Annotated in this window: 126 protein-coding genes and 3 tRNA genes (1 of these 129 only partly in view); 50 read left to right on the top strand and 79 right to left on the bottom strand. The window is 66.9% G+C overall.

Features of this window, described 5'->3' with window-relative positions; translation table 11 throughout:
- Together KF730_RS00005 and KF730_RS00010 are read left to right on the top strand one after the other, a co-directional pair.
- Positions 1 to 238: hypothetical protein (locus tag KF730_RS00005; protein WP_294091402.1), on the top strand; the 238-nt coding region annotated here is incomplete at its 5' end.
- Positions 239 to 506: 268 nt separating this feature from the next.
- Entirely contained in the window at positions 507 to 767 is a 261-nt protein-coding gene (locus KF730_RS00010) for an AlpA family phage regulatory protein (protein WP_294091403.1), read from the top strand.
- Positions 768 to 886: 119 nt separating this feature from the next.
- On the opposite strand, the gene KF730_RS00015 is transcribed toward KF730_RS00010, so the two are convergent.
- Entirely contained in the window at positions 887 to 1,375 is a 489-nt protein-coding gene (locus KF730_RS00015; protein ID WP_365972731.1) for a TlpA disulfide reductase family protein, read from the bottom strand.
- A 109-nt stretch (positions 1,376 to 1,484) separates the two neighbouring features.
- Between KF730_RS00015 and argH the strand changes: the two genes are divergently transcribed.
- Genes argH through KF730_RS00040 form a run of 5 tightly spaced genes read left to right on the top strand, consistent with a single transcriptional unit; the run spans position 1,485 to position 6,054 of the window.
- A complete protein-coding gene (gene argH, locus KF730_RS00020) occupies positions 1,485 to 2,864 on the top strand; it encodes an argininosuccinate lyase (RefSeq protein WP_294091404.1) in 1,380 nt (459 codons plus the stop codon).
- Positions 2,861 to 3,103 carry a hypothetical protein gene (locus tag KF730_RS00025; protein WP_294091405.1) on the top strand — a complete coding sequence of 81 codons (243 nt, stop codon included), beginning with the start codon at positions 2,861 to 2,863 and terminating at the stop codon, positions 3,101 to 3,103. The genes argH and KF730_RS00025 overlap by 4 nt, the downstream gene beginning before the upstream one ends.
- Before the next feature lie 16 nt (positions 3,104 to 3,119).
- A complete protein-coding gene (gene lysA, locus KF730_RS00030; protein ID WP_294091406.1) occupies positions 3,120 to 4,382 on the top strand; it encodes a diaminopimelate decarboxylase in 1,263 nt (420 codons plus the stop codon).
- Positions 4,379 to 5,104: an NAD(P)-dependent oxidoreductase gene (locus tag KF730_RS00035; protein WP_294091407.1), complete on the top strand. Its 726-nt coding sequence runs from the start codon at positions 4,379 to 4,381 to the stop codon at positions 5,102 to 5,104. Before lysA ends, KF730_RS00035 begins: the two co-directional genes overlap by 4 nt.
- Positions 5,101 to 6,054, top strand: coding sequence for a CorA family divalent cation transporter (locus KF730_RS00040; protein WP_294091408.1), 954 nt, complete (start codon positions 5,101 to 5,103; stop codon positions 6,052 to 6,054). Before KF730_RS00035 ends, KF730_RS00040 begins: the two co-directional genes overlap by 4 nt.
- Here KF730_RS00040 and KF730_RS00045 read toward each other — a convergent pair.
- From KF730_RS00045 to KF730_RS00135, 19 genes are all read right to left on the bottom strand, one after another.
- The gene (locus tag KF730_RS00045) at positions 6,051 to 6,638 is read right to left on the bottom strand and encodes a response regulator (protein WP_294091409.1); all 588 of its coding nucleotides are present in this window, start codon (positions 6,636 to 6,638) and stop codon (positions 6,051 to 6,053) included. The genes KF730_RS00040 and KF730_RS00045 overlap by 4 nt on opposite strands.
- 47 nt (positions 6,639 to 6,685) lie before the next feature.
- Positions 6,686 to 7,087, bottom strand: a complete 402-nt coding sequence (locus KF730_RS00050) for a flagellar protein FliS (RefSeq protein ID WP_294091410.1) — start codon at positions 7,085 to 7,087, stop codon at positions 6,686 to 6,688.
- Positions 7,088 to 8,497, bottom strand: a complete 1,410-nt coding sequence (gene fliD, locus KF730_RS00055) for a flagellar filament capping protein FliD (protein WP_294091411.1) — start codon at positions 8,495 to 8,497, stop codon at positions 7,088 to 7,090.
- A 42-nt stretch (positions 8,498 to 8,539) separates the two neighbouring features.
- Positions 8,540 to 9,676, bottom strand: a complete 1,137-nt coding sequence (locus KF730_RS00060; protein ID WP_294091413.1) for a flagellar type III secretion system protein FlhB — start codon at positions 9,674 to 9,676, stop codon at positions 8,540 to 8,542.
- A complete protein-coding gene (fliR, locus tag KF730_RS00065; protein WP_294091414.1) occupies positions 9,676 to 10,446 on the bottom strand; it encodes a flagellar biosynthetic protein FliR in 771 nt (256 codons plus the stop codon). Before fliR ends, KF730_RS00060 begins: the two co-directional genes overlap by 1 nt.
- 3 nt (positions 10,447 to 10,449) lie before the next feature.
- Positions 10,450 to 10,719: a flagellar biosynthesis protein FliQ gene (gene fliQ, locus KF730_RS00070; protein WP_294091415.1), complete on the bottom strand. Its 270-nt coding sequence runs from the start codon at positions 10,717 to 10,719 to the stop codon at positions 10,450 to 10,452.
- Between the two features lie 6 nt (positions 10,720 to 10,725).
- Positions 10,726 to 11,547, bottom strand: coding sequence for a flagellar type III secretion system pore protein FliP (fliP, locus tag KF730_RS00075; RefSeq protein WP_294091416.1), 822 nt, complete (start codon positions 11,545 to 11,547; stop codon positions 10,726 to 10,728).
- The gene (locus tag KF730_RS00080) at positions 11,547 to 11,801 is read right to left on the bottom strand and encodes a flagellar biosynthetic protein FliO (protein WP_066797904.1); all 255 of its coding nucleotides are present in this window, start codon (positions 11,799 to 11,801) and stop codon (positions 11,547 to 11,549) included. The genes fliP and KF730_RS00080 overlap by 1 nt, the downstream gene beginning before the upstream one ends.
- Positions 11,802 to 11,803: 2 nt before the next feature.
- Entirely contained in the window at positions 11,804 to 12,100 is a 297-nt protein-coding gene (gene fliN, locus KF730_RS00085; RefSeq protein ID WP_294091417.1) for a flagellar motor switch protein FliN, read from the bottom strand.
- Positions 12,097 to 12,966: a flagellar motor switch protein FliM gene (locus KF730_RS00090; RefSeq protein WP_294091418.1), complete on the bottom strand. Its 870-nt coding sequence runs from the start codon at positions 12,964 to 12,966 to the stop codon at positions 12,097 to 12,099. The genes fliN and KF730_RS00090 overlap by 4 nt, the downstream gene beginning before the upstream one ends.
- An 81-nt stretch (positions 12,967 to 13,047) precedes the next feature.
- Positions 13,048 to 13,671, bottom strand: a complete 624-nt coding sequence (locus tag KF730_RS00095; protein ID WP_294091419.1) for a flagellar basal body-associated FliL family protein — start codon at positions 13,669 to 13,671, stop codon at positions 13,048 to 13,050.
- A 17-nt stretch (positions 13,672 to 13,688) separates the two neighbouring features.
- Positions 13,689 to 15,149 carry a flagellar hook-length control protein FliK gene (locus KF730_RS00100; protein WP_294091420.1) on the bottom strand — a complete coding sequence of 487 codons (1,461 nt, stop codon included), beginning with the start codon at positions 15,147 to 15,149 and terminating at the stop codon, positions 13,689 to 13,691.
- A gap of 34 nt (positions 15,150 to 15,183) precedes the next feature.
- Positions 15,184 to 15,609, bottom strand: a complete 426-nt coding sequence (locus KF730_RS00105; RefSeq protein ID WP_294091421.1) for a hypothetical protein — start codon at positions 15,607 to 15,609, stop codon at positions 15,184 to 15,186.
- Between the two features lie 23 nt (positions 15,610 to 15,632).
- On the bottom strand, positions 15,633 to 16,961 hold the full coding sequence (locus KF730_RS00110) for a FliI/YscN family ATPase (protein WP_294091422.1): 1,329 nt from the start codon (positions 16,959 to 16,961) through the stop codon (positions 15,633 to 15,635).
- 9 nt (positions 16,962 to 16,970) lie between these two features.
- Positions 16,971 to 17,672 (bottom strand): FliH/SctL family protein, encoded by a 702-nt coding sequence (locus tag KF730_RS00115; protein WP_294091423.1) that lies wholly within the window; start codon positions 17,670 to 17,672, stop codon positions 16,971 to 16,973.
- Positions 17,665 to 18,681: a flagellar motor switch protein FliG gene (gene fliG, locus KF730_RS00120; protein ID WP_294091424.1), complete on the bottom strand. Its 1,017-nt coding sequence runs from the start codon at positions 18,679 to 18,681 to the stop codon at positions 17,665 to 17,667. Before fliG ends, KF730_RS00115 begins: the two co-directional genes overlap by 8 nt.
- Complete coding sequence (fliF, locus tag KF730_RS00125) at positions 18,678 to 20,348, bottom strand: flagellar basal-body MS-ring/collar protein FliF (protein ID WP_294091425.1); 1,671 nt, start codon at positions 20,346 to 20,348, stop codon at positions 18,678 to 18,680. The genes fliG and fliF overlap by 4 nt, the downstream gene beginning before the upstream one ends.
- Before the next feature lie 3 nt (positions 20,349 to 20,351).
- Positions 20,352 to 20,720: a flagellar hook-basal body complex protein FliE gene (gene fliE / locus KF730_RS00130; RefSeq protein ID WP_294091426.1), complete on the bottom strand. Its 369-nt coding sequence runs from the start codon at positions 20,718 to 20,720 to the stop codon at positions 20,352 to 20,354.
- Positions 20,717 to 21,991, bottom strand: a complete 1,275-nt coding sequence (locus tag KF730_RS00135; RefSeq protein ID WP_294091427.1) for a sigma 54-interacting transcriptional regulator — start codon at positions 21,989 to 21,991, stop codon at positions 20,717 to 20,719. Before KF730_RS00135 ends, fliE begins: the two co-directional genes overlap by 4 nt.
- A 221-nt stretch (positions 21,992 to 22,212) precedes the next feature.
- Between KF730_RS00135 and KF730_RS00140 the strand changes: the two genes are divergently transcribed.
- On the top strand, positions 22,213 to 23,055 hold the full coding sequence (locus tag KF730_RS00140; protein WP_294091428.1) for a flagellin: 843 nt from the start codon (positions 22,213 to 22,215) through the stop codon (positions 23,053 to 23,055).
- A 97-nt stretch (positions 23,056 to 23,152) separates the two neighbouring features.
- Here KF730_RS00140 and KF730_RS00145 read toward each other — a convergent pair whose 3' ends face one another.
- Both KF730_RS00145 and KF730_RS00150 read right to left on the bottom strand, forming a co-directional pair.
- The gene (locus tag KF730_RS00145; protein WP_294091429.1) at positions 23,153 to 23,605 is read right to left on the bottom strand and encodes a hypothetical protein; all 453 of its coding nucleotides are present in this window, start codon (positions 23,603 to 23,605) and stop codon (positions 23,153 to 23,155) included.
- A gap of 36 nt (positions 23,606 to 23,641) precedes the next feature.
- The gene (locus KF730_RS00150; RefSeq protein WP_294091430.1) at positions 23,642 to 23,992 is read right to left on the bottom strand and encodes a YbaN family protein; all 351 of its coding nucleotides are present in this window, start codon (positions 23,990 to 23,992) and stop codon (positions 23,642 to 23,644) included.
- A 114-nt stretch (positions 23,993 to 24,106) separates the two neighbouring features.
- Here KF730_RS00150 and KF730_RS00155 point away from each other — a divergent pair, with 114 nt between their 5' ends.
- A complete protein-coding gene (locus KF730_RS00155) occupies positions 24,107 to 24,943 on the top strand; it encodes an alpha/beta fold hydrolase (RefSeq protein ID WP_294091431.1) in 837 nt (278 codons plus the stop codon).
- Here the strand turns inward: KF730_RS00155 and KF730_RS00160 are convergent.
- The 9 genes from KF730_RS00160 to KF730_RS00200 form a co-directional block, all read right to left on the bottom strand.
- On the bottom strand, positions 24,930 to 25,877 hold the full coding sequence (locus KF730_RS00160) for a M28 family peptidase (protein ID WP_294091432.1): 948 nt from the start codon (positions 25,875 to 25,877) through the stop codon (positions 24,930 to 24,932). The two genes, KF730_RS00155 and KF730_RS00160, sit on opposite strands and share 14 nt — an antisense overlap.
- Positions 25,878 to 25,935: 58 nt before the next feature.
- Positions 25,936 to 26,697 (bottom strand): FliA/WhiG family RNA polymerase sigma factor, encoded by a 762-nt coding sequence (locus tag KF730_RS00165; RefSeq protein ID WP_294091433.1) that lies wholly within the window; start codon positions 26,695 to 26,697, stop codon positions 25,936 to 25,938.
- On the bottom strand, positions 26,694 to 28,709 hold the full coding sequence (gene flhA, locus KF730_RS00170; RefSeq protein WP_294095615.1) for a flagellar biosynthesis protein FlhA: 2,016 nt from the start codon (positions 28,707 to 28,709) through the stop codon (positions 26,694 to 26,696). Before flhA ends, KF730_RS00165 begins: the two co-directional genes overlap by 4 nt.
- 72 nt (positions 28,710 to 28,781) lie before the next feature.
- On the bottom strand, positions 28,782 to 29,678 hold the full coding sequence (locus KF730_RS00175; protein WP_294091435.1) for a lytic transglycosylase domain-containing protein: 897 nt from the start codon (positions 29,676 to 29,678) through the stop codon (positions 28,782 to 28,784).
- 85 nt (positions 29,679 to 29,763) lie between these two features.
- Positions 29,764 to 30,075, bottom strand: a complete 312-nt coding sequence (locus KF730_RS00180) for a flagellar protein FlgN (protein ID WP_294091436.1) — start codon at positions 30,073 to 30,075, stop codon at positions 29,764 to 29,766.
- The gene (gene flgM, locus KF730_RS00185; RefSeq protein WP_294091437.1) at positions 30,068 to 30,355 is read right to left on the bottom strand and encodes a flagellar biosynthesis anti-sigma factor FlgM; all 288 of its coding nucleotides are present in this window, start codon (positions 30,353 to 30,355) and stop codon (positions 30,068 to 30,070) included. Before flgM ends, KF730_RS00180 begins: the two co-directional genes overlap by 8 nt.
- Positions 30,356 to 30,424: 69 nt before the next feature.
- Entirely contained in the window at positions 30,425 to 30,961 is a 537-nt protein-coding gene (locus KF730_RS00190) for a flagella basal body P-ring formation protein FlgA (protein WP_294091438.1), read from the bottom strand.
- A gap of 56 nt (positions 30,962 to 31,017) precedes the next feature.
- The gene (locus KF730_RS00195) at positions 31,018 to 31,515 is read right to left on the bottom strand and encodes a flagellar motor protein MotB (protein ID WP_294091439.1); all 498 of its coding nucleotides are present in this window, start codon (positions 31,513 to 31,515) and stop codon (positions 31,018 to 31,020) included.
- Entirely contained in the window at positions 31,512 to 32,180 is a 669-nt protein-coding gene (locus KF730_RS00200) for a MotA/TolQ/ExbB proton channel family protein (RefSeq protein ID WP_294091441.1), read from the bottom strand. Before KF730_RS00200 ends, KF730_RS00195 begins: the two co-directional genes overlap by 4 nt.
- Positions 32,181 to 32,392: 212 nt before the next feature.
- Here KF730_RS00200 and flgB point away from each other — a divergent pair, with 212 nt between their 5' ends.
- The 13 genes from flgB (at position 32,393) to KF730_RS00265 (ending at position 43,098) form a co-directional block, all read left to right on the top strand.
- Positions 32,393 to 32,740, top strand: a complete 348-nt coding sequence (gene flgB, locus KF730_RS00205; protein WP_294091442.1) for a flagellar basal body rod protein FlgB — start codon at positions 32,393 to 32,395, stop codon at positions 32,738 to 32,740.
- Positions 32,741 to 32,742: 2 nt separating this feature from the next.
- Positions 32,743 to 33,153, top strand: coding sequence for a flagellar basal body rod protein FlgC (gene flgC / locus KF730_RS00210; RefSeq protein ID WP_294091444.1), 411 nt, complete (start codon positions 32,743 to 32,745; stop codon positions 33,151 to 33,153).
- A 2-nt stretch (positions 33,154 to 33,155) separates the two neighbouring features.
- Positions 33,156 to 33,848, top strand: a complete 693-nt coding sequence (locus KF730_RS00215) for a flagellar hook assembly protein FlgD (RefSeq protein ID WP_294091445.1) — start codon at positions 33,156 to 33,158, stop codon at positions 33,846 to 33,848.
- 24 nt (positions 33,849 to 33,872) lie between these two features.
- On the top strand, positions 33,873 to 35,180 hold the full coding sequence (locus tag KF730_RS00220; protein WP_294091446.1) for a flagellar hook protein FlgE: 1,308 nt from the start codon (positions 33,873 to 33,875) through the stop codon (positions 35,178 to 35,180).
- A 26-nt stretch (positions 35,181 to 35,206) separates the two neighbouring features.
- On the top strand, positions 35,207 to 35,953 hold the full coding sequence (gene flgF, locus KF730_RS00225) for a flagellar basal-body rod protein FlgF (RefSeq protein WP_294091447.1): 747 nt from the start codon (positions 35,207 to 35,209) through the stop codon (positions 35,951 to 35,953).
- A 12-nt stretch (positions 35,954 to 35,965) separates the two neighbouring features.
- On the top strand, positions 35,966 to 36,754 hold the full coding sequence (gene flgG / locus KF730_RS00230) for a flagellar basal-body rod protein FlgG (RefSeq protein ID WP_294091448.1): 789 nt from the start codon (positions 35,966 to 35,968) through the stop codon (positions 36,752 to 36,754).
- A gap of 58 nt (positions 36,755 to 36,812) precedes the next feature.
- Positions 36,813 to 37,463, top strand: coding sequence for a flagellar basal body L-ring protein FlgH (locus KF730_RS00235; protein ID WP_294095617.1), 651 nt, complete (start codon positions 36,813 to 36,815; stop codon positions 37,461 to 37,463).
- Between the two features lie 16 nt (positions 37,464 to 37,479).
- Entirely contained in the window at positions 37,480 to 38,574 is a 1,095-nt protein-coding gene (locus KF730_RS00240) for a flagellar basal body P-ring protein FlgI (protein WP_294091450.1), read from the top strand.
- Positions 38,571 to 38,921, top strand: coding sequence for a rod-binding protein (locus KF730_RS00245; RefSeq protein ID WP_365972747.1), 351 nt, complete (start codon positions 38,571 to 38,573; stop codon positions 38,919 to 38,921). Before KF730_RS00240 ends, KF730_RS00245 begins: the two co-directional genes overlap by 4 nt.
- Complete coding sequence (gene flgK / locus KF730_RS00250; RefSeq protein ID WP_294091451.1) at positions 38,918 to 40,249, top strand: flagellar hook-associated protein FlgK; 1,332 nt, start codon at positions 38,918 to 38,920, stop codon at positions 40,247 to 40,249. Before KF730_RS00245 ends, flgK begins: the two co-directional genes overlap by 4 nt.
- A gap of 5 nt (positions 40,250 to 40,254) precedes the next feature.
- Positions 40,255 to 41,154 (top strand): flagellar hook-associated protein FlgL, encoded by a 900-nt coding sequence (gene flgL, locus KF730_RS00255; protein WP_294091452.1) that lies wholly within the window; start codon positions 40,255 to 40,257, stop codon positions 41,152 to 41,154.
- Positions 41,155 to 41,250: 96 nt separating this feature from the next.
- Complete coding sequence (gene motA, locus KF730_RS00260) at positions 41,251 to 42,114, top strand: flagellar motor stator protein MotA (protein WP_294091453.1); 864 nt, start codon at positions 41,251 to 41,253, stop codon at positions 42,112 to 42,114.
- A complete protein-coding gene (locus KF730_RS00265) occupies positions 42,115 to 43,098 on the top strand; it encodes a flagellar motor protein MotB (RefSeq protein ID WP_294091454.1) in 984 nt (327 codons plus the stop codon).
- 102 nt (positions 43,099 to 43,200) lie between these two features.
- On the opposite strand, the gene KF730_RS00270 is transcribed toward KF730_RS00265, so the two are convergent.
- The 4 genes from KF730_RS00270 to KF730_RS00285 all read right to left on the bottom strand — a co-directional run bounded on the left by KF730_RS00270 (position 43,201) and on the right by KF730_RS00285 (position 48,357).
- A complete protein-coding gene (locus KF730_RS00270) occupies positions 43,201 to 45,681 on the bottom strand; it encodes a TonB-dependent receptor (protein WP_294091456.1) in 2,481 nt (826 codons plus the stop codon).
- 86 nt (positions 45,682 to 45,767) lie between these two features.
- Positions 45,768 to 47,345, bottom strand: a complete 1,578-nt coding sequence (locus tag KF730_RS00275; RefSeq protein WP_294091458.1) for an ATP-binding cassette domain-containing protein — start codon at positions 47,343 to 47,345, stop codon at positions 45,768 to 45,770.
- Between the two features lie 98 nt (positions 47,346 to 47,443).
- Positions 47,444 to 47,530 (bottom strand) — tRNA-Leu (locus KF730_RS00280).
- A 95-nt stretch (positions 47,531 to 47,625) separates the two neighbouring features.
- The gene (locus tag KF730_RS00285) at positions 47,626 to 48,357 is read right to left on the bottom strand and encodes an MJ0042-type zinc finger domain-containing protein (RefSeq protein ID WP_294091459.1); all 732 of its coding nucleotides are present in this window, start codon (positions 48,355 to 48,357) and stop codon (positions 47,626 to 47,628) included.
- Between the two features lie 125 nt (positions 48,358 to 48,482).
- Between KF730_RS00285 and ftsE the strand changes: the two genes are divergently transcribed.
- Genes ftsE through KF730_RS00305 form a run of 4 tightly spaced genes read left to right on the top strand, consistent with a single transcriptional unit; the run spans position 48,483 to position 51,311 of the window.
- Positions 48,483 to 49,184 carry a cell division ATP-binding protein FtsE gene (ftsE, locus tag KF730_RS00290; protein WP_294091460.1) on the top strand — a complete coding sequence of 234 codons (702 nt, stop codon included), beginning with the start codon at positions 48,483 to 48,485 and terminating at the stop codon, positions 49,182 to 49,184.
- Positions 49,185 to 49,186: 2 nt separating this feature from the next.
- Positions 49,187 to 50,071: an FtsX-like permease family protein gene (locus tag KF730_RS00295; protein WP_294091461.1), complete on the top strand. Its 885-nt coding sequence runs from the start codon at positions 49,187 to 49,189 to the stop codon at positions 50,069 to 50,071.
- Entirely contained in the window at positions 50,068 to 50,598 is a 531-nt protein-coding gene (locus KF730_RS00300) for a YdcF family protein (protein ID WP_294091462.1), read from the top strand. Before KF730_RS00295 ends, KF730_RS00300 begins: the two co-directional genes overlap by 4 nt.
- Positions 50,598 to 51,311 (top strand): lysophospholipid acyltransferase family protein, encoded by a 714-nt coding sequence (locus KF730_RS00305; RefSeq protein WP_294091463.1) that lies wholly within the window; start codon positions 50,598 to 50,600, stop codon positions 51,309 to 51,311. Before KF730_RS00300 ends, KF730_RS00305 begins: the two co-directional genes overlap by 1 nt.
- A gap of 44 nt (positions 51,312 to 51,355) precedes the next feature.
- Here the strand turns inward: KF730_RS00305 and KF730_RS00310 are convergent, their stop codons facing one another.
- Both KF730_RS00310 and hisC read right to left on the bottom strand, forming a co-directional pair.
- The gene (locus KF730_RS00310; RefSeq protein WP_294091464.1) at positions 51,356 to 52,264 is read right to left on the bottom strand and encodes a prephenate/arogenate dehydrogenase family protein; all 909 of its coding nucleotides are present in this window, start codon (positions 52,262 to 52,264) and stop codon (positions 51,356 to 51,358) included.
- The gene (gene hisC, locus KF730_RS00315; protein WP_294091465.1) at positions 52,264 to 53,358 is read right to left on the bottom strand and encodes a histidinol-phosphate transaminase; all 1,095 of its coding nucleotides are present in this window, start codon (positions 53,356 to 53,358) and stop codon (positions 52,264 to 52,266) included. The genes KF730_RS00310 and hisC overlap by 1 nt, the downstream gene beginning before the upstream one ends.
- Before the next feature lie 84 nt (positions 53,359 to 53,442).
- Here hisC and KF730_RS00320 point away from each other — a divergent pair, with 84 nt between their 5' ends.
- Genes KF730_RS00320 through KF730_RS00340 form a run of 5 tightly spaced genes read left to right on the top strand, consistent with a single transcriptional unit; the run spans position 53,443 to position 58,030 of the window.
- Positions 53,443 to 55,011: an NAD(P)/FAD-dependent oxidoreductase gene (locus KF730_RS00320; RefSeq protein WP_294091466.1), complete on the top strand. Its 1,569-nt coding sequence runs from the start codon at positions 53,443 to 53,445 to the stop codon at positions 55,009 to 55,011.
- 31 nt (positions 55,012 to 55,042) lie between these two features.
- Positions 55,043 to 56,161 carry a homoserine O-acetyltransferase gene (locus tag KF730_RS00325; RefSeq protein ID WP_294091467.1) on the top strand — a complete coding sequence of 373 codons (1,119 nt, stop codon included), beginning with the start codon at positions 55,043 to 55,045 and terminating at the stop codon, positions 56,159 to 56,161.
- The gene (locus KF730_RS00330; RefSeq protein ID WP_294091469.1) at positions 56,161 to 56,589 is read left to right on the top strand and encodes a GNAT family N-acetyltransferase; all 429 of its coding nucleotides are present in this window, start codon (positions 56,161 to 56,163) and stop codon (positions 56,587 to 56,589) included. The genes KF730_RS00325 and KF730_RS00330 overlap by 1 nt, the downstream gene beginning before the upstream one ends.
- Entirely contained in the window at positions 56,586 to 57,173 is a 588-nt protein-coding gene (gene metW, locus KF730_RS00335) for a methionine biosynthesis protein MetW (RefSeq protein WP_294091470.1), read from the top strand. Before KF730_RS00330 ends, metW begins: the two co-directional genes overlap by 4 nt.
- Positions 57,170 to 58,030, top strand: a complete 861-nt coding sequence (locus KF730_RS00340) for a pirin family protein (protein ID WP_294091471.1) — start codon at positions 57,170 to 57,172, stop codon at positions 58,028 to 58,030. The genes metW and KF730_RS00340 overlap by 4 nt, the downstream gene beginning before the upstream one ends.
- On the opposite strand, the gene KF730_RS00345 is transcribed toward KF730_RS00340, so the two are convergent.
- From KF730_RS00345 to KF730_RS00370, 6 genes are all read right to left on the bottom strand, one after another.
- Entirely contained in the window at positions 58,027 to 58,467 is a 441-nt protein-coding gene (locus tag KF730_RS00345; protein ID WP_294091472.1) for a hypothetical protein, read from the bottom strand. The two genes, KF730_RS00340 and KF730_RS00345, sit on opposite strands and share 4 nt — an antisense overlap.
- 15 nt (positions 58,468 to 58,482) lie before the next feature.
- Positions 58,483 to 59,022, bottom strand: coding sequence for a single-stranded DNA-binding protein (gene ssb, locus KF730_RS00350; protein ID WP_294091473.1), 540 nt, complete (start codon positions 59,020 to 59,022; stop codon positions 58,483 to 58,485).
- Between the two features lie 88 nt (positions 59,023 to 59,110).
- Positions 59,111 to 60,961, bottom strand: a complete 1,851-nt coding sequence (locus KF730_RS00355) for a ferrous iron transporter B (protein ID WP_294091475.1) — start codon at positions 60,959 to 60,961, stop codon at positions 59,111 to 59,113.
- Entirely contained in the window at positions 60,958 to 61,233 is a 276-nt protein-coding gene (locus KF730_RS00360) for a FeoA family protein (protein WP_294091476.1), read from the bottom strand. The genes KF730_RS00355 and KF730_RS00360 overlap by 4 nt, the downstream gene beginning before the upstream one ends.
- A gap of 45 nt (positions 61,234 to 61,278) precedes the next feature.
- Positions 61,279 to 61,935 (bottom strand): COQ9 family protein, encoded by a 657-nt coding sequence (locus KF730_RS00365; RefSeq protein WP_294091477.1) that lies wholly within the window; start codon positions 61,933 to 61,935, stop codon positions 61,279 to 61,281.
- Positions 61,935 to 62,849 carry a DMT family transporter gene (locus KF730_RS00370; RefSeq protein WP_294091478.1) on the bottom strand — a complete coding sequence of 305 codons (915 nt, stop codon included), beginning with the start codon at positions 62,847 to 62,849 and terminating at the stop codon, positions 61,935 to 61,937. The genes KF730_RS00365 and KF730_RS00370 overlap by 1 nt, the downstream gene beginning before the upstream one ends.
- Before the next feature lie 51 nt (positions 62,850 to 62,900).
- Here KF730_RS00370 and KF730_RS00375 point away from each other — a divergent pair, with 51 nt between their 5' ends.
- Positions 62,901 to 63,980 carry an alkene reductase gene (locus KF730_RS00375; protein ID WP_294091479.1) on the top strand — a complete coding sequence of 360 codons (1,080 nt, stop codon included), beginning with the start codon at positions 62,901 to 62,903 and terminating at the stop codon, positions 63,978 to 63,980.
- Here KF730_RS00375 and KF730_RS00380 read toward each other — a convergent pair.
- The 8 genes from KF730_RS00380 to KF730_RS00415 form a co-directional block, all read right to left on the bottom strand.
- Entirely contained in the window at positions 63,959 to 64,447 is a 489-nt protein-coding gene (locus KF730_RS00380) for a hypothetical protein (protein WP_294091480.1), read from the bottom strand. The genes KF730_RS00375 and KF730_RS00380 overlap by 22 nt on opposite strands.
- Positions 64,448 to 64,452: 5 nt before the next feature.
- Positions 64,453 to 64,872, bottom strand: a complete 420-nt coding sequence (ribH, locus tag KF730_RS00385; protein WP_294091481.1) for a 6,7-dimethyl-8-ribityllumazine synthase — start codon at positions 64,870 to 64,872, stop codon at positions 64,453 to 64,455.
- On the bottom strand, positions 64,872 to 66,008 hold the full coding sequence (gene ribB, locus KF730_RS00390) for a 3,4-dihydroxy-2-butanone-4-phosphate synthase (RefSeq protein WP_294091482.1): 1,137 nt from the start codon (positions 66,006 to 66,008) through the stop codon (positions 64,872 to 64,874). Before ribB ends, ribH begins: the two co-directional genes overlap by 1 nt.
- A complete protein-coding gene (locus KF730_RS00395) occupies positions 65,995 to 66,603 on the bottom strand; it encodes a riboflavin synthase (RefSeq protein ID WP_294091483.1) in 609 nt (202 codons plus the stop codon). Before KF730_RS00395 ends, ribB begins: the two co-directional genes overlap by 14 nt.
- Positions 66,603 to 67,526, bottom strand: coding sequence for a bifunctional diaminohydroxyphosphoribosylaminopyrimidine deaminase/5-amino-6-(5-phosphoribosylamino)uracil reductase RibD (ribD, locus tag KF730_RS00400; RefSeq protein ID WP_294095620.1), 924 nt, complete (start codon positions 67,524 to 67,526; stop codon positions 66,603 to 66,605). Before ribD ends, KF730_RS00395 begins: the two co-directional genes overlap by 1 nt.
- Before the next feature lie 14 nt (positions 67,527 to 67,540).
- Positions 67,541 to 67,891 carry a hypothetical protein gene (locus KF730_RS00405; protein ID WP_294091484.1) on the bottom strand — a complete coding sequence of 117 codons (351 nt, stop codon included), beginning with the start codon at positions 67,889 to 67,891 and terminating at the stop codon, positions 67,541 to 67,543.
- A gap of 73 nt (positions 67,892 to 67,964) precedes the next feature.
- Positions 67,965 to 68,630, bottom strand: coding sequence for an energy transducer TonB (locus KF730_RS00410; RefSeq protein WP_294091485.1), 666 nt, complete (start codon positions 68,628 to 68,630; stop codon positions 67,965 to 67,967).
- Positions 68,631 to 68,712: 82 nt separating this feature from the next.
- Positions 68,713 to 70,041 (bottom strand): glutamate--tRNA ligase, encoded by a 1,329-nt coding sequence (locus KF730_RS00415; protein WP_294091486.1) that lies wholly within the window; start codon positions 70,039 to 70,041, stop codon positions 68,713 to 68,715.
- A 101-nt stretch (positions 70,042 to 70,142) separates the two neighbouring features.
- Between KF730_RS00415 and KF730_RS00420 the strand changes: the two genes are divergently transcribed.
- Positions 70,143 to 70,814, top strand: a complete 672-nt coding sequence (locus KF730_RS00420; protein WP_294091487.1) for a glutathione S-transferase family protein — start codon at positions 70,143 to 70,145, stop codon at positions 70,812 to 70,814.
- 137 nt (positions 70,815 to 70,951) lie between these two features.
- Positions 70,952 to 71,566 (top strand): YbhB/YbcL family Raf kinase inhibitor-like protein, encoded by a 615-nt coding sequence (locus KF730_RS00425; RefSeq protein WP_294091488.1) that lies wholly within the window; start codon positions 70,952 to 70,954, stop codon positions 71,564 to 71,566.
- A 210-nt stretch (positions 71,567 to 71,776) separates the two neighbouring features.
- Here the strand turns inward: KF730_RS00425 and KF730_RS00430 are convergent, their stop codons facing one another.
- From KF730_RS00430 to KF730_RS00445, 4 genes are all read right to left on the bottom strand, one after another.
- Positions 71,777 to 72,610, bottom strand: a complete 834-nt coding sequence (locus KF730_RS00430) for an SDR family oxidoreductase (RefSeq protein ID WP_294095623.1) — start codon at positions 72,608 to 72,610, stop codon at positions 71,777 to 71,779.
- A gap of 505 nt (positions 72,611 to 73,115) precedes the next feature.
- The gene (locus KF730_RS00435; RefSeq protein ID WP_294091489.1) at positions 73,116 to 74,141 is read right to left on the bottom strand and encodes a GGDEF domain-containing protein; all 1,026 of its coding nucleotides are present in this window, start codon (positions 74,139 to 74,141) and stop codon (positions 73,116 to 73,118) included.
- Positions 74,142 to 74,261: 120 nt separating this feature from the next.
- Positions 74,262 to 74,816, bottom strand: coding sequence for a peroxiredoxin (locus tag KF730_RS00440; RefSeq protein WP_294091490.1), 555 nt, complete (start codon positions 74,814 to 74,816; stop codon positions 74,262 to 74,264).
- A 51-nt stretch (positions 74,817 to 74,867) separates the two neighbouring features.
- The gene (locus tag KF730_RS00445; protein ID WP_294091491.1) at positions 74,868 to 75,926 is read right to left on the bottom strand and encodes a phospholipase A; all 1,059 of its coding nucleotides are present in this window, start codon (positions 75,924 to 75,926) and stop codon (positions 74,868 to 74,870) included.
- 66 nt (positions 75,927 to 75,992) lie between these two features.
- Between KF730_RS00445 and hisN the strand changes: the two genes are divergently transcribed.
- Positions 75,993 to 76,775, top strand: a complete 783-nt coding sequence (gene hisN, locus KF730_RS00450) for a histidinol-phosphatase (protein WP_294091493.1) — start codon at positions 75,993 to 75,995, stop codon at positions 76,773 to 76,775.
- Positions 76,776 to 76,844: 69 nt separating this feature from the next.
- Here hisN and KF730_RS00455 read toward each other — a convergent pair whose 3' ends face one another.
- Positions 76,845 to 77,315: a DUF6456 domain-containing protein gene (locus tag KF730_RS00455; protein ID WP_294091494.1), complete on the bottom strand. Its 471-nt coding sequence runs from the start codon at positions 77,313 to 77,315 to the stop codon at positions 76,845 to 76,847.
- Between the two features lie 91 nt (positions 77,316 to 77,406).
- Between KF730_RS00455 and KF730_RS00460 the strand changes: the two genes are divergently transcribed.
- Positions 77,407 to 77,970: a helix-turn-helix transcriptional regulator gene (locus tag KF730_RS00460; RefSeq protein ID WP_294091495.1), complete on the top strand. Its 564-nt coding sequence runs from the start codon at positions 77,407 to 77,409 to the stop codon at positions 77,968 to 77,970.
- A 61-nt stretch (positions 77,971 to 78,031) separates the two neighbouring features.
- Entirely contained in the window at positions 78,032 to 78,394 is a 363-nt protein-coding gene (locus KF730_RS00465) for a hypothetical protein (RefSeq protein WP_294091496.1), read from the top strand.
- A gap of 71 nt (positions 78,395 to 78,465) precedes the next feature.
- On the opposite strand, the gene KF730_RS00470 is transcribed toward KF730_RS00465, so the two are convergent.
- From KF730_RS00470 to KF730_RS00500, 7 genes are all read right to left on the bottom strand, one after another.
- A tRNA-Val gene (locus tag KF730_RS00470) sits at positions 78,466 to 78,541 on the bottom strand.
- 533 nt (positions 78,542 to 79,074) lie between these two features.
- On the bottom strand, positions 79,075 to 80,007 hold the full coding sequence (locus KF730_RS00475; protein ID WP_294091497.1) for a hypothetical protein: 933 nt from the start codon (positions 80,005 to 80,007) through the stop codon (positions 79,075 to 79,077).
- Between the two features lie 120 nt (positions 80,008 to 80,127).
- Positions 80,128 to 81,066 carry a hypothetical protein gene (locus KF730_RS00480; protein WP_294091499.1) on the bottom strand — a complete coding sequence of 313 codons (939 nt, stop codon included), beginning with the start codon at positions 81,064 to 81,066 and terminating at the stop codon, positions 80,128 to 80,130.
- Positions 81,067 to 81,090: 24 nt separating this feature from the next.
- On the bottom strand, positions 81,091 to 82,554 hold the full coding sequence (locus KF730_RS00485; protein ID WP_294091501.1) for an NAD(P)(+) transhydrogenase (Re/Si-specific) subunit beta: 1,464 nt from the start codon (positions 82,552 to 82,554) through the stop codon (positions 81,091 to 81,093).
- 1 nt (position 82,555) lies between these two features.
- The gene (locus KF730_RS00490) at positions 82,556 to 82,849 is read right to left on the bottom strand and encodes a proton-translocating transhydrogenase family protein (RefSeq protein ID WP_294091502.1); all 294 of its coding nucleotides are present in this window, start codon (positions 82,847 to 82,849) and stop codon (positions 82,556 to 82,558) included.
- Between the two features lie 24 nt (positions 82,850 to 82,873).
- Positions 82,874 to 83,995, bottom strand: a complete 1,122-nt coding sequence (locus tag KF730_RS00495) for an NAD(P) transhydrogenase subunit alpha (protein ID WP_294091503.1) — start codon at positions 83,993 to 83,995, stop codon at positions 82,874 to 82,876.
- 1 nt (position 83,996) lies between these two features.
- A complete protein-coding gene (locus tag KF730_RS00500) occupies positions 83,997 to 84,128 on the bottom strand; it encodes an aa3-type cytochrome c oxidase subunit IV (RefSeq protein ID WP_294091505.1) in 132 nt (43 codons plus the stop codon).
- Positions 84,129 to 84,286: 158 nt separating this feature from the next.
- Here KF730_RS00500 and KF730_RS00505 point away from each other — a divergent pair, with 158 nt between their 5' ends.
- Both KF730_RS00505 and KF730_RS00510 read left to right on the top strand, forming a co-directional pair.
- On the top strand, positions 84,287 to 85,714 hold the full coding sequence (locus KF730_RS00505) for a sigma-54 dependent transcriptional regulator (protein WP_294091506.1): 1,428 nt from the start codon (positions 84,287 to 84,289) through the stop codon (positions 85,712 to 85,714).
- Between the two features lie 71 nt (positions 85,715 to 85,785).
- Complete coding sequence (locus KF730_RS00510; protein ID WP_294091507.1) at positions 85,786 to 86,970, top strand: Gfo/Idh/MocA family oxidoreductase; 1,185 nt, start codon at positions 85,786 to 85,788, stop codon at positions 86,968 to 86,970.
- On the opposite strand, the gene KF730_RS00515 is transcribed toward KF730_RS00510, so the two are convergent.
- The 10 genes from KF730_RS00515 to glmM all read right to left on the bottom strand — a co-directional run bounded on the left by KF730_RS00515 (position 86,967) and on the right by glmM (position 95,502).
- A complete protein-coding gene (locus tag KF730_RS00515; RefSeq protein WP_294091508.1) occupies positions 86,967 to 87,401 on the bottom strand; it encodes a hypothetical protein in 435 nt (144 codons plus the stop codon). The two genes, KF730_RS00510 and KF730_RS00515, sit on opposite strands and share 4 nt — an antisense overlap.
- A 58-nt stretch (positions 87,402 to 87,459) precedes the next feature.
- The gene (locus KF730_RS00520) at positions 87,460 to 88,245 is read right to left on the bottom strand and encodes a DUF4253 domain-containing protein (RefSeq protein WP_294091509.1); all 786 of its coding nucleotides are present in this window, start codon (positions 88,243 to 88,245) and stop codon (positions 87,460 to 87,462) included.
- Positions 88,242 to 89,327 carry a dihydropteroate synthase gene (folP, locus tag KF730_RS00525; protein WP_294091510.1) on the bottom strand — a complete coding sequence of 362 codons (1,086 nt, stop codon included), beginning with the start codon at positions 89,325 to 89,327 and terminating at the stop codon, positions 88,242 to 88,244. The genes KF730_RS00520 and folP overlap by 4 nt, the downstream gene beginning before the upstream one ends.
- A 100-nt stretch (positions 89,328 to 89,427) precedes the next feature.
- Positions 89,428 to 90,555 carry a site-specific DNA-methyltransferase gene (locus KF730_RS00530; protein WP_294091512.1) on the bottom strand — a complete coding sequence of 376 codons (1,128 nt, stop codon included), beginning with the start codon at positions 90,553 to 90,555 and terminating at the stop codon, positions 89,428 to 89,430.
- Positions 90,556 to 90,759: 204 nt separating this feature from the next.
- Positions 90,760 to 91,641, bottom strand: coding sequence for a hypothetical protein (locus KF730_RS00535; RefSeq protein ID WP_294091514.1), 882 nt, complete (start codon positions 91,639 to 91,641; stop codon positions 90,760 to 90,762).
- On the bottom strand, positions 91,638 to 91,958 hold the full coding sequence (locus KF730_RS00540; RefSeq protein WP_294091515.1) for a hypothetical protein: 321 nt from the start codon (positions 91,956 to 91,958) through the stop codon (positions 91,638 to 91,640). The genes KF730_RS00535 and KF730_RS00540 overlap by 4 nt, the downstream gene beginning before the upstream one ends.
- 191 nt (positions 91,959 to 92,149) lie before the next feature.
- Entirely contained in the window at positions 92,150 to 92,779 is a 630-nt protein-coding gene (locus KF730_RS00545; protein ID WP_294091516.1) for a ribonuclease HII, read from the bottom strand.
- Positions 92,772 to 93,932, bottom strand: a complete 1,161-nt coding sequence (gene thiD, locus KF730_RS00550) for a bifunctional hydroxymethylpyrimidine kinase/phosphomethylpyrimidine kinase (RefSeq protein ID WP_294091517.1) — start codon at positions 93,930 to 93,932, stop codon at positions 92,772 to 92,774. The genes KF730_RS00545 and thiD overlap by 8 nt, the downstream gene beginning before the upstream one ends.
- The gene (locus tag KF730_RS00555; protein WP_294091518.1) at positions 93,929 to 94,159 is read right to left on the bottom strand and encodes a DUF1272 domain-containing protein; all 231 of its coding nucleotides are present in this window, start codon (positions 94,157 to 94,159) and stop codon (positions 93,929 to 93,931) included. Before KF730_RS00555 ends, thiD begins: the two co-directional genes overlap by 4 nt.
- Positions 94,159 to 95,502 (bottom strand): phosphoglucosamine mutase, encoded by a 1,344-nt coding sequence (gene glmM / locus KF730_RS00560; RefSeq protein WP_294091519.1) that lies wholly within the window; start codon positions 95,500 to 95,502, stop codon positions 94,159 to 94,161. The genes KF730_RS00555 and glmM overlap by 1 nt, the downstream gene beginning before the upstream one ends.
- Before the next feature lie 70 nt (positions 95,503 to 95,572).
- Between glmM and KF730_RS00565 the strand changes: the two genes are divergently transcribed.
- On the top strand, positions 95,573 to 96,889 hold the full coding sequence (locus KF730_RS00565) for a dicarboxylate/amino acid:cation symporter (protein WP_294091520.1): 1,317 nt from the start codon (positions 95,573 to 95,575) through the stop codon (positions 96,887 to 96,889).
- Positions 96,886 to 97,179 carry a hypothetical protein gene (locus KF730_RS00570; protein ID WP_294091522.1) on the top strand — a complete coding sequence of 98 codons (294 nt, stop codon included), beginning with the start codon at positions 96,886 to 96,888 and terminating at the stop codon, positions 97,177 to 97,179. Before KF730_RS00565 ends, KF730_RS00570 begins: the two co-directional genes overlap by 4 nt.
- On the opposite strand, the gene gorA is transcribed toward KF730_RS00570, so the two are convergent.
- The 3 genes from gorA to pgi are packed head-to-tail and all read right to left on the bottom strand — an operon-like array spanning position 97,180 to position 100,359.
- Positions 97,180 to 98,526 carry a glutathione-disulfide reductase gene (gorA, locus tag KF730_RS00575; protein WP_294091523.1) on the bottom strand — a complete coding sequence of 449 codons (1,347 nt, stop codon included), beginning with the start codon at positions 98,524 to 98,526 and terminating at the stop codon, positions 97,180 to 97,182. It lies immediately after the preceding gene.
- Positions 98,527 to 98,578: 52 nt separating this feature from the next.
- The gene (locus tag KF730_RS00580; protein ID WP_294091525.1) at positions 98,579 to 98,869 is read right to left on the bottom strand and encodes an alkylphosphonate utilization protein; all 291 of its coding nucleotides are present in this window, start codon (positions 98,867 to 98,869) and stop codon (positions 98,579 to 98,581) included.
- On the bottom strand, positions 98,866 to 100,359 hold the full coding sequence (gene pgi / locus KF730_RS00585; protein ID WP_294091527.1) for a glucose-6-phosphate isomerase: 1,494 nt from the start codon (positions 100,357 to 100,359) through the stop codon (positions 98,866 to 98,868). Before pgi ends, KF730_RS00580 begins: the two co-directional genes overlap by 4 nt.
- 102 nt (positions 100,360 to 100,461) lie before the next feature.
- Between pgi and lepB the strand changes: the two genes are divergently transcribed.
- From lepB to KF730_RS00605, 4 genes are read left to right on the top strand one after another with little or no spacing between them, the layout of a single operon-like run.
- Positions 100,462 to 101,316, top strand: coding sequence for a signal peptidase I (gene lepB / locus KF730_RS00590; RefSeq protein ID WP_294091528.1), 855 nt, complete (start codon positions 100,462 to 100,464; stop codon positions 101,314 to 101,316).
- Positions 101,313 to 101,981 (top strand): ribonuclease III, encoded by a 669-nt coding sequence (gene rnc, locus KF730_RS00595; protein WP_294091529.1) that lies wholly within the window; start codon positions 101,313 to 101,315, stop codon positions 101,979 to 101,981. The genes lepB and rnc overlap by 4 nt, the downstream gene beginning before the upstream one ends.
- 10 nt (positions 101,982 to 101,991) lie before the next feature.
- Positions 101,992 to 102,885, top strand: a complete 894-nt coding sequence (era, locus tag KF730_RS00600; RefSeq protein ID WP_294091530.1) for a GTPase Era — start codon at positions 101,992 to 101,994, stop codon at positions 102,883 to 102,885.
- Positions 102,882 to 103,874 (top strand): nitrilase-related carbon-nitrogen hydrolase, encoded by a 993-nt coding sequence (locus KF730_RS00605; protein ID WP_294091531.1) that lies wholly within the window; start codon positions 102,882 to 102,884, stop codon positions 103,872 to 103,874. Before era ends, KF730_RS00605 begins: the two co-directional genes overlap by 4 nt.
- A gap of 85 nt (positions 103,875 to 103,959) precedes the next feature.
- On the opposite strand, the gene KF730_RS00610 is transcribed toward KF730_RS00605, so the two are convergent.
- Positions 103,960 to 104,658 (bottom strand): NAD-dependent deacylase, encoded by a 699-nt coding sequence (locus KF730_RS00610; RefSeq protein WP_294091532.1) that lies wholly within the window; start codon positions 104,656 to 104,658, stop codon positions 103,960 to 103,962.
- A gap of 57 nt (positions 104,659 to 104,715) precedes the next feature.
- Here KF730_RS00610 and KF730_RS00615 point away from each other — a divergent pair, with 57 nt between their 5' ends.
- From KF730_RS00615 to KF730_RS00635, 5 genes are all read left to right on the top strand, one after another.
- Positions 104,716 to 105,042, top strand: a complete 327-nt coding sequence (locus tag KF730_RS00615) for a hypothetical protein (RefSeq protein WP_294091535.1) — start codon at positions 104,716 to 104,718, stop codon at positions 105,040 to 105,042.
- Between the two features lie 41 nt (positions 105,043 to 105,083).
- A complete protein-coding gene (gene dapB / locus KF730_RS00620) occupies positions 105,084 to 105,812 on the top strand; it encodes a 4-hydroxy-tetrahydrodipicolinate reductase (RefSeq protein WP_294091537.1) in 729 nt (242 codons plus the stop codon).
- A complete protein-coding gene (nth, locus tag KF730_RS00625) occupies positions 105,809 to 106,486 on the top strand; it encodes an endonuclease III (RefSeq protein WP_294091538.1) in 678 nt (225 codons plus the stop codon). The genes dapB and nth overlap by 4 nt, the downstream gene beginning before the upstream one ends.
- 2 nt (positions 106,487 to 106,488) lie before the next feature.
- Entirely contained in the window at positions 106,489 to 106,863 is a 375-nt protein-coding gene (locus KF730_RS00630; RefSeq protein WP_294091539.1) for a hypothetical protein, read from the top strand.
- Positions 106,864 to 106,905: 42 nt separating this feature from the next.
- Positions 106,906 to 106,982 (top strand) — tRNA-Arg (locus KF730_RS00635).
- A gap of 151 nt (positions 106,983 to 107,133) precedes the next feature.
- On the opposite strand, the gene KF730_RS00640 is transcribed toward KF730_RS00635, so the two are convergent.
- Both KF730_RS00640 and KF730_RS00645 read right to left on the bottom strand, forming a co-directional pair.
- A complete protein-coding gene (locus KF730_RS00640; RefSeq protein ID WP_294091541.1) occupies positions 107,134 to 108,360 on the bottom strand; it encodes a glycosyltransferase family 1 protein in 1,227 nt (408 codons plus the stop codon).
- A gap of 62 nt (positions 108,361 to 108,422) precedes the next feature.
- Positions 108,423 to 108,585: the end of a hypothetical protein gene (locus KF730_RS00645; RefSeq protein WP_294091542.1), read on the bottom strand. 218 nt of this gene lie beyond the right edge of the window; the window shows 163 of its 381 coding nt (coding positions 219-381); its start codon lies beyond the right edge, outside the window; its stop codon occupies positions 108,423 to 108,425.

A 108,585-nucleotide genomic window follows, 5' to 3' on the forward strand; every position in this document is an offset into this window, starting at 1 on the left:
GGTAAAGTGGTGGAGCGATCGCCTCGGCGCGGCCGGGCGAATCCTGCAGCTGCTCGCCGCAATCGACCCGAGGGCTCTGACCAGGGACGCGATCGCGGCGGAAGTCCGCATGGCGCCGAAGGGCGGCGCGTTCATCGGGTACGTCGCCGCGCTGAAGAAGGCCGAGCTGATCGTCGAACAGGGCAAGCGCCTGTCAATCGCGCCGGGGCTTATGGATGCCCCGGGAGAACGCGGCTGATGCCCTGCGAGCGTGTCGCCCTGTCGAGCGGAGGATCCGCGATCGTCTGTTCCGGCCGAAGCCGACGCTGCGCCTGCGGTAAGGCCGGCATCCTCCTATGCGATTGGAAGGTGCCAACGAGGCGCAGCGGAACCTGCGACGCGCCGATCTGCAGCAGCTGCGCGTCCTCACCCGCGCCAGGAAAAGACCTGTGCCTCAAGCACGCCGCCGCCTGGGCGGACTGGCGCGCGAAGCGCCCACCTCGAGACAACCAACAGCGAGCAGCACAATGAGCGATATGAGCAACCCGCCCGCGGCCGCGCCGTCCGGGCGCTTCCTTCGTATGAGGGATCTGGCGATCGGTAAGCCGCGCCCGGGTGCCGAGCCGACGCAGGGCGCCTTGGGACTCAGTCAGGCGACAATCAACCGCCTGCATCGCGAGGGCAAGTTTCCCCGAAAGGTAGAGCTGAGCCCGAACTGCATCGGCTGGTGGGAGAGCGAAATCCTCGCCTGGAAGGCCGAGCGCCAACGCGCACCAAAGCGCTCCTGACCATCCGCATTGGGGGCCTCGCTGGGGGCCCCACTCAACTCAGCACATCGTAAAAATCGACATTTCTAAGGGGGAAAGCGCAATGAAATCTGAATCCTCACGGGGCATCCAGCCGAAGCCTATTTCGCCTCCGCCACCAGCGCCGCCGCCTTGGCGCCCATCCAGTCCATGTCGCCCGAATAGCGCCAGACTTCCTTGCCGGCCGAATCGTATAGGATCGTCGTCGGCAGATTGACGCCCATGTTCAGGCTCCACATCGCTTCGGGGTCGAGCCAGGGCTGGAGCTTGTTGAAGCGCGCCTTTTCGAAGAACGGCGTGACCTTCTCGACCGCCTTGGTGTCCGCGCCGTCGGTGTCCTGGCTGATCGTCAGCACATGGAGCGCATCGCCCCTGGCCACTGCCAGCGCGTCGAGCGTCGGCATCTCCTTGACGCACGGCGCGCACCAGGTCGCCCAGAGATTGAGCAGCACCGGCTTGCCCGCGAAATCGGCGACCGCGCGCTTGTTGCCGCGCGAATCGGTGAAGGCGAAGTCGGGCGCGGCCTCGCCCTTGTGGCTGCGGTCGAGGGTGCCCTTGTCCGCCACCTCGCTGCCATTGGTGGGGCTCAAGCTTTCGCTCGCTTGTCCCGGAGCCGCGGATTGCCTATCGCAGCCGCCGGTTGCCAGTGCTGCAAGCAGGAGAAGCACGATAGTCGAGCGCAAGGACAGCTCCAATGCAATGTGGGGTGGGCGCTTCGCCGAGGGCCCCTCCGCGGTCATGCGCGAGATAAACGCCTCGATCCCCTTCGACAAGCGGATGTGGCGGCAGGACTTGCGTGGGTCGCAGGCGCATGTCGCGATGCTCGGTAAGCAGGGCATCATCCCGGCCGAGGACGCGGCGCGCATTTCGGAAGGACTGCACGGAGTCGCGGCGCAGTTCGAAGCAGAGGGCGTGCCCGACGATCTCGCGCTCGAAGACATTCACATGCTCACCGAGGCGCGGCTGGCCGATGGGATCGGGCCGAGCGCCGGGCGGCTGCACACCGCGCGCTCGCGCAACGATCAGGTCGCGACCGATTTCCGGCTATGGGTGCGCGACGCGATCGATCAGGCCGAAGCGGCTTTGGGCGGGTTGCAGGACGCCTTGCTTGCCCGTGCCGAGGAGCATGCCGACAGCGTCATGCCGGGCTTCACCCATCTCCAGGTCGCGCAGCCGGTGACGCTCGGGCATCATCTGATGGCCTATTTCGAGATGTTCGCGCGCGACCGGTCGCGGCTCAGCGATGCGCGGGCGCGGATGAACCTCTGCCCGCTCGGATCGGCGGCGCTCGCGGGCACCGGCTTCAACCTCGACCGCGAAGCGACCGCGGCGGCGCTCGATTTCGACGGCCCGACCCGCAATTCGCTCGATTCGGTGTCCGACCGCGATTTCGCGATCGAATATCTCACCTGCGCCGCCCAGACCGCGCTCCACCTCAGTCGGCTGGCCGAGGAATTCGTGATCTGGGCGAGCCAGCCCTTCGGCTTCGTCAGCCTCTCGGATCAATGGTCGACCGGCAGCTCGATTATGCCGCAGAAGCGGAATCCAGACGCCGCCGAGCTGGTGCGCGGCCATAGTGGACGGATCACCGGCGCGCTGGTCTCGCTCATGATCACGATGAAGGGCCTGCCGCTCGCCTATTCGAAGGACATGCAGGACGATAAGCCGCCGGTGTTCGAGGCGCACGATCTGCTCGGCCTCAGCATCGCGGCGATGACCGGCATGGTCGAGAGCGCGGCATTCCGCCAGGCACGCATGCGCGCCGCCGCCGAGACCGGCTTCTCGACCGCGACCGATCTCGCCGACTGGCTGGTCCGCGAAGCCGGCGTGCCGTTTCGCGAGGCGCACCACATCACCGGGCGCACCGTCGCCGCGGCAGAGGCTCAGGGCATACGACTCGATCAACTCGGCATCGAGCAATTGCAGCAAATCGACGACAGGATCGATCGGCGCGTCTATGACGTTCTCAGCGTCGATGCTTCGGTGTCGAGCCGCACCAGCTTTGGCGGCACCGCGCCGGCGCGGGTGCGTGAAGCGGTAGCGGCGGCCCGGAAGGCCCGTGAGGAGGAAGCGCGATGAGGCGATTGGCGATTGGCGGACTGGCCGCCTTCCTGCTGGCGGGCTGCGGCGCGCGCGAGGAACTCAAACCGGTGCAGGGCGCGGCGCTGCCGCCTGCGCCCTATGGCGCGGCGGCGACGCCGACTCCCGGCGACCTGCTCAAACCGCCCGTGCAGACCCGCCCTGCCCGCAGCGACGATCTCATCGAAAGCTCGGACAAACGGCGCAGCGATGAGTTCGACCTGCCGCCTCCCAACTGACGCAAAGCCTGTTTCCATGAACCATTTCGATTCGATCGGCGGCGAGATGCACGCCGAGCAAGTGCCGCTTTCGACGATCGCACAGACCGTCGGCACTCCTGTTTACGTCTATTCGACCGCGACGCTCCAGCGCCACGCTCGCGTCTACAAGGCCGGCGTCGCCAAGGCCGGCCCGCGCACCCATGTCGCCTTCGCGGTCAAGGCCAATCCCAATCTCGCGGTGCTCCGCGTCCTCGCCAATGAAGGCTTCGGCGCCGATGTCGTCTCGGGCGGCGAGATGACCCGCGCGATGGCGGCGGGGATCGCGGCGAAGGACATCGTCTTCTCCGGCGTCGGGAAGACCCGCGCCGAGCTGCATCAGGGTCTCGATGCCGGGATCGGCCAGTTCAACCTCGAACTGGAAGAGGAAGGCGTCGTGCTCGCCGGGATCGCCGCGGCGAAGGGCCTGCGCGCGCCGGCGGTGCTGCGGGTCAATCCCGATGTCGATGCCGGCACGCACGACAAGATCTCGACCGGCAAGAAGGAAAACAAGTTCGGCCTGCCGATCGATCAGGCGCTCGATATCTTCAACCGGCTGGCGCCGCTCGAAGGTCTCAACCTGCGCGGCGTCGCGGTGCATATCGGCAGCCAGCTCAGCAGCCTCGCCCCGCTTGAGGCCGCGTTCGAGCGCGTCGGCGCGCTGGTCGCGCAACTGCGCGCGGCGGGGCACACCATCACCCATGTCGATCTCGGCGGCGGGCTGGGCGTGCCCTATCGCAAGGGCGAGGTGATGCCGTCGCCGGATGAATTCGGCGAAATGGTCGCGCGCGTAACCGCCGGCTGGGACGTCGAATTGCAGTTCGAGCCGGGCCGCGCGATCTGCGCCAATGCCGGGGTGCTGGTCACCGAAGTCCTGTGGGTGAAGCCCGGCGTGGTCCATCCCTATGTGATCGTCGATGCCGCGATGAACGATCTGTCGCGCGTCGCCCTCTATGACGCGCATCATGATTTCGCGGCGGTCAGGCCGAGCGGCGAGACCTTCGTCGCCAGTGTCGCCGGGCCGGTCTGCGAGAGCAGCGACGTTTTCGCCAAGGGGCGTGAGATCGATCTGGTCAGGGGCGGCGATCTCGCGGTCCTGCTCTCGGCGGGCGCATACGGCGCGACGATGGCGAGCATGTACAACAGCCGCCCGCTAGTGCCCGAAGTGCTGGTTTCGGGCGACCGGTTCGAAGTGGTCGCCAAGCGCGTCTCGGCCGAGGCGATGATGGGCGAAGAGCAAGTTCCGGCCTGGCTCAAATGAGCTGGGGCGCCCTGCCGGTCTTTATGGCGGTGCAGGGGCGGCCGGTGATCCTGATCGGCAGCGGTGAGGCGGCGGACGCGAAGCGGCGGCTGCTCGAGCGCGCGGGCGCGGTGGTGGTCGATGAAGACACCGTGGCGGCGCTGGCGATCGTGATCGACGACGAAGCGGCAATCGCCCGGCTCAAGGCGCGCGGCGTGCTGGTCAACGCGGTGGATCGTCCCGAGCTTTGCGATTTCACGCTGCCGGCGATTGTCGATCGCGATCCGGTGCTGGTCGCGGTGGGTACCGGCGGCGCCTCTGCCGGGCTGGCGGCGGCGTTGCGGCAGAGGCTGGAAGCAATCCTGCCTGCCGGTCTCGGCACGCTCGCCACCGATCTCCATGCCGCGCGCCCGGCGATCCGCGCGCGCTGGCCGGACATGGCCGCCCGCCGCCACGCGATCGCCGCCGCGCTCGACACTCTCGATGGCGACGTCGTGGCGCGGGTGCTCGCTGTGGAGACCGCCGTGCCGCAAACGCTACGCTTCACCCTGACCTCGCCCGATCCCGACGATCTGACGCTTCGCCAGGCGCGCGCGCTCGCCGGCGCCGAGCGGGTCTATCACTGCGCCGATGTGCCGCCCGCGATCCTTGATCGCGCCCGTGCCGACGCGGCGCGCATCCGCGGCTCAGCGCCCGCCGACCCCGGCGCGGGCCTGACGATTGATCTGGATATGGCCGAATGAGCGGGTTCGCTTATGTGGTGCGCGGCGGCAAGACGGAGGAAGTGCCGCTCAAGCAGGCGCTCGGGCAGAAGGGCGAGCTGGTCTGGATTCACCTCACCACCAATGACGAGCGCGCCCAGGCCTGGCTGGGTGGCGAGGCCGCGCTTTCGCCCTATGTCATCGAAACGCTCACCGCCGCCGAGACGCGCCCGCGTTGCGATGCCGTCGGATCGGGCGCCGTGATCAACTTACGCGGGCTTTCCTCCGAAGAGATGGCGGCCTCCGATCCGCTGGCTTCGATCCGCATCTATGCGCTCGATGGCCGGCTCTTCTCGGTGACGCGCAAGCATCTCAACGCCGTGCCGATCGTCCGTACCGAGGTCGAAGCCGGCGCGATCCTCGATCCCGGCGATCTGATCGCTGCGATGGCGCAGGCGATCACCGAGGAACTCGATCCTGTCGTCGCCGATCTCGGCGATTCGCTCGACGATTGCGAGGAGCGCATCACCGCCAACAGCGCCTTCGAGCTGCGCCGTCAGGTCAATCGCGCGCGGGTGCAGGCGATCGGTTTCCGCCGGTTCCTCGTCCCCCAGCGTGCCGCGCTCGAGAAGCTCGCCAATCTCGGGGTCGGCTGGCTCGGCGATGACGACCGTCTGCACCTCACCGCCGCAGCCGACCGCGCCGCGCGTATGGCCGAGGAGTTGGAAAGCATCCGCGAACGCGCCGCGCTGACTCACGAAACCCTCACCGATCTGCGCGCCGAGCAGATCGATCAGCGCGCGCTGATCATCGCGGTGGTGGCGATGGTGTTCCTGCCGCTGACCTTCATCACCGGGCTGTTGGGCATGAATGTCGCCGGCATCCCTTTCGCGCACGAGCAATGGGCGTTCGGGGCGGTGGTCGCGGTCTGCGTGGTGCTGGGGGTCGCCGTCGGCGCCTATTTCATCGCCCGGCACTGGTTCGAGCGCTAGCGGCTGGCGGTGCGGTCCAGTTCGTCGTTCAGCGTCTGGATCGAAGCGAGCAGCCGCTTGCGGTCGGCCTTGCCCGCGGCAAGCTCGGTGCGCGCTTCGCCCAGTTCGATCGCGCGCGCGGCGATGCGGGCGTCGAGCGCGAGGTTCGAGCGCTTGAGTTCCTCGATCCGGTCGGCGCGGGCAAGCACGCGCTCGATGCGGGCGGCGAGCACTTCGAATTCGAAGGGACGTGCGAGATAGTCGTCGGCCCCGGCGGCGAAGGCATCGACCGCGCCGAGCGGCTCGTTCTGCGCGGTCAGCAGGATCACCGGCAGATCGGCGGTGTCGCGGGCGCTGCGGATTTCCTGGAGCACATGGATGCCGGACAGTTCGGGCATGACCTTGTCGAGCAGTACCAGGTCGAAACCGCGCGCGGAGATCAGTTCGAGCGCCTGGGTGCCGCTATCGGCGAGCACGACCAGATAGCCGAGATTGCCGAGCCGATGGGCTAGCACGCTCAGATTGGTGCGGCTGTCATCGACGGCCAGGATCGTCCGCGTCGCGCGACGGCGCATGGCGATGCCGGAGGATGAGGCCTGATCCATGCCCGCGAGATTATCTCATGGGCGTCACGATTTGGTAAATGACGCAGTTACGACGCGCTGCGCACGCTCGACCAGGCACCGGCGATGTCTTCGAGCGAATCGGCGGCATCGCGCAGCGGCGCCGGATCGCCGCCCAGGCTGGCGTCGAGGATCTGCTGGCGCAGGCCATGGTAGAGGGTCGCGAGCGTCCGCGAGACCTGACCGCCGCGCTCGAAATCGAGCCCGGCTTCGAGCGCGAACAGCACGGCGGTGGCGCGCGACAACCGCTCGCTCTTGATCGTCGGCTGGCCGCGTTCGAGCGCCCATGCGGCGGCGCGCAGCGCCGCGACGCACTCCTGGTACAGGAGATCGACCAGCGCGTGCGAATCGGCGCCGCTGGTGCGTCCCGCCACATCGATCTGTCGATAGGTCGAGGCGGGATCGCGGGCGAGGGCGGTGGCGTAGCGCATTTACGAACTCTTGTTCCAGGCGGCGATCTGGTTGGTCAGGAAGCTCTGGGTCGATTTGTAGGCGGCGACGCGGCTGTCCATCGCCGCGAACTGGCGGGTCATGCGGGTGCGCAGCTTTTCGGCGGCGGCGAGCGCGTCTTCGCGATCCTCGGCGACATCGGATTGCTGCTTGGTATAGGTTTGCTCGCTGGCGCCGAGGCCGGTGACTCTGCTGATCGCCTTATCCGAGATCGCCGACATCACCTTGGTGATTCCCGCGCTCGCCGCGAACATCGCTTCGATCTGTGACGGATAGTTGGTGAGAACGTTCTGGAGCCGGTTGTTATCGACGCTCAGCGTGCCGTCGCGCTGGGTCGCCACGCCGATCCCCGACAGCGATGCTGGCGTTCCCTCGGCGGGATTGTCGACGAGCTGGCTCATCGTGATCGACTTGAGCGAGCGCAGCAACTCCTTCGCCGCCGCGTCTCCGCGCAAGGGCCCACTGATCGGATCGACCGCGGCCTTCACGATCTTGTAGACCTGATTATAGGTGTCGACGAAATTGGTGACGGTCTGCTTGATCGCATCGGTCGGGGCCTTGGTGCCGATATTGACCCTGGTGCCGATCGACGCCGAGACCAGATCGACCTTCACGCCTTCGATCAGGCCATAGATGCTGTTGGTCGGGCGCGTCGTCTGGACGCCGTCGAGCGCGACGATCGCGTCCTGGGCATTGGTGTTAACGGTCGATCCGGTCGCGCCCACCCCGATATCGAGATCGGCGAGCGTGCCGCCCGACCCTTGAAGCGTGAACGCCTGGCTGGCGCCGGTCGCGCCCTTCACGATCAACCGCGCGCCCGATCCGTCGGTCATGATCGTCGCGGTGACGCCGGCATTGGCGGCGTTGATCGCCTGGGCGACGCCGGCCAGCGTGGAGTGGCTCGAATCGATCGCGATGTTGATCGGCGCGGCGGCGCCGGCGGTGAAGCTGGTCATGTCGCCATCGCTGACCGCGGCGGTGCCGAAGGTCAGCGTCAGCGTGCCGGTGCCGAAATCATGGGTCGCGCCGTCGACGAAGGGATCGGTGCTGGCGACCTGCGATTGGGCGAGCTGGCGCACTTCGATATTGGCGCTCAGCCCCTGCAGCTTGGCGCCGGTGAGGCCGGTGACGTTGAGGATGCCGGTGTTCGAGCTGGTCGGCTGGGTGCGCAGCGTCGTTCCGCTGGTCAGCGACGCGAGAGCATTGGCGAATTCGGTAAGATTGCTTTTCACTTCCCCCGCGCTCGAGATCTTGGCGGTGAGCGACTCGGCTTTTTTGGTCAGTGCGTCGTTCTTGGCCGCATATTGCGCGTCGACGAGCTGGCTGACGAGGCTCGAAATATCGATTCCCGATCCGGTTCCCAGTGTCTTTGCAATCGACTCGATGGCCATGAGGTCCCCCTGTCCCGATAAGCGGCAGAAGCGTCGCGAGGTTTAGGTCGCGCGCGCCATTTTCTGCCCATGTTCGTCGAAAAGCGCGGTCTCGGGCACGTTGACCGGCGGCAGGCTTCCGCCGGCTTGCTTGTTGACCCCGAAAACGAAGGCCAGGACGGTCGCGATCGCCTGATAAAGATCGTCGCGAACTTCCTGTCCCTCGCGGCTGGTAAAGTAGACGGCGCGGGCCAGGGCCGGGATCTCGAGCATCGGTACGTCCATCTCGGCGGCGAGCTCGCGGATCGCCAAGGCGGTCTGGCCACGACCCTTGGCCACCACCACCGGCACCTGATCCTTGCCCGAATCGTAACGCAGCGCGACCGAGAAATGCGTCGGATTGGTGAGCACGACATGCGCCGAGGCCACCGATTTGCGGAAGCCGCCTTTCAAAATCTCGCGCTGGCGCTGGCGCTGCGCGCCCTTCAATTCCGGCGAGCCTTCGGTCTCCTTGTGCTCCTCCTTCACTTCCTGCTTGCTCATCCGGAGCTGCCGAAAATGACGGAACATCTGGATCGGCAGGTCGATGCCGGCGATGATCAGCAGACCGGCGGCCATCACGAACATCAAGGTGATGAACTTGCTGCCGAGCGTGCCTACCGCGCCCTGGATATCGAGCGCCATCAGGCCGAGCGAACTGTGTGTCAGCGACATCAGCATCCAGCCGCCCATGCTGCCGAGCAGCACGGCCTTGAGAAGCGACTTGCCGAGCTCGATCCAGCCGGTCGGACCGAAAATCCGCTTGAAGCCCGAAGCGGGGTTGATCCGCGAGGCCTTGGGCAGCAGCAACTTGTTATTCCAGCCGAACGAGCCGAGACCGGCCTGGCTGAGGATCGCGCCGGCGACCGCGATCGCGAACAGGCTGCCGATCGGCAGCAACAACTGCCAGCCGGCGACCTCCAGCGGGCGCCATGGCTCGAAATGCTCGACATCGCCGCGTCCGAACGAGAAGCTCGCGGTCATCACGCCCTTGCACGCGGTCATCAGTCCGCCGCCGAAGAAAGCCATCCACACACAGCCGAGCAGGATCACCAGCGCGGTACCGAAATCCTTGGATTTTAGAAGCTGGCCTTCCTCTACCGCCTTGCGCTTGCGCTTGGGTGTTGGTGCTTCTGTCTTTTCGCCGAACGACTCCGCCATCAGCCGAACACCAGGCTGGGGGCGCTGTCGAGCGCGGTACGGATGATCACCAGCAGGTAATCGCCCATCGCCGGCAATGCGAGGAGGATGGCGACGACGCCGACCGCGAGGGACGCGGGCAGGCCGATCGCGAACAGGTTGAGCGCGGGGGCGGCGCGGCTGAGCATGCCGACGACAACGTTGAGGCACAGCAGCAGGAAGCCGACCGGCAGCGCCAGCAGCAGCCCGGCGAGGAAGGCGTATCCGCCGAACATGGCGATGCCCATCAGCTTGTCGGGCGCGATCCACGCACCGGGCGGCATCGCCGCATAGCTGCGCACGATCAGGTCGACGAGGACGAGGTGTCCGTCGACGGCGAGGAACAGCAAGGTCAGCAGCAGCGACAGGAACTGGCCGAGCGCCGGGGTCGAGGTGCCGCTATTGGGATCGACGGCGTTGGCGAAGCCAAGCCCCATCGACATGCCGATCACTTCGGAGGCGATCATCGGCGCGGCGAAGGCGATCTGGAGGACGAAACCGATCGCCAGTCCGATCAGCGCCTCGCTGGCGATCATCAGGAAGGTGGAGAGCGCGAAGATCTCGGCCGGGGGGGTGATCTTCGCGGTGCTCAGGACAAGCACGCCGATCGCGCCGGTCAGCGCGATGCGCGCCGGTAAGGGCACTGAAACCGCGCTGAAGATCGGCGCCGCGACAAAAGCCGCGCCGACGCGCACCATCGCGAACAATAGCGCCCAGAGCTGCGGCTCGATCGAGAGGCCGAAGCCCATCATCGCCTAGCGCACCAGGTCGGGAATGCGTTCGAAGATGCTCGTGGTGAAATCGCCGAGCAGCCCCAGGATCATGCCGCCGAAGATGACGATGCTGACGGCAACGACGATCAGCTTGGGCACGAAGGTGAGCGTCTGCTCCTGGATCGACGTGGCCGCCTGGACCATGCCGAGGATCAGGCCCGACAGCAAAGCCGGGATTAGGATCGGCGCCGAGGCGAGCGCGAGGATCCAGATGGCCTCGCGCGCGACGGTCAGGAAGTAATCGGCGTCCATCTTGCGCTAACTCGCGAAACTGGTGGCAAGCGACCCCATGGTCAGCGCCCAGCCATCCACCAGGACGAACAACAGCAGCTTGAAGGGCAGCGAGATGATCGTCGGCGACATCATCATCATGCCGAGCGACATGAGGACCGTGGCGACGACGAGGTCGATGACGATGAAGGGCAGGAAGATCAGGAAGCCGATCTGGAACGCGGTCTTGAGCTCGCTGGTGATGAACGCGGGCAGCAGCACCGAGAAGGGCACGTCGTTCGGTGAGGCGAAGGCCGGGGCCTTCGCCATATCGGCGAACATCTTCACGTCCTTGTTGCGGGTCTGTTTGATCATGAAGCCGTGCAGCGAATTGCCCGCGGTCGAGATCATCTGCGTCGCGTCGATCTGGCCGGCGGCATAGGGCTGGATCGCCTGGGTGTTCATCTGGCTGATCGTCGGCGCCATCACAAAGAAGCTGAGGAACAGCGACAGCCCGATCAGCACCTGATTGGGCGGAGTCTGCTGGAGCCCCAATGCCTGGCGCAGCAGCGACAGCACGATGATGATCCGCGTGAAGCTGGTCATCATCAGCAGGATGCCGGGGAGCACCGTGAGGAGCCCCATGATGATCAGCACCTGCAGCGACAGGCTCAGGGGCGCATCACCGCCGCCAAGCTGGCCGAGCGCGCGGTCGAGCGCCTGGCCGGCGCCCGGCGCGGCGGGCGGCGTGACCGGTGCCGCACCCTGCGCGAACGCCGGGAAGGCGAACAGCACGAAGAAGGCGAGGATGCCGATGAACAGGGCCGCGCGACCGCCGACGGTACGCGGCGCGGAAACGAAGGCGCGCATCAGCCCGCCTTCTTGTCGACGAGCGTGACGCCGGTGCGGCTGACCGAGCAAAGCAGCTTCTGCCCCTCGAACTCGATTACCGCGAGGCGCAGGCCAGGGGCGAGCATCATCGTCTCGGTGACCTGCACCATCCGCGTGCCCTGGTTCTTGGGTAGCCGCGCTTCGAGCTTACGCCAGGCATAGAGGCAGCCGATCAGCAGCCCGCAGACGAGCGGGAGCAGGATCACCAGCTTGAGGATGTACGACCACATCATGGCTATTTGGCCGCGCGCTTCTCGGGGCTGACCAGTTCGGTCATCCGCACGCCGAACTTCTCGCCGACGGTGACGACTTCGCCGCGCCCGATCAGCGTGCCGTTGACGAACACGTCGAGCAGCTCATTGGCTTCGCGGTCGAGCTCGATCACCGAGGATTCGCCGAGCGCGAGCAGCTCGCGCAGGGTGAGCTGGGTCGATCCGATTTCCACGGTCAGCTTGACGTCCACGTCCTGCAGCAGGTGAAAATTGGTCGTCACCGCTGCCTCGACGGGAAAGCTCCCGGTCATGTCGTTCATCGGAAATCCTCTGGATTGATCGGTTCGAGCGAAGAAAGGCGGACCGCGGCGCGGCCGTTGGAAGTGCCGACCTGGCCGGTGCCGAGGCGGCGATGCGCCACCATCACCGGCACTTCGGTGCCGAAATCGACGGGAATGATGTCGCCGGCCTTCAATTCCATCAGCCGGGCGAGCGAGATGTTCGGCTCGCACAGCACCGAGCGGACCGGCAGCGACACACTCATCACCGCGCGGGTCAGGCCCGAGCGCCATGCCGGCTCGACCTCCTCCGGCTTGTCATGGACCTTGACCATCAGCGACGCGGTGTGCGGCTTGAGCGCCGAAACCGGGTAGAGGATGTCGATAAGGCAGGGCTTGTGCTCGCCTTCGGCGATACCGAAGCGGGTGACGACCACCGGATCGTCGCCGCCCATCTCGAACGGCAGCGCGAGATTGGCGCTGCCCTCGGCACGGAATGCGATGCGGGCAAGGGGTTCCCAGGCGGTATCGAGCGGGGCGACGAGCGTCTGGGCGATGCGTGCGACCAAGGCTTCGGCCGCGGGCGTGAATTCGGTGGGCAGCGGGTGCGGCGCTTCGCCGTCGCCGCCAAAGAACGCGTCGAGCATTTCGAGCACGAACTGGCCGTCGAGCACGATCTGCGCGCGCTGGCGGGCGCCACCGATGGTGAGCGGCGCCCATGCGGCGAGAGCGCCCCCGCGCTCCGCCTTGTAGTCCGCGTAACGTTGCACGGAGAGCGGCTCCGCCCAGGCCCGAAGGTCCTTGCGGAGCATGTCTTCAAAGACCGGCTTCAGTCCCTTCGCCAGCCGCGCGCTGAGATGCTGCAGCGTGACGAGGTCGCCGAACGGATTCGGGTTAACGCTGCCCAAAGCCGGCGCGTGTTCCGCGCTGGCCCTGGGGCGCTCCCGCCGCTCGGCGGCCGCAATCTCTGAAGAGGCGTTAACCATGCCTCACTGAACAATGAAATTGGTAAAGTAAACGTTACTGACGCCGCCAAAGCCTTCCTTTTCCTTGAGGACGGCGTTGATCGATTTGGCCAGTCGCTCCTGCATTCCCTTCTTGCCCTGAGCGGTGAACACCTCGTCCTCGGTAGTTTCCCCAAGGGTCATCAGGATCGCCGAACGAATCGCGATTTCATGGGTCTTGATGTTCTCCAGAACCTTGTCGTCATACGGGGTCGAGATCGCGATTCCGACCTGGATGAAGTGGACGCTGTCCTGGAGGTTGGAGGTGAACTCCTTTTCCAGCGGATAGTAGCTGGAGGCATATTTGTCGCCGCCTTCGCCCTTGGGCGTCGGCTGTCCGCCATGCCCCGCAGCCGCGCCTTCTTCGCCGCCGCCATGCTCGCCGCCACCGGCGCCGGCCTTTTTCTCTTCGCTCTTGGGCACGAGCCTGGGCTCGTCCGACTTGGCCTCCTCATGTGCGCCGCCGGCCATGTTGAGCCAGCCCATCGCATAGGCCGCGCCACCGCCGCCGCCCGCGAGCAGCACCGGCAGGCCGATGAAGAGGAGCAGCTTGCCCTTCTTCTTTTTCTTCTTGGGCTCGGTGGTGGCGCCGTCGTCGATATCTTCCATCATGGTCTCCATGCGTCTCAGGCGACGCGTTCATCGGTTTGGGTGAATTGGTCCGCGGCAGCGCGGGCGCTGGCGGGAGCCGAAGGGTTCTGGGGGCGTGGTGCGTCGTTGTGGCGCTGGCCCGATTGGGCGCCGGTGCCCTGTTGCTCGACGCTGGTCTGGCCGAGGCGGATGCCGCGGGCCTCGGCGAGTTCGTTCAGGCGCGGCTGGGCGTCGGTCAGGATTTGGCGGGCCGCTTGGGTCTCGGCTGAGAAATGGACATGGACGCGGTCACCGTCCTGCCGCACCGAGATGTCGACCTTGCCGAGCGCGTCGGGCATCAGGCTGATCCGGGTTTCCTTGACCGGCGCGGAATCGCGCATCGCCTCGATCATCTCGACCATCTTGCCGGTCCATTCGTGGCGGCGCATATCGAGCGTGCCCTGCTGGGCGTCGGGCGTGGCGGTCACTTGCTGGGGCAGCGCGGAGCTCGGCGTGGCGATGCCGGTCACCGCAGGCTGATCGGTCTCGGCCAGGCTGTGCCGCGCCGGTGCGAAGGCGGCCGGCTGCGCGATGGCCTGCGCAGACGCCTGGGCGATCAGCGACGCCACCGTCAGCGGCTGCGCCGGCTCGACCGTCGGCGCGCGAAGCGGTTGCGGCGCCGGCGTGGAAACCTGCACACCCGGTGTGGATGCTTCGATAGTGACCGGCGCCTCCTGGCGAACCGGGACCGGGGCTTCGGTGCGCTGTGCCGGTTGTGCTGCTATCGGCGCGGCGACAGCGAGGGGGGCGGCCGGTGGCGAGACGATGGGCGTTGCGGTCGGAACGGGCGACGATGCCGGTGCGGCGCTGGCGGGAGCCGCAAGCGGGGCGGTCGCAGCGGGCGCTTCAGCGGCATCGAGCGGTACCGAAACGCGCGGCGCGGTGACGACCGGTCGTTCGGCGAGACGCAGCGGCAGTTGTGGAGTCGAGGGCGTCGCGCTGGCCGTTGCCGGTTCGGCTTCGGTTTCAGCGACGGGCTGTGCGATTTCGGCGCGCTTGGGCTGTGCGACCGGCGCTTCCGGCAGCACCGTTTCGGGTGGAATGATGTCAGCCTCGCGCCTGTCGGCGACGATCGCCTTGGTGGCGATCACCGGCGCGGCGACGGGTGCCGTATCGGCCACCGGCGGGGCAGGGAGCGCGAACCACGCGAAGGGCAGGTCCTCGCTGGCCGGGGCGTCGTCATCGGCGTCGCAATGTTGCTCGGGCGCTTCCTCGTCGCCCGACAGATCGAGTCCGATTTCCGGCAATTCCTTGCCGGGCTCGGCAGCGATCTGCCGCCCCGCAACGGGCGCGTCGGGCACCGGCGTTTCGCCCGGCAATGCCGCCGGCGCCGCACCGGGCACCAGCAGCGAGCCCAATGCGAGCGCGAAATTGCTCGTTCCGCTCTGGGCGGCGAGCAGCGCGGGACGCGCTGGCCCGGCAGTGACGGTAGGAAGCGATGCGGCAATCTGGAGCAAGGAAGTTTCCCGTGAGAATGGTCTCACGCGTGGATCAGCAAATATCGTGCCGTTTTCTGCCAGCCGGTGGCAATTCCTCGAGCGCGCGCAGCGTCTTTAGCGTGGTTTCGGCGTGTTCGCGGGCGATCAGCTTCTCGATCGCGCTCTGGTCGCGGCGGGCTTCGCGGGTCGCGGCGCGGGCCGATTCCAGTCCCTGCTCGGCGACCTCGACGCGCCGCGCCGCGGCTTGTGCCGACTGATGCAGGCGGTCGCGATAATGCGCGGCGGCGATCAGCGACGAGGCGAAGCCTTCACCGCTTTTCACCGGTGCGATATTGTCGGCAAGGCTGGCGATGCGCGCGCGCAGCTGTGCTTCCTGGCTGACCCGGGCCTGTGCGCGAACTTCCTCGGCGCGGACCTGATCGAGCTGCAATGTGCGGACGCGGTGCAGCCGTGCCAGCTTCTTGGCGGACCTAGGCATTTTTGATGCTCAGGATCGAAAGATCACGCATCACCGAACACGCCGGTCAGCTCGGCTACGGCATCGCTCAGGCTCACGACTTCGTCGGCGCCCTGCTTGATATATTCCATCACCGCCGGGTGGCAGGCGATCGCCGCGTCGATCTCGGGATCGGCGCCGGGGCGATAGGCGCCCATCAGCACCAGATCGCGATTTTCCTCATAGGTGGCGAGATGCCGGCGCAGCACGCGCGCGGCCTGGATATGATCCTTGTCGGCGATATCGGTCATCACCCGGCTGACCGAGGGCCCGAGGTCGATCGCCGGATAGACGCCGCGTTCGGCGAGCGCGCGGCTCAGCACGATATGGCCGTCGAGGATCGAGCGCGCCGAATCGACGACAGGATCGTTGCCGTCGTCGCCATCGGCAAGAACCGTGTAGATCGCGGTGATCGAGCCCCCTGACGAAACGCAGGTGCCCGCGCGCTCGATCAGGCTCGGCAGCATCGCGATCGCCGAGGGCGGATAGCCGCGCGCCGAGGCCGGTTCGCCCAGCGCCAGGCCGATCTCGCGGCCGGCATGGGCAACGCGGGTGAGCGAATCCATGATGAGGAGGACCTTCTTGCCCTCGGCGCGGAAGCTCTCGGCAATGGCGGTGGCGCGCAGCGCGCCGCGGATGCGCAGCACCGGCGAATGATTGGCGGGGACGGCGACGACGACCGAGCGCGCCCGCGCTTCGCCGGCGACCTTGGTCTCGAGGAAGTCGGCGACTTCGCGCGAGCGCTCGCCGATCAGCCCGATCACCACGACATCGGCTTCGGCGGCGCGGACCATCATCCCGAGCAATACCGATTTGCCGACGCCCGATCCGGCCATGATGCCGACGCGCTGGCCCTGGCCGATGGTGAGCAGTCCGTTGATGGCGCGCACGCCGACGTCGAGCGGCCGGAGAACCCGTCCGCGATCCAGTGGCGACTGGAGCTTGCCGGCGAGCGGCCATTTGCCGGCGCCGCGAATCGGGCCGAGCCCGTCGATCGGCTTGCCGGCGCCATCGACCACGCGGCCGAGCAGCGCCGCGCCGACCTCGGCCTCGCCGGGAGGGCCGATCGGGCGCACCGGCGCGTTGGGAAGCAAGGCAGCGGGGCCGCCCAGATTCATCATCAGCGTCTTGCCGCCGCGAAAGCCGATCACTTCGGCCTCTACCCGGTCGGCGCCATTACCGATCGCGCAGACGGTGCCGACCGGCAGCGACAGGCCGACGGCCTCCATCAGCAAGCCGTCATATGATGACAGCCGGCCCGAGACGCGCGGCTTGGCGGCGAAATCGCCGCAGACCAGCCCGTCGATATAATCTTCGGTGAAGCGGTTCAGCATGAGTCTTTTTCAGAGAGCCGGCGGAATCGGCACGCGGTCGATCGCGGCGGCGAGCTGTTCCAGCCACAGATCGGGGCCATCCTCGACGATCGTCGAGGCGCTCTCGATGACGAATCCGCCGCGCTGGACATGGGGGTCGCCGACCGCGAAGACATTGGCGGGCAGCTTGCCCTTGAGCAGCTCGACATCGTCGTAGTGGACCCGCAGCAGCGCCGATTCGGCATTGTCGGCGAGAAGATCGACGGCGGCGGTAATTCGTTCGGCCAGCACATCCGGCGCGATGCCGACTTCGCCGACCATCCTGGTGACGAGGTGAAGCACGGTCTGCCGCAGATGCGCGGCCATGCGTTCGCGATCGAAATGCGCGCCTTTCGAAAGCGCGGTCGAGACCTGGTCGAGCAAGGCGGCTTCACGGCCCTGCGCGGCATCGAGCTCTTCGAGCATCGCGGCACGGCCCTCGGCAACGCCGGCGGCGTGCGCGGCGGCGATCGGATCCTCCCAATGCGCTTCCTGGCCATGCCCGTTATTCTCGACGGGCGAGAAATGACGCGGTTGAGCGGGACCGTCGCCGGCGCGGCGGCGGCGACCGATCTGCTCGACTTCGGACGCGGCGAAACTGGCGGGCTCGCCGAAAGCGCGCTGGAGCACGGTCTCGGCGACGCGGACATGGCCGGCAAGGCCCGGCATGAAGGCGCGGGCGGGGTCAGACATAGTCGTCGTCTCCACCGCCCTTCGACGGCATCTGGATGGTGCCATCCTTCACCAGGCCGCGCGCGACGGCGATCATCACCTTCTGCGCGTCGAGCACTTCGGCCATCTTCATCGGGCCGCGTGCTTCCATCTCGTCGCGAATGCCATCGGCGGCGCGGCTCGACATGCAGCCGAGGAAGCGGTTGCGAACCTCCTCCTCGACGCCCTTGAGCGACTTGATCAGCACCTCGCTGTCGATGCTGCGGATGAGGGTCGACAGGTTCTTGTCGTCGAGCTCGAGCAGGTTGTCGAAGACGAACATCGCCTCCTCGATCGCGCGGGCGACCTCCTTGTCGATCTTGGCGAGCTTGGGCATCACCCGCTGTTCGGTGACCTTGCGGGCGCCGGACAGGATCTTGGCCGCCTCGCGCGTGCCGCCGAGCAGCAGGCCGGGAGTCTTTTTCGCGGCGGTCGAGCGGCTGGCGAGCATTTCCCGCAATGTCTCGATCGCCTCGGGCGGGACCGGGCCGAGCTTGGCTACGCGGCGCAGGATTTGCGGCTGCACGGCTTCCGGCAGATGCTCGAAGACCTTGGCGGCGACATCGGGGTCGAGGTTGACGAGCAGCACCGCGGCGATCTGCGGATGCTCGGTCTCGACCATCTTGGCGATCTCTTCGGGCTCGAACCAGGCGAGCATCTCGAGGCCGGCGGCGGCCGAGGCCGGGGCGATGCGCGACAGCACGCTCTCGGCCCGCTCGGCGCCGAGCGCGCGGTTCATGATGCCCTCGATCTTCGGCGCCGGATCGAACTGCACCGAAGTGCGCTCGCGTGCCTTGTAGGTGAAGTCATCGAGCACCTGCTCGACTTCGGCCTCGCTGACATCGGCGACGGTGAACATCGCCTTGCCGAGATTGCGGACCTCTTCGGGATCGAGCTGCTGGAGGATGGCCGCGGCTTCCTCCTCGCCGACGAGCATCATCAGTACGGCGGCGCGCTCGGTGCCGTTGAAGTTGCGCAAGGGGGCGGTCACTGGCCGTCGGCCTTAATCATGTCGCGAACCGCGAGCGCGGCGCGCGCCGGATTGTCGCGGGTGAAGCCGCGGACCAGCCCGACCCGATCGTCATAGCTGTTGCCCTGACGCTCGAGCATGTCGATCGAAACGGCGGGTCCGGCCACGCCGTTGGGGCCGCCGATCGCCAGCGCTTGGCGGATCGTGGCGTCGTCGCGCTTCTTGAGCAGCGCCTTGGCGAGCGGACGCACGCCGAGGAACAGGACGAGCAACGCGATCACCAGCGCGGTGACGTTGCGTGCGACCAGCGGCACCCATCCGGCGTCGTACCAGGACGGGCCGCTAGTGCCGACATCGGGCGCGGCGGCGAATTTGCGGCTGATCACACTGACCTGGTCCTGGCGTGCGGCGTTGTAGCCGACCGCGGCCTGGACGAGCTGGGTGATCTGCTCGATTTCGGCGACGCTACGCGGCTTGCCGGTCTCTTCGCGCAGCAGCACCGCGACCGATAGGCGCTTGACGCCGCCGGGCGTGGCGCGCGTCACCGAGATTTCCTTGCCAGTCTCATAGGTGCGGGTGAAGCTGTCGCTCTGCTTCTGATCGACCGGCGGCGTGCCGGCCGGGGCGGTGGTGGTCAATCCGCTCGCGGTCGCGCCCGGCGTCGCCTGCGCATTGGGCGAGGTCACCGTGCTGGCGGGCGGCGGGGTGTTCGAAAGCGCGCCGGGAATGCCGCCGGGGGTGGCGCCCGCGCCGTCCTTCGACGTGCCGGTCCAGTTGCCCTGCTCGGCGCGGATCACCTGGCCCTGCTTGTCATAGCTTTCGCGCGTCGCCTGGCTCTCGTCGAGATCGAGATCGGCCTGAACCTCGGCGGTGAAATTGCCGGCGCCGACCATCGGCGTCAGCAGCTGGGCCAGTTGCTCGCGATATTTGTCTTCGACGCGGCGCTGGGTCTCGATGCGGGTGTCGCTCGCGGCAGCACCCGGATCGCCGCCGCCGCCCGACTTGGAGAGCAACGCCCCCATCTGATCGACGATCGTCACCGATTGCGGCGTCATCCCCGGCACCGACGAGGCGACGAGGTTGACGATGGCGCGGATCTGCGGCTCGGCCAGGGTGCGGCCGGGCTGGAGCTTGAGGATCACCGATGCCGAGGGTTCGGCCTTGTCGCGGACAAAGGCGCTGGCCTCGGGCGTGGCCAAATGGACACGGGCTTCGGCGACGGCGTCGATCTCCTGGATCGAGCGGGCCAGCTCGGTCTCGCGCGCCTGGCGGAGGCGTTCGCCTTCGACTGCGCGGCTGACGCCCATCGGCAGCTGATCGAGGATCGCGTAGCCGCCCGGCGCGGCCTTGGGCAGGCCCTGCCCCGCGAGCAGCATGCGCGCCTTGTGATAATCGTCCTCGCCCACGGTGATCGAGCCCGAGCCGTCGATGCTCGACTTGATGTTGGCGGTCTGCAGCGCGCTGCTGATCGCCTGTTTGTCGGCGTCGGTGATGTTGGCGAACAGGATGCGCTGCGGCGAGCTGGCGACCATCGACCAGGCGAGGAAGCCGGCGGCGATCAGACCGACCATGAAAAGCAGGGGCATGGCGCGCCGAACCGCGGGCTGCGCAAGCAGCCCGCCCATCTGCTTGAGCGGATTGAGGCTGACCGGGGTTCCGGCGGCATCTGCTGTGGTGAGAGCGTTCATCGATTACACCGGCATGCTCATGATGTCCTTGTAGGCGGACAGGAGTTTGTTGCGGACTTGCAGGGTTGCTTCGAAGCCGACCGAGGCCTGCTGGCGGGCCAGCATCACCTTGGCGATGTCGACGGTCTCACCGCGCTCATAGGCGGCCGAAAGCTCGCTCGCCTGGTTCTGGCTTTGGTTGACCGACCTGAGCGCCTCTTCCATCGACGATGCGAAGCTTGCCGGCTTGGCGGTGGCACCGCCGACCGAACCGGTGCCCGCCGGCGTCTCGTTGGCGCGGCTCAGCGCCGCGTTGCGCTCGAGGATCTGCTGCCGAAGCTGCATCACCCGATCGATGCCCATGGCACCGCCGACACCGTTCACGCCGCTCATGCCGACGCCACCAGATTCTGGGCCCGATTGCCGGTGATGTCCTCACCCTGCTCGCGCGCCTTGGCGAGCCGGTAGCGGAGCGTCCGTTCGGAAATGCCGAGCCGCTTGGCGGTCTCGATGCGGCTGCCGTTGCACTCGGCGAGCACTTCGCGAATCGCGGCGAATTCGTGGATCTGGACGATGTTCGAAAGCGTGCCCGACGCCTGGGCCTGCGCGTCGATGCGGGTCTCGGGGCGGCGGTCGAAGATCAGATGCTCGGGGCGGATCGTGTCGCCGCCGCACAGCAGCAGCGCGCGCTGGATCACGTTTTCGAGCTCGCGGACATTGCCCGGCCAGTCGTGATCGCTCAGCACCTCGAGCGCTTCGTTGGCGATCCAGGGCAGGCTGGTGCGCTCGCCGGCATGCCGCACGACCAGAGCGGCGGTGAGCGCGGCGATATCGCCCGGGCGCTCGGCGAGCGGGCGCGTCGACAGCGGGAAGACCGAGAGGCGGTAGTATAAATCGGCGCGGAAGCGGCCGGCCATGACTTCGCCCTGCAGGTCGCGGTTGGCGCAGGCGATGACGCGGACATCGACCTTTTCGGGCATCGTCCCGCCGATCGGCACCACCTCACGCTCCTGCAGCGCGCGCAGCAGCTTGGCCTGAAGGTTGATCGGCATCTCGGCGACTTCGTCGAGCAGCAGCGTGCCGCCATGTGCGGCGCGGAAAAAGCCCTGTCCACCCGAGGACGCGCCGGTGAAGGCGCCCTTCTGGTGGCCGAACAGCATCGCTTCGAGCATCGTCTCTGGAAGCGCGGCGCAGTTGATCGCGATGAAAGGCCCGTCCCTGCGGGCCGAACCCATATGGATCGCGCGGGCCAGCACTTCCTTGCCGGTGCCAGTCGGGCCGTTGATCAACACGGTGATGTCGGATGCCGCGACGCGCTCGGCGAGCGCCAGCAGCGCCAGGCTCTCGGGGTCGGCGGCGACGGGCTCGTTGGGGCCGCGGACGAGGGCGCTGGCGAAGCCGTTGCCGATCGCGGTGTCTTCGGCCGGGAACGAGATGCGCGCGGGGTTGCCGTCGCGGAACGGGATGACGGTCGGTTCGCCGTCGCCGATCGTCAGTGTTCGCGACGGGGCCGGCGGCGTCTCGCCATCGGCGACCAGGTACAGATCGCCGGGCGAAGGCTTGCCGTCTTCGCAGGACGCGATGGCGAAACCCTGGGCGCGCAGCGTCGAGACGAGCGCATATTTTTGCCTGAGAATCGCGGCCGACGGAACGATGGAGCGCATGGACTTCCCCCTTGAGAAGCCCTTGATGCGCGATTCCTGGTTAACGACCGGTAAAACATCGCATCCCGCAGTCTCCCTAGGTCCGTGCGCACACGAGGCGCGCGCGCGAGAGCTCGATTTTTTTGTTTAAGCCGGATCGACGGCGACCGTTTCTTGGGTTGGCGGCTCCGGTTTCCCGTTCAGGGGGGACAAGGGAAGCCGGCAAGCATGGAGTAACTGACATGACTGTTATCGGAACCAATATTGCAGCCGTCCGGGCGGGCAACGCCTCGAACGTCGCGAACAAGGCCCTCGGCACCGCGATGGAGCGTCTGTCGACCGGCAAGCGCATCAACACCGCGAAGGACGACGCCGCCGGCCTGGCCATCGCTTCGTCGATGACCTCGTCGATTCGCGGCATGACCCAGGCGATCCGCAACGCCAACGACGGTATCTCGTTCGCCCAGACCGCTGACGGCGCGCTCGACGAAGTCGGCAACATGCTGCAGCGCATCCGCGAACTGGCCGTCCAGTCGGCTTCGGGCACCTACTCGACCGACGACCGTGCCAATCTGGACAAGGAAGCCGCTGCGCTCCGCACCCAGATCGACGCGATCTTCACCAACACCAAGTTCAACGGCGTCGCCGTGTTCGACTATGCCACGACCGACACCGCGTCGGACGACATCGTCATCCAGACCGGCGTCAACAAGGATACCTCGGGTGACAATTCGGTCTCGCTGACCAAGGCGTTCTTCGACAAGGACGATTTCGAAGCGGCTGACTTCAAGGTGGACTCGGCAACCAACGCTGGCACCACGCTGACCAACGTCGATGCGGCGCTCAAGGCCGTCAACGGCGCCCGGGCGACGCTCGGTGCCTCGCAGAGCCGCCTCGAATCGGTGATCAACAACCTGACCACCAACGTCACCAACCTGACCGACGCCCGCAGCCGCATCGAAGACGCCGACTTCTCGGCCGAAACCGCGGCGCTGGCCAAGGCACAGATCCTGGCACAGGCATCGACGGCGATGCTAGCCCAGGCCAACCAGAGCCAGCAGACGGTTCTGACGCTGCTCCGCTAAGCGCGTGCCGGTCGGGGTGTCACCCCCCTGACAGGCACCGCGGCCGGTCACCTCTCTTTAGGGAGAGGGCGCATGGGAGGCCCCGATGGTCCACGGATCATCGGGGCTTTTCTGCGTCTCGGGCTTGAAGCGCCGGCGGCTCCCCCGGGCGGAGCGCAATCGCCGCTCCCTTTGCCCCCGCCAGTTTTTTGAAGATGCGCGCCTTGGACGCGTAGGTGATCGAAAGATCGCCGGACGAAAGCCAGGCGAGGCTGGTCCAGATTGCATTGCTGTCGGCCGTCGCCGCGCCATGATCGGAATCGGCCACGAAAACTTCCGTGGCATCAGCCTGGGGTTCGCCGGAGCGTCCGACGCGGACGATCGTGGCGTAGCCGGTGGTCGCGCCGCAGTCCCGCAACTCGGTAACGGCGTAACGGTCGCTTCCGGGATCGCGTGCGGTCTGAAGGACTTTTGACGAGCAAAGCGGCTGGTTACCGCAGCCGGCCAGCCCCACCACAATCAGCCCCGAGGCAGCAAGTATCGGCAGACGAAGCACCCCGAATGCTAACATGCCCCATTGGCGTCTCCTATATATAAGGTGTCGCTGCTATTCCGGCCGCGACCAGATCCAGCCGCCGATCACTAATGCCGCGAGGATCGGCGCGACCGACCATGGCCAGGGCGCGAAGATCAGGGCGACCACGATACTCACGGCGAACGCGATCGTCGCCGCTACCTTGCCCTTGCGGGTGATCGCGCCGCGCTCGCGCCAGCTGATGATGTGCGGGCCGAAGGTCGGGTGCCCAAGCAGCCGCGCCTCGAGCCTGGGACTGCTCCGTGCGAAGCAATAGGCGGCGAGGATCACGAACACCGTCGTCGGCATCACCGGCAGGATCGCGCCGATCACGGCTAGGCCGAGCGAGACGAAGCCGGCGATTAGGTAAAGATGGCGGCGCATCGTGCGTGCCTAGCATGGCTCGGGGCTGGGTCTCCAACAAGGCTTGTCTGGCGTGCGGCCAAGCGCGATGCTGGCGCGATGTGGGCCCCTAAGCGAACCATCTGGATCGTCGCGTTGACCGCGCTGGTGCTGGGGCTGGCGGTGAGCTGGGCCGCAGGGTCGATCATGACGCGGGGCAAAGCGGCCGCAGTTGCACCGGCGCAAGCCCCAGCGCGTGATATCAAGTTGAAGACCGCAGACGGCCTGAAGGTCGCCGGCACGTATCGGCCCGGCGCTCGACCGGACTCGCCGGCGGTCCTGCTGCTCCACGGTGTTGATGCCTCGCGCGCGGCGGTGGCGGCCAATGCCGAGTGGCTGGCAGGGGAGGGCTACGCGACGCTCGCGATAGATTTTCGCGGTCATGGTCAGTCGGATACGGCGCCGCGCAGCTTCGGGCTGAACGAGGCGAACGACGCGCGCGCGGCACTTGATTGGCTGAAGCACACGCAAAGGGATGCAAAGGTTGCGGTCATTGGCATCTCGCTGGGTGGCGCATCGAGCCTGATCGGCACGGACGGGCCAGTGCCTGCCGACGCGTTGATCCTGCAGGCAGTCTATTCTGATATCCGCCATGCGATCCGGAACCGCATCGCCGCGCGGCTCACTTCGATACCGGCCTATCTGCTCGAGCCTTTGCTCAGCTATCAGTCGCGTATCCGCTTCGGCGTCTGGCCCGATCGGCTGTCGCCGCTGGCAGCGCTGCCGCGCTATAAAGGACCTGTACTGGTAATCGGCGGGATCGAAGATCGCTCGACGCCGCCCGCCGAGACGCGCGCATTGTTCGCTGCCGCGACCGGGCCGCGCAGCCTGTGGCTCGTCCCGCACGGCGATCATCCCGAGATCAGCGGGCTCAGCGATGCAGCCTATCGCAGCCGCATTCTTGCATTTCTGCGGCGGGCTATCGGCGCCTGACCGGCTGACCGCCCGGCTTCCATGCCGGCGTGAACTTGCCGTTCGCCATGAAGCGTACCGACGGGATCAGCGACTGGATCGCCCTGGTCATGAAGCCGATGTCGAGATTGGCGACGGTATCGTTCTCGCTGTGATAATTCGGCGTCGTCGCCCAGCCCGAAATGGTGTGGGCGACCACGCCCTGCAGCGCGAGCGAATAATTGTCCGAGCGCTCGAAGAAATGCTGCTCGGGATAGGGATCCTGCGTCACCAGCGCGCCGTGCTTGCGCAGGGTCTCGCCGAGATTGGAGCGTTCGAAGCCGGTCATCATCAGATGGCCGGCGGGCAGCTTGGGATCGGGGGCGCCGATCATCTCGATCTCGATATTGGCGACGATGCTCGTGAGCGGCACCGGCGAATGCTCGCCGAACCGGGTCGAGCCGAGCCCGCCCAGTTCCTCGGCGCCATAGGTCACGAACAATATGCCGCGCTTCATGCGTTTGCCCGCCGCCAGCGCTCGGGCGATCTCGATCACCGCGACGGCGCCCGACGCGTCGTCATTGGCGCCCGGCATCAGCTTGCCGTTGACGATGCCGAGATGATCGTGATGCGCGCTGATCAGGATCACGCCGGCCTTGGGATCGGTGCCCGGAAGGAAGCCGATCGCGTTGACGGTGGTGATCGTCTTCTTAAGCCGCTTCGATTCGACTTCGCCGGATTGGAGGTAGCCGGTCATGCCCGGCGCGCGCTTGAGGCCAATGCCTTCGAATTGCGCGGCGACATAGGTTGCCGCGAGCAGCTCATAGGCGGTGCCGCTGCCGCGGCCCTGCATCGCCGGACTGGCCAGGAAATTCTCGTGCGCGCGCACCCATTCGGGGCTGACATGCTGCGCAAAGGCGGGCGTGGCGCACAGCATCGCGGCGCACGCGGTCGCGAGAAGGCGGGATTTCGGCATGTCGTGCCCCTTGGCGGTTCGAACGGAGCCGAACCCTAGGGAGCAAAAAGGCGAAGCGCTATCCCAGCCGGCGCTGCAATCCGCGCTTGAGCCGGTCGTGTGCGCTCTTCTTGATCTGGCAGATGCGCGCTGCGCCGACGCCGATCACTTCGCCGATTTCCTCGAGATTGAGTTCCTCGACATAATAGAGCTGGATGACCATCTGCTCCTTCTCAGGCAGTTCGGCGATCGCCTCGATCAGCGCCTGGCGCTGGTCGGCGTCGGCGAGCTGGTCGAACGGGCTCGGCTCGTCGGACATGAACCAGGGGCTCTCGTCCGAATAGGTTTCGTCGATCGAATCGAAACGCACCGCCTCGGCGCTGGCATATTCGGCGCGAAGCTTCTCGGGAGTGACCCCCAGCCGTTCGGCGACCTGGATGTCGGTAGGGGCGCGGCCGAGCTCGATGGCGAGCGTCTTGAGCGTGTCCTGATAGGCCTTGCGCCGGCGCATCGCCCCGCGGGTCAGCGTCGCCTGACGGCGCAATTCGTCGATCATCGATCCGCGCAGGCGCGTCATCAGATATTGCTCGAACGTCACCTGCCCGCGGTCCTCGAAGCCATTCACGGCTTCGATCAGCGCGACCATGCCGATCTGGATCAGATCCTCGACCTCGACGATCGAGCTCATCGAGCCATGGATGTGCCAGGCGATGCGGCGCACCAACGGCAGATGCTTGCGCACCAGTGCCTCGGCGTCGCGCTTGGGCAGCGGCACGGGCGAATAGGTGAGCGGTGCGGCGGAGGCCATATCGGTCATCTTCCTGGGAGTGAAAGCGTTCATGCGGGCAGCGCCTCCGGCGCACCGATTACTGCGACAACCTCAACCGCCTTATCCTCCGGAACTTCGAAGAAACTCATAACGGGCGTGTCGGGAAGTACGGATTTGACCAGCTTTCTGATGGCGATGCGGATCGCGGGCTGGACGACGAGAACGAAGGGCTTGGCTTCGTTGACGAGCGGCTGCGCGGCGCGCTGCAGCGCATCGGCGATGCGGCGGCCGAGATCGGGCTCGATCGTGTGGCGGCGCGACGGGTCCGACCGGACCGCCTGGCCGAGCAAAGCTTCGAGCTGGCCTTCCAGTGTCATCACCCGAAGCGGCTCGCGCACGCCGCAGATCTTCTGGATGATCAGCGGCCCCAGCTCGGGTCGGATCAATTCCAGAATCTCTTCGGGATCGAGCGACTTCTGCGCGGCGACCGAAATCGCGGCGGCGATGCGGCGGAACTCCTTGAGCGGAATATTCTCGGCGAGCAGGCCGCGCAGCACCGTCGTCAGCGTCGTCAGCGACACCGGCTGCGGGCACAAAGCCGCGACCAGCGAAGCGGCGCGCTCCTTCAGGCCATCGAGCAGCGACTGGACCTCGTCGGGGCCGAGCAGATCGGCGGCGGACGAGACCAGGGCCTGGTTGAGATGCGTCGCGACGACGGTGCCCGGATCGACGACGAGATAGCCGGCGCCGGTCGCGGCATCGGCTTCGCCCTGCGGAATCCACACCGCGTCGAGCCCGAAGGTCGGATCCTTGACGCGCTTGCCGGCGAGGGTACCGACCGCCTGGCCGGTATCGAGCGCCAGCATCTCGTCGGGCGAGACCGAATCTTCGGCCATGACGACCCCGCCGATCGAGATGCGGTAGGTGAAGGGGGCGAGGTTGATATCGTCGCGGACGCGGACCTGCGGCACGACGAAGCCGAGCTCCTTGGAAAGCTGGCGGCGCACCCCGGTGATGCGGCCCATCAGCGGCCCGCCGCGGCGCTCGTCGACCAAAGGCACCAGGCCATAGCCGATGTCGAGCATCACCTGCATATTGTCGGTGACCTCATCCCAGCCGATCTTCGACTGGTCGACCGGTTCGGCGGCCACCGTTTCCATGGGCGGCGGACGGTTGGCGATCTGACGGAGGCGCCACGCGGCATAGCCGGCGGCGGCGGCGGCGGGCAGGATCACGAGATGCGGCATACCCGGCATCACGCCGAGCAGGCCGAGGATGATCGCGACCGGGGTCCAGGTCTTGTGGCTGCCGAACTGGGTGCCGATCTGGCCGGTCAGGTCATGCGTCGAGCTGACGCGGGTGACGATCGCGGCGGCGGCGATCGACAGCAGCAGCGCCGGGATCTGCGCGACCAGGGCGTCGCCGATCGCCAGCATGATATAATGCTGGGCGGCGTCACCGACCGCCATCTGGTGGCTGACGACCCCCAGTATGAGTCCGCCGATGATGTTGATCGCGAGGATCAGCAGGCCGGCGATCGCGTCGCCCTTCACGAACTTGGACGAACCGTCCATCGAACCGTAGAAATCGGCTTCGGTGCCAACCTCGATGCGGCGCGCGCGGGCTTCGTCGGGGGTCAGCAGGCCGGCGTTGAGATCGGCGTCGATCGCCATCTGCTTGCCGGGCAAGGCGTCGAGAGTGAAGCGCGCGCTGACTTCGGAGACGCGGCCCGCGCCCTTGGTCACCACGATCATGTTGATGATGACGATGACGGCGAAGACGACGATGCCGACGACATAGTCGCCGCCGATCAGGAATTTGCCGAAGGCCTCGATGACATGGCCGGCGGCGGCCTCGCCTTCATGGCCGTGGACCAGCACGACGCGCGTCGAGGCGACATTGAGGCCGAGGCGGAACAGGGTCGCGAACAGCAGCACGGTCGGGAAGGCCGAGAAGTCCAGCGGCTTCTGCGCGTTGAGCGCGACCATCAGCACCGCGAGGCTGATCATGATGTTCATGACGAAGAAGGCGTCGAGCAGGAAGGCCGGGATCGGCACCACCATCAGCGCGACGAGCAGCAGCATCGCGCCGGGAAGCGCGAAGCTGCGAAGCGACGAAGTGAAGCCCTTGGGCAGCGTCAAACCATTCACGGGCAATTACGCTCCCAGATTCGCGAGCATGAGATAGGCGAGCTTTGCCGTTTCGGGCGTGGGCCGCAGCGGATCGACCGAGCGCGTGAACGCGTCGCGGCGGGCGGCGAACGGGTCTGAATTGCCGTCCTTGCCGACATTGAGTTGAGCCAGCGTGGTCTCGACCCAGTGGCGATCGCGATCGACCGCGCCGGTACCGAGGATGACTTCGCTCTCGCCGAAATCGCTGAGTGGATCACTGGCCTGGGCGAAGCTGCCCGAAGCGCTGCCGGTCGCGCCGCCGGCGGCCGCGCCCGAATCGAGCTTGCCGGCGAAGCGGGTATAGATTTCGGAGAGCGTGCGCGGCTGGCCGTTCGACGCGTAGAAGATGTTGCGGTTGGCGCGCGCGGCGGCGGGGAACATGCTGGCCCCGGTCCGGTCCGGGCTCGACGCCATCGTGTCGAGGAACCTGGTCGCGCCGCCCAGCCCCAGAAAGTGCGCCATATAGAGGTCGGTGCCGGTAGCCGGGCGGCCAAGCCGGCCCTCGAGCGCGTCCTTGTTGTCGGAAGCGTGCTCGGCGGCCATGATCGCCGCGGTCTGCGGATCGCTGCGCAGGTTTAGGATCGCCTGGCGGATGCCGGGATCGTTGACGATGTAGCGGCCGGAGCTGGTCTGCGTGATGCTGCCTGCCGCCCAGCCAAGGCCGTGCTCGCCGCCATGATCCTTGACCACGCCGAGCCAGCTTTGTTCGATGAACTGATAGAGGCCGGTCGCCGAGGAGGTGCCGGCGCGCGCGTCGGGGCGGAGACCGCTCTCGACCTGTGCCTGCCCGAGCAGATAATTGAAGTCGATGCCGGTCTTGCGGCTCGCGGCTGCGATGGCGCCCTGGACGCTCGCTTTGCTGTTGACCGAAACTACGCTCATCGTGTGGCTGACCTGTTGCCCATGGTTCGGGCGTGATCAGCAAGGAGCGTGCCAGTTTTATCTCCCCGGCACGGGGAGGATCAATTTAAGCCAGCGCGTAGCCCTGCACGCCGTAGGACGGCGCGTCCTGACCGGAAAGAACTTGCAGGCGGCGGCGAACATTTGCCGTCATCAGGTTGACATAGATGCGGCAGGTCTCGTTGAGGCGGTGGGCCTCGGCGGCGAGCTGCTTCACCTCTGCCGACGGCGCTTCGCCGTCATAGAGCGCGACGGTATCGATCGCGCCCAATTTGTCGCGCGTCGCGGCCTCCAACGCCCCCACGTCATTGGCCTTCAGCGCCGCGATTTCGGCGTGGAGCGCTTCGATCACCCCAATCAAAGCGTCCCGCCTATTCATTTGGGTTCCACTGCATCTTGAGTGCAAGGAGCCTGTCGGCGATGGTCGAGGGAACCAGCGGGAAATTGCCGTCCTCGATCGCCTTCTTGATCTTGGCGACGCGCTCGCTGTCGACCGGCGGCTTGGCCGCCATGTTCGCGGTCAGCTCGCTGGCCGCGGTCTGGACGACCGGAGCCGCCTTCTCGACCGTGCCCGCTTCCGTCACCCGGTTGAGGGCGTTGACCGACGACACCGCCCGAGCGGTTACCGCGCCAGTCTTGATGCCAATCGGATCCACCATGCTCGCTATCCCTAGCTATGCTTGCAACGAGTAGAACGGTCGCGTTTCGGGGAACTTTAATAAAAAAATTCAATTCCCCGCTGTGGAAAGGGTGGCGCGCCCGGATTCAACCGCAATCGCCTGAATCGGCGGCTTTTTCTCATCCATCCTGATCGTCAGCCTTCCGCCTGCGGGGGCGTCGCTCATGGCGATTCCTTCGCGGGTGATCGAAAAACCTGCGGCATTTACCTCCACCGATACGGCGTCGCCGCGGCGGATTACCGGTTCGGCCTTCACCACCGGCGGCGCTTTGGCCATCGGAGCGGCGGCGACCGGTGCCGCCTTGGGCTGGGGTACGGCGTTGACCGGCACGAAAATCCGCCAGCCCGGTGCCATGCAGCGCACCACCACCGCGTCCTGTGCGGGCGTATGCCATTCGAGCTGCGGCGCAGCGCAGCTGGCGAGCTTGAGGCGGTTGTCGACCGGCGCGCGGGCGCCGCCGATTTCGCCGATCGCCTTGCCGGTGAACTGCGCAACGATGGTGTCGAGCATCTGGGTCGACTGGAATTCGCCGGCCGCAGCGGGGGCGGAGGCGAGGAACAGCGAGGTAAGTGCGAGGAGCAACATGGTCTTCTCCGTGACGAAATATGTGTGGCGGCAAGCGCCGTTTGCCGGGCGGCAGATCATTGCCGGTCCCCTTCGAAGCCCAGGGTGAGAACCGCACGGCGCTGGCCGGTGGCGGTGGCGATCTGGATGCGGGCGGGCGAGACGCCCGATGCGACGAGCAGGGTGGCGACCGCGCGGGCGCGGTCGGCGGCGAGGATCGCGCCGCTGCCGGTGGCGGGATCGACGTCCTGCGACGAGCCATCGACTTCGCCGGTGATCTTGAGCCGGGTGCGCGGATCGCCCGCCGCAGCATATGCCCAGTCGCGCGCGGCGGTGCTGTCGCCGGGGACGGCCGACCCGGGGGCGAAGCCGCCGACCAGCGCCATCTCCACTGGCATCGCGGCCTCGGTCTCGGCCGCGCCGAAGCCGGCCCGCAAACTCGCAGCGAACGCCTTGCCGTCCATCTGATTGGCCTGGAGGAAGACGAAGAAACCCACGAGCAGCAGCGCCAGATCGGCGAGCGTCATCAGCCATACCGGGCGCGCCGGCGGTTCGTCTTCGAAAAGCGCATTCATGCCGCGACCTCGCGCAGGCCGCGTGCCGCTGGCTCGACGCTGGCAAGCGCGGCGAGCGGCAGCTCGAGCCGGGCGCGTTCCTGCGCCTCGTGCCGGCTCTGCCGCTTGAGCCGCGAAGCGACGGGCAGGGCGACCAGACTGGCGAGGATCGCGCCATAGAGGGTGGTAAGCAGCGCCACCGCCATCGCGCTGCCGATCGTGGCCGGGTCCTTCATCGCCACGAACATGCCGACAAGGCCGATCAGCGTGCCGATCATGCCCATTGCCGGGGCGACTTCGGCCATGCCGGTCCAGACATCGGCGGCGGCGCGGTGCCGCTCGTAGCGCGACATCCGGCGGTGCTGAAGCAATACCGCGACATCGGCGGGCGAGGCGCCATCGACCGCGGCTTCCACCGCCGCCGCGATATCGGCATCGGCGATCACCGAGCGGTCGAGCGCGATAAGCCCGTGCCGCCGGGCGATCCGGGTCAGGGCGGTGATCTGGCTCAGCAACGGATCGGCGTCGAAGCGCTTGCGGCCGAGCACGCGCAGCGCCGAGACACTGCGGGCGAGATCGCCAAGCGGGGTTCGCAGCACCACGGCAAGCGCGGTGCCGCCGCCGACAATGCCAAGGGCGAGCGGATCGAGGAACGGCGCAAGGCCGGGGAATGCTGACAAGTCCATGCGCTCGCGGATGCAAAGGGCGGGCCAAACGTATGTCCCCCGAGAGCGGCGTTTATGGCCCGGCAGTTACGGCAATCGCCTGCCGCCGCGACCGGCAAGATGTTGCCGCCTTTGCCGCCTTCTCTGGAGATCATACCAATTTCACCGGCTTGATCGAAACTGGCACGGCCATTGCAGGTATACCCGCGAACTTTTTGTGCGGGAGACCCGTAATGGCCAACGACAGCCTCTTCGGCGTACACGGCGCAGCGCTGGCGGTGCGTTCGCAGCGCATGGGCGTGCTCGCGTCGAACATCGCGAACGCATCGACGCCGGGCTACAAGGCCAAGGACATCGACTTCCAGGCCGCGCTGGCTTCGGCCGAGACCGGATCGATCGACGGCGCCATCGACAATGCCACGCTCTATCGCGTGCCGCTCCAGCCTTCGCAGGACGGCAACACCGTCGAGCTCGCCACCGAGCAGACCGCCTTCGCGGAAAACGCCGTCGCCTATCAGACGACGCTCGCCTTCCTCAACGGCCGCATCAACACCATCACCCGCGCGCTCAGGGGAGAATAAGCATGGGTAACAATCCCCTCTCGATCTTCCAGGTATCCGGCCGCGCGATGAGCGCGCAGCTGGTGCGGATGAACACCACCGCGTCGAACCTGGCCAATGCCAACACCGTCGCGTCGAGCCCCCAGGCCGCCTATCGCACGATCAAGCCGGTGTTCCGCACCGCCTTCGACGAAGCCAGCGGCATGTCGACGGTCGATGTCGAGCAGATCGTCACCGCCGGCGCCGAGCCGACCAAGCGCTACGATCCGGGCAACCCGATGGCCGACAAGGACGGCAATGTCTGGGAGTCCGCAGTCGATGAGACGCGCGAGCTGGTCGATATGCTCGAGACCGCGCGCACCTATCAGAACAATGTCGAGGTGATGCAGACTGCCAAGCAGCTGATCACCGACACCCTCAAGCTGGGCCGCTGATCATGGCAACTTCCTTCGATTCCACGCTCGCCAATCTCGGTATCTCGCGCACCGGCGCGGCCACCGCCGCCAAGGACACGGCCAAGCTCGGCAATGCGAACATGGACCAGGGCGACTTCCTGCGCCTGATGACCGCGCAGCTGAAGAACCAGGATCCGTTCTCACCCGTCGACAACAGCCAGATGGTCGCCCAGATGGCGCAATTCTCGTCGCTGGCCGGCATTAGCGAAATGAACACCACGCTCAAGGCGATTTCCGACCGCCTCAACGGCACCTCGCCGGGCGATGCGATGTCGTGGATCGGCCGCACTGTGCTGACCGCCGGCAACACCGCCTATCCGCGTATCGATGGCTCGGTCGGCGGCACGATCGATCTCGCCGCCGATGCCGCCAATGTCACCGTCACTATCGAGGGGCCGAACGGCGCGCTGCTGCGCACCGTCGATCTCGGCGCGCAGAGCAAGGGCGCGATCGATTTCGAATGGGACGGCACCACCGATACCGGCGAAGCCGCCGGTCCCGGACCCTACACGATCCGCGTCGGCGCCCGCAATGCCGCCGGAACCGCCGTTTCAGCGACCCCGCTCGTCTGGGCGCCGGTCACTTCCGTCACGCTGGGCAGCGATGGCTCCCCGGTTCTCACCCTTCCCGGCCTCGGCCAGGTTCCCGTCTCCGCCGTCCGCAAGATCGGCTGAGCCCCCAAGTAAGGAGCATTAGTAATGTCGTTTTTCACTTCCTTGAGCGGGCTTCAGGCCGCGCAGACCGATATGTCGACGATCTCGCACAACCTCGCGAACGTCTCGACCAATGGCTTCAAGCGCTCGACGACCCAGTTCGCCGACGTCATCGCCTCGACCGCCAATTCGAACCCGACCCAGATGGTCGGCTCGGGTACCGTCGCGAAGTCGGTTCGCCAGCAGTTCAGCCAGGGCGGCTATACCCAGTCGAGCTCGGCGCTCGACATCGCCATCTCGGGCGACGGCTTCTTCGCGGTCAAGGGTGATGGCAAGGGCGTCAACTTCACCCGTAACGGCAGCTTCTCGATCGACAGCGACCGCTATGTGACCGATGCGCAGGGCAACAAGCTGCAGGTTTATCCGGTCGATGGTTCGGGCGCGGTGGTCGCGACCGGCATCGATTCGACCGTTGGTCTCCGCATGCCACAGACCAGCGGCACGCCGCAGGCGACCGAGAATGTCGGCCTGTCGCTCAACCTCTCGGCCAATTCGACGATTCCCAAGGACGCGGCGCGCTTCTCCAGCGACACGCCCTATGCGTTCAATCGCTTTGATCCGGGCACCTATAACCAGTCGGCCCAGACGACGATCTACGATGCCAACGGCAACGCGCTGACGCTGACCAACTATTTCGTCCGCGACACCACGCCGACGACCAGCGACCCGACCAGCACCTGGAAGGTCTATTCGTTCGTCGGCGATCAGCAGCTCGACGCCAATGGCGGCACCACCGGCACCAGTGCGACGCCGCTGACGCTGACCTTCGATTCGACCGGCAAGCTCACTTCGCCGAGCGCGCCGGTCGAGTTCAGCGGCTTCCTCGCGCCGGGCGCGACGTCGGAGCAGGTGCTGAACTTCGATCTCGGCAACGCCACCACCCAGGTCGGTTCGCCGTTCAGCGTCAACGCGCGCAGCCAGGATGGCGCCGCCGTCGGCCAGTTCGAAGGCGTGACCGTCGGTGACGACGGCATTGTCCGCGCCAGCTTCTCGAACGGCGACACGCAGCCGCTCGGCAAGGTCGTGCTCGCCAACTTCGCCAATCCCTCGGGCCTGCGCCAGCTCGGCAACTCGACCTGGGCGTCGACCGGGCTTTCCGGCGAAGCGCGCCTCGGCGAGCCGGGCGCCAACGGCTTTGGCGGACTGATGTCGGGCGCGGTCGAGCGTTCGAACGTCGATATCACCGAGGAACTGGTCGGCCTGATCGCCGCGCAGCGCAACTTCCAGGCGAATGCCAAGGCGCTCGATACGGCGAGCCAGATCTCGCAGACCATCTTCAACATCCGCAGCTGATTTAGCCGCTTAGGGAAACCCAGGGCATGGACCGTCTCGTCTATACCGCACTATCCGGGCTCAAGAGCCAGATGTCGGCGCAGTCGACGATCGCGAACAACATCGCGAACGCCTCGACCATCGGCTACCGCGCCGATCGCGTCAGCTTCGACCGGATGGTGCTGCAGCAGCAAGGCGCTCTCAACTCGCGCGATCTCGCCGCCGAGGAAGTCAACGACTTCGATCGCCGCGCGGGAACGATCGTCCAGACCGGCAAGCCGCTCGACATGGCGGTGACGACCGATAGCTGGATCGCGGTCCAGGCCCGAGACGGCAGTGAAGCCTATACGAGGCGCGGCGACCTTAACGTCGCGGCTTCGGGCGTGTTGGAAACCGGCGACGGTTTCCCGGTGATGGGGTCGGGGGGCCCCATCACCGTGCCGCCCTACCAGTCCATCGCCATCGCCGATGACGGCACGATCACGATCGTGCCTCCCGGGGGCGACGCCAGCCAGCCGCAGGTGCTCGACAAGATCAAGCTGGCGAGCGCCGACGGCAGCCAGACCGTCAAGGGCCTCGACAATCTTCTCCATGTGAAGGGCGGCGGCGTGCTGCCCGACGACATGGAAGCCAAATGCGTTTCGGGCTCGCTCGAGCAGTCGAACGTCAATCTCACCCAGGCGCTGGTCGACATGATCGAGAACCAGCGCAGCTATGAAGTGCAGGCGAACCTTCTGAAGGAAGCCAAGACCATGGACGAGGGCGGTGCATCGCTGATGCGCGTCTCGGCATAAGGAGTAAGACAGATGGGTTCATCGGCAATGCACATCGCGCGGACCGGGCTCGACGCCCAGGATACGCGCATGCGGGTCATCTCGAACAACCTCGCCAACGTGAACACCACGGGCTTCAAGCGCGACCGCGCCTCGTTCCAGACCCTGGCCTATCAGGTCGTGACCGCGCCCGGCGCGGCATCGACCGCGGAAACCAAATACGCGACCGGCCTCAATCTCGGTACCGGCGTGCGCGTGCAGGGGACCGCCCGCATCGAGACTCAGGGCTCGCTCCAGACTACGGGCAACGCGTTCGACCTCGCTCTGGACGGCAATGGCTATTTCCAGGTGCAGATGCCCGGCGGCCAGCTCGGCTATACCCGCGCCGGCAATTTCAGCCGCTCGCCCGAAGGCATGCTGATCACCTCCGAAGGCTATCAGGTAATGCCCGGCATCACCGTGCCCGAAGGCGCGACCTCGATCACCATCGGTACCGACGGCACCGTCTCGGCGACGCTGCAGGGCCAGGCCGAGGCCAGCCAGATCGGCCAGATCCAGATCGCCAGCTTCGCCAACCCGGCGGGCCTGCAGGCGGCCGGCGACAATTATCTCATCGAGACCTCGGCTTCGGGCGCGGTCAGCATGGGCAATGCCGGCGAGGAAGGCCGTGGCCGCATCCGTCAGGGAATGCTCGAAGGATCGAACGTCAATGTCGTCGAGGAGCTCGTCGACATGATCGAGACCCAGCGCGCCTATGAGGTCAATTCGAAGATGATCTCGGCGACCGACGAGATGCTCAAATATGTCAACCAGAACATTTGAGGCGGCACTGATGAAGTTTCTCACAGGCCTCGCCGTCGGTTCGCTCATCGCCTGTGCGATGGGCTTCTCCGCCACGCCCGCCCAGGCGCAGTTCCTAGGCATCGGCAAGAAGAAGGCGAAGGAGGATTTTTCGGCTACCATGCCCGCGCAGGTGCCGGTCGTCGCCGCGCCCGCCAATGGCGGCATCTTCCAGGCGAGCGATGGCTATGCCGCGCTCTACGAGGGCACGCGCGCGCGCCGTGTCGGCGATCCGCTGACCATCGTCCTGGTCGAGCGCACCAGCGCGTCCAAATCCGCGGGCTCGAAGCTCGATTCGAGCGGCGGCTTCTCGATAACGCCGCCGAGCACGGGCAATCTCTCGCTGTTCAAGTCCACCGACGCCAGCGTCAGCGGCAGCCGCAACTTCAACGGCTCGGGCAGCGCCGATCAGGCCAATGCCCTGTCCGGCGAAGTCAGCGTGACCGTCGCGGCGGTCTATCCCAACGGGACGATGCTCGTGCAGGGCCAGAAGCGGGTGACCCTCAATCGCGGCGACGAGTTCGTCCAGATCAAGGGCCTGATTCGCATCGCCGATATCGACGCGAACAACCGTGTGCCGAGCACCCGCGTCGCCGATGCCCGCATCGCCTACACCGGCAAGGGCGATGTCGCCCGCGCCAGCCGTCAGGGCTGGCTCAGCCGGTTCTTCTCCGTGATCAGCCCCTTCTAGGCCGGGACCAAATCATATGATCCGCACTCTTCTCGCGCTTGTCGTGCTCGCCTTCGCCGCCCAGCCGGCGGTGGCGCAGCGCGTCAAGGACCTCGGCAGCTTCCAGGGCATCCGCTCGAACCAGTTGACCGGTTACGGTGTGGTGGTCGGCCTGCCTGGTACCGGCGACGACAATCTCGAATATACCGTCCAGTCGATGAAAGGCGTCGCCGCGCGCTTCGGCCTCAACCTGCCGCAAGGCGTGGCGCCGGGCCTCAAGAACGCGGCGGTGGTGATGATCACCGCCGAGCTGCCGCCGTTCGCCAAACCGGGCCAGAAGCTTGACATCACCGTCTCGTCGATGGGCAAGGCCAAGTCGTTGCGCGGCGGTACGTTGATCCTGACCCCGCTACAGGGCGCCGATGGCCAGATCTACGCGATGGCGCAGGGCAACCTCGCCGTCTCGGGGTTGGGCGCCGAGGGCAAGGACGGATCGTCGGTGGTGGTCAACATCCCGTCTTCGGGCCGCATCCCCGAGGGCGCCACGGTCGAGCGCGCGGTCGATACCGGCTTCGACAAGGCGCCGTTCCTGACCTTCAACCTCCAGCGCGCCGATTTCACCACCGCGCAGCGCGTGCAGGACGCGATCAACGCCCGTTTCGGCGGCGCGCGTGCCCGCGCGATCGATGGCGTCTCGATCGCGATTTCCGCGCCCGAGGGCCGCGACGTGCGCGCCGAATTGATGAGCGAAATCGAGAATCTGACAGTCGAGGCAGCCGAAGCGCCGGCCAAGGTAATCGTTAACGCGCGCACCGGCACGGTGGTCATCAACTCGGCCGTCCGGGTCAGCCCGGCCGCGGTAACACATGGTAAACTCACTGTTCGTATTGATGAAGCCCAACAGGTTTCGCAGCCTTTGCCGTTTAGCAAGGGTGAGACCAAGACCGAGGAGCATTCCACGGTCGGCGTCGAAGAGGAGAAGCGCCCGATGTTCCTGCTCGATCCCGGCCCCAAGCTGGCCGATGTCGTCAAGGCGGTGAACGCCATCGGCGCGTCGCCGGCCGATCTGGTCGCGATCCTCGAGGCACTCAAGCAAGCCGGCGCGCTCAAGGCGGAGTTGATCATACTGTGACCCACATCGCGCCCATCGGCAGCACCGCCATCAACACCGGTGGCGGCGTGTCCGCGGACACGTCGCGCCTCGCCTCGAAAGAGAACCTCGAAGCCGCCGGCCAGCGCTTCGAGGCGATCTTCGTTGGCATGATGCTGAAGTCGATGCGGGCTGCAAAGCTGGGCGACGGGCTGTTCGACAGCAAGGCGCAGGAGCAGTTCCGCGACATGCAGGACGACAAGCTCGCCCAATCGATGGCGGCGCATGCGCCGATCGGAATCGGCAAGGCGATGACCGAATTCCTCGCCAAGGCCGCCGGCACCGAAGGTGCCGCGGCCGCCAAGCCTGAAGGGAGCGCGACGCCATGAGCGACATGTTGTCGATCGCGGCATCGGGACTGCGCGCCTATCAGACCGCGCTGACCACGACGTCGGAGAACATCGCCAATGCCGGCACCACCGGCTATGTCCGCCGCACCTCGAACGTGCGCGAGGTCTCGGCCACGGGGGTCACCAACACCAACGGCATGGGCGTCGTGGTGTCGGGCATCGCCCGCCAGACCGACGTGTATCGCGCGGGCCAGGTCCGTCTCGCGAGTACCGATCTCGGCCGCAGCCAGACCGCAGCGACCTGGCTCGACCGCGTCCAGGGCGCACTGACCGGTAACCAGCTGAGCGGCCAGCTCACCAATTTCTTCATTTCCGCGCGCACCGCCGCCGCGGATCCGTCGAATCTCGGCCCGCGCCAGGCGATGCTCGAAGCGGCGTCCAGCGTCGCGGCGGGCTTCACCGCGACCGGCAACGCGCTCGACGCGGCGATGGCCGATCTCGACGCCACCGCCGATGCCGCGGTCAACCAGCTCAGCGGGCTCGGGGCCACGCTCGCACGCGTCAATTTCGCGCTCGGCAATGTCGCGCCGAACACCAGCAATGCCGCTTCCCTGCTCGATCAGCGCGATCAGCTGCTCGAACAGATGAGCGCGATCACCGACATCAACGTCTCGCTCGACGCAACCGGCCGCGCGGTCGTCCGCCAGGGTGGCGCAACCGGGCCGGTGCTGGTCCAGGGCGTGTCGTCGGCGACCGTCACCGCCGTGCGCAACAGCGCGGGGGCGATGTCCTATTCGGCGTTTCTCGATGGCGGCGTCCAGGCGCTGACGCCCTCGGGTGGCGTGCTTGCCGGGATCGGCGAAGGCGCCGCGGCGATCGCCAGCGCGCGCAGCCAGCTCAACACGTTGGCCCAGACCTTCGCGCAGGGCGTCAACGCCGTGCAGGCCGGTGGCGACGATCTGTCGGGCAATGCCGGCGCGGCGATGTTCACGATCGGCGATCCGGCGTCGAACCTGACGCTGGCGCTCAACGATCCGCGGGCGATCGCCGGCGCGGGGACCGGCAAGGGCGCGCGCGACAACAGCAATTTCCTGGCGCTCGACGCGATCCGCACCGCCAATGGCGCCGAGCAGGGCCTCACCAATCTGATCACCGCCAATGGCGGCGCGCTCAACGCTCGCAATGCGGTGGTCGATGCCCAGACCGCGATCCGTGACAATGCCGTTGCCGCGCGCGATGGCGTGACCGGGGTCAATATCGACGAGGAGGCGGTCGATCTGATCCGCTTCCAGCAGGCGTATCAGGCATCGGGCCGCGTCATCCAGGTGGCGCGCGAAGTGCTGCAATCCATCTTCGAGATCAGGTAACCGCCATGCGTGTATCCACTTCGCAAACCTATCAGCGCTCGATGGCGCTGATGTCGAACCTGTCGACGCTCGCGGACAAGCAGCAGGGGCAGATCGCCACCGGCAAGAAGGTGGTCAACGCGTCCGACGCGCCCGGCGCCTATCGCCAGCTCGCGACGCTGAAGCGCGCCGACGCCAACGACCAGGCCTATGCCAAGAATGTCGCGACCGCGCAGGGCATCCTCGATCAGGCCGACGACACGCTTTCCGATATCGAGACCCAGATCCAGCGCGCACAGGAGCTGTTCACCAAGGCGGGCAACGGCACGCTTACCGAATCGGACCGCAATTCGATCGGTAAGGAACTCGAGTCGATCCGCGACACGCTGTTCGCGCTCGCCAACGCCCGCGACAGCCGCGGCCAGCCGATCTTCGGCGGCGCGACCGGCGACCTGCCGTTCGCCAAGGCGGCGGACGGCACGATCACCTATGTCAGCAGCGGCGAGCCTTCGGGCATCCCGATCGGCGATCAGCTGACCATGCAGGTCGGCACCACCGGCGACCGCGCCTTCGCGGCCGACAGCACCACCAACATCTTCGGCGTGATCTCGCAATTCACCGCCGCGCTCAGCTCGGGCGGCGACGTCAAGGCGGCCGCCAATACCGCCGCCAGCAGCATGACCGACGCGCTTGCCAATGTGACGGCGGCGCACGCCTCGATCGGTGCGCGCGGCACCCGGCTGCAGATGGTGGCCGATCAGCTCGATTATGCGGCGACGGCGCGCGACGATGCGCGTTCGGCGGTCGAGGACGTCGATCTCGCCGCCACGATCTCCAATTTCCAGCAGACGCTGACGATCCTGCAGGCGACCCAGGCGAGCTTCACCAAGCTCACTGCGCTGTCATTGTTCGATTATCTGCGCTGAATCGGCGGTCCGGTAACGATTTAACCATGATTTTCCGCTGAAAGTGATGGCGAAGCGGTCGTTAACCCTAACGACCAACAGGGGGTTTCCAGACGCATGTTCGTAGCAATCGGCTTTGTTGTGCTGATCGCGATGGTCTTCGGGGGCTTCGCCTTTACGGGCGGAGCGCTGGGGCCGGTCATGCATGCGCTTCCCCATGAAATGCTGATCATCGGCGGCGCCGCGGTCGGCGCGCTGATCATCGGCAATTCGGGCAAGGAACTGAAGGCGCTGGGCGGTGGCTTCATGAAGGTCGTCAAGGGGCCGAAGTACAAGAAGCAGGATTATCTCGACACGATCTTCCTCGTCTCGAAGCTGATGAAGATGCTGCGCACCGAGGGCCCGATCGCGCTCGAGCCGCATGTCGAGGATCCGAAATCCTCCGCGATCTTCGCCGAATATCCGCGCCTGCTCGCCGATCACACGCTGATCAACCTGATCACCGATACGCTGCGCCTCGTCGTCGTCTCGTCGGGCACGCTCGACGTGCACGCGGTCGAGGACGTGATGGATAACGCCATCAAGACCCACCATCATGAAGTCCAGGGCCCGCAGGGCACGCTGCAATCGCTGGGCGACGCGCTGCCGGCGCTCGGCATCGTCGCGGCGGTGCTCGGCGTCGTCAAGACGATGGGCTCGATCGACAAGCCGCCGAGCATCCTCGGCGCGATGATCGGTTCGGCGCTGGTCGGCACCTTTCTCGGGGTGTTGCTTGCTTACGGCCTGGTCGGCCCGCTCGCCAATCGCCTTCAGCAGGTGATCGATGCCGACGCGGCGATCTACAATGTCGTCAAGCAGATCATCATCGCCTCGCTCCACGGCCATCCGCAGCCGCTGGTGATCGAAGCCGCGCGCTCGGGCATCGCCCATAGCAACCAGCCGAACTTCGGCGAGGTGTTCGACGGGCTGAGGGGCCGGTAAGTGGCCGGACGCGCTCCGCATGGGAGCAACCAGCCACCCAAGATCATCGTCAAGAAGGTCTATATCGAAGGGCATGGCGGCGGCCATCACGGCGGCGCCTGGAAGGTCGCCTATGCCGATTTCGTGACCGCGATGATGGCGTTCTTCCTGCTGATGTGGCTGCTCGGCGCTACCACCGAGAAGCAGCGCAAGGCGCTCGCCGACTATTTCGCGCCGACCCTGGTCGAATTCAGGCAGAACAGTGCCGGCTCGAACGGGCTGCTGCATGGCGACGCGCTCAACGCGCAGGAGAATTATCCCAATCGCGCCGGGCAGACCGGCACGCGCTCGATGACCGTTCCCGCCGGCGCCACCGGCGGCAAGGATGTCGGCACCGGCGAGAAGGGGACGCTCAAGGACCAGCGCGCATTGACCGCGCAGGACCAGCAGAACTTCTCGCGCGCCAGCCAGCGCCTGCAACAGCAGATGCGCGCCAATCCCAAGCTGTCGCGGCTCGCCAAGCACGTCCGCTTCGTCCAGACGCGCGACGGCATGCGGATCGACCTGGTCGACGATGCCAATTATTCGATGTTCGATGTCGGCACGACCGCGCTGGTGCCTGAAGCGGGCAACCTGATCGGGCTGATCGCGCAGTCGCTGGCCGGCATGGAGAATCCGATCATGATCCGCGGCCATACCGACAGCCTCGGCTATGGCGATCCGCGCAACATGAACAACTGGATGCTGTCGAGCGGCCGCGCCGAGGCGACGCGCCGGCGGCTGGCCGCGGGCGGGGTGCCCGAAAAGGCGTTCGACCGGATCGAGGGCGTCGCCGACCGCGAGCCGATGATCGTCGAGAATCCGATGGACCCGCGCAACCGCCGCGTTTCGATCACCCTGCTCTATCGCAAGACCGCGTTCGGCGATCAGCCGACGGGGCAGCGCTTCCGGCCGCAGCAGCCGGCGATCGACCTGCCGCCCAAGCCGACGGCAGGCGCGCACTAACCCCTTCTCGTGCTCCTGCGAAAGCAGGAGCCCAGGGTCACGATCGGAATCGCTCGATAACCTCACCACCTGCTTTCGCAGGGAAACAGAAGAGCGAAATCCCTAGAAGAACAGCTTGCGGATGCTGAGCCGGATCATCCGGCCCTGCGGATCGAGCAGATCGGGCTGGTAGCTGAGCGGCACCGCCCCGGTCTGATCGGTCACGCGCGGATGCGTGTCGAACAGATTGTCGACCGACAGCGTCACCCGCGTCCCGCGCAGCCAGCGATGATCGCGCACCAGCTTGATCTGCTGCCCGAGGTCGGCGAACAGCCTCAGGCCGATCGTGCCGGTGCTGCCGAAATCGAGGCGGTTGCCGCTGCCGGCGGCGCCGGTGAATACCGTCGTCCCGCTTTGCCATTTGGCGTTGACGCGGAAGCCGAGCCCGTCCTTCGAGACCCCGCCCTGCGCTTCGATCTCATGCTCGGGCTGGCCGCCGCGGCTGCCGGTCGCGGCGCCGTTGAGCAGGTCGAGCACCGGCAGGTTGTCGCGGATCGTCACCAGCTCCTTGAAGTGCCAGGTGTGATAGAGGCTGAAATTGATCCGGCCGGCCAGCGCGCCGTTGGGCCCGCCAAAGCCACGTCCACCGCCGCCAAAGCCGCGGCCGCCGCCAAACCCCCCGCCGCCGGGACCGCGCCCGCCGCCTCCGCCGAAGAAGCCACCCTGTGGCGGCTGCTGCGCCGGTACATTGGCGCCTTCGCCGCGCTCGCGGCGCGGGCGTTCGGGCAGCGGCGTACCGTTGGCCGCGGCTTCCGCGCGGCGCTTCTCGAATTCGGCGCGGCGTTCCTCGATGCGCTTTTCCAGCACCGAGCTCAGCGGCATCGAAAAGTTGAAGCCCCAGCGCAGTTGCGAGCGTTCGGCGCTGGCGAAATTGACGGCGCGATTGTCGACGCTGATCAGCCGTCCGCTGCCGTCGCGCACGAACCGCCCGGGGAATGCCGCCTCGACAGCCGCGCTTGACGCCGGGAACGCCGAAATCTGGTTGCGGGCGGTGCTGGAGATGTAATCGGCCCTGAGCGAGAGATCGGTCTCGTCGAGCGGGCGGATGCTGAGCCCGAGCTTCATGACGTGGCGGCTGTCGGCGGTCAGCAGCGGGTTGCCGCCGGTGATATTGGTCACGAACGCGGTTTCGCCGCGGACATAGTCGAACACCGGCACATTGGGCGTTGCCAGTGTCGGGTCGCCCAGCTGCTGGGCGCTGGGCGCACCTTCCTCGTCGGTGAACGAGGCGATGAAGCGCACCTGCTTGATCGGCGACCAGTTCAGGCCATAGCCGGTGGTGACCAGCGTGCCGAAATCGGAAAGACGCTCGATCTCGGCATTGGCGTTGAGCGAGAGGTCGCCAAGGACGCCCAGCACGTCGCGGCGGCGGCTGGCGATCGGCAGATCGACATTCACCGCCATGCTGCCGCTGTCGCGCGACGTCGATCCGCTTCCCGCGACTCCGCCCCGCAGCGAGCTGCGATCGAAGTCGCTGGTACTCGCACCCAGCCGGATGTTGGCCGACAGGTCTCCCGCGGGCAGCTTGAGCAGCGGTCCGCGAAACAGCGCGTCTACCGTGGCGACATTCGATGTCGAATCGGCAAGGTCGGTCGCGCCGATGCCGCGACCGGTAACGCTGCGCGTGGCGACTCGGTCGTAATTCCCGGTCAGCGACCAGCGCCAGTCGCGGCTCCATGGCAGCCCGTCGCCATTGAGCGAGAAGCCGGTATGCGCGGTCTGGCTCTTGGTATCGCGAAATTGCGGGAACTGGTTGTCGAGACCGAGCAGCGCCTGGCGCTGGTCGACTTCGAGCCGCGCGTTGAACGATCCGCTGATCTTGGACGAGAGATTCTGGCTGTACACGCCGTTTATCGTCAGCTGCTGGCGCGGCGCGATCAGGGTCCGGTACGGGGTCTGGTCCCCGGTCTGCCCGTTCGTCGGGCGCGAAATCACGTCGCGCTCGCTTTCGAGCAATCCCGACGCGCCAGTATATTGCACATCGAGATTGACGCGCTTGTCACGGCTGATCTTGAGGATGTTGACGTCGCCCTTGCCACCGGCGAAGCCCCCCGCGGTTGGCACGCGGGCTTCCGCCTCGGTGGTGATCGCGCGGAAGCGGCGGCGCAGGACGATGTTCACCACCTTCTGGTCGGCGCGATAGCCATATTTGAGCGCGACATCCTCGGGCAGGATATCGACGCGCTCGATCGCCTCGGTCGGCATCTCGCGGATTTCGCTGAAGCTCGAGATGCGGCGGCCGTTGAGCAGCACCACCGGCTGTTCGCCGCCGCGCCCGCGCCCGCTGCCGGTTTGCGGCGCGAGCTCTGTGATCAGATCGGCGATGGTCGGCACGCCCAAAGCGCGAATGTCGGCCGGGGAAAGCTGAACCTCGGGCGGGATGTCGCCTTCGACCGCGCCGCGCAGCTGGCCGCTGACGACGATCTCGCCATCCGCCTCTTCCTCGGCTTCCTGCGGCGCAGGCGGCGGCGTTTGCTGGGCATGGGCCATCACCGGCATCGCACTCGCGAGCAAAGCAATCGCCACTGCACTCAATCTACGCATTCCCAACTCCCCGGCGCCGTGCCTGTGCTCCGACTAGGCGGCGTTTGTCGCAAAACTTTGCCAGTTGTCCGGCGAAACTGTCGCAGTCACCGCGACAAACGCACTTCGCGCACTACACCTATCGCTGCCATGAACGCGGGATCATGGCTGACGACGAGCAAGGCGCCGTCATATCGCGCCAGCGCATTTTCCAGCACCTCCAGCGAATCCATGTCGAGATGGTTGGTCGGTTCGTCGAGCAGCAGCAGCCAGGGCGGCCGCTCGCCCGCCAGCACGCAGGCCAGTCCCGCGCGCAACCGCTCGCCGCCCGATAGCGTACCGACGGTCCGGAGCGCATCGCGGTTGCGGAAGGCGAAGCGCGCGCAGGCGGCATAAGCGGCATTGGCATCGAGTCCGGGGTTGAGCCGCTGGAAATTGGCGAGGATCGTCTCGCTGTCTGCGAGCAGCGAGACATGCTGGTCGAGCATCGCCAGCCGCCCCTCGGCGCGCTGGACCGTGCCGCCCGCCGGCCGCGCCCACCCCATCGCGGTCCGCAGCAGGCTCGATTTGCCCGCCCCATTGGCGCCGGTGACGGCGACCCGCTCGGGTCCGCGCATTCCGAAGCTCCATGGCCCAAGTATCCGCTCGCCCGCGATCACCGTCACGCCATCCATCGCCAGCACTTCGCGATGGGCGGGTAGTCCGCTCGGCGGCAAGTCGATGGTCAGCGGGGTGACGATCTCGACCTGCGCCCGTGCCATGGCGAGCCGCTCGGCCGCATCCCCGGCCAGCCGCTCGGTCAGGCGATTGTCGCGCCCGCCGCTATTCTCGGCGCGCTCTGCCATGCGGCCGAGCAGGATCTTCGGCTCCGAGCGTTTGGCGGCGAACGCCCGCCCGGCCTTGTCGCGGCGGTCCTTGCGCTCGCGCCGCTGCTGCGCCGCCCGCTCGGCTCCGCGCGACGCCGCATCGGCCCGCTCCAGTTCCGCGCCGGCCCGCGCCCGGGCCGCGTCGCGCGCCTCGGCAAAGGCCGACCAGCCGCCGCCGAATAGGTGCACGCCGGCCGGCGTGAGCTCGACGATCCGGTCCATACCCTCGAGCAGTGTTCGGTCATGGCTCGCGACCAGCACGCCGCCGCGCCACCGGGCGATCAACCCGGCGATGGCGGCGCGGCCGTCGGCATCCAGATTGTTGGTCGGTTCGTCGAGCAGCAGCAGGTCGGGCGCGTCTAGCAGTAATCGCGCGATAGCCACTCGCGTCCGCTCGCCGCCACTGAGCGAACCCATGCGCCGGTCGAGCGCCAGTCCCGGCAATCCGACTTCGGCCAGCGCCGCCTCGATTCGCGGCTCGAGCGTCCAGTCGGCTTCGGACAGGTCGTCCTCACCGCCTTCCCCGGTTGTGACTCGCGCGAGCCGGGCCAGCATTGCGGTCACCCCGAGCACGTCGGACACCGCCAGCCAGTCCGCCCAATCCTGCACCAGCATGCCGATGCTACCGCCGCGCGCGACCGTGCCGGCCACGGGCTTGATCTCCCCCGCCGCGATTCGCAGCAAGGTCGATTTGCCCGAGCCATTACGCCCGACCAGCCCGACGCGCTCGGCGCCGACCGACAGGGTCAGATCTTCGAAAAGCGGCCGCCGGTCAGGCGTGACGGCGGCGAGAGAATCCAGCGTGAGAAAGGCAGACATGGGGCACCGTGGAGGCAGCGAGCAGGGCGGTCAGGCGCTGTGCATCCGATCCATGATTGCCTCCGGGTGATTACCCGGGCCGCTGGCTCCGGGGATTTTGGTGCGGCCGAGAAGACTCGAACTTCCACGTCCTTTCGGACACAACGACCTCAACGTTGCGCGTCTACCAGTTCCGCCACGGCCGCACGTGAATCACCGCCGGACGATGCCGACGGGCTGGTGAGGCGCGGCCACTAGCAATGCGCCCACGCGATTGCAAGCGTGCTTCCGGAAAAGCGGATCAGCCGCCCAGTTCGCTGGCGAAGCTCAGCTCGACCACGCGGGCATTGGGCGGCACGTCGAGCTTGGCCGAATTGAAGTCGATCGCACCCTTCGGGCCGAGATTGCGCGACTGTGGCGTGATCCGCCACGAATAGACCAGCCGGTCCTGCTGGTCGCGCAGTTCGACGCGGATATCGGGGACATGCTGCTTGTCGCCGGTCGGGTTCACGACCTTGCCCGATACCGCGAACAGCTCGCTGCCGCTCGGCATGGTCCGCAACTCGACATTCTTGTCGGTGAAGCGCAGCGGCGTCTCCGCCTCGCGGCCTATGCCCAGGCCGAGCTGAGCGGCGATGCCCGGCGCGCCCGAATAGAGGATCGCGCCGGTGCCGAGCAGCATCGAGAAGCCGGCGACGACCGCGGCGGCGGTCCAGCGCTTGGCCGGATTGCGGCGTGGCTTGAACGGCGGTTCGGGCGCGAAGGGATCATATTCGGGGGCCGGAGCGGCGGCGCTGTGCACCGATGCATCCTCGAAAGTTCGCGCGGGCTCTTGCTCGCGGCGGGGCGCGCGCGGCGGCGAGGCGATGGGAGCGCCATCGCCGGGCGAAGCGCGCGTCGCCAGATCGAGCACCACCGGCGCCTGAAACCAGCTATGCTTGCAGCTCGCGCAGCGCACCGTGCGTCCGTCGGCGCCGATGGCGCTGTCGGGGACAAGATACCGCGTCCGGCACTGGCTGCATTCGAGGATCATCTAAGCCGTCTCACCCGTCCGGCTGCCCACCGGCCGGCACGGATGCGATTCTAGACGCTTCGAATCGGGCCTACAAGAGTCGCGCCCGCCTTGAGCAAGACAATCCTGTGTGCAATGGCTGGGGCATGGCCAGCATCGTGCAATTCGAGAATGTCGGACTGCGCTATGGCACGGGCGCGGAGACGCTGTCGGACATCAGCTTCTCGCTCAATTCGGGCGCCTTCTATTTCCTCACCGGTCCTTCCGGCGCCGGCAAGACCTCGCTGCTCAAGATGCTGTATCTCGCCAGGCGCCCGACGCGCGGGGTGATCCGGCTGTTCGGCGAGGACGCCGGGGCGCTTCCCAGAGCAAGGCTTCCGGGATTCCGCCGCCGCATCGGCGTGGTGTTCCAGGACTTCCGGCTGGTCCCGCATCTCTCGGCGTATGACAATATCGCGCTGCCGCTGCGCGTCGCCGGCGTCCACGAAAGCGATATCGAGGCGCCGGTGCGCGAGATGCTCGCCTGGGTCGGGCTCAACGACCGCGGCAAGGCCAGGCCGCCGACGCTGTCGGGCGGCGAGCAGCAGCGGATCGCCATCGCCCGCGCGGTGATCGGCCGCCCCGAGATTCTCGTCGCCGACGAGCCGACCGGCAATGTCGATCCCGACATGGCCGAGCGGCTGCTGCATCTGTTCGATTCCCTGAACCGGCTCGGCACCACCGTCGTCGTCGCCACGCACGACTTCCATTTGCTCAACCGCATCCCCAACGCGCATATGATGCGGCTGGAAAAGGGGCGGCTCAACGATCCGACCGGCGCGCTGCGCAATCCGCCGGGCGAGCGGTAAGCATGCGCTTCAGCCTCAATCCCAATGCGCCCGACCGGCGCCTGCTCGACGAGAGCCGCCGCACCCGCGCGATGACGTGGATCATGGCGATCATGCTGTTCCTGACGGTGCTGGCGGGTGCACTGGGCCTCGGCATGTTCGCCGCCACCGCGCAGCTCGACCGCCAGCTCGCCGGGCGGCTGACCGTCCAGATCGTCGAGCCCAATGCCCAGCTGCGCGACCAGCAGGCCGCCGCGATGGTCGCGACGCTGGCCCGGATACCCGGTGTGACGCGCGCCAGCGAAGCGGACCGCGCTCGCCTGGCCGAACTCCTCAAGCCATGGCTCGGCGATGCCGGGCTCGATCCCGATCTGCCGATGCCGGCGATGATCGATGTCGAGATGCGCGGCGGCGACATCGGCGCCGTCGAACGGGCGGCGCGCGCGATCGCGCCCGGCGCGCGGATCGATCGTCACGCCCAGTGGCTGGCGCCGGTGCGCAGCTTCATGTCGACGATGAGCTGGCTCGCGGTCGGGTTGATGCTGCTGATCGCCACCGCCACCGCCGCGGTGGTCCTGCTTGCCGCGCGCTCGGGGCTCGATACCCACCGCGATACCATCGACGTGCTGCACATGCTGGGCTCGACCGACCTGCAGATCGCGCGGCTGTTCCAGCGCCGCATCGCCTTCGACACCTTGCTTGGCGGCCTGCTCGGCAGCGTGGCGGCGATGGGCTTGGTGTGGTTCCTGCAGTCGCGGATCGGCACCCTCGGCTCGGAGATGCTGAGCGGCGTCGCGCTCCAGCAGCGTGACTGGCTGCTGTTGCTGCTTCTGCCGATCGGCTTCGCGCTGCTCGCCACCCTCGCCGCGCGCGCCGCGGTGCTTCGGGCGCTGGGCAAGACGCTGTGATCTGGCGGATCATCGTCCTGCTGCTGATCGCCTGGGCGCTCGGCTTCGCCGCGTTCATGCTGTCGCTCGGCAAGCCGCTCGACGGGCGCAAGACCGATGCCATCGTCGTGCTGACCGGCGGCTCCGGAAGGATCGACCGCGGATTGCAGGCGCTGCGCGCTGGAGATGCCAAACGCATGCTGGTCAGCGGCGTCGATCCCGATGTCCGCCCCGGCGAGTTCGCAGCGCAGTACAAGATCGACCGCAAGCTCTTCGCCGATGCGATCGATCTGGGCTGGCAGGCGGTCGATACCCGCTCGAATGCCGATGAGACGCGCAAATGGGTCGAGCGTCATAAATATAGGAGCGTGCGGCTGGTGACGTCGGACTGGCACATGCCCCGCGCCCGGCTTGAGCTCTCGCACCAGCTTCCCGGCGTCGAAGTGGTGGGCGATGCCGTGCCCAGCCATCCCGGCTTCGGCATGTTGTTCCGCGAATATCACAAATATCTGGTGCGCCGCGTCGCGCTGCTGCTCGGCGCGGGCTGATGCTGCTCCTGCGCAATATCGTGTTCGCCCTGGTCTTTTATGGCCTGTCGGTGCCGATCGTGCTGTTCGTGCCGTTCGCCGGGCTGTTCGGCGCGGACGCCCTGCGCGGCTATTGCAACGGCTGGGCGGCGTTCATGGGTTGGTGCGCGCGCTGGATCCTTGGGATCGAGGTGCGGATCGAAGGCGCGATCCCGGCGGGCCCGGTGTTCTTCGCCGCCAGGCATGAGAGCAATTTCGAGGCGATCGACCTGACCCGCCGCCTCGGTGCCCCCGCCCCCGTGCTCAAGCGCGAGCTGACCCGGATTCCGATCTGGGGCTGGGCGGCGCAGCGCTACGGCGGGATCGTCGCCGATCGCACCGCCAGCGCCGCCGCGCTGCGATCGATGATGAAGGACGCGCAGGCCGCCAGGGCCGAAGGGCGCTCGGTGCTGATCTTCCCTGAAGGCACCCGCACCCTGCCCGGCGAGCGCCCCGAGCTGCGCTCCGGCTTTGCCGGGCTCTATCGTATCCTCGGCCTGCCGGTGGTGCCGGTGGCGGTGAAGAGCGGGCATGTCTGGCCGAAAAAGGGCCTGATGCGCCCCGGCACCATCGTCTATGCGTTCGGCGAGCCGATCCCGCCCGGCCTGCCGCGCCCCGAGATCGAGGCGCGGGTGCACGCGGCGATCAACGCGCTCAACAGCGCTCCTGCGGAAGCAGGAGCCCAGGGCCAATAGCCGATCGCCTGTAATACTGGACTCCTGCTTTCGCAGGAGAACAATCAGTCGTGCGAGCGCCCGAAGTCAGGCGCGGCATCGTCCTGGCCCTGCTCGATGATGCTGCGGCGCACCGCGCGGGTGCGGGTGAACAAGTCGAACAGTTCGTCGCCCTTGCCCCAGCGGATCGCGCGCTGGAGCGCCGACAGATCCTCGGAGAAGCGCTGGAGCATCTCCAACACCCCTTCGCGGTTGGCGAGGAACACGTCGCGCCACATCGTCGGGTCGGACGCGGCGATACGGGTGAAATCGCGAAAGCCGCCCGCCGAATATTTGATCACTTCGGACTGGGTGACTTCCTCCAGGTCCGATGCGGTGCCGACGATCGTATAGGCGATCAGGTGCGGCAAATGGCTGGTGATCGCCAGCACCCGGTCGTGATGCCCCGGCGCCATCGTCTCGACATCGGCGCCCAGCCGCCGCCAGAATTCGGCGACGCGCTCGGTGGCCGGCGCGTCGGTGCCTTCAGGCGGGGTGACGATGCACCAGCGCCCGTGAAACAAAGAGGCGAACCCCGCCTCGGGCCCGCTATTCTCGGTTCCCGCGACCGGGTGCGCCGGTACGAACACCGCGTCCGGCAGCGCCGCGCGCACCGCCGCGACCACGCTTTCCTTGCACGACCCGACATCGCTGACGATCGCATCGCCGGGCAGATCCGTGGCGATCGCCGCCGCCGCCTCGCCCATCGCTCCGACTGGCACGCACAGAATCACCAGATCGGCATCGATCACCGCGGCGCCCGGTGTATCGGTCACATCGTCGCACAACCCGATCCGCGCTGCCGTCTCGCGCACCGCCGGATCGGCATCGTGCCCGGTCACGCGCACGCTCGGCATATGCTGCCTGATCCCGCGCGCGATCGACGAGCCGATCAGGCCCAGTCCGATGATCGTGACGCGAGAAAATGGCAGCATCAGGCGCCCACGATCTCGCGAAGCGCGGCGGCGAGGCCCTGGATTTCCTCCTCAGTGCCGATGGTGATGCGCAACCCGTGCGGCAGGCCCTGCCCGGGTAGCCAGCGGACGATATAGCCCGCCTCCATCAACGCCTTGTACGCGGTCTCGGCATCCACTTCGCCTTCGAACAGGACGAGCTGGAAATTGGCCTTGGAGGGCACCGCGCGCAGGCCCTTGTTGCCCATGCTCTCGATCTGCTCGGCGAACCACGCCCGCCATTGGCGGTTGTGCGCATAGCTATGCTCGACGAAATCCGTGGCGCCCAGCGCCGCGATCGCCGCCCGGCTCGCCCCGATCCCGAAGGCGAAGGGCGCGCGGATGCGGTGCATCGCCGCGATCACATCCGGATGGCCATAGCCCCAGCCGACCCGCTCCGACGCCAGCCCGAAGATCTTCGAGAAGGTCCGCGTCACCAGCACATTGGGCTGGGTACGCGCGAGATCGAGCCCGCCGTCATCATCCTCCGGATCGAGATATTCGGTATAGGCTTGGTCGATCACCAGCAGCACATGGCTTGGCAGCCCGGCATGCAGCCGTGCGATTTCCGCCTTCGGTGTGTAGGTGCCGGTCGGGTTGTTCGGATTGGCGATGAACACCAGCCGCGTCCGCTCGGTCACCAGCGCGAGGATCGCATCGACGTCGGTCGCATAATCCTTGTCTGGCGCCACCACCGGCGTCGCCCCGACGCGCCGCGCGGCGATGTCATAGACCGCGAAGCCGTAGCGAACGTAGATCACCTCGTCGCCCGGCCCGGCATAGGCGCCCGCCGCCAGATGCAGCACCTCGTCCGAACCGGTGCCGTAGATGATTCGCGCCGCATCGAGATCGTAATGCGCGGCCAGCGCCTCGCGCAGATCATGGGCGCTGGCGTCGGGATAGCGCTCAAGCACTTCCGCCGCCCCGGCATAGGCCGCGCGTGCCACCTCGGGCGTGCCGAACGGGTTCTCGTTCGAGGAGAGCTTGGCGGCCTTTTTGCCCGAATCGGTTGTTGCGCGGCCGGGGATGTAGGGCGCTATGGCCATTACCCAGGGCTTGGGGACAGGTGCGTTCATGATCGCGCGGCTTGGCCGAACGGTTACCGGATGGCAAGGGTCGCACGCTAAGGCTGATCCCGGGCAAGGGATCGAGGAGGGGCAATGCGGGGCAACGGGATGTTCTGGCGCGCGATGGAAATGGCGCGACGGAGCAATTTGCGCGAAGCGGGTGAAGCCCCGCCCGTGCCGGGAACCGTCGCGTCCAGCCGCCGCGCGCTGCTCAAGGCGATAGCCGCCGGTGGCGCCGCCTCGGCTTTCCCGCGGACGGCCTTTGCCCGCCCCAGATCGCCGGGTCGCGTCGCGATTGTCGGCGGCGGCATCGCCGGCCTCTCGGCGTTGCATCACCTCCGCGAAGCCGGGATCGACGCGCGCGTCTATGAGGGGCGAAATCGTACCGGCGGGCGCATGTTCACCCATAAATCGGGCGATTGGACCTTCGAAGTCGGCGGCCAGCTGGTCAATACCGACCATTATGACATGCAGGGCCTCGCCAGGCGCTTCGGCGTCGCGCTGGTCGATCGCAAGTCCGATCCGCACAACACCCTGACCCTCGCCAATGGCCGCTTGCTCAGCGAAGCCGAGCTCGCCGAGGGGCTGCGCGCCATCGCCGGCCAGATCGGCAAGGATGCCGACCTGCTCGACAAGCATCCCGGGCGTATTTCGAGGGCGATCGATTCGATCTCGATCCACGATTATCTCGAGCGCCACGCGCATCTGATCCGCGAGCCCTGGGCCCGGCAGCTGCTCGAAGCGACCAGCCGCACCGAATATGGCGTCGAGCCCAATCGCGCCTCGGCGATCGGCCTGATCTTCAATCTGCCGACGGTGAATGGCGAACGCGTCGAAGTGCTCGGCGGCGCCGATGAGCGCTATGTCATCCAGGGCGGCAGCAGCGCGCTGATCGAGGCGATGTCGGATCATTATGCCGACCGTATCGAGACCGGCAAGCGTCTCTCCCGGATCGAGCGCCACGGCTCCGGCGTGCGCCTCACCTTCCTCGACGGCAGCACCGCCGAGGCCGATACGGTGATCGTCGCCGTTCCCGCGCCGCTGATGCGCCAGATCGATTATCGCATTCCGCTGCCCGCCGCGTGGCGCGCCTTCATCGCCGAGATGGATCTGGGCTTTAACGAGAAGGTCCAGTCGGGCACCAATGCCACCCCGTGGAAAGGCCCGATGGGAGTCGGCGGCGAGCTGTGGCAGACCGCTGCCGGAGATGGCTGGGCCTTGGGCTGGGACGGCAGCGTCCACCGCAAGGACGGGATTTCGCCGGTCTGGACTTGGTTCCTCGGCGGTGACGAGGTCACGGAGGCGCAGGCGCTCAAGCCCGCCGAGCTCGCCGCCAGATTCGCCGCCAGCGCCGCGCCGGCGATCCCCGGCCTGATCGAAGCCGCCACCGGCCCCTTCGCCCGCACCAACTGGCACGCCCAGGCGCTGACCCTCGGCGCCTATGTGAATTACGCCCCCGGCCAGCTCAGCCGCTTCGCGCATCTGCTCTATATCGATTCGGACAATCCGGCCGAGCGACAGGCATCGGGCGCCGGCCGCGTCTGGTTCGCCGGCGAGCATCTCTCGGACGCTTTCCCCGGCTATATGAACGGGGCGGCGGAGACCGGGCGGATGGCGGTGGAGGCGATCCTCGGCACGCGGATCGGCGCCAAGGCCGCTTGAACCGCGGGGCTGCGGCCCCTAGTCGGCAATTATGTCCGACGACGCCCGCTTCGGGCTTGCCCGCACCGTCACGTTGCCGGGGCCGCTGCGCCTCGATGGCGGCGCGCTGCTGTCGCCGGTCGACATCGCCTATGAAACCTATGGCGCGCTCAATGCCGACGCCAGCAACGCCATCCTGATCTGCCACGCGCTGACCGGCGACCAGCATGTCGCCTCGGATCACCCCGTCACCGGCAAGCCCGGCTGGTGGACGCGGATGGTCGGTCCGGGCAAGCCGATCGATACCGGCCGTTATTTCGTGATCTGCTCGAACGTGCTGGGCTCCTGCCTCGGCTCGTCCGGTCCGGCGAGCATCAATCCCGCGACCAACCGGCCGTGGGGCATGGCCTTTCCGGTCATCACCATCCGCGACATGGTCCGCGCCCAGGCGATGCTGCTCGATCATCTCGGCGTCGAGCGGCTGTTCGCGGTGGTCGGCGGATCGATGGGCGGGATGCAGGCGCTGAGCTGGGCGGCGACCTTTCCCGAGCGCACCGCCTCGGCGATCGTCATCGCCAGCGCCGCGCGCCATTCGGCGCAGAACATCGCCTTCCACGAAGTCGGGCGGCAGGCGATCATGGCCGATCCCAATTGGCGCGAGGGCGCCTATTATGCCGATGGCGCCCCGCCCTCGGCTGGCCTGGCGGTGGCGCGCATGGCCGCGCACATCACCTATCTGTCCGAAGCCGGGCTCACCGCCAAGTTCGGCCGCAAGCTGCAGAGCCGCGAGCAGAAGACCTTCGGCTTCGACGCCGATTTCCAGGTCGAGAGCTATCTGCGTCATCAGGGCCTGAGCTTCGTCGAGCGCTTCGACGCCAACTCCTATCTCTACATCACCCGCGCGCTCGACTATTTCGATCTGGCCGAGGAGCACGGCACCCTCGCCAATGCTTTCAAGGGCTCTTCCACCCGCTTCTGCCTGGTCAGTTTCGACACCGACTGGCTTTACCCCACCAGCGAATCGCGCAGCATCGTCCATGCCCTCAACGCGGCGGGCGCGGCGGCCAGCTTCGTCGAGCTCAGCTCGCCCTTCGGTCATGACGCGTTCCTGCTCGAAAGCCCCGAGCTCGACCGCGTCATCCATGGCTTTCTGAGCGCGGGAGCCCGATGATGCGCATCTCCTTCGACGCCTCCGAACTCGATATTGACCTGATCCACGCCTTTCTCAGCGGCGCCTATTGGTCGGTCGGCATCCCGCGCCACACCGTCGAGCGGGCGATTGCCGGATCGCTGTGCGTCGCCGCGTTCGAGGCCGACGAGGCGGGCGAGGACGAGCAGATCGGTTTCGCCCGCGTGATCAGCGACCGGGCGACTTTCGCCTATCTCGCCGATGTGTTCGTGCTGCCCGCGCATCGCGGCAAGCATGTCGCCCGGGCGATGATCCAGGCGCTCCAAGATCACCCAGAGCTGCAGGGCCTGCGCCGCTGGGCGCTGTTCACCCGCGACATGCAGCCGCTCTACGCCAGGCTGGGTTGGAAGGCGTATCCCAACCCCGAGCGGCTTATGGTTCGCGACGATCCGGATATCTATTCGCGATGAGCTTGCGCCCCGATCTCGCGATCATCGCCGCCAACGTCGCCAGGGGCAGCCGCGTCCTCGACATCGGCTGTGGCGACGGCGCGTTGATGGCGGCGCTCCGCGACCAGCGTCAATGCGATGCGCGGGGCCTCGAACTCGACGCTGGCGACGTCGCCTCGGCGGTCGCGCGCGGGCTCTCGGTGGTGCAGGGCGATGCCGATAGCGATCTCGCCGATTATCCCGACGCCAGCTTCGATTACGCGATCCTAAGCCAGACGCTGCAGACGACGATGCGCCCCGATTGGGTGCTCGATCAACTCCTGCGCATCGGCACCCGCGCCTTCGTATCCTTCCCCAATTTCGCACACTGGCGCGTGCGCGCGTCGCTGCTGTGGGGCGGGCGGATGCCGGTCACGCGGCTGCTGCCCTTGCCGTGGTATGCGACCCCCAACATCCACCACGTCACCATCGACGACTTTCGCGCGCTGCTGAAGGAGCGCGGGATCACGATCGAGGGTTGCTGGTTCCTTCAGGGCGACAAGCACAAGGGCGCGGGGCTCGCCAATCTCCTCGCCGAGCACGCCGTGTTCCTGCTGCGCAGATGAGCGAGCGCTCGATCCTCGCGCTACACAGCGCCCATCGCGACGATATCGGCGATCTCATCACCAGGCGTCCGCTGCCCGGTCCGCGCACCGGCAATGTCGGCGCGTTCCTGTTCCTCAACCATCACGGGCCGCAGACCTATGGCCCGAACAATCACGGCTTGCCGTTCGGCCCGCATCCGCATCGCGGTTTCGAGACGGTGACCTTTATCCTCGCAGGCGAGCTCGCCCATACCGATTCGGCGGGGCACGAGAGCGTCATTCGTGCCGGCGGGGTGCAGTGGATGACCGCGGGCAGCGGCATCGTCCATGCCGAGGTTTCGCCCGCCGCGTTCAAGCGCGATGGCGGCGAGATGGAGATCCTCCAGCTGTGGCTGAACCTCCCCGCCGCCCTCAAGATGACGCCGCCGCGCTATGTCGGCGCGCAGGCCGATGCGATCCCCGTCATTTCGGCGACGCACGCAAAGGTGCACCTGCTTGCCGGCGAATATGCGGGCGTAACCGGCGCGATCGCATCGCTGACCGGCACGTTTCTGTGCTGGGTCGAGGCGGAAGCGGGCGCGGAAATCCGTTTCGATGGTCTCACCCGTCGCGACGTGTTCCTCTATTCGGCGCGCGGCGCGTGCGAGGTCGGCGGCGTGCCGGTCCCGCACTTCAATCTCGCGCAACTGAGCGACGGCGATTCGCTCACCATCACCACGACCGAGCCCGCTCTATTCCTGTTCGGCCATGCCGCGCCGATCGACGAACCGATCGTCGCGCACGGCCCGTTTGTGATGAACACTCCCCAGGAAATCCGCCAGGCCTTCGCCGATTATCAGGCCGGCAAGTTCGGCATGGCCGAGATCAGCGAGCTTTAGAGCTTGCCCCAATTGATGGTCACGCGCGTGCCCGATCCTTCGGGTTCGACGAGCACCATGAGGCTGCGCTTGGTGGTCTCTCCCGCCGAATACATCTTGTCGGTGAGCAGGCGCTGGCCGAGCCCCGAGGCATTGGCCTGTTCGCGCGACCAGGCGAGCGCGACGTTGGGGGCGGCGGCGGTGGTGTAGATGATCGTTCCGCTCTGCTGGCCGCCTTCGCCGCCGTCGGAGGTGCAAATCGTGATTTTCGCGTCGCCATAGACCGGCACGAAATCGGGCTTCTTGCCGCATTCGACCGCCGCCGTCTGGTTGGCCGGAGTCCCCTCGGCCGCTGCGGCCGCGACATTCTGCGCCGCCGGATCGCTCGTGCCCGAAGTCTTCGCGCCGCCGCCGCACGCGGCGAGCAGCATCGTCAGTCCCAGTGCCGCGAACCGCATGGCCGAACCTCCAGTTTAGAACGGAACGTCGTCGTCGAGATCGTCGGGGAAGCCGCCGCCGAAATTGCCGCCGCTCTTCTGTCCGCCGCTGTTGAAATTGCCGCCACCGCCGCGGCTCGACGACTGGCCGGCGAAATCGTCGCCGCCGCCCCAATCGTCACCGCCGCCTGCGCTGCGCCCGCCACCTTGGCCACCGCCACCGGGCGCGCCGTCGAGCATCGTCAGCACCGAATTGAAGCCTTGCAGCACGATCTCGGTCGAATATTTCTCGACGCCGGCCTGATCGGTCCATTTCCGGGTCTGCAGCGCGCCTTCGATATAGACCTTGCTGCCCTTGCGCAGATAGCGCTCGGCAACGTTGGCAAGGCCCTCGTTGAAGATCGCGACCGAATGCCATTCGGTCTTTTCCTTGCGCTCGCCGGTGTTGCGGTCCTTCCAGCTTTCGCTGGTGGCGATGCGCAGGTTGACCACTTTGCCGCCATTCTGGAAGCTGCGCGATTCGGGGTCGCGGCCGAGATTGCCGACGAGAATGACTTTGTTGACGCTGCCCGCCATGAACTGTCTCGCTTGTAAAAGAATCTGGAGGAACGGCTAACCCGCGCGGCGGCGTCGGGCAACCGACCACCTCCAAAAACTGTGGACGCTACAGCCCCAGCGCCACCGCGCTCCAATAGGTGATCCCGGCCGCGATATAGGCCAGCGTGAAGAGATAGCCGATCATGAAGGCCGGCCACCGCCAGCCATTGGTCTCGCGCCGCGTCACCGCGATCGTCGAGATGCATTGCGGCGCGAACACGAACCATATCAGGAATGCCAGCGCGGTCGGCAGGCTCCAGCGCGCGCGCAGATTGTCGCGGATCGTCTGTTGCCCGGCATCGCCCTCGGGATCGTCGACGGCATAGACGGTGCCGATCGCCGCCACCGCGACTTCGCGCGCCGCCATCGCCGGGATAAGCGCCAGCGCGATGTCGCGGTTGAAGCCGATCGGCTTGACGACGACCTCGATCCCGTTGGCGACGCGCCCGGCCACCGAATAATCGACCTGGCTCACGCCCTCGGGCGCCTTCGGAAAGCTGAGCAACGCCCACAATATGATGGTGGTGACGAGGATGATCGAGCCGGCCCGCTTGAGGAAGATCGCGGCGCGCTGCCACAGTCCCAGCAGCACGTCGCGCAGCCGCGGCAGCTGGTACTTCGGCATTTCCATCATGAAGCCGCTGGTCGCGCCCTTGGTCACCGTCCGGCGCAGGAAGAACGCCGCGCAGAACGCGCCGATGATCCCGAAGATATAGAGCCCGAACAGCACCAGCCCCTGCAGCCCGATTCCGGGCCCCACCGCGCGATCGGGAATCATCGCGCCGATGATGATCGTATAGACCGGCAATCGCGCCGAGCAGGTGGTCAGCGGCGCGATCAGGATGGTGGTCAGCCGCTCCTTCTCGTCGCTGATCGTCCGCGTCGCCATGATCCCCGGCACCGCGCAGGCGAAGCTGGAGAGCAAGGGGATGAACGCCCGCCCCGACAGGCCGACACTCGCCATCACCCGGTCCATCAGAAACGCGGCGCGGACCATATAGCCGCTCGCCTCCAGCACGAGGATGAAGCCGAACAGGATCAGGATCTGCGGCAGGAACACCACCACCGCGCCGACGCCGGCGATCACGCCATCGACGACGAGCGACTCGATGAACCCGGCGGGCAATATCTCGCTGGCCCTTGCCGCCAGCCACGCCATCCCGCTCTCGATCCAGCCGATCGGCGCTTCGGACCAGGCGAACACCGCCTGGAACATCACGAACATCAGTGCGAGCAGCAATGCCGTGCCTAACACCGGATGCAGCGCGATCGAATCGATCCGGTGCGTCCAGCGGCGACCGGCGGTTTCCGAGATCGTCGCGGCGAGCGCGATCTGGCGGGCGCGGCGCTGGAGCACGACGATCTCGTGCTGCACGCCCGGCCCCGGCCGCACCGTGTGCACACCGGTCACGACTTCGCCGAGCCGCGTCTTGAGTTCCTCCAGACCGCGCTTGCGAACCGCCACGGTCGCCACCACCGGCACGCCGAGCTCGCGCTCGAGCGCCGCCGGATCGAGCTCAAGCCCGTCGCGCCTCGCCAGATCGATCATGTTGAGCGCCACCACGATCGGCAGCCCCAAGGCGATCAGCTGCAGGGCGAAACGCAGATGGTTGTCGAGGTTCGAGGCATCGACCACCACCACGATCGCATCGGGCAGCCGCTCGCCGTCCTGCCGCCCGACCAGCACGTCGCGCGTCACCTGCTCGTCGGGGCTGGAAGGATCGAGGCTATAGGCGCCGGGCAGGTCGAGCAGCTCGATCGGCCGCCCGTCCGGCAAAGTCAGCCGTCCGGCATGCCGCTCGACGGTGACGCCGGGATAGTTGCCGACCTTCTGGCGCGCGCCGGTCAACGCGTTGAACAGCGCGCTTTTGCCGGCATTGGGGTTGCCGACCAGCGCAACCAGCGGTGTCTGGCTCATGCCGGGTTCGGCTGCACGTGGATCGCCGCCGCGACATGGCGGCGCAGCGCGACGGTCATCCGTCCGATTCGCGCCGCGACCGGCCCCTGCCCGAGCAGTCCCGAGCGATGCAGCAATTCGACCTCGACGCCTTCATCGAGCCCCAGCTCGCGCAGCCGCCGCGCTTCGGGTTCGCTCAGCGCGTGCCAATCGACCGCCGAGACGGTGCCGGGATGCAGGCGGGCAAGCTGGGCAAGGCGCGTGGGCGGGGGAATCGTCGCGGGGGCATTCATGATGCGAGTGATTATCAATAACGCGTGGCCAGCGCTAGTGGCGCGTCACACCGCCGGATACCGCAGCCGCCCGATGAAGCGCGAGATGCTGAAATGATGGTCGGCGGGCCTCAGCCACCGCGCCTTGGCCTTCTCGAAGCGCATGATCCCGTCGATACGCCGCGACAGGAAGGCGCGGGTTTCGGCGAAATCCTCGCTCTCATCGTCGAGGAACACGGTGATCGTCGCCGCATAGACGGCGCTGAGAATGCCGCGCTTGGTGTAATGATTATAGTCGGTCGCGGTGTCGCCGGCGGCGCGCCACATCACATCGGCCGAGCGCCAGCCGAGCCGCGCGGCGCGCGCGGCATTCTGCGGCAGCGTCAGCACCGCCAGCGCGCGGCGCAGCGATTCGCGGTTGGGCGCGACCAGTTCGAGCCGGGTCTCGATCAGGGCCGCGATCCGTTCGCGGATCTTCATCGCGCCCAGTTTCTCAGGTGTCAGCCGCGCCAGCATCGCGCCGTCGATGCTGGCGAACCACGCATCGATCATCGCCACCGGCCCGTCCGAAAAGGCCAGCCGCGCGACATCCTTGTCGACGCCCATGCCCTCGGCGGCCATGTCGAGGGCCGAGAAATTCCAGCCGTCGAACGCGGCGTTTGCCGCCAGCGCGGGCGCAAGCGCGAAGCGCAGTTCGTCGAGGGTGGCGTCGGCCAGATCCATCAGGCCGATTTAGGCTTCTCGTCCGCGGAAGCAACCTCGCTGCTCCGCACCAGCACCAACGCCGCCGCGACCAGCACCGCGCCGATCATGTCCGCGGTCGCCAGCCGCTCGTCATAAACCGCCCAGCCGAGTGCCGCGGCCACCACCGGCTGGATCAGCAGCCCGATCCCGATCACCAGCGGCGAGAGGTGCCCCAATGCGAAGATCATGCAGCCTTGCCCGATCAGCTGGCTGACCAGCGCGAGGATGATCACCGGCCCCCAGTTTCCCGGGATCACCGTCTCGCCCATCGCCAGCGCGAGGATCAGCAGCGGCGGGATCGTCGCGATAGAGGAAACCGCCAGCGCCGGGATCGGCGCCAGGCGTTCGCGTGCCCGCGCCATGAACACGAAATAGACCGCATAGAGTGCGCCGGCGAGCAGGCACAGCAGGTCGCCGGTGAGGTTGTCCGCCGAAAGGCTCGCCGAACGCCCGAGCAGCAGCCCCGCGCCGATCGCGGCGAGCAGCAGCGCCAGCCCCTGCAACCGGGTCGGCCACATCCGCGCGGCGAAGAAACCGTAGATCGGGAAGATCAAGGTCGCCGAGTTGCCGAACAGCGTCGAATTGGCCAGCGTGGTGTGGTGGATGCCGATGTGCCAGCTCGCCAGATCGGCGGCGAAGGCGACCCCGGCGATCATCAGCACGCCCCATAAACCCCGCGACGACGCCACCGGCTTGGCGCCCATCGCCACCGCGATCGCCAGCAGCACCGGCGTCGCCAGCGCGATCCGCCAGAAGCCCGCCGCCACCGGCCCGACATCGGCCATCCGCACGAACAGCGGCCCCGAAGCCAGCGCCATATTGGCGACGACCAGCGCCGCGACCGCCCGGCTTTTCACCGGCGTAGTTTTTGTTGAAGATGCGGCCTGATGCATGCCGCCCTCTAGCGCCCTATCTCGCCCACGTCACAGATTGAAAGATTGCCGATGCCCAACCTGTTCGATCCGATCCAGCTTGGCGATGTCGCCGCGCCCAACCGCATATTGATGTCGCCGCTGACCCGTGGCCGTGGCACCCGCGCGCATGTGCCGACGCCAATCATGGCCGATTATTACGCCCAGCGCGCCGCCGCCGGGCTGATCATTTCCGAAGGCACCGGCATCAGCCGCGAGGGGCTTGGCTGGCCCTATGCGCCGGGTTTGTGGACCGACGAGCAGGTCGAAGGCTGGAAGCCGGTGACCGATGCGGTCCATGCCGCCGGCGGCCGCATCTTCGCCCAGCTCTGGCACATGGGCCGCATCGTCCACCCCTCGTTCCTGGACGGCGCCGCGCCGCTCTCCGCTTCGGCGACCACCGCGCCGCACACCGCCCACACCTATGACGGCAAGCAGCCCTATGCCGAGGCGCGTGCCGCGACCCTCGACGATATCGCCCGCACCCTCGACGATTATTCGCTGGCCGCCCGCAATGCGATCCGCGCCGGGTTCGACGGCGTCCAGCTCCACGCCGCCAATGGCTATCTGATCGACCAGTTCCTCCGCGACAATTCGAACCTGCGCGACGATGATTATGGCGGCCCGCCGGAAAACCGCGCACGTCTGCTTCGCGAAGTGGTCGCCCGCCTGATCGCCGAGGCCGGCGCCGGCCGCACCGCGGTGCGCTTCTCGCCCAATGGCGATACCCAGGGCGTGTTCGATAGCGATCCCGAATCGGTGTTCGTCCCCGCCGCCAAATGGCTGGGTGACCAGAACATCGCCTTTCTCGAACTGCGCGAACAGGCGCCCGACGGCACCTTCGGCAGGTCCGATCAGCCGCGCGTCTCGCCGGCGATCCGCGAGGTGTTCAGGCAGCCGCTGATCCTCAATCAGGATTACACGCTGGCGCGGGCGCAGGAGGAAGTCGCCTCGGGCCATGCCGACGGCATCGCCTTCGGCCGCGCCTTCCTCGCCAATCCCGATCTGGTCGAGCGCCTGCGTGCCGACGCCCCGCTCAACGCCCCCGATATCGCCACCTTCTACACCCGGGGGCCGGAGGGTTATGTCGATTATCCGCGGTTCGGCGGCTGATTGAGTTCGTCGAGGAACTGGGTCGCGGCGCTGCGCATGCCTTTCCGCGTGCCGTCGTTGAAGGCGATGAACGGCACGATGAACAGCAGGGGCCAGAACAGGAAGGCCATCACCGCGAGGATGAACAAAATCACGAAGGCGATGATGCGCAGGCCCTTCAGCTTCTCTTCGCCTTGCGGGGTCACGACGATCTGGCGCGGCCCCTTGGTGTCGTACCAGTCCTTGGTCTGAAGCAGGCGTTGCCCGCGCTGATCGATCTTGGGCGCGCGGAGCGCCCCGACCGGTGACGGTCTCTCGCGGCGCGCCGCCTTGAGCGCGTCGCGCGCCGCCAGGGCATCGCGCTGCGGCGCGCGCTCGGCGGGGGCGGGGCGCGACGGGGTCACCGCCGCATTGCCGTTCCAGGTGTCGATGACCTCCAGCCGCCGGCCGCGCTCGATCACCTTGTAGCGGGTGCCGGGCGCGTCCATGCCGCTCAGCCGAACTTGCTCTGGAGCGCGAGCATCGCCAGCGCCGCTTCGGCGGCCTCGCCGCCCTTGTTCTTCTCGCTCGGCCGCGCCCGCGCCAGCGCCTGGGCTTCGTTCTCGACCGTCAGGATGCCGTTGCCAATTGCCACCCCGTCCATCGACAGCGCCATCAGCCCGCGCGCGCTTTCGCCGGCGACGATCTCGAAATGATAGGTCTCGCCGCGGATCACCACGCCCAGGGCGACATAGGCGTCATAGCGCCCGCTCTCGGCGGCCAGCGCCACCGCGCCGGGAATCTCCAGCGCGCCGGGGACGGTCACGACTTCGAAGCCGTGCCCGGCTTTCTTGATCGCGGCGGTCGCGCCTTCGAGAAGCAGGTCGTTGAGGTGCGCGTAGAAACGCGCCTCGACGATAAGGATATTGGCCATCAGGCGGCTCCGTCGATCGCACGCTCGCCGACGATCGACAGGCCATAGCCGTCGAGCCCGACCAGCGTGTGGTGGGTATTGGTGAGCAGCACCATGTCGCGCACGCCCAGTTCGGTGAGGATCGTCGCGCCGACGCCATAGTCGCGCAACTCGTCCATATCGCCCTGCGGCAATTCGCCCGAGCGCGCCTGCAGCGAGACGGTGAACTTGTCGGGCCGGGCATGGCTGAGCAGCACGACGACGCCCGCGCCTTCCTTGCCGATCATCTCCATCGAGCGCCGCAGCAGTCCGCCCCTCGCGCCGCCCTCGCCGAAGATATCGCTGAACGGCGACAGCGCATGCATCCGCACCAGCACCGGCTGGGCGGGATCGACCTTGCCCTTGACCAGCGCGACCTGTTCGCTCTCGGTCGCCTTGTTCCAGAAGGTGATCGCGGTCCATTCGCCGCCCCATTCGCTGGTGAAGCGGGTTTCGGCGCGCTTCTCGACGAGATGGTCCTTGCGGCGGCGATAGGCGATCAGGTCGCGGATCGTCCCGATCTTGAGGTTGTGGAACTGCGCGAACGAGACGAGATCGTCCATCCGCGCCATCGTCCCGTCCTCGTTCATGATCTCGCAGATCACGCCCGAGGGATTGAGCCCGGCCAGCCGCGCGACATCGACTGCCGCCTCGGTATGGCCGGCGCGGACGAGCACGCCGCCGTCGCGCGCGACCAGTGGGAAGACATGGCCGGGCGTGACGATCTCGTCCTTGCCCTTGGCGGCGTCGATCGCGACCGAGACGGTGCGCGCGCGGTCGGCGGCGGAGATGCCGGTGGTGACGCCGTCGCGCGCCTCGATCGAAACGGTGAAGGCGGTTTCGTGCCGGGTGCCGTTGTTGCGGCTCATCAGCGTGAGGCCAAGCTGATCGACCCGGTCCTTGGTCATCGCCAGGCAGATCAGCCCGCGGCCATATTTGGCCATGAAGTTGATCGCGTCCGGCGTCGCCATCTGCGCGGGGATGATCAGGTCGCCTTCATTCTCGCGATCCTCGTCATCGACGAGGATGAACATCCGGCCGTTGCGCGCCTCGTCGATGATCTCCTCGGGCGAGGACAGGAAGGCGTGCTTCAGACGCGCCAATTCAGCTTTTGCCACGAAGGGCCTCCATGCGCTGCAGATAGCGGGCGAGCACGTCGATCTCGATATTCACGGCCTGGCCTTCGGCGAGCGTGTCGAACGTGGTCACCGCTGCGGTGTGCGGGATGATGTTGAGGTCGAATTCGAAGCCGGCGGCGGTATCGCGCACGGCGTTGACGGTCAGCGAGACGCCGTCGATCGTCACCGAACCCTTGGGCGCCACGAACGGCGCGAGCGCGTGCCCCGCGGCGATGACGACATGGTGCGATCCGCCGACCTCGCTGATGCTGGCGACGGTGCCGATGCCATCGACATGGCCGGTGACGATATGCCCGCCCAGTTCGTCGCCGAGCCTGAGCGCGCGTTCGAGGTTGAGGCGGCGCCCGGCGGTCCACATGCCCGTCGCGGTGCGCGACACGGTCTCGCCCGATACGTCGAAGGCGAGCCAGCCCGGCCCCTTGTCGACCACCGTCAGGCACACGCCCGAGCAGGCGACCGACGCGCCGAGATCGATGGTGGCGGTGTCATAGCTGGTCGAGACCCTGACGCGCAGGTCGCCCTGGGTGCCGGTGGCTTCGATGGTGCCGATGTCGGTGACGATTCCGGTGAACATTATGCGCTCGCGTAGACCTCAAGCCGGTCGCTGCCAAGCTGGCGCGCATCGGTCAGCATCCAGCGGCCATGCGCATCGGCGAGCTGGCCGAGCCCGATATCGCCGAGCGCCGCCTTGCCGGCACCGAGCAGGATCGGCGCGCGGTAGAGCAGGAGCCGGTCGACCAGCCCCGCGCGCAGGAACGACGCCGCGGTCGCCGCACCGCCCTCTACGAGCAGGTGATCGCCCGCGATTCCGGCGATATCGCCAGGCGTCTTGATGCCGCCGCCGCTCGAAAGCACCAGCACCTCGGGCGCGCGCGCCTCCAGCCCCGGCAACCGCACGTCGAGTCTCGGCGAATCGGCATCCCATGTTCCCCGCCCGACCAGAATCGCCTCATGCCGTGCCCGCTCCAGATGCGCATGGGCGCGCGCTTCCGGACCGGTGATCCATTTGCTCTCCCCCGATGCCAGCGCGATCCGTCCGTCGAGCGAGGTCGCCAGCTTGAGCGTCACATGCGGACGGCCCTTGGCGCGCCGGGTCAGGAACCCGGCCATCGCCTGCCGCGCCTGCGCCGCGCCGACGCCTTCGGTCACTTCCACGCCCGCCGCGTGCAGCCGTGCCGCGCCCGCGCCACTGGTGCGCGGATCGGGATCGCCGAGCGCGATCACCACGCGCGCCACCCCCGCCGCGATCAGCAAGTCCGAACAGGCCGGGCCGCGTTCGGATTGATGCGCGCACGGCTCCAGCGTCACATAGGCCGCCGCCCCGCGCGCCGTATCGCCCGCCTGGGCGAGCGCCATCGCCTCGGCATGCGGCCGCCCGCCCGGCTGGGTCCAGCCGCGCCCGATCACGCGGCCTTCGTTCACGATCACGCAGCCGACATTGGGATTGGGCGCGGTCCGCCCGCGTCCGCGCTCCGACAGCGCGCACGCCGCCGCCATCCAGCGCGGGTCGGTCAGATCCCCCACGATTTCAGCTTGTCGTCGATCTTCTTGAATTCCTGTCGCCTTTTCTCCCGGGCGTCCTCGATCACCTTCTTGCGCGCCAGCTCGGCGGGCAGATCCTTCTTCTGCTGGGCTACGATCTCGGCATCGGTGCGGTTGGCGGCATAGTCCTGCACATAGATGATCTCGGGCTCGATATAGGGCTTCTCGACATTGGTATCGCGCGCGAACACCAGGATCACCGTCCAGGTGATGGCGACCGACAGCGCCAGAAAGGCGACCTCATAGGGTTTGCGCGAACGCAGATAGCCGCGAAGGTCGCGAAAGGCGCGCAGCGGCGAGAAGCGGGAGAACATGCTCATTGCCGGCGAAGATAGGGATGCGGGAGCCCGGGAGCCAGCCCCCGCATCCGTGTCGCCTTGCGGTGCTGGCCCCTCAGGCGTTGCTGAGTTCGAAGCGCACGCTCATCGTCTTCCAGCTTTCCTGTGGCACGCCGCCGCGCGTCGCCGGCTTGAAGCGCCATTTGCTCAGCGCCTGGCGCTTGGTCGCCTCGAAGAAGGCGGCGCTGGTCGCGCTGACCTGTTCGACCGCCTTCACCCGCCCATCGGTGCCGATCAGCACCCGCACCGCGACCTTGCCGTCACGTTGGGCGCGCAATTCCTGCGCCGGATATTCGGGCTGATAGTCGCGGGCGAAACGCGGGTCCTGCTGCGCGCCGATCAGCGGCGGCAGCGGCGCGGGCGGTTCGGCGATCGTCGGGCCCGGCCCCGGCGCCACGAGCGGCCCGGTGGGTGGCGGATCGAGCGGGAGCACATCGGTGCCTTGCATCTGGGGCTGCTGCGGCTGCGGGATCGGCGGTGTCGGGATAAAGATGTCAGGCTGGCGCGCCTGTGGCTGGGTCTCGGGCTTGATCTCGGGCTCGGGCGGCGGCGGCACCGGGTCCTTGATGTTGACGAGCGTCATCGGCCCATCCAGCTTCTTGGGAATGATGTTGGGCACGAAGGACATCAGCCCGGCGATCAGCAGCCCGCTGATCGCGAGCGAGCCGCCCAGGCTGACCGAGCGCGGGGTACGGGGAACGTAGCGGGTATCGGCATACATGGCGTTGCACTCCATCTCCACCGCCGGTCACTGCCGGCTTCAGTGATGATACAACATTACATGAAGCGGGTAAATAGTTCCCTCATGCTGCGCGTGCCAGGCGCTCCAGGGCACGATCCTTGCCGATCAGCGGCAACAAGGCGGCCATGTCCGGCCCATGATCGCGTCCGGTCAGCGCGAGTCGCAGCGGCAGGAACAGCGTCCGGCCCTTGCGTCCGGTCGCTTCCTTGAGCGCGCCGGTCAGCTGCGCCCATGGCTCGGCCGACCAGTCGATCCCGGCCGCCGCCTTCGCCGCCTCATCCAGAAACGCGCGATCCTCCTCGGCGATCGCCGCCGTCACCGGCCCTTCGATCACCGACCACCAATCCCCGGCTTCGGCGATGGTGGAAAGGTTCGGACGGATCACCTCCCACGCCGCCGCCGTCATCCCCTCGGGCAGGCGCGCCCGTACCGCGCCGAATTCAAGCTGGTGGACGATCTTGGCGTTGAGCGCGGCCAGCTCGGCCTCGTCGAACCGCGCCGGCGCCCGCCCGAACCGGGCGAAGTCGAAACCGGCGATCAGCGGCGCGGAGTCGGTGAACGGCTCGACGGGGTCGCTGGTCCCCAGCCGCCCGAGCAGCGCCGCCAAGGCCTGCGACTCGATGCCTGCGTCGCGGAAATGCTCCACCCCCAGCGATCCGAGCCGCTTGGAAAGCTTGCCTTCATTGCCGGTCAGCAGCGCCTCGTGCGCGAAACGCGGCGGCTCGGCGCCCAAAGCCGCGAACATCTGCAGCTGGCTGGCGGTGTTCGAAACATGGTCCTCGCCGCGCACGACATGGCTGACGCCCATGTCGATATCGTCGATCACGGAGGGCAGCAGATACAGCCATGAGCCATCGGCGCGCCGCACCACCGGATCGCTCATCGTCGCGGGATCGAAGCGCTGGGCCCCGCGCACCAGATCGTCCCATTCGATTCCGCTCGCATCGAGCCGGAAGCGCCAGTGCGGCTGCACGCCCCCGGCCTCCAGCCTGGCGCGATCGGCATCGCCCAGCGCCAGCGCGGCCCGATCATAGATCGGCGGCAGTCCGCGCCCGAGCAGCACCTTGCGCTTGAGCTCCAGCTCCTGCGCGGTCTCATACGCCGGATAGACCCGCCCCGCCGCGATCAGTTCGGCAAAGCGCGCTTCATAGCGATCGAACCGCGCCGACTGCCGCGTCTCGCTGTCCGGGTTCAGCCCCATCCAGGCGAGATCGGCGCGGATCGCCGCGACGAAGCGCTCCTCCGAGCGCGCCGTGTCGGTATCGTCGATCCGCAGCAGGAAGCGGCCGCCATGCGCCTTGGCGAACAGCCAGTTGTGCAGCGCCGTCCGGAGATTGCCGACATGCAGCGTGCCGGTCGGGCTTGGGGCGAAGCGGGTGATCACGGTCATGCGCGGGCCTTATGCGGGCACGGGCGCGGCGGCAATGATCGGGAGATTTTCACCGGCGGGCGCGCTTGCCGCCGCCGCCGCTACGGGCGTAAGGCGAATGCATGTGGCAGCTTTACCAATTCCCGCTCTGTCCGTTCTCGCGGAAGGTCCGGCTCCTGCTCGGCGAAAAGGGCGTGGGTTATGAGCCGGTGCGCGAATCGCCGTGGCAGCGCCGCGACGAATTCCTCGATCTGAACCCGACCGGCCAGGTGCCGGTGATGGTCGATACCGAGCGTGGCGTGACGCTGATCGATTCGGCGGTGATCTGCGAATTCTTCGAAGAGACCGTCGGCAAGCAGGCGATGCTCAACGGCACCGCCACCGATCGCGCCGAGATCCGCCGCCTCGCCATCTGGTTCGACACCAATTTCTATGCCGAGATCACCGCGCCCCTGCTCCACGAGCGGATGATCAAGCGCCTCGTCTACAAGGAAACGCCCGACGCCAAGGCGCTGCGCGAGGCGATGAAGGCCGCGGTCGCGCATCTCGATTACATCGATTACCTCCTCGATCACCGCACCTGGCTGGCTGGGGCTACGATGAGTCTCGCCGATCTCGCGGCGGCGGCGCACATCTCGATCGCCGACTATCTCGGCGGGATCGACTGGAAGAGCCACGACCAGGCCAAGGGCTGGTACATCCGCATGAAGAGCAGGCCCAGCTTCCGCCCTTTATTGAGTGAGCGGATGGAGGGTATCCCCCCACCCGCGGATTATGAGAAGCTCGATCTCTAGGCCCTCTGCGCTCCTGCGAAAGCAGGAGCCCAGGGTTGGAGAGGTTGTGGTTTTTTGACTCTGGGGCCCTGCTTTCGCAGGAGCGCGGGCGGGAGCGTTGGAGCGCTTCATCCGTTCTCTCGCCCAAGGAGAGGCGCATGCTCGAACATATCCCCCATTGGCTCGGCAGCGCGCTCAAGGGCTTCCGCGCCGGCGTCGGCAAATTGACGATCGTCCAGCCGCAGCTCGGCAGCTTCGCGACGCTGCACCTAGCCAGCTCCGCCTTCGCCAATGGCGCGCGCCTGCCCGAGCGGTTCACCGCCGATGGCGCGGGGGTCTCACCACCCTTGTTCTGGACCGGCCTGCCCGAAGGCACTGCGCGGCTGGCGCTGATCGTCGAGGATCCCGACGCGCCTTCCCCGCAGCCGCTTGTCCATGCCCTGGTCTGGGACCTGCCGCCCGAGGGCGACCTCAAGGAAGGCGCGATCGTCAGCGATGGCGCCGGGAGCGACGACGGCGGCGATGTCGGGCGCAACAGCTTCCTCGGCGAAGGCTGGCTTCCGCCCGATCCGCCGACCGGGCATGGCGAGCATGCTTACGCCTTTCAGCTGTTCGCGCTCGCCGACGGCCCCGACCTGCCCGAAAGCCCTGGCCGCGCCGCTTTGATCGAGGCGATGGCCGGCCGCGTCCTCGCCGCCGGGCTGCTCACCGGCACCTATTCGCGCGGGGAGGGCGCACCCATCGGCCCGGTCGGCAGCGCGGCGCTCGCCTGACCGCTTGCAATGTAGGATTTGGCCTGCTTGGCTCCCGCGGTCGGCAATGCCGCCCGCTCTTTGAAATCGTCGGTCCGAGAACAAGCAAGGGCGGTGCGAAGATTGGCGCCGCGCGCATAGCAGCCAACCCCATGGGCAGTGCGACCATTGGGACCATCCGCGAATGTTTAGTCCCCCAAAAAGACTAAACTTCCTCAACATTCGCGGCGCTCAGCCGTTGACCACCGTCCCGCCATTCGGGTGCAGAACCTGCCCGGACATATAGCTCGAATCCTCGCAGGCGAGGAACAGGAAGGCTGGCGCGACTTCGTTGGGCTGGCCCGGCCGCCCCATCGGTGTGTTCTCGCCAAAACTCGCCAGCTTCTCCTTGCTCGCCCCGCCCATCGGATTGAGCGGCGTCCAGATCGGCCCGGGCGCGACCGCGTTCACGCGGATGCCCTTCTCGATCAGATTTTCGGAGAGGCTGCGGGTGAAGGCCGTGATCGCCCCCTTGGTCGATGAGTAGTCGAGCAGCTCCTTCGATCCCTGATACATGGTGATCGAGGTGCAGTTGACGATCGCGGCGCCCTTTTTCAGGTGCGGCATCGCCGCCTGGGTCAGGAAGAACATCCCGAAGATGTTGGTCTGGAAGGTGCGCTTGAGCTGCTGCTCGGTGATGTCGGTGATCTCCTTGTCGGGATGCTGCTCGCCGGCATTGTTCACCAGCACGTCGATGCGCCCGAATTTGTCGATCACCTGCGCAACCGCCGAGTCGCAAAATGCCTTGTCGCCGATATCGCCGGCGATCGTGATCGCCTCACGGCCTTCCTGGCGCACCACATCGGCGGTCATGGCGGCATCGTCATGCTCGCACAGATAGAGAATCGCGATATCGGCGCCTTCGCGGGCATAGAGCGCCGCGATCGCCCGGCCGATGCCGCTGTCGGCGCCGGTGATCACCGCGACCTTGCCGGTCAGGCGGCCGGAGCCGGGATAGCGGGGTTCCCATTCGGGCTTGGGCTCGAGCGCGCTTTCATGTCCCGGCAGCGCGTCCTCGTGGATCATGTCGATCGTATCGGTGTCGCTCACAGGCAAGCTCCTTTGTCTGGCTTGCTGGAGGTAACCTGTTGCGGAAGCGGGAGTTCCGTGGATGCAGGGTCAGCCGATCACGGCCGAACCCTGCATGCTGCCGGCGATGATGGCCGCGGTGACCGCGAATGACATCACGCCGATCAGTAAGCTGCGAACCATGCGTTCTTCTCCCTCAGGCGAAAGGCGCGATGGCGCCGGAGAAGACGACGAGGCCGGCGGTGAAGAGCACCGCGCTGAAGACGGCGGCGGTGTGCTGGAACGAGTCGAGACGGGCGGTCATTGGGTTTACTCCCTGGTGTTCGGCGCGTCCGGACCATCCGGCGACCGATACAGGAAGTATTGCAGGGGGCGTGCCAACCCAACTAAGCCATTGATATTACGTAAGTCGCGTAACAATCTGTCGCGCTGTTGGGAAATTTCGCACCATGGAATGGTGGATTTCACTAATTAAAAGCGGACAGCGGGTGTCCGTTTTCGGTCAGTCGGTGCGCAGGCAATTCCGGCCGGCGCTCTTGGCCGCATAGAGCAGCTGGTCGGCGCGCTTGAACAGGCTGTGATAGCTGTCCTCGCCGGTCGCGAGCGTGATCCCGGCGGAGAAGGTGACCGCGCCGAGCGGCGCATCGTCCTCGCGCAGACGATACTGTCTGGTCGCGACGGTCGCGCGGGCGGTATCGAGCGTGGCACGGGCCGTTTCAAGATCGACGCCGGCGAACAGCACCGCGAACTCCTCGCCACCGTAGCGCGCCACCAGGTGCCCCTTGCAAGAAGTCGAGAGCGCCTCGGCGATGGCCTTGAGGACGCGGTCGCCCACGGCATGGCCGAAACGGTCGTTGACCGATTTGAAGTGATCGATGTCGCACACCGCCAGGCAGATATTCTCGCCGGTCGCGGCCTGCGCGGCATAGGCCTCCTCGAACGCACGGCGGTTGGGCAGATCGGTCAGCGGGTCGCGGCGGGCATTGTCGCGCGCTTCCTCAAGCTTCTTGCGCAGGTCGCTCGCTTCGCGAGTCGCCGAATCGAGGCGCTCCTCGGCGGAGCGGACGCGTTCGAGCATCGCCGCAGTGATCCGCGCGATCTCGCTGATATCGCCGGTGGCCGAGCGCTGCATCTCCTCGGCGCTGGCGGCGAGATCGCGGCCAAAGCCTTCGGTCTCGGCGCGGATCGCCGTCACCATGTCCTCAAAGCCCTCGACCTGCATCTGGGTCTGGGCGACCAGGCCGTCGGCCTTCTGCGCCGCGGCCTTGACGGCATTGCCCGCGACCGGCTTGGCATCGACGCCGAGGGTCTCGACGTCGCGCTGGGTCAGGCGGACGCCGCCATCGGTGAGCGCGGCGACCGCGCGGGCCAGCGGACCATCGGGATCGGCGAGCAGATGATAGGCAAAGGCATAATTGGCCGGGTCGGGATCCAGCCGCTGCTCGACCAGGAAATTTCCGATTCGGCTATACAGACGGCGCGCGGGATCTTCCCCACCTGCTCCCCGTATAGCGTTCGCCACGGCCATGCTGCCCCTATCCCCACTAACCTCGCCGGCTCACAGTAGCGCGCGGCAATGCATCGGGAATGTTACGTAAAGGCGAGTTGCTAACATCCGGTATGCAAAGGTTGCCGATAAGTGAAGGTATCAGCCTTTCCGGTGGGCTTTTCTGTACTCGCGGACCTTGGCCAGCGTCAGCTTGATATGATCGGCGGGGTTCATATCGGTATGGGCGAGAATGATCTTGCCGTTCGGCGCGATCACGAAACTGGTGCGGCTGGTGATGGTGGTCGCGGTGCCGTCGGGCTTCTTGAGCAGGACGTCATAGTCCTTGATCACCTTGGGCGACGCCGCGGCGACCGCGAACTTGCCCGAGCAGTAACGCGTGTCGCTGGAGAATTCGACGATCCGCTCGACCGCGCCGGCCGTCATCCCGATCACCGTCGCGCCGGCTCTGTCGAAATCGGGCATAGCTTCGGCAAAGGCATGGGCTTCGGCATTGCAGCCCGCGGTGAAGGCGGCGGGGAAGAAATAGAGCACCACGGGCCCCTTCCTCAGCGCCGCCTTGAGGTCCACCTTGAACGGCTTGCCGGCCAGCGCACCGTCGGCGACGAACGCGGGCGCGATCTTGCCCGGCGCGAGCGCGGCGGTGGCGGGCATCGAAAGCGCGACGGCGGCGGCGGCGAACAGGAACGGGCGCATGGGCAAGTCTCCTAATGTCCGTATTTTCATAAGCGCGGGCGGCGCTGCTGTCTAACGGGTGAGTGCGATGCCGATCCGGGCATGGCTGGTGCGGCGGCGATAATCGTCGAGCGCTTCGCCATAGCCGGTAAAGGCCTGGCCGAAGACATAGAAGCCAAGCCCGCCGCCGATGCGGGTAAGCGGATAGGAGGCGAAGAGCTCCGCCGCGCCCTTGCCGGTCTCGAAATTGCCGCGCCCGGTCAGCGACAGCTTGAACCCGTCCTTCTGGCCGATCGCCGCGGTGAGCGACGTATAGCCGAACGTGTCGCGCAGGCCCGGCGCGGCGCTCTTCCTGCCGGTGTAGAACCATGCCATCGGCGCGACATCGAGCCGCCAGTCGCCGCCCAGGTCGAAGGATTTCTCAACCCGCGCGAAGATGCGGTTGACGTCGATCGAGCCCATTGTCCCGCGCCCGTTCGAATCGTGGCGATAGCCGAGCGCGACCTTGCTGGTCTCGTCGAGGGGAATGTCGGCATAGACTTCGGGGCTGTAATTGGTGGCACGGAATGGTCCCGAAGGCCGGTCGAGCGCCCAGAACATCGTCTGGGTATAGGCGAAGCGGAGATTGCCGAGCTTGAGCGGCGCGTCCTGATCGAAGGGACGGAAGGCGAAGCTGACCTGGAGCTTGCCGCCGGCATCGCCGGTGCCGAACACGCCATAGGTCGGCTCGTGCGGCTCGAAGCGGTCGGTGAACGCGGCCGAGCTGCCGGCCGCGCTCTGCACCACGGTCTCGCTCGCCGGCACGTCGGCGGCGGGATGCGCCTCGCCCGGCGGCACCGCCTTGCCGGCGATATGAACCGGTACATAGCGCGCCTTGGCGAAGCCGCCGGGCGCGACCGTGCGGATCGGGCCGGGCGCGCGTTCGAGCACCAGCCGGGTGCCGTCGACCGCGGTGACCTCGATCTCGCGCGGGCCGGCGTCGCTGACCGCGGCATCGCCTTCGTTGATCAGGAACACCTCGACGCCGCGCAGCGCCTCGGCCTCCGAAGCGGGCTGGGCGGGGACGGCGCGAAGCTGCGCGGCGGCGGGCGTGGCGGCGAGCAGGCCGAGGGCGAGGAGGAGCAGTCGCATGGCGCGATTGGGTGACAGCAGCTTAGCCGCTTGGCGAGTCGAAATGTGCAGGGTAGGGCGGCGCCCATGCCCGTCTCCCAAGCCGATATCGCCCTCGCCGAACGACTCGCCGATGCGGCGGGCGCGGCGATCCGTCCGTACTTCCGCGCCGAGCACGGACTGGAGGCGAAGGACGATCTGTCGCCGGTGACGCTGGCCGACCGCGCCGCCGAGGAAGCGATGCGCAAATTGCTGATCGCCGAGGCCCCCGCCGACGGGATCGTCGGCGAGGAATTCGGGGTGCGCGAAGGCGCCAGCAAGCGGCAATGGGTGCTCGATCCGATCGACGGCACCCGCGCCTTCATCGCCGGCCGTCCGATCTTCGGGACGCTGATCGCGTTGATCGAGGATGGCTGGCCGCTGCTCGGGATCATCGACCAGCCGATCACCAGGGAGCGCTGGCTGGGGGTAATGGGCCATACGACCCTGTTCAACGGCGAGCCCGCCGCCACCCGCCGCTGCCGCGACCTCAAGCAGGCGATCCTCGCCACCACCTCGCCCGCCTGCTTCCACGACGACGAACTCCACGCCTTCGAGCATCTCGACGGCGCGGTGATGAGCGTGGTGCTGGGCGGCGACTGCTATAATTATGGCTGCGTCGCCAGCGGCTGGATGGACATTGTCGTCGAGGCCAATCTCAAGCTCCACGACTTCGCCGCGCTGGTGCCGATCGTCGAGGGCGCGGGCGGACGGATGTGCGACTGGCAGGGCGATCCGCTTCATGCCGGCAGCAACGGCCAGGTGATCGCCGCCGGCGATCCGGCGCGGATCGACGATATCCTCGAGGCGCTGGCCTGTCGCGGGCACTGAATTCGCGCGAATGTCGAGGCCGCGAATGTTGAGGAAGTTTAGTGTTTTCGGGGTACTAAACATTCGCCTTCAGCCCAGTCCATAGTGGCTGGCGACCCGGTCTAGCGCCAGGCACAGCACCAGCTTGCCGGCCCGGCTCGGCCAGCCCAGCGCCTTCTCCGCCGCGACCATGCCTTCGCCCGCGCAGACCACGCGCCAGAGGATATCGGCGAGCCCCGGACCCGCCGCGGCGATCGCGGCATCGAAGCGGCGCTTGGCGGCGATCTGGGCAAGGGTTGGGTCGAGTCCCGCCGAGGGGCCGCGGCGCGGGGCGCGCGGGGTCACTTCCCAGCACATCGTGACGCGGGCGCCGAGCGCGGCGGTCTCATAATCGCCGCGCAACCGCTCGCCTGCTTCGAACTGGCGGGCATCGACATGTCCGCGCGCGCGCAGCCAGCCGAGCGGCGATTCGGTGAGATTGACGGTGACGGTGCGCCGCCCGCGCGCGCTGCCGCGCACCACCCGCCCATGATCGATCTCCCGCTCCGCCAGTTCGCGCATGCCGCTTCTCCCGATTGCCGATGTCCGGGGTCTTGCCATGACGGCACATCTGTAGGACAGAGAAAAACCAAGCTGGTTAGGAGCGCGCGCCATGATCACCGCAATCCGCGAAGTTCGCCGGGCCAAGGGGCTGACCCTCGACGATGTCGCGCAGCGCTGCGCCCCGCCGACCACCGCGCAGACGATCGGCCGGCTCGAGACCGGCACGCGAACGGTTTCGGTCGGCTGGCTCAACCGCATCGCCGCCGCGCTTGAGGTCGATGCCGCCGATCTGGTGCGCCTGCCCGACCGGCCGGAAATCGCGGTTGCCGCGGTGCTCGACGGCAATGGCGCGCAGGCGCCGCGCCGGGCGGCGAATGTGGTGCCGCCGCGCGGCGAGCCGGGGCTGATCGCGGTGACGGTCAGCGGCGGGATCGGCGACTATCGCGCGGGCGACGAGATCTGGTGCGCGCGCCTGGCGCCCGAGGAGTTCGCCAGCGCGCTCAACCGCGACGTGCTGGTGCCGCGCCCGGCCGGGCGCTTCATGTTCGGGCGGCTGATCGGGCGCGAGGAAGGCAAGCTGCACCTGCTGCCGCTGGGCGCCGGCGCGCGCCAGCAGGTGATCGCCGACCCCGCCTGGATCGCGCGCGCGGTGCGATTGGTGCGGGCGCTGTAAGAAGACTTGCCGAAATGCGCGGATAGGCGCAGTTTCGGCTTTCGCAGGAGGGTATGCGATGATGAGATTGGCTGTAACGGCAGCCGCTGTGATGATGATCGCGGCGCCGGCTTTCGCGGATGACTGGGACTTCATCCTGATCAACAATAGCGGCAAGGGCATCAAGACCGTCGAGCTGGCGCCGACCGGCACGACCGATTGGCAGGCCAACAAGGTCGATCCCGAGATGAAGCGCGAACCGATCACCAAGGCGGGCGGACGGATGACCGTGCATTTCGACAAGGGCGCGACGTGCAAATATGACGTCAAGCTAACCTTCGCCGACGATAGCGCGTCGACCTGGACGGGCATCAACATCTGCGACAATTCGTTCGTCACGGTGAAATACAACGCCGCGGGGGCGCCCATCTTCACCGCGAACTAGCGGGATATCCGGCCGGGCCCGCCGTCGCGGATGCCATGGCGGGCAGCCTTCACGCCTCTTGCGTCTTAGGCTGGTGGGCGCTGACGGGCTCGAACCGCCGACCCTCTCGGTGTAAACGAGATGCTCTACCAACTGAGCTAAGCGCCCGCAGCCGCGGCGATGCCAAAGAGTGCGCTGCGGGGCAAGGGGTTTGGAAGTATCGCCTCCCACAACTGGCCATGGAACGGTTGTCCATGGCTGGTTAGCTGCTTTTGGGATCGACGGCCAAAACCTCGAAGCGCGCAACCTCTGTCGACCCCATGGCCCGAGCAAGTTCGCGACCATCGTAGCCGGGCTGGGCCTCCAGCCACGCCACGAAACCGTCCAGTCCGGCCGCCTCCAGCGGGAATAGACAGGTTGGGTCAGGTTCGCTTGCGTAGAGCGGGAAGACGACGTCCGCGCCCCACGGACCGCTATCGTCCGTAGCGACGACAAACCCGGGTCAGCTCACGAAGGGCCACCTTTCGCTCGTCGCCTTGGCCGTCGCTCGTTACGATGTCCCCGCCGTTGAAGCCGACGCTCCACTGAGCCAGTGGCGATGCGCGCATGAACCCCTTGCGTAACCAGCCAAGCATGATGCGCCCCGTGTCCGCTATCGAGCCGTAAGCGGCTGCCGGCGTAATGGCCGGGGCCGGGGTCCCTCAAACCAGCGCCAGCCCCGCGCGCTTCACGGCGCTGATATAGGCGCGCATCCCGTCGGCGCCCTTCGGGCTGAGCCCGATATAGGCGCGGCGGCGGTCGCTGGGATCGGCCTGGCGCTCGAACAGGCCATTGTCGTGCATCGTGCCGATCCAGCGCAGCGCCGTGGTCGGCGGCACCGCGGCGGCGATGCACAGGCTCGATACCGAAACCAGCCGCTGCTCGAGCCTAGCGGCGAACAGATCGAGCAGCATGTCCCAGGCGGGGTCGGCGAACAGATCGGCGTCGAAGATCTGGGCGCGCATCCGCCGGGCGCGGATCACCGCGCGAATCTCGTGGGCGCTGGTTTCGGCGGGCGCGTCGTCCGCCGGGCCGCGATACTGGTTGCCCGGATCGCGGACGCCGTGCCGCTCGCCATCCTCGCCGCGCGTGAGCCGGGCCAGCGTCTCGGCGATCCGCGCGACTTCCTCGTTCAGCCGCTGCAGCCGCACCGATTCGGCCTCACGGCTGACATCGTGGAGCGTGGCGACGCCGCGATGACGGACGGCGGCGCGGGCGAGCGCGATCGCCGACAGTCGCTCGGCCAGATTCGGCTCGCACAGCAGATGGCTGTGGGGGCCGAGCAGATGGATGGCGCTGTCGAGCTGCCCGGCGGTCATTGCGACCAAAATGGACGTATGTTGCCGGCGGGCCACGGCATCGGCACGGGCGAGTATCTCGTCGAGCAAGCCGGCGGGAGCGCCTGCCGCTTCGATCAGGACCAGATCGAGCGCGGGTGCATCGAGATACGCCCCGGCCCCGGCGAAATCGGCCTGACTACGGAGCCTTACGCCCGCCAGTCGCAACGCTTCGACGGCGTCGCGGGGCGCGCCCTCGGCGATCAGCAGCGCGTTGGTATCGGTCGCATAGGAGTCGGTTTCGTCGATCGTCCGCATCGCTTGTCCGCTCTCGGTTCATCATCTGTTCCGAAGCAGATGCCGCATTGCTCCGAAACGGCTGAGTCCGTTTGCCTCCGAATTGGAGGTGGTTTGGCGATACCCGAGGTGACGGCCTGATTATATCTCCGCTTCGGACCAGTCCTGCGTCTGGCGCTCGTCTTCGCCGCGCTCGATCAGCAGTTCGCGGGTGGCGCTGGCGATGGTGCCGCAGCCGAGCGCGAGGGCGATAATGCCGATCAGCGAATTGATCAGCATCTGCCCAACCCGCATCGCCACCGGCATCTCCACCTGACGCGCGGTGAATTCGGCAATGGCGCGCTGCATCTGCTCTTCATTGCCCTGCGCCGCCCAGATCGCCGCGATGTAATCGCCCATCATCCCCCAGACGGCGGCGCCGATCAGCAGGAACATCATCAGGAGGACGATGAAATATGCGCCGAACAGGGTCCAGAAGCGCCCCCGGGCCAGATCCCATGCCGCATCGACACTGATCTTGCGGCGATGGAAAGTCAGCGGGAAGAGCAGCGACAGGCGGACCCATAGCCAGATCCAGCCGCAGAAGCAGGCGATCATCAATATCGACGCCAGGGCCGCGCCGGCAGCCCCGCCGCCGCTCACCATGCCGATAAAGGTGACCGCGAGCATCAGCAGCAATTGCACGATGAACATCGCGATAAAGCCGACGATCACGACGATGACCGCGAGCCCGATCGTCCGCAATTCGTCCATGCCGAGCCGCAGCGAGGCGAAGCCGCTATCTTCCGGCCGCAGCACGGCCCGGAACACCGCGTTGATCTGCACCGCGAAAAGCACCAGCGTAAACGGGTAGATGAACAGCATCACCTGCCAGAAGCCGGGCGGCATCGCGCCGGGCCGCTGCGGCATGAGCGCGGCGGGATTGGTGACGATCGACACGGTGCCGGTCAGAAACCATGACATGATCATCGCCATCACGATCGCGGCGGCGAAATAGACCGCCGCCCAGATCAGGATCGCGGCGGGGCGCTCGCGAAACAGGCGGAACGCGCCGCCCAGGATCGATCCGACACTCGCCATGGCCCTGTTCCCCCCGGTTCGCGCTCAGTCGAGCGACTTGACGATCTCCTCGACCATCTTCTTGGCGTCCGCGAGCAGCATCATCGTGTTGTCCGCGTAGAAGACGTCGTTATCGACACCGGCATAGCCGACGCCGCCCATCGAGCGCTTGATAAAAAGGACCGTTTTGGCCTTGCCGACATCGAACACCGGCATGCCGTAGATCGGCGAGCTCTTGTCGGTCTTGGCGGCAGGGTTCACCACATCGTTGGCGCCGATGATGAAGGCGACATCGGTCTGGGCGAATTCGGAGTTGATGTCCTCGAGCTCGAACACCTCGTCATAGGGCACATTGGCCTCGGCGAGCAGCACGTTCATGTGCCCGGGCATGCGCCCCGCCACCGGATGGATCGCGTATTTGACGCGGACGCCATGCTCCTTGAGCTTGTCGGCCATCTCGCGCAGCACATGCTGGGCCTGCGCCACCGCCATGCCGTAACCGGGGACGATGATGACCTGCTCGGCCTGGCTCATCAGGAAGGCGGCATCCTCGGCCGAGCCGCGCTTCCACGGGCGCTGTTCCTTTGCCTCGCCGCCGGCCCCGCCAGCATCGCCGCCGAAGCCGCCGGCGATGACGCTGAGGAAGCTGCGGTTCATCGCCCGGCACATGATGTAGCTGAGGATCGCGCCCGACGAGCCGACCAGCGCGCCGGTGATGATCATCGCGCTGTTATGGAGCGTGAAGCCCATCGCGGCGGCGGCCCAGCCCGAATAGCTGTTGAGCATCGACACCACCACCGGCATGTCGGCGCCGCCGATCGGGATGATCAGCAGGAAGCCGATCGCGAAGCTGAGCGCGGTGACCGTCCAGAAGATCCAGGGCGACTGGTCCTGGGTGAAGTAGGCGATCAGGCCGAGGATCGCGGCGAGCACGCCGAGATTGAGGATATGGCGGCCGGGCAGCAGGATCGGCTTGCCGCCCATATTGCCGTTGAGCTTGAGGAAGGCGATCACCGAGCCTGAGAAGGTGATCGCGCCGATGGCGACGCCGAGGCCCATTTCGATGCGGCTGACCGGCAGGATCGCGCCGGCCGCATCGACGATGCCGAAGGCTTGCGGGTTGAGGAACGCGGCGGCGGCGACCAGTACCGCCGCCATGCCGACCAGCGAGTGGAACGCGGCGACGAGCTGCGGCATGTCGGTCATCGCGATTCTGCGCGCGGTGACGATGCCAATCACCGCGCCGATGGCGATGGCGGCAATGATCTCACCTGCCACACCGATGTCGGGCTCCCCAATCGGGCCACCGCTTAGCGACATGCCGACTTCAGCCATGGGGAAGTGCGTCGCCAGCGTCGTTACCACGGCGATGGTCATGCCGATGATGCCGAAGCGATTGCCGCGCTGGCTGCTGGTGGGCGAGGAAAGCCCGCGCAGGGCGAGGATGAAGCAGACGCCCGCGATCAGATAGGCCAGCGACGCCCAGGGATTTGCTGCGACATGTTCCATCTCAGCGCGCCTTCTTCTTGTACATCGCCAGCATCCGCGCGGTGACCGCGAAGCCGCCGAAGATGTTGACGCTGGCCATCACCACCGCGAGCAGACCGAGCCATTTCGAGATCGCGCCGCCATTGCCGAGGCCGGTGGCCGCCGAGGCGATCAGCGCGCCGACGATGATTACCGAGGAGATCGCGTTGGTCACCGCCATCAGCGGCGTGTGCAGCGCCGGCGTGACCGACCACACCACATAATAGCCGACGAAACACGCCAGCACGAAGATCGACAGGATCGAGATGAAGTCCATATTCTAGCGCCCCCTTTTGTGCGCTCAGCCGAGCAGCCTCTCGTTGACGACCTTGCCGCCCTGGGTGATCCGCACGGCGTTGCCGATCTCCTCGTCGAGGACGGGCTTGCCGGCTTCCTTGTCCCAGAAGGCCGAGAGGAAGTTGAACAGGTTGCGGGCGAACAGCGCGGACGCGTCCGAAGCGAGGCGCGAGGCGACATTCTTGTGGCCGACGATCTTGACGCCGTGCTTCTCGATGACTTCGCCGGCGACCGCGCCTTCGACATTGCCGCCCGCTTCGACCGCGAGATCGACGATGACGCTGCCCGGGCGCATGCTGGCGATCTGGGCGTCGCTGATCAGCCGGGGCGCGGGGCGGCCGGGGATCAAAGCGGTGGTGATGACGATGTCCTGCTTGGCGATGTGCGACGAGACCAGCTCGGCCTGCGCCGCCTTGTACTCGTCGGACATTTCGGTGGCGTAGCCGCCGGTGCCCTCGCCTTCGATGCCCTTCACCGCCTCGACGAAGATCGGCTTGGCACCCAGCGACAGGATCTGCTCCTTGGTCGCGGCGCGGACGTCGGTGGCGGAAACCTGCGCGCCGAGGCGCCGGGCGGTGGCTATGGCTTGCAGCCCGGCGACGCCGACGCCCATCACGAAGACCTTGGCGGCGGAGACGGTGCCCGCCGCGGTCATCATCATCGGGAAGGCACGGCCATATTCGCCCGCCGCGTCGAGCACCGCCTTGTAGCCGGCGAGGTTCGATTGCGAGGATAGGATGTCCATCGATTGCGCGCGGGTGATGCGCGGCATGAACTCCATCGCCAGCGCCTCCGCGCCCAAGGCGGCATATTCATCGACCCGGGCGCGCTCGCCGAACGGATTGAGACCCGCGACGAGCCATGCGCCTTGCTTGAGGCCCTTCAAGGATTTGGGATCGGGGCCGGCGACGCCGAGGACGATATCGGCGTCCTTCAGCGCATCGGCGCGGCTGGCGAGCGTGGCGCCGGCGGCGGCATAATCGGGATCGGCGATCGAGGCGGCATCGCCCGCGCCCTTCTCGACCGTGACGGTTGCGCCGAGCCCGATATATTTCTTGACGGTCTCGGGCGTCGCGGAAACGCGCCGCTCCCCAGCGGCGGTTTCCTTGAGGACCGCGATCTTCACGCTAGCGGGAGATCAGGAAGATCACGAGCGCGGCGACGAGCGCGCACGCCACCGTTCCCCAGGTCATCATCGCGGTGAAACCGCCCCAGGTATTCTGATGGGCCGGATAGTCCATGCCGTTATCGTCGGCCATGCGGTCTCTCTCCTGAACGCGAATGTCGCCGCGGACCTTAGCGACGCGACTCCCGCCCCTCAAGCCCATGGGGAAATTTGCGTTAGCGCACAGGCTTAAGTCCGCCTTTACCCTGCCGTTGTAACCTCAGCGACCTGAAACGGGACGATGGGGACACTATGACGCGCAACGGCCAGCGCCTCCTGATGCTGATCGACGACGAACCGGCCCAGCGCCGCCTCGTCGCCGCAATCGCCGCGCGCCGCGGATGGCGCACAATCTTCGCGGGTGACCCGGAGACGGGAATCGCGCAACTCGGCACGCCCGACGGCATGGCATTGGACGCGGTGATCTTCGATCACGCTTCGCCCGACGCCGATGCCGCGACGCTGATCGCCGAGCTGCGCGCGCGCCGTCCGCAATTGCCGATCCTGATGCTCACCGCCAACAATTCGGTCGCCACCGCCGTCAACGCGATGCGCGCCGGCGCCACCGATTTCCTGGTCAAGCCGCTGGCTTCCGAACGGCTGCTCGCCGCGCTCGACGCGGCGGTCGGCGGCAAGACCGCGGGCGAACTGCGCCCGCTCACCGAGAAACTGACCGCCAGCCTGGCGTTCGACGAGATCGTCGGTTCGGCGCCGCTGTTCCGCGCAGCGCTGGCGATCGCCGCCAAGGCGGCGCGCGCGCGCGTGCCGGTGCTGATCGAAGGCGAGAGCGGCGTCGGCAAGGCCGTCGTCGCCGAGGCGGTGCACGCCGCGTCCCCGCGCAACAAGAAGGACATGACCTGCGTCAATTGCGGCGCGATCCCAGCCAACCTCGTCGAATCCGAATTGTTCGGCCACGAGATGGGCGCGTTCACCGGCGCGTTCGAGCGCAAGATCGGGCGCTTCGTCGAAGCCGATGGCGGGACATTGTTCCTCGACGAGATCGGCGAGATGCCGCTCGAGGCGCAGGTGAAATTGCTGCGCGTACTGCAATCGGGCGAGATCCAGCCGCTGGGCGCGCGCCATCCGCGCGAAGTCGATGTCCGCGTCATCGCCGCTTCCAACAAGCCGCTCCTGGCCGAAGTCGAGGCCGGGCGCTTCCGCGAAGATCTCTATTACCGCCTCAACGTCGTCCAGGTGACGATCCCGCCGCTTCGCGAGCGCAGCGGGGATATTCCGGCGCTGGCTCGCCATCTGCTCGGCCGGATCGCCGAGCAGCCGGGGCTGCGGCCGCTGGGGATCACCGATGATGCGCTGCAGTTGCTGGGTTCCTATGACTGGCCGGGCAATGTCCGCCAGCTCCAGAACGCCCTGTTCCGCGCCGCCGTGCTTTGCGACAGCGACGGGCTGACCCGCGGCGATTTCCCGCAGATCGCCTCGCTCGCCGCCGGCCGCCCGACGGGCACCGGCTCGCAGCAGCCGGGATCGGGCAATGCCGGGGTGACGCTGTTCCGTCCTGACGGCAATCTGCGCGCATTGGACGAGATCGAGGCGGACGTGATCCGCCTGGCGATCGGCCATTATCGCGGACGCATGACCGAAGTGGCGCGCCGCCTCGGCATCGGCCGTTCGACGCTGTACCGCAAGCTTGGCGAGCTGGGGATAGACCAGAGCGCGGCCTGACAGCGCTGGCCAATGCGGCATAGCCGGCTATAACTCGGACAAGCGCTGACGCGCTGTCCGAGGAGAGGCCCATGACCCGGTTGTCCCGCCGTGAACTGATCGAACTCAGCATCGCCTCCGCCGCGATCGCCGGCTCCGCCTCCGCCGCGCCGGCGCCGTCCGCGCTGCCGAAACTGCCCGAGGACGAGAAGCTCGGCTTCGCGCTGGTCGGCCTCGGCAAGCTCGCGCTCAACCAGCTCGTGCCGGGACTCAGGAACAGCAAGGGCTGCAAGCTCGCCGCGGTGGTGACCGGCGATCCCGCCAAGGGCGCGCGGGTCGCGGCCGAGAACGGGCTCGGCGCCGACGCAGTCTACAGCTATGCCGAGTACGACCGGATCGCGCAGGATCCGCGGATCGATGTGGTCTATATCGTCCTGCCCAATTCGATGCATGCCGAATACACGATCCGTGCCTTCAAGGCGGGCAAGCATGTGCTGTGCGAGAAGCCGATGGCGACGAGCATTGCCGATTGCGAGGCGATGATCGCGGCGGCGAAGCAGGCCAAGCGCCAGCTGATGATCGCCTATCGCTGCCATTACGAGCCGCACAATCTCGAGGCGATGCGCCGGGTGCGATCCGGCAGATACGGCAAGCCGCGGCTGGTCGTCACCGAGATGGGGCGGCAATCATCGCTCAGCGACCCGAGCGATGTCTGGCGGCTCGACAGGAAGATGTCGGGCGGCGGGGCGCTGACCGACATGGGCATCTATGGGATCAACGGCACGCGCTACCTGCTGAACGAGGAGCCGACCGAAGTCCGCGCCTGGGCGCATACCGACAAGAGCGATCCGCGCTTCAGGGATGTGGAGGACCTGATCTCCTGGCAGTTCAAATTCCCGTCGGGCGCGCTGGCGCACGGATCGACCAGCTTCTCCTATGGCGGCTGCATGAAATATGACGTGTTCTGCGAGAATGCCCGCATCCGATCGGATCCCGGCGCCTATTATGGCGGGATCAAGCTCGATATCTTCAGCCATCCCGATCAGGGCGAAGTGAAGCTTCCCGACATCGACCAGTTCGCCCGCGAGATGGACTGGATGGCCGATGTCGTGCGCGGCAAGGTGCCGATGGTCTCGACCGGCGAGGAAGGGCTGCAGGACGTGCGGCTGATGGAGGCGATCTTCGAATCGATCCGGCGGGGCGGGGCGACGGTGCGGACCGACTGGGGCTATAGGCGCGCCGTCGACCCCGCCGCTATGGTCGATGTTCCCGCCTAGCGCGCCAGCATCAATCTGGCCGAGGCGATGTGCCAGCGGCTGTCGCGCGGATTGGCGCTGACGCCCTCGATGACACGGCGGAGGCGATAATAGCCGGTGAAATGCTGGCGCTTGCCGTTCTTGAGGGTCGCCCAGACATTGACCGGCACGTCGATCCAGCGCTGGCTCATCCCGGCGTCGCCATTGCGGGGAGTACCGGTGGTGACGCGGGTATGCGCGGTGGCGGCGAAGCCGTTGCGGAAATTGGCGTAGCTCTTGCCGCTGGCGCGGCCGTCGCCATCCCATAATTGATAGGCGCCGCGGAAATTGCCGCGGTCGATCGCGGCGTAATAGGTCTGGATGACTCCGCTGGCGGCTTCAGGGCTGCCAATGCCCTGGGCGAGCGCCGGCAAAGGCGCGGCGAGCAGGGCGATGAGAAGGGGCAGGTGCATTGAAATTCTCCTTTGCGCGATCAACCGCGCTCGCGGCGCGGCGTTCCCGGCCCGGCGATCAGTCCCACCAGAAATACCACCATTCGCTGACCATCAGGCTGGCGGCGAGCGCGGCGACCGAGCCGACGCCCTGATCGACGATGTCGAGGCAATAATAGGTCTGCTCTTCGGCGAGCGCGAGTGCATCGGCGCGGGTGGCGGGGCGGCGGGCGACGCGGAGATTGAGCACGTCGTTGCTGATCCCGATCAGCTCGGCGCCGTATCGCTCGTGCCAGCGCCGCAGCACCGCGACATGGACCTCCTGAGCGGGGCATTCGTTCCAGCCGCCCCATTTGAGATAGGCAGGAGCCTCGAAGCCGTTCCGCATCGGCAAGACGAGGATATGGACACGGGCGAGCGGCTTGCCGGTCAGTACATCGCTGGCGACGGTCAGGCCCGGCTCAAGCGGCGCCTGCGCCGGCCATTCGCCATGCGCGAGCGGCGGCATCGGGTCTTCGGGCGTGCCCTGATCGGCATAGGCTCGGCGCAGCGCGTCGGGGAGGCGGACATCGGTGGAGGCGCGGACGATCGCGGCGGGATCGCGCGGCTCGCCGTCCTCGACGAACCCGCTTTCGGCGAACTGTTCGGCGACGAAGCGCAGCGCCTCGTCATCGCCGATGATTACCGGCCAGCCTTGTCCCTCGGCGCGCAGTCGCGTCCAGGTGGCGAGCGCGTCCCTCCCGCGCGTCTCGATGCGGGGATAGGGGATTTTCGACCAGTCGGGTGCCGCTTGGGCGGTCGCCTTGCCGGTGAGGCTGGCGGTGGCGCCCAGCCCGAACAGGCGCAGTAGCTGGCGACGGATCATCGGGCGATCAGCGCCGCGTCGCGCAGGCCCCGCCAGACGCGGAGCGCCTGAACCGTTTCGGGAACGTCGTGGACGCGAAGGATCTGTGCGCCGAGATCGGCACCCTTGAGGGCGAGGGCGACGCTGCCGCCCAGCCGGGCGTCGGCGGGAGCCTCATGCGAAAGCGCGCCGATCATCCGCTTGCGGCTGGCGCCGAGGACGAGGGGGCAACCGATGCCGTGGAACAGGGCAAGGCCGTTCAGCAGCGCGAGATTGTCTGCAAGCGATTTGCCGAAGCCGATGCCCGGATCGATCAGGATCTTCGTGCGATCGACACCTGCGGCGGCGACCGCATCGACGCGGGCTTCGAGCCAGTCATAGACGTCGAGCAGGACGTCCCGATAGCCGCCATCGCCGTGCGGCCCCCTGGCGGGATCGGGCGAGTGCATCAGCACCACCGGACAGGCTGCATTGACCACCACTTCGAGCGCGCGCTCGTCATAGAGCAAGGCGGCGACATCGTTGACGAGATGGGCGCCGGCGGCGAGCGCGGCTTCCATCACCGCGGCGCGGCGGGTGTCGATCGAGACGGCGGCGCCGCTGCGGGCGAGACGCTCGATCGCGGGCACGGTCCGGGCGATCTCGTCGCCTTCCCAGACATCGGCGGCACCCGGGCGAGTCGATTCGCCGCCGACATCGATGATCGCCGCGCCGGCGACGGCCATATCGGTGCCGGTCTGCGCGGCGCCGGCTGGATCGGCGATGTGCTTGCCGCCGTCGGAGAAGCTGTCCGGGGTGACGTTGAGAATGCCCATCACCTGTGGCTGATCGAGCCGGATGGTGCGCTCGCCGAGTTGCAGCGGGGGGCGAGGCGCGGAGATGCGCGCGGCGATGGCCTGGACGCGCGGATCGTCGGGCAGACCGGCGACGGGGAAGGTCTGCTGGAGAACGCGCTTGCCGCCTTCGCTGGCGATCAGCTCATAGCCGGCGAACCAGCTCAGCCCGCCGGCCAGCCGCGCGACCTCACCGTCGCGGTTCACCGGCGTGTCGGCGAACTGGACGGGGCGGAGGTAGAGCTTGGGGCTGGGTGGGAGATCGATCATGCGCACGCCTTATCAGTGCTCCTGCGAAAGCAGGAGCCCAGAGTCGCAGGCGCTACGCTTGGAACCTTCGACTCCTGCTTTCGCAGGAGTACGAGAGAAGTCAGGGCTGCGTCGCCAGCAAATAGGTCTGGCGGATCGTGTCGATCGGCTTGAGGCCGTCGGCGGCCTCGTAATGCCAATAGGTCCAGCCATTGCACGACGGCGCGTTCTGGATCGCGGCGCCGACCTTGTGAATCGAGCCGGTGGCGTCGCCGCATTTGAGCGAGCCGTCGGCGCCGACCACGGCGCGGTGCTTGCGCCTGGCGTCGGTCAACACGGTGCCGGGATTGAGATAGCCGTTCTCGACCAGCTGGCCGAAAGCGACGCGCGGCGCGGCCTTGGGGGCCTGCATCGTCGTCAGCGCCGATTCGTCGAGCGGCAAGGCGGCGTCGATGCGTTCCTGTGCGGCGGCGACATATTGGCCCTCGCGCTCGATACCGATCCAGCGGCGGCCGAGGCGCTTGGCGACGGCGCCGGTGGTGCCGGTGCCGAAGAACGGGTCGAGGACCACGTCGCCCTTCTTGGTGCTGGCGAGCAGAATCCGGTAGAGCAACGCCTCGGGCTTCTGGGTCGGATGGACCTTGTGGCCGTCCTTCTTGAGCCGTTCGGGGCCGCCGCAGATCGGGAATTCCCAGTCGCTGCGCATCTGCAATTCGTCGTTGAGGGTCTTCATCGAGCGATAGTTGAAGGTGTATTTGGCCTTCTCGCCGGTGCTCGCCCAGATCAGGGTTTCATGGGCGTTGGTGAAGCGCGTGCCCTTGAAATTGGGCATCGGATTGGCCTTGCGCCAGATGATGTCGTTGAGGATCCAGAAATCCAAATCCTGGATCGCCGAGCCGACCTTGAAGATGTTGTGATAGCTGCCGATCACCCAGATCGTGCCGTCGTCCCTGAGGATGCGGCGGGCTTCGGTCAGCCATTCGCGGGTGAACTGGTCATAGGCCTTGAGCGAATCGAACTTGTCCCATTCGTCGGTGACGGCGTCGACATGGCTGCCATCGGGGCGGTTGAGGTCGCCGCCAAGCTGGAGGTTGTAGGGCGGATCGGCGAAGATGCAGTCGACCGATTTGGCCGGCAACGCGCGCATCGCGGCGATGCAATCCTGCTGGATGATGGTGTCGAGCGGCAGCGTGTCTACCCATGCGCGCGACGTGGCCGCGCGAATCCTGCCCTTTTCAAGAACCCCCATTAACCCTCTTCCCTTGCCCGGACGGCCGGTTTCGGTGCTGAAACGGTCTCTCGTCAAGCGAACATTGGTTAACGAAAAAGCCTGCGATTCCGTTAACTTGTGGAACGTCGGGGGAACTTATCCACAGGTTGGGGCGGAAACTTATCCACAGGCACTAGGGATGGTGTGTGGCGGAAAAGACTCAGCGACTGATCCGCGACACCATCATTGCAGCTTGCCGATCCAATTCTGCGCGCGCTTGCCCACCATGGTCGGCAGCAACAGTTCGCTTATGCCGCAAAACAGTCCGAGTAGCAGCGCCAGCGCCGGATCTTGTGCGAAGCCGGTCAGCCCCTTGCCGCCAACCTCAGCGTTGACGAATCCCTTCGCCAGAAGCAGGCCGAGGATGGTCGTCAGCAGCCCCGCGAATATCAGGCGCGTTAGCGGAAGCAGGCGGTCCGTATCGGTGGCGATCAGGTCACGCAGTGTGAAGGTCGTCGTCCTGATCGCATAGGACAACCAGACGCCGCCCAGGCATCCGACCCACAGCATCATGAAGCACTGTGCGGTAAGCGGATCGACATGGATGGCCGTGAACACCGCCGATGTGCCGGCCACGAGCGCGATCGCAAGATAGGAGAGCAGGAAGAGGGCCGAAAGCGCCAGGGCGCGCTGGCCGAGATGCATGAGCCGCTGGTTCTTGATGCGCGTGCCTTCGGCATCGATCAGATCGGCGGCGACGCGATCGAGTGCCGCCTTGGCGACCTCGGGCATCGCGTTGTTTTCCAAACCCATCTGCGCGATCAGAAACAGCCGCGTATAATAGGGGCGAAACATCGGCAGCTGTGTGCCGTTTTCGGCGAGGTACAGCGTTCGCACGACGGCCAGCGCGTCGTCGATCGCCGTCTGGAGATCGCGCTGATCCCTGGGCGGCGGACCGGCCGGAATGCCGAAATAGATATCGACCGCTTCCCGCGCCGAGGGATCGGGTGGCTCCTTATCGATGGTCTCGGCCTTGACGAGATTGCCATTGGCGTCGGCCGGCCAGACCCTGTACCCGCCGACAGGCGGCACGACAGGCGGCACGACAGGCTGCGTGTCGGTCATCGGTCCGCTGATCCCTTTGGCCATTTTCCGATGATGCCGGCAGCCATGCTGACTTGGCCGGCCAGGCCGGTCAGTTGCAGGGCGATGTCCACTTCGCCCGCCTTGGCCAGCTCAGCACCGGCAACGGCAAGTTGATCGGCCTGGATCTTCAGTTCCGGCGCGCTCGGCAGATGTTCGATGTCGGGAGGCCATTTGCCGACGACTTCATTGAGAAGCGCATCATGCCTCAAATCGTCGATAAATGCCGGGTCTATCCCGTTCTCGGCAAGTTTGTTCGAAGCCTCTTCCAGGATTCTGGCTAAATCTTTCGAGTTCATACGAAGCGATCCCGGCAAATTGCTGATCGGATTTACACAACCGCACGCAACGCGCCGTTCGATTCGACTTCGGAAAGGCAGCTACAGGCTAGATTGAGGTCCGCAGGAGTCCATCGGTTTTGCGTTCGATTTGGTCTCTATTTGCGGAGGGAATCGAAATTCAGATTGTCAACGATCGACAGCCAAATAGTTCACTCGGCTGCGATCGACCGTCCAAAATCGAAATGCGCCTGCGCGACCGGGGCGAAGCTCTTGCGGTGGTGCGGCGTGGGGCCGAGGGTGCGGAGCGCCTCCTGGTGGACCTTGGCGGCATAGCCCTTGTTGCTGGCCCAGCCATAGCCGGGGTGAAGCGCGTCGAGTTCGGCCATCATGCAGTCGCGGCGGTGCTTGGCGACGATCGAGGCGGCGGCGATCGAGAGACAGAGCGCGTCGCCGCCGATCACCCATTGGCTGGTGTGCGGCCATCTGGGGCAGCGATTGCCGTCGACCAGCACCATTGCCGGAACGAAGCCCAGCGCATCGACCGCGCGGTGCATCGCCAGCATCGTCGCCCAGAGGATGTTGAGCGAATCGATCTCCTCGACCGTCGCGATGCCCAGGCCGACCCTGGCGCAGGCGAGCAGCTCGGCGCAGAGGCGTTCGCGCTTGCCGGCGGTGAGGGCCTTGGAATCGTCGATCCCCTCCGGGATGCATTTGGGGTCGAGCACGACTGCCGCGGCGACCACCGGACCCGCCAAGGGCCCGCGCCCGGCTTCGTCCACGCCGGCGACGGGTCCACCATGCGAGCGCTGGTATTTCCGTTCGAATTTCAGGTCAGGCATCGCCTAGCCGCCATGGCGGAAAGCGGCGCATTTCGCCAGCCTGATAGAGGCAGATCGGGTTGCCGGCGGGATCGCGCAGCCGCGCCTCGCGCCAGCCCCAGCTTTCGTCGCGGGGTTCGGATTCGAACCTGAAGCCCTGTTGCTGGAGATAGGCGACGGTGACGTCGAGATCGCCGCATTCGAAGAACACAACCGGGCCGCGCGCCGTCTCGTCGCGCGCCTCGATCGAGAAGGTCGCGCCGCCTTCGGTTTCGAAGCGGGCATAGCGTGGGCTCGCGCGGACGATCTGGCGCAGGCCCAGCAGCCGGTAGAATTTCTCGCTCGCGGCGATGTCGTCGGCGGGGACCGTCACCTGGTTCAGCATCGGCTCGAAGAAGCTCATATTGGTGTCGAGCCGCACCGACTGATGCCCCATCGGGCCGTGACCGCGACCCAATCCGGGCGCCTCGCGCATGGCGATGCGGACGAAGCGGCGGGCGCGGCGAACCGCCTCGGGCAAGTCCCATTCGGCGGCGAGCCCGCAGGCGATCGCCGAGGACAAGGTGCAGCCGGTGCCGTGACTGTTGGTGCTGTCGATCCGCGGATTGGTCCAGTCGATCTCGGGCGGGTCCTCTGGATCCGACGAATAGAGCCGGTCGGTGACCTGCTCGCCGCCGGCATGCCCACCCTTGACCAGCACCGCGCAGCCATGCGCCTTGACCAGTGCCCTGGCATCACCGCCGAGAGCGGCCAGTTCGGGCAGGTTCGGGGTGACGACGGTGGCGACCCGCATCAGCCGCTCGAAGGCGGCGATGGTCGCCTCGTCGGCAAGCGCGGCGCCCGAGCTCGCGACCATCACCGGATCGAACACCACCGGCACACCAGGCAGTTCGGCGAGCTTCTCCGCGACGGCGAGGGCGGTTCGTGCCGAGCCGATCATGCCGATCTTGACCGCGTCGACGCCGAGATCGCGAACTACCGCGTCGATCTGGTCGACGACCATCCTGGTGGGGATCGGATGGACGCCGTCTACGCCCAACGTATTCTGCGCGGTGATCGCGGTGATCGCGGTCATGGCGTGGCCGCCGAGCATGGTGACGGTCTTGATATCGGCCTGGATGCCGGCGCCGCCGCCGGAGTCCGAGCCGGCGATGATGAGGATTCGCGGAGTCACGCGTCGCCCTTGAAGCGCGCTTCGGTCGAGGCCGGATAGCGCGCCAGCGTCGCGCCGACGCGGGTCGGCCGGTCCATCAGTTCGCCGCCGCAATTGGGGCAGCGCTCATCGAGGGCATCGGCGCATACCGCGCACCAGGTGCATTCCATCGAGCAGATGAACGCGCCGGGCTGGTCGGCGCGAAGCGCGGTGCCGCAGCGTTCGCAATCGGGGCGCATTTCCAGCATCAGGCGGCGGCCTCGCGCACGGCGTCGCAGACGCGATCGACGACGGTTTCGACATGGCCCGGCTCGTCGCCCTCGGCCATCACCCGGATCACCGGCTCGGTGCCCGAGGCGCGGATCAGCAGGCGGCCGCCGCGACCTTCGAGCTCGGCCTCGGCGGCGGCGATGGCCGCCTTGAGCGCGGCGTCTTCCAGCGGCTTGCCGCCCTTGAAGCGGACATTCTTGAGGACCTGCGGCAGCGGATCGAAGCGGTGGAGGACTTCGCTGGCCGGCGCCCCGGCGCGGACGATCTCGGCGAGCACCTGCAGCGCGGCGACGAGGCCGTCACCAGTCGTGGCATAGTCCGAAAGGATGATGTGTCCCGATTGCTCGCCGCCGACATTATAGCCCGAGGCGCGCATCTTCTCGAGAACATAGCGGTCGCCGACCGCCGTGCGGACCATGCCGAGGCCCTGCGCGGCGAGATGGCGCTCCAGACCGAGGTTCGACATCACCGTCGTGACCAGCCCGCCGCCGGCGAGCTTGCCCTGCCGCGCCCAGCCGCCGGCGATCGTCGCCATCAGCTGGTCGCCGTCGATGACCTTGCCATTCTCATCGACGAGGATCAGCCGGTCGGCATCGCCATCAAGGGCGATGCCGAGATGCGCACCGCTGGCGACGACGGTCTCGCACAGGGTCGTCGGCGCGGTCGATCCGACGCCGTCATTGATGTTCTTGCCGTTGGGGGTGACGCCGATCGCGACGACTTCGGCGCCCAGCTCCCACAGTGCCGACGGGGCGACCTGATAGGCGGCGCCATTGGCGCAATCGACGACGATCTTGAGCCCGTCGAGGGTCAGATCCTCGGGGAAGGTCATCTTGGCGGCGTGGATATAGCGGCCGCGGGCATCCTCGACGCGGCGGGCGCGGCCGATCTGCTCGGGCGCGGCCAGCGGGACATCGCCGTCGATCATCGCTTCGATCGCCAGCTCATCCGCATCGGAGAGCTTGTAGCCATCGGGGCCGAACAATTTGATGCCGTTGTCGCGGTATGGATTGTGGCTGGCCGAGATCATCACGCCCATATCGGCGCGCATCGACTGGGTGAGCATCGCCACCGCCGGGGTCGGCATTGGGCCGACCAGCACCACGTCCATGCCGACCGAAGTGAACCCCGCGACCATCGCGTTTTCGAGCATATAGCCCGACAGACGGGTATCCTTGCCGATGACGACGCGGTGCTTGTGCTCGCCGCGCAGAAAGTGGGCGCCGGCGGCCATGCCGACCTTCATCGCCATCGCCGCGGTCATCGGGTGGGCGTTGGTCGCGCCCCGGATTCCGTCGGTGCCGAAATATTTTCTTGCCATTACCGAGCTCTCGCGGCCTTGTTGGGATCAATGCGGCGAGCAATAGCGCCGCGAACCGAAAAGGGCGAGCATGTCGCTGATCTTCCAATCCCTGAAATTCCTGCTTGGCGATCCGAACAAGCCACAGGCGATGCGTATCCTTTTCGCCCTGGTCGCGGGGCTCATCGTCGGGGCGCTGTTCGCCGGTTATGCGCCGCAGCAAGGTCTGGCCGTCGCCGACTATGTCCAGCCGCTCGGGCAGGCCTGGCTCAACGGATTGCAGATGACGATCGTGCCGCTGGTGGTGGCGCTGCTGATCACCGGCGTGACCGCGACCGCCGAGGCGGCGCAGGCCGGGCGGCTCGCGGGGCGGGCGATCCTGCTCTACGTGGTGGTGCTGGCGCTGTCGGCGGCGGCGGCTGCGATCCTGACGCCGCTGTTCCTCCAGCTCTGGCCGCTACCGCAGGAATCGGCGGCGAGCCTGCGCGCGGCGCTGGCCGGGGCCGAGCAGGTCGGCGAGGTGCCTCCGCTCGGCGAGTTCCTCGCGGCGATCATCCCGTCAAACATCGTCAAGGCGGCGGTGGACAACGCCTTCCTGTCGCTGATCATCTTCTCGCTGATCTTCGCCTTCGCGATCACCCGTGTGATCGCCGAGGCCGGCAAATTGCTCGTCAATTTCTTCGCGGCGATCCGCGACGTGATGCTGGTGGTGATCAACTGGGTGCTGTGGATCGGCCCGATCGGCGTCGGCGCGCTGGCGCTGGTGGTCGGGGCCAAGGCCGGGACGGGCGCGTTCGGCGCGCTGCTCCATTATATCGTGACGGTGTCGGCGGTCGGCTTTGTCGTCGCCCTGTTCGCCTATCCGGTCGCGATCTTCGGCGGGCGGCTGAAGTTCGGGCGCTATGCGCGCGCGGCCCTGCCCAGCCAAGCGGTGGCACTCAGCACGCAAAGCTCGCTGGCGACGCTGCCGGTGATGATCGAGGGCGCGAGCAAGCTGGGCGTGCCGGTCGCGGTCTCGGGCGTGACGCTGCCGCTGGCGGTGGCGATCTTCCGCGCGACCGGCCCGGCGATGAACTTCGCGGTGGCGATCTATGTCGCCTCATGGTTCGGCGTGCCGCTCAGCGTGCCGACGCTGATCGTCGGCACCGTCGTCGCGACGCTGACCTCGCTCGGCTCGGTCAGCCTGCCGGGTACGGTCAGCTATGTCAGCGCGATCGCGCCGGTCTCCTCGGCGATCGGCGCGCCGATCGCGCCGCTCGGGCTGCTGGTGGCGGTCGAGACGATCCCCGACATCATGCGCACCGTCGGCAACGTCACCTGGGATCTGGCGACCAGCACCTGGCTGTCGCGCCACACCCGCAACGTGCCGCTCGACGAGGCGGATGCGATGCTGCGCGAGGAGGCATGAGGACGGTATTGCCCCTGGCCTTGCTGCTGGCCGCGTGCGGGCAGGGGCCGGGCAAGGAGCCGCCCGGCAACCAGCCTGCTGAGGTCAACGCGCTCGCTGCCGAAGTCGATCAGATGGAAGGCGATATCCGGCTTCGCCAGCTCGAAAAGCGCATGGACGCGCTCGAGATGCGGATGGGCAATGTGACGCTGCGCGACGCCGATATCGACGCCCTCGAAACGCGTGTCCGCGCGGTGGAGGCGGCGGAAGCGGGCCAGCGGCTGAAGGCGAATCCGACGCCCGCACCCTAGCTATTTCATCAGCACCAGTTCCTCGGCCATCGACGGGTGCAGTGCGACGGTCTGGTCGAACTGGTCCTTGGTGAGTCCGGCCTTGACCGCGATCGCCGCCGCCTGGAGGATTTCGGGGGCGTCGGGGCCGATCAGATGCAGCCCGACGACGCGGCCGGTCGCGGCGTCGCAGACCATCTTGTAGAGCGCGCGCTCGTTGCGGTTGGCGAGCACATTCTTCATCGCCCGGAAATCCGAGGTGTAGACCGAAACCGAGCCGAGCTTGTTGCGCGCCTGGCTCTCGGTCATGCCGACCCCGGCCATCGGCGGATGGCTGAACACGGCGCTGGGGATGCAGTCATAATCGACCCGGTGCGGCTTGTTGCCGAAGATCGTGTCGGCGAACGCCTGGCCCTCGCGGATGGCGACTGGGGTCAGCTGGACGCGATTGGTGACGTCGCCGACCGCATAGATCGAGTCGACCGAGGATTTGTTGTCGGCATCGACCTTGACCGCGCCCTTGTCGTCGAGCTCGACGCCGACGTCGGCGAGGCCCAGCCCCATCGTGTTGGGCACGCGGCCGGTGGCGAACAGCACGCAATCGACTTCGACCGGATCATGGCCCGAGGTCTTGACCCTGAGACAGCCGCTGTCGAGCTTCTCGATGCTCTCGAATTCCGAATTGAAACGGAATTCGATGCCCTTGGTCAGCGAGATCTGGAGCAGGCGGTCGCGGATCGCCTCCTCATAGCCCCGAAGAATCACGTCCGAGCGGTTGATCAGGGTCACCTTGGTGCCGAATTCGTTGAAGATTCCGGCGAACTCGTTGGCGATATAGCCGGCGCCGGCGATCATGATCCGGCGGGGCAGCGCTTCGAGGTGGAAGACCTCGTTCGACGTGATGCCATGCTCGCTGCCGGGGAATTCGGGCGAATGCGGGTGCGCGCCGGTGGCGATGAGGATGTACTTCGCGCTGATCTTCCTGCCGCTGGCGAGCGTGACTTCGTTGGCGCCCGAGACCGTGGCGCGCTCGAGGATGACGTCGACATTGTTGTTGGCGAGCGTCTGGCCATAGAGGCCGTTGAGGCGATCGACTTCGCCGAGAACGTTGTCGCGCAGCGTCGCCCAGTCGAAATCGCAATCGGGAACCTGCCAGCCAAAGCGCTTGGCGTCCTTCAGATCCTCGGCGAAATGCGCACCATAGACGAGCAGCTTCTTGGGGACGCAGCCGCGGATCACGCAGGTGCCGCCGACGCGGAACTCCTCGGCGACCGCCACCTTCGCGCCATGCGCCGAAGCGATCCGCGACGCGCGCACCCCGCCCGAGCCGGCGCCAATGACGAAGAGGTCATAATCGTAATCGGCCATCGGGAACGTCCTTGGAATGTGACAGTGCAGATAGGGAGCCGGGCTTCGCGGCTCAACGCTTGCGGACGAACTCGGCGCGCAGGACGAGGCCCTTGATGCCTTCATATTTGCAGTCGATCTCCTGCGCGTCTCCGGTCAGGCGGATCGACTTGATGAGCGTGCCGCGCTTGAGGGTCTGGCCCGCGCCCTTGACGGTCAGGTCCTTGATCAGGGTCACCTGATCGCCGTCCGCGAGGAGATTGCCAACCGCGTCGCGCACCTCGACGACCTCCGCCGCCGCAACTTGCGAAGCCGGCACCCATTCGCCGCTGGCTTCGTCATAGACATAATCTTCGTCGCTCATCCAAATGCCCTCCTGATCAAATCGTCGGTCGAGGCGTCGAAATCCATGCCACCCTGGTCCGCCGCCCTTGCCATCTGCTTGCCGAGCTCGACGCCGAACTGGTCGAACGGGTTGATGCCGAGCAGCACGGCGTTCACGAAAGTGCGCTGCTCGTAGAAGGCGATCAGCGCGCCAAGGGTTCGCGGGTCGAGCCGGTCGAGGAGGAGCGTCGAGGAGGGCCGGTCGCCGGGATAGGCACGCGCCGGATCATCGGCATGCTTGCCCGCCATCAGCGCCGCGCCTTGCGCGAACATGTTGAGGAGGAGCTGGCGGTGGTGATCCTCGGCGAGGCCGTCGCCGGGCTCGATCACCCCGACGAATTCGACGGGCACCAAATGCGTGCCCTGGTGGAGCAACTGGAACACCGCGTGCTGGGCGTCGGTGCCGACCCCGCCCCAGGTGATCGGCGCGGTCGGCCAGGTCACCGTCTCGCCCTCGGCGGTGACGCGCTTGCCGTTCGATTCCATCTCGAGCTGCTGGAGGTAGCTGGGCAGCAGGCGCAGCCGCTCGTCATAGGCGAACACGCCGCGCGTCTCGCAGCCGCGCGCCTGCGTATAGTAAAGGTCGGCGAACGCGGCGAGGACCGGGGCGTTCTTCTCCAGCGGCGTCAGGCGGAAATGGCGGTCCATCTCGGCGGCGCCTTCGAGCAGTTCCTCAAACGCGTCCCAGCCGAGCGCCAGTGCGGCGGGGAAGCCGATCGACGACCATAAGGAATAGCGCCCGCCGACGCTTTCCGAAAAGGGCAGGATGCGGGTTTCGTCCACGCCCCATTCGAGCGCCTTTTCGGGCGCGGCGGTGAGCGCGATCACCTGGCCATAGGGGTCCTCGACGCCGCCCTCGCGCATCCACAGCAACGCGCTTTCGGCGTTGAGCATGGTCTCGGTGGTGGTGAAGGTCTTGGAGGCGATGGCGAGCAAGGTGGTGTGCGGATCGAAGCGGTCCATCGCCTCTTCCAACGCCACGCCATCGACATTGGAGACGATCGCGACCTGATAGCGATCCGCATCGCGGCCGAGCGCATCGACGAGCAGATCGGGACCGAGCGCCGAACCGCCAATGCCGACATGGAGGATCGAGCGGACCGGGCCGAACGCTTCGGCCTCGATCGCGTCGATCACCGCGCGCATGCGGTTGCGATAGGCGCTGGCCAGCGCGACGCTTTCCGGCGCGCCCTCGCCGCGCTCGGCGCTATGCTCGGCGGCGCGGCCTTCGGTGACGTTGACGGCTTCGCCGGCGAACAGCGCGTCGCGCTTGGCGGCCAGGTCCATTGAGCCGGCGAGCGCGGCGAATGCGGAGATCGCCTCGGCGGTCAGGTGCGTCTTCGACCAGTCGAAATGGATTCCGGCGACATCGGCGCCGAGCGTCGCGACGCGGCCCTTGTCATTCTGAAACAGCTTCGTCAGCGGCTCAGGCTTGAGTGCTTTGATCGCGGACCAATCGGGCAAGGCCATGTTCATCTCCTGTCGGCCAGACCCCCTATCGTCCCAAACCTGCCCCTGCCAGCGGGATTCACCCGCTTGACCTGATCGCCCAGCCCAAGCAGAGCAAACCCCATGGAAACCACGCCCTCCGACGAAGCCGTTCCCGCCGGCCAGGAAAACGAAGCTCCCGCCGCCGCCATGGCTGCCGAACCCAAGTCGGAATGGCGCGATCTGGGCGTTTTTCTGCTCAAGCTGGCCGCGATCGTCTTCTTCGTGCGCAGCTTCATCTTCTCGCCGTTCGTCATTCCCAGCGAATCGATGATGCCGCGGCTGCTGATCGGCGACTATCTGTTCATCACCAAATGGAATTACGGCTATTCGCGGCATTCATTGCCGTGGAGCCTGCCGCTGATCCCGGGGCGCCTGTTCGGCGGCACGCCGACGCGCGGCGACGTGGTGGTGTTCAAGGCGCCGCCGACCAACAATACCGACTGGATCAAGCGCGTCATCGGCCTGCCGGGCGATACCGTGCAGATGGTCGGCGGTCAGCTGATCGTGAACGGCAAGGCGGTCCCCAAGCAGAAGATCGCCGACTTCACCCTGCCGATCACCCCCAATTTCACCAAGTGCCAGATCAATTTCCAGACGGTGGAAAACGGCCAACCCGTCTGCCGCATCCCGCGCTTCCGCGAGACGCTCGACAACGGCAAGAGCTATGACGTGCTCGACCAGGGCCTGAAGCCGCAGGACGATACCCAGATCTTCACCGTGCCGGCGGGGCATGTGTTCCTGATGGGCGACAATCGCGACAATTCGACCGACAGCCGCTTCAGCCATGAAGAAGGCGGGATCGAATTCGTGCCGCTGGAGAATCTGGAGGGCAAGGCGGTGGTCAGCTTCTGGTCGACCGATGGCAACGCCAATTGGTTCCTGCCCTGGACCTGGTTCACCGCGGCCCGCTGGAGCCGCATCGGGGAAGGCTTTTGAGCCCCGATCTTCGGGGGTGGATTCAAAGGACCTTTGGCGAAAAGCCGGTTGATCTGGCGGCGTTCGAGCGCGCGCTGACCCATGGCAGCCAGGCGGCCGCCAACTACGAGCGGCTCGAATTCCTCGGTGATCGCGTGCTGGGTCTCGTCATCGCCGAATGGCTGTACGAGCGGTTCGCCGGTGAGGCCGAAGGGGCATTGTCGCGGCGATTGAACGCGCTGGTGACCGGCGCGATGTGCGCCGGTGTGGCACGCGAAGTCGGCGTGCCGGCCTATCTCAAGCTCGGCAAGCAGGCCCGCGATGATGGCGCGGCGGACAGCGACAATGTCCTTGGCGACGTCATGGAGGCGCTGATCGGCGCGCTCTATCTGCAATCGGGGGTCGCGCCGGTGCGGGCGTTCATCCGCACGGCGTGGGAAAGCCGCATCGACGAACATGTCCAGGCGCCGCAGCACCCCAAATCTGCGCTGCAGGAATGGGCGGCGGCGAACAACCGCAAGCCGCCCGAATATGAGATCACCGATCGCTCGGGCCCCAATCATGCGCCCAAATTCGTGGTGACGGTGCGCATCCCCAAGCTTGCCGATGCCAGTGCCGAGGGGACCAGCAAGGGCGCGGCGGAGACGGCGGCGGCGGCGGTGCTTCTGGAGAAGTTGAAGAAATGACCCAGCCCAAATGACCCAGCATTGCGGCGTGGTCGCCATTGTCGGTGCCCCGAACGCGGGCAAGTCCACCCTCGTCAACGCGCTGGTCGGCCAGAAGGTCGCGATCGTCAGCCCCAAGGCGCAGACGACGCGCGCCAAATTGCTCGGCATCGCCATCGAAGGCGAGGCGCAGTTGCTGCTGGTCGATACGCCCGGCATCTTCACCCCCGAGCGCCGGCTCGATCGGGCGATGGTCGCCGCCGCCTGGGAAGGGGCCGAGGGCGCGGACCTGATCGCGCTGGTCGTCGATGCCAAGGGCGGGATCGGCCCCAAGGTCCAGACCGTGATCGACAGCCTGGCCGGGCGCCGCGAGCGCAAGATCCTGATCCTCAACAAGGTCGATGTCGCCGACAAGCCGCGGCTGCTCGGCCATGCCGCCAAGCTCAACGAGACCGGGCTGTTCGACGAGACCTTCTTCATCAGCGCCCAGACCGGCGATGGGGTGGCGGAACTGAAGGCGGTGCTGGCCGGGGCGATGCCCGAAAGCGACTGGCATTTCCCCGAGGACCAAGTCTCCGACGCGACCGAGCGGATGATCGCCGCCGAGGTGACGCGCGAGCAGCTCTATCTCCAGCTCCACGCCGAATTGCCCTATGCGAGCGCCGTCGAAACCGAGAAATATTCGGAGCGCGCCGATGGCTCGGTCGAGATTCACCAGCAGATCATGGTCGAGCGTCCCACCCAGCGCGCGATCGTGCTCGGCAAGGGCGGCAGCCGCCTCAAGGAGATCGGCAGCCGCGCCCGCGCCGAGCTCAGCCGGATCATGGGTGTTCAGGTTCATCTCTATCTTCACGTGAAAGTAAGGCCGGAGTGGCAGGAAGACCGCTCGCTTTACCGTGAAATAGGGCTGGACTGGGTGGAATGAGCGAAAAGCTGAAGGTCGCGATCGTACAGGATGCCCCGGCGCCGCTGGCCGTGGCGCAGGGCATGGAGAAGGTGGTCGCCAAGACCCGCGAGGCGATCGAGATGGGCGCGCGGGTGATCGCATTCGGCGAAGGGTTTCTCGGCGGCTATCCGGCCTGGCTCGATCATGTACCGGCGGTGTCGCTCTGGGATCATCCCGGCACCAAGGAACTGCACGCGCTGCTCCTCGCCCAGGCCATTCGCGGCGACGATCCGCGCTTCGCCCAGCTGCAATGGGCGATCGATATCGCCGGGGTTGCGGTCTCGGTCGGCGGCTTCGAGCGGATTCGCAACAGCCTCTACTCCACCCAATTCCTGTTCCGACCCAAGGCGCCGGTGCTGCGTCATCGCAAGCTGATGCTGTCTTCGTCCGAGCGTTTGTTCCTGGGCTCGGGCGATGGCTCGACGCTGGAAGTGCACGAAGCGCCATGGGGCCGCCTCGGCCAGCTCGCTTCGGACGAGCATTGGATGCCGCTGACTCGCGCGGCGATGCATCATGCCGGTGAAGCGGTGCACGTCGCCGCCTGGCCGACGCTCCACGACATCTCGATGCTGGCCTCGGCGCACTATGCCTATGAGGGCCGGACGTTCGTGCTCGCCGCGGGCACGGTGCAGGACAAGGCCGAGATGATCGCCGGCTATGAGGCTGCGGGCGGCGACGGCTCGGCGCGCAAGCTGCTCGATCGCCTGCCCGAGGGACAACTCCAGCATGGCCGCAGCGCGATTATCGCGCCCGACGGCGTGGTGCTCGCACAGGCAGGCGAGCAAGCGGAGATTTTGTTCGCCGAACTCGATCTGGGCGAGATCCCGCGTGGCCTGGCGACGCTCGATACCGATGGCCAGCATGCCCGGCCGGATGTGTTCGAGCTGCGGGTCGATCGCCGCACGCGGACGGGGATCGTCGATGTCGCCGACGATGATGCCGGCGAGGGCGAGACTCGGGCTGCTTGACGGCGGTTCTCCTGCGAAAGCAGGAGCCCAGGGCCGAGAGCGCGTGTGTTTGCAATCCTGAACCCCTGCTTTCGCAGGCGAACGATTAGCCTAGAACTTCATCAACCCACTCCGGCACCAGCTTGCCAGCCGGACCCAAGCGGCTTTCGCCGAACCACGCGCTGCCTTCGGACGGATCGAGGTTGAGCTCGAGCGTCCGGCTCCCATGATATTTGGCGGTCTGGACGAACCCGGCGGCGGGATAGACCGCGCCGGAAGTGCCGATCGAGACGAACAGATCCGCTTCGGCCAGCGCGCGCTCGATACCCTCCATCCGATATGGCATCTCGCCGAAGAAGACGATGTCGGGACGCAGCGCCGGTTCGCCGCAATCGGGGCATTCGGCCCTGGGCGGCAGCGAATCCTCCCAGTCATGGCGGATCCCGCACAAAGCGCACAGCGCCGATTTGAGCTCGCCATGCATGTGGATCAGCCGCTTCGCGCCCGCACGCTCGTGGAGATCATCGACATTCTGCGTCACGATCAGCAATTCGCCCGGCCACGCCGCATCGAGCCGGGCCAGCGCCAGATGCGCGGGATTGGGCTCGACCGACGCCAGCTTTTCGCGCCGCGCGTCGTAGAAGCGGTGGACCAGCTCGGGATCACGCGCCAGCGCCTGTGGCGTACAGACATCCTCGACGCGGTGCCCCTCCCACAGCCCGCCGGGACCGCGAAACGTGGCGATGCCGCTCTCGGCGGATAAGCCGGCACCGGTGAGGATGACGATGTTGCGGAGATCGCGCATGGACGGTTCCTTACCGCCCGCCATGCGCTTGCCGCAAATCCCGGCCTAGTTGCGCGCATGCTTTCCCTCGCCATCGCCTTGATCGTCCAGGATCGCACGATGCTACCCGCACCCGATGACGATGCGACGCGGACCGCCAGCAAGGCGTGCGATCCGAACGGCGAGGAGATCACGGTGTGCGGCAATACCGACATGTCGCGTTTTCGCAGCGGCCCTCTCGACGATGCGCGCTGGGCGGAGAAACCGGTGCGGCCCGATTTCAAGCTGCCCGGCGGTGGGCGCGGGAGCGTGCGCGCGGCCAACCGCAACGTCGGCGCGGTTTCGGCGCCGGCCGCCAAGGTGACGCTGGCGATCCCGCTCGGGCGCAGGCGCGCCAAGAAATAACTTCTGTTGCGCTGGCGCGCAGCTATGCCACAGACACGCGCATGATCAGCATCGGTATCTATGGCAGCCTCGGCCGAATGGGGCAGGCGATCGCGGACGCGGCGCCGGGGCTCGGCGCGCGGATCGCGGGCGGGGCGGACGCGCAGGACGATCCCGCGATCATCGCCGCCGAGGCCGATGTGCTGGTCGATTTCTCAGCGGCCAGCGCGATCGAGGCGCACCTCGCCGCCGCGCGCGCCGCGCGCACGCCGATCGTGATCGGTACCACCGGCCTCAGCCAGCGCCAGCATGACGCGATCGATGCCGCCGCGCGCGAGATCGCGGTGCTCCAGACCGGCAATACCTCGATGGGCGTCGGGCTGCTCGCCCGGCTGGTTCGCGAGGCGGCGGCGCGGCTGGGTGAGGGCTGGGACATCGAAATCGTCGAGATGCACCACCGCCACAAGGCCGACGCCCCTTCGGGCACCGCGCTGATGCTCGGCAAGGCGGCGGCCGAGGGCATGGGCACGACGCTTGCAGAGGCGCAGGTCACCGACCGCGCCGGACTGACCGGCGCGCGCGCGGGCGGCACGATCGGCATGGCGAGCCTGCGCGGCGGATCGGTGGTCGGCGATCACAGCGTGATCTTCGCGACCGCCGGAGAGCGCATCGAACTGATCCACCGCGCCGACGACCGCGCGATCTTCGCGCGCGGCGCGGTGCGGGCGGCGCTCTGGCTCGCCGGGCAGAAGCCGGGACGCTACACGATGGCCTCGGTGCTCGGGGTGTGAAGAAGGCGGACATAATCGAATTCTTCGCGCGGCTGGCGGAAGACAATCCGCATCCCGAAACCGAGCTCGAGTACGTCAACACCTATACCTTGCTGGTCGCGGTGGTGCTGTCGGCGCAGGCGACCGATGCCGGCGTGAACAAGGCGACCCGGGCTTTGTTCGCCGAGGTCGATACGCCCGCCAAGATGGTCGCGCTCGGCGAGGCCGGGCTCAAGCGGCATATCAAGACGATCGGGCTGTTCAACACCAAGGCCAGGAACGTCATCGCCCTTTCCGAAGCGTTGATTCGCGATCATGGCGGCGAAGTACCCGAAGATCGCGAGGCGCTGGAGAAGCTGCCCGGCGTCGGGCGCAAGACCGCCAATGTCGTGCTCAACACCGCGTTCGGCCATGAAACCTTCGCGGTCGACACGCACATCTTCCGCGTCGGCAATCGCACCCGTCTCGCGCCGGGCAAGACCGTGCTCGCGGTCGAGAAGAAGCTGGAGAAGGTGGTGCCCCAGCCCTTTCGCCTCCACGCTCATCACTGGTTAATCCTGCATGGCAGATACACCTGCAAGGCCCGAACCCCCGAATGCTGGCGATGCATCGTTTCCGATCTCTGCCCGTTCGAACCCAAGACCCCCGCGCCGCGCGCGAAGAGCCACGCCGGCGCCAGCCAGAAGGAACGCTGATCATGCGCATTCTGCTCGCCGCTTCCGCCCTGATCTTCGCCGCCGCCCCCGGCAGCGCCAGCAGGCAGGACCTTCCGCCCGCCACGCCGAGCGGCGATCCGGTCAGCTGCGTCACGCTCACCCAGATCAAGGAGACCAGGGTGCGCGATGGCCAGACGATCGATTTCGTGATGCGAAACGGCAAGGTCTATCGCAACACGCTCGACGGCGGCACGTGCCCGCAGCTGGGCTTTGAGAAGCGCTTCGCCTACAAGGTCAGCGGCAACCAGCTTTGCTCGGTCGATACCATCACCGTGCTGACCGAACCCGGGCTGAGCCGGGGCGCGAGCTGCGGCCTGGGTCAATTCCAGCCGGTGACGCTGGCCGCGGCTTATTGAGGCACTGGCGCGCGCCCGTTCGCTTTGCTAGGCGGCGCTCAGGCACCCGTAGCTCAGCTGGATAGAGCGCTGCCCTCCGAAGGCAGAGGCCACAGGTTCGAATCCTGTCGGGTGCGCCATTTCTTTCTTTGAGATGCTCGCATGAGCTCGCGCGGCTACCCGGCCTTGCGGATCCTGACGGGATCGATAGGGCCACGATTTAATTGATGGTTGTCGGAAAGTTTGCGCCTTGGGGCCATCATCGAACAGCGGCCGACGATCCCGGGCCTCTCAATCTGTCAGAACATTTCGATAGCGGTAAAGCACGTCGTTGAGAATCGTGGGCCAGCGATATTCGGCTGACGCACTTGCTGCGTCGCGCTGCATCGCTCTACGGAGGTCGGGAGCATCGATCAGCATTTCCGTGGCATCCGCGAACGCCGCCGGCGTCGGCGCGACCAGCAGGCCCGAGCGGCCATGATCGATCAGCGCCTGGGCGCTGCCGACATCGGCGCTGACTACCGCCACACCTGAAGCCATCGCCTCGAGGTTCACATTGCCGAACGCTTCGGTGATGCTGGGATTGATGAGAATATCGGCGCTGGCGATGGCGCGGCCGAGCGCGGTACCTTCGAGATGGCCGACGAACAGCGCGTCTGGGAGCAATTCGCGCATCTTGCGTTCGGCCGGCCCTATGCCCACGATCAGCGGGCGCAGGTCATGGCCGCGTTCGCGCAGTTCGCCGATCGTGTCGGCAAAGACCTGAATACCCTTTTCGATCACCAGTCGCCCGAAGAATAGCGGGACAATCTCGTCATCGCGATAGCCGTGCGCGCGGCGCCAGCCGAGGTTGCGCAGCGCGGGCGAGAAGGCGCTGGGATCGATGCCGCGGCCCCACAGCGCGATGCGCCCGGGCTTGACGTCCATTTCGATCAGGCTCTGCGCGCACGACTGGTTGGGCGCGAGAACGCAATCGCTGCCGCGATAGAAGCGGCTGAGACGGCGCTCGGCCCAGCGGCGCAGCATCCCGAGGCCGTAATAATCGAAATAGGTCTCGAAGCGGGTGTGCAGACTGGCGACGATCGGCACGCCAATGCGGCGCGCGAAGCGCTGCGCGGCGGTGCCGAGCAGATCGGGGGCCGAGACATGGATCAGGTTGGGGCCGAAGCGACGAATATCGTCCTTCACCGCTTTGGGCAGGCCCAGCGCGATGCGGAATTCGCTGCGTCCCGGAATCGGCACCGAGCGCACCGAAACGAGATCACCCGCCGGGGCGAAGGCGGGCTCGGCAATCGTCGGCGAATAGACGCGCACCGCCGCGCCCTGCTCGATCAGATGGGCCACTAGCTTGTTGAGCGCGCGGTTGGCACCGTCGCGCACGCAATTATAATTGCCCGAAAACAGGGCGATGCGCAGCCCGGCGCCAGGCTTGTCGTTCGCGGCGCGGGGGAGCTCGCCGCTGCCGGCCAGGCGACGCGATGGGGCACGGATGGGCTCGGCGGCAGGACCGATCGGCATGGGAGAACGCGCACGCATGGCCAAGGCATTTGGAAAGCTGATGGGGCGGTTGATCATGATTGTTACTGGCTGACGCCATGATGATGGCCGGATGACGATTTCTTCATCTTCGACTGGAGAGTGCAGTGGCGATACGGGCCGCCAGCCGCGCCGATGAGGAAACCGTCCGCGCCGTCCTGGGCGAAGGCGACGACGTCCGAGCCGTAACGCAGCGCGATCGAACCT

Origin of the sequence: Sphingomonas sp., from assembly GCF_019635515.1 — a bacterium.
Taxonomy (GTDB): domain Bacteria; phylum Pseudomonadota; class Alphaproteobacteria; order Sphingomonadales; family Sphingomonadaceae; genus Sphingomonas.

Coding starts and splice junctions, on each gene's coding strand:
- KF730_RS00010 (WP_294091403.1), top strand. CDS start 507: ATGAGCGATATGAGCAACCCGCCCGCGGCCGCGCCGTCCGGGCGCTTC.
- argH (WP_294091404.1), top strand. CDS start 1,485: ATGTGGGGTGGGCGCTTCGCCGAGGGCCCCTCCGCGGTCATGCGCGAG.
- KF730_RS00025 (WP_294091405.1), top strand. CDS start 2,861: ATGAGGCGATTGGCGATTGGCGGACTGGCCGCCTTCCTGCTGGCGGGC.
- lysA (WP_294091406.1), top strand. CDS start 3,120: ATGAACCATTTCGATTCGATCGGCGGCGAGATGCACGCCGAGCAAGTG.
- KF730_RS00035 (WP_294091407.1), top strand. CDS start 4,379: ATGAGCTGGGGCGCCCTGCCGGTCTTTATGGCGGTGCAGGGGCGGCCG.
- KF730_RS00040 (WP_294091408.1), top strand. CDS start 5,101: ATGAGCGGGTTCGCTTATGTGGTGCGCGGCGGCAAGACGGAGGAAGTG.
- KF730_RS00045 (WP_294091409.1), bottom strand. CDS start 6,638: ATGGATCAGGCCTCATCCTCCGGCATCGCCATGCGCCGTCGCGCGACG.
- KF730_RS00050 (WP_294091410.1), bottom strand. CDS start 7,087: ATGCGCTACGCCACCGCCCTCGCCCGCGATCCCGCCTCGACCTATCGA.
- fliD (WP_294091411.1), bottom strand. CDS start 8,497: ATGGCCATCGAGTCGATTGCAAAGACACTGGGAACCGGATCGGGAATC.
- KF730_RS00060 (WP_294091413.1), bottom strand. CDS start 9,676: ATGGCGGAGTCGTTCGGCGAAAAGACAGAAGCACCAACACCCAAGCGC.
- fliR (WP_294091414.1), bottom strand. CDS start 10,446: ATGATGGGCTTCGGCCTCTCGATCGAGCCGCAGCTCTGGGCGCTATTG.
- fliQ (WP_294091415.1), bottom strand. CDS start 10,719: ATGGACGCCGATTACTTCCTGACCGTCGCGCGCGAGGCCATCTGGATC.
- fliP (WP_294091416.1), bottom strand. CDS start 11,547: ATGCGCGCCTTCGTTTCCGCGCCGCGTACCGTCGGCGGTCGCGCGGCC.
- KF730_RS00080 (WP_066797904.1), bottom strand. CDS start 11,801: ATGATGTGGTCGTACATCCTCAAGCTGGTGATCCTGCTCCCGCTCGTC.
- fliN (WP_294091417.1), bottom strand. CDS start 12,100: ATGAACGACATGACCGGGAGCTTTCCCGTCGAGGCAGCGGTGACGACC.
- KF730_RS00095 (WP_294091419.1), bottom strand. CDS start 13,671: ATGGAAGATATCGACGACGGCGCCACCACCGAGCCCAAGAAGAAAAAG.
- KF730_RS00105 (WP_294091421.1), bottom strand. CDS start 15,609: ATGCCTAGGTCCGCCAAGAAGCTGGCACGGCTGCACCGCGTCCGCACA.
- KF730_RS00110 (WP_294091422.1), bottom strand. CDS start 16,961: ATGCTGAACCGCTTCACCGAAGATTATATCGACGGGCTGGTCTGCGGC.
- KF730_RS00115 (WP_294091423.1), bottom strand. CDS start 17,672: ATGTCTGACCCCGCCCGCGCCTTCATGCCGGGCCTTGCCGGCCATGTC.
- fliF (WP_294091425.1), bottom strand. CDS start 20,348: ATGAACGCTCTCACCACAGCAGATGCCGCCGGAACCCCGGTCAGCCTC.
- fliE (WP_294091426.1), bottom strand. CDS start 20,720: ATGAGCGGCGTGAACGGTGTCGGCGGTGCCATGGGCATCGATCGGGTG.
- KF730_RS00135 (WP_294091427.1), bottom strand. CDS start 21,991: ATGCGCTCCATCGTTCCGTCGGCCGCGATTCTCAGGCAAAAATATGCG.
- KF730_RS00140 (WP_294091428.1), top strand. CDS start 22,213: ATGACTGTTATCGGAACCAATATTGCAGCCGTCCGGGCGGGCAACGCC.
- KF730_RS00145 (WP_294091429.1), bottom strand. CDS start 23,605: ATGTTAGCATTCGGGGTGCTTCGTCTGCCGATACTTGCTGCCTCGGGG.
- KF730_RS00150 (WP_294091430.1), bottom strand. CDS start 23,992: ATGCGCCGCCATCTTTACCTAATCGCCGGCTTCGTCTCGCTCGGCCTA.
- KF730_RS00160 (WP_294091432.1), bottom strand. CDS start 25,877: ATGCCGAAATCCCGCCTTCTCGCGACCGCGTGCGCCGCGATGCTGTGC.
- KF730_RS00165 (WP_294091433.1), bottom strand. CDS start 26,697: ATGAACGCTTTCACTCCCAGGAAGATGACCGATATGGCCTCCGCCGCA.
- flhA (WP_294095615.1), bottom strand. CDS start 28,709: ATGCTGCTGCTCGTCGCGCTGATGGTGGTGCCGATCCCGGCCTTCCTG.
- KF730_RS00175 (WP_294091435.1), bottom strand. CDS start 29,678: ATGAGCGTAGTTTCGGTCAACAGCAAAGCGAGCGTCCAGGGCGCCATC.
- KF730_RS00180 (WP_294091436.1), bottom strand. CDS start 30,075: ATGAATAGGCGGGACGCTTTGATTGGGGTGATCGAAGCGCTCCACGCC.
- flgM (WP_294091437.1), bottom strand. CDS start 30,355: ATGGTGGATCCGATTGGCATCAAGACTGGCGCGGTAACCGCTCGGGCG.
- KF730_RS00190 (WP_294091438.1), bottom strand. CDS start 30,961: ATGTTGCTCCTCGCACTTACCTCGCTGTTCCTCGCCTCCGCCCCCGCT.
- KF730_RS00195 (WP_294091439.1), bottom strand. CDS start 31,515: ATGAATGCGCTTTTCGAAGACGAACCGCCGGCGCGCCCGGTATGGCTG.
- KF730_RS00200 (WP_294091441.1), bottom strand. CDS start 32,180: ATGGACTTGTCAGCATTCCCCGGCCTTGCGCCGTTCCTCGATCCGCTC.
- flgB (WP_294091442.1), top strand. CDS start 32,393: ATGGCCAACGACAGCCTCTTCGGCGTACACGGCGCAGCGCTGGCGGTG.
- flgC (WP_294091444.1), top strand. CDS start 32,743: ATGGGTAACAATCCCCTCTCGATCTTCCAGGTATCCGGCCGCGCGATG.
- KF730_RS00215 (WP_294091445.1), top strand. CDS start 33,156: ATGGCAACTTCCTTCGATTCCACGCTCGCCAATCTCGGTATCTCGCGC.
- KF730_RS00220 (WP_294091446.1), top strand. CDS start 33,873: ATGTCGTTTTTCACTTCCTTGAGCGGGCTTCAGGCCGCGCAGACCGAT.
- flgF (WP_294091447.1), top strand. CDS start 35,207: ATGGACCGTCTCGTCTATACCGCACTATCCGGGCTCAAGAGCCAGATG.
- flgG (WP_294091448.1), top strand. CDS start 35,966: ATGGGTTCATCGGCAATGCACATCGCGCGGACCGGGCTCGACGCCCAG.
- KF730_RS00235 (WP_294095617.1), top strand. CDS start 36,813: ATGGGCTTCTCCGCCACGCCCGCCCAGGCGCAGTTCCTAGGCATCGGC.
- KF730_RS00240 (WP_294091450.1), top strand. CDS start 37,480: ATGATCCGCACTCTTCTCGCGCTTGTCGTGCTCGCCTTCGCCGCCCAG.
- flgK (WP_294091451.1), top strand. CDS start 38,918: ATGAGCGACATGTTGTCGATCGCGGCATCGGGACTGCGCGCCTATCAG.
- flgL (WP_294091452.1), top strand. CDS start 40,255: ATGCGTGTATCCACTTCGCAAACCTATCAGCGCTCGATGGCGCTGATG.
- motA (WP_294091453.1), top strand. CDS start 41,251: ATGTTCGTAGCAATCGGCTTTGTTGTGCTGATCGCGATGGTCTTCGGG.
- KF730_RS00270 (WP_294091456.1), bottom strand. CDS start 45,681: ATGCGTAGATTGAGTGCAGTGGCGATTGCTTTGCTCGCGAGTGCGATG.
- KF730_RS00275 (WP_294091458.1), bottom strand. CDS start 47,345: ATGTCTGCCTTTCTCACGCTGGATTCTCTCGCCGCCGTCACGCCTGAC.
- KF730_RS00285 (WP_294091459.1), bottom strand. CDS start 48,357: ATGATCCTCGAATGCAGCCAGTGCCGGACGCGGTATCTTGTCCCCGAC.
- ftsE (WP_294091460.1), top strand. CDS start 48,483: ATGGCCAGCATCGTGCAATTCGAGAATGTCGGACTGCGCTATGGCACG.
- KF730_RS00295 (WP_294091461.1), top strand. CDS start 49,187: ATGCGCTTCAGCCTCAATCCCAATGCGCCCGACCGGCGCCTGCTCGAC.
- KF730_RS00305 (WP_294091463.1), top strand. CDS start 50,598: ATGCTGCTCCTGCGCAATATCGTGTTCGCCCTGGTCTTTTATGGCCTG.
- KF730_RS00310 (WP_294091464.1), bottom strand. CDS start 52,264: ATGCTGCCATTTTCTCGCGTCACGATCATCGGACTGGGCCTGATCGGC.
- hisC (WP_294091465.1), bottom strand. CDS start 53,358: ATGAACGCACCTGTCCCCAAGCCCTGGGTAATGGCCATAGCGCCCTAC.
- KF730_RS00320 (WP_294091466.1), top strand. CDS start 53,443: ATGCGGGGCAACGGGATGTTCTGGCGCGCGATGGAAATGGCGCGACGG.
- KF730_RS00325 (WP_294091467.1), top strand. CDS start 55,043: ATGTCCGACGACGCCCGCTTCGGGCTTGCCCGCACCGTCACGTTGCCG.
- KF730_RS00330 (WP_294091469.1), top strand. CDS start 56,161: ATGCGCATCTCCTTCGACGCCTCCGAACTCGATATTGACCTGATCCAC.
- metW (WP_294091470.1), top strand. CDS start 56,586: ATGAGCTTGCGCCCCGATCTCGCGATCATCGCCGCCAACGTCGCCAGG.
- KF730_RS00340 (WP_294091471.1), top strand. CDS start 57,170: ATGAGCGAGCGCTCGATCCTCGCGCTACACAGCGCCCATCGCGACGAT.
- KF730_RS00345 (WP_294091472.1), bottom strand. CDS start 58,467: ATGCGGTTCGCGGCACTGGGACTGACGATGCTGCTCGCCGCGTGCGGC.
- ssb (WP_294091473.1), bottom strand. CDS start 59,022: ATGGCGGGCAGCGTCAACAAAGTCATTCTCGTCGGCAATCTCGGCCGC.
- KF730_RS00355 (WP_294091475.1), bottom strand. CDS start 60,961: ATGAGCCAGACACCGCTGGTTGCGCTGGTCGGCAACCCCAATGCCGGC.
- KF730_RS00360 (WP_294091476.1), bottom strand. CDS start 61,233: ATGAATGCCCCCGCGACGATTCCCCCGCCCACGCGCCTTGCCCAGCTT.
- KF730_RS00365 (WP_294091477.1), bottom strand. CDS start 61,935: ATGGATCTGGCCGACGCCACCCTCGACGAACTGCGCTTCGCGCTTGCG.
- KF730_RS00370 (WP_294091478.1), bottom strand. CDS start 62,849: ATGCATCAGGCCGCATCTTCAACAAAAACTACGCCGGTGAAAAGCCGG.
- KF730_RS00375 (WP_294091479.1), top strand. CDS start 62,901: ATGCCCAACCTGTTCGATCCGATCCAGCTTGGCGATGTCGCCGCGCCC.
- KF730_RS00380 (WP_294091480.1), bottom strand. CDS start 64,447: ATGGACGCGCCCGGCACCCGCTACAAGGTGATCGAGCGCGGCCGGCGG.
- ribH (WP_294091481.1), bottom strand. CDS start 64,872: ATGGCCAATATCCTTATCGTCGAGGCGCGTTTCTACGCGCACCTCAAC.
- KF730_RS00395 (WP_294091483.1), bottom strand. CDS start 66,603: ATGTTCACCGGAATCGTCACCGACATCGGCACCATCGAAGCCACCGGC.
- ribD (WP_294095620.1), bottom strand. CDS start 67,526: ATGGCGGCGGCGTGCGCGCTGTCGGAGCGCGGACGCGGGCGGACCGCG.
- KF730_RS00405 (WP_294091484.1), bottom strand. CDS start 67,891: ATGAGCATGTTCTCCCGCTTCTCGCCGCTGCGCGCCTTTCGCGACCTT.
- KF730_RS00410 (WP_294091485.1), bottom strand. CDS start 68,630: ATGTATGCCGATACCCGCTACGTTCCCCGTACCCCGCGCTCGGTCAGC.
- KF730_RS00415 (WP_294091486.1), bottom strand. CDS start 70,041: ATGACCGTGATCACCCGCTTCGCCCCAAGCCCGACCGGCACGCTGCAT.
- KF730_RS00420 (WP_294091487.1), top strand. CDS start 70,143: ATGTGGCAGCTTTACCAATTCCCGCTCTGTCCGTTCTCGCGGAAGGTC.
- KF730_RS00425 (WP_294091488.1), top strand. CDS start 70,952: ATGCTCGAACATATCCCCCATTGGCTCGGCAGCGCGCTCAAGGGCTTC.
- KF730_RS00430 (WP_294095623.1), bottom strand. CDS start 72,610: ATGATCCACGAGGACGCGCTGCCGGGACATGAAAGCGCGCTCGAGCCC.
- KF730_RS00435 (WP_294091489.1), bottom strand. CDS start 74,141: ATGGCCGTGGCGAACGCTATACGGGGAGCAGGTGGGGAAGATCCCGCG.
- KF730_RS00440 (WP_294091490.1), bottom strand. CDS start 74,816: ATGCGCCCGTTCCTGTTCGCCGCCGCCGCCGTCGCGCTTTCGATGCCC.
- KF730_RS00445 (WP_294091491.1), bottom strand. CDS start 75,926: ATGCGACTGCTCCTCCTCGCCCTCGGCCTGCTCGCCGCCACGCCCGCC.
- hisN (WP_294091493.1), top strand. CDS start 75,993: ATGCCCGTCTCCCAAGCCGATATCGCCCTCGCCGAACGACTCGCCGAT.
- KF730_RS00455 (WP_294091494.1), bottom strand. CDS start 77,315: ATGCGCGAACTGGCGGAGCGGGAGATCGATCATGGGCGGGTGGTGCGC.
- KF730_RS00460 (WP_294091495.1), top strand. CDS start 77,407: ATGATCACCGCAATCCGCGAAGTTCGCCGGGCCAAGGGGCTGACCCTC.
- KF730_RS00465 (WP_294091496.1), top strand. CDS start 78,032: ATGAGATTGGCTGTAACGGCAGCCGCTGTGATGATGATCGCGGCGCCG.
- KF730_RS00475 (WP_294091497.1), bottom strand. CDS start 80,007: ATGCGGACGATCGACGAAACCGACTCCTATGCGACCGATACCAACGCG.
- KF730_RS00480 (WP_294091499.1), bottom strand. CDS start 81,066: ATGGCGAGTGTCGGATCGATCCTGGGCGGCGCGTTCCGCCTGTTTCGC.
- KF730_RS00485 (WP_294091501.1), bottom strand. CDS start 82,554: ATGGAACATGTCGCAGCAAATCCCTGGGCGTCGCTGGCCTATCTGATC.
- KF730_RS00490 (WP_294091502.1), bottom strand. CDS start 82,849: ATGGACTTCATCTCGATCCTGTCGATCTTCGTGCTGGCGTGTTTCGTC.
- KF730_RS00500 (WP_294091505.1), bottom strand. CDS start 84,128: ATGGCCGACGATAACGGCATGGACTATCCGGCCCATCAGAATACCTGG.
- KF730_RS00505 (WP_294091506.1), top strand. CDS start 84,287: ATGACGCGCAACGGCCAGCGCCTCCTGATGCTGATCGACGACGAACCG.
- KF730_RS00510 (WP_294091507.1), top strand. CDS start 85,786: ATGACCCGGTTGTCCCGCCGTGAACTGATCGAACTCAGCATCGCCTCC.
- KF730_RS00515 (WP_294091508.1), bottom strand. CDS start 87,401: ATGCACCTGCCCCTTCTCATCGCCCTGCTCGCCGCGCCTTTGCCGGCG.
- KF730_RS00520 (WP_294091509.1), bottom strand. CDS start 88,245: ATGATCCGTCGCCAGCTACTGCGCCTGTTCGGGCTGGGCGCCACCGCC.
- folP (WP_294091510.1), bottom strand. CDS start 89,327: ATGATCGATCTCCCACCCAGCCCCAAGCTCTACCTCCGCCCCGTCCAG.
- KF730_RS00530 (WP_294091512.1), bottom strand. CDS start 90,555: ATGGGGGTTCTTGAAAAGGGCAGGATTCGCGCGGCCACGTCGCGCGCA.
- KF730_RS00535 (WP_294091514.1), bottom strand. CDS start 91,641: ATGACCGACACGCAGCCTGTCGTGCCGCCTGTCGTGCCGCCTGTCGGC.
- KF730_RS00540 (WP_294091515.1), bottom strand. CDS start 91,958: ATGAACTCGAAAGATTTAGCCAGAATCCTGGAAGAGGCTTCGAACAAA.
- KF730_RS00545 (WP_294091516.1), bottom strand. CDS start 92,779: ATGCCTGACCTGAAATTCGAACGGAAATACCAGCGCTCGCATGGTGGA.
- KF730_RS00555 (WP_294091518.1), bottom strand. CDS start 94,159: ATGCTGGAAATGCGCCCCGATTGCGAACGCTGCGGCACCGCGCTTCGC.
- glmM (WP_294091519.1), bottom strand. CDS start 95,502: ATGGCAAGAAAATATTTCGGCACCGACGGAATCCGGGGCGCGACCAAC.
- KF730_RS00565 (WP_294091520.1), top strand. CDS start 95,573: ATGTCGCTGATCTTCCAATCCCTGAAATTCCTGCTTGGCGATCCGAAC.
- KF730_RS00570 (WP_294091522.1), top strand. CDS start 96,886: ATGAGGACGGTATTGCCCCTGGCCTTGCTGCTGGCCGCGTGCGGGCAG.
- gorA (WP_294091523.1), bottom strand. CDS start 98,526: ATGGCCGATTACGATTATGACCTCTTCGTCATTGGCGCCGGCTCGGGC.
- KF730_RS00580 (WP_294091525.1), bottom strand. CDS start 98,869: ATGAGCGACGAAGATTATGTCTATGACGAAGCCAGCGGCGAATGGGTG.
- pgi (WP_294091527.1), bottom strand. CDS start 100,359: ATGGCCTTGCCCGATTGGTCCGCGATCAAAGCACTCAAGCCTGAGCCG.
- lepB (WP_294091528.1), top strand. CDS start 100,462: ATGGAAACCACGCCCTCCGACGAAGCCGTTCCCGCCGGCCAGGAAAAC.
- era (WP_294091530.1), top strand. CDS start 101,992: ATGACCCAGCATTGCGGCGTGGTCGCCATTGTCGGTGCCCCGAACGCG.
- KF730_RS00605 (WP_294091531.1), top strand. CDS start 102,882: ATGAGCGAAAAGCTGAAGGTCGCGATCGTACAGGATGCCCCGGCGCCG.
- KF730_RS00610 (WP_294091532.1), bottom strand. CDS start 104,658: ATGCGCGATCTCCGCAACATCGTCATCCTCACCGGTGCCGGCTTATCC.
- KF730_RS00615 (WP_294091535.1), top strand. CDS start 104,716: ATGCTTTCCCTCGCCATCGCCTTGATCGTCCAGGATCGCACGATGCTA.
- dapB (WP_294091537.1), top strand. CDS start 105,084: ATGATCAGCATCGGTATCTATGGCAGCCTCGGCCGAATGGGGCAGGCG.
- KF730_RS00630 (WP_294091539.1), top strand. CDS start 106,489: ATGCGCATTCTGCTCGCCGCTTCCGCCCTGATCTTCGCCGCCGCCCCC.
- KF730_RS00640 (WP_294091541.1), bottom strand. CDS start 108,360: ATGCCGATCGGTCCTGCCGCCGAGCCCATCCGTGCCCCATCGCGTCGC.